The 115,343-nt window shown below is 54.8% G+C and carries 107 protein-coding genes (1 of these 107 running past the window's edge); 65 read left to right on the top strand and 42 right to left on the bottom strand.

The window, feature by feature from the left end:
- Positions 1 to 1,397 carry the 3' portion of an STY4199 family HEPN domain-containing protein gene (locus JGF26_RS18920; protein WP_128348373.1) on the top strand. 193 nt of this gene lie to the left of the window's left edge, so only the last 1,397 of its 1,590 coding nucleotides appear in the window; the start codon falls outside the window, past its left edge; its stop codon occupies positions 1,395 to 1,397.
- On the opposite strand, the gene JGF26_RS18915 is transcribed toward JGF26_RS18920, so the two are convergent.
- The 3 genes from JGF26_RS18915 to JGF26_RS18905 all read right to left on the bottom strand — a co-directional run bounded on the left by JGF26_RS18915 (position 1,398) and on the right by JGF26_RS18905 (position 5,495).
- Positions 1,398 to 3,047, bottom strand: a complete 1,650-nt coding sequence (locus tag JGF26_RS18915) for an alpha,alpha-trehalase (protein WP_028018341.1) — start codon at positions 3,045 to 3,047, stop codon at positions 1,398 to 1,400.
- A 181-nt stretch (positions 3,048 to 3,228) separates the two neighbouring features.
- Positions 3,229 to 4,581 (bottom strand): glutathione-disulfide reductase, encoded by a 1,353-nt coding sequence (gorA, locus tag JGF26_RS18910; protein WP_134708527.1) that lies wholly within the window; start codon positions 4,579 to 4,581, stop codon positions 3,229 to 3,231.
- Positions 4,582 to 4,652: 71 nt separating this feature from the next.
- On the bottom strand, positions 4,653 to 5,495 hold the full coding sequence (locus tag JGF26_RS18905) for a 23S rRNA (adenine(2030)-N(6))-methyltransferase RlmJ (RefSeq protein ID WP_028018339.1): 843 nt from the start codon (positions 5,493 to 5,495) through the stop codon (positions 4,653 to 4,655).
- A 177-nt stretch (positions 5,496 to 5,672) separates the two neighbouring features.
- Here JGF26_RS18905 and prlC point away from each other — a divergent pair, with 177 nt between their 5' ends.
- Positions 5,673 to 7,715 (top strand): oligopeptidase A, encoded by a 2,043-nt coding sequence (gene prlC, locus JGF26_RS18900; protein WP_134708528.1) that lies wholly within the window; start codon positions 5,673 to 5,675, stop codon positions 7,713 to 7,715.
- Between the two features lie 7 nt (positions 7,716 to 7,722).
- Positions 7,723 to 8,475, top strand: a complete 753-nt coding sequence (rsmJ, locus tag JGF26_RS18895; protein ID WP_049005596.1) for a 16S rRNA (guanine(1516)-N(2))-methyltransferase RsmJ — start codon at positions 7,723 to 7,725, stop codon at positions 8,473 to 8,475.
- A 39-nt stretch (positions 8,476 to 8,514) separates the two neighbouring features.
- On the opposite strand, the gene uspA is transcribed toward rsmJ, so the two are convergent.
- Positions 8,515 to 8,952, bottom strand: coding sequence for a universal stress protein UspA (gene uspA, locus JGF26_RS18890; RefSeq protein ID WP_003861223.1), 438 nt, complete (start codon positions 8,950 to 8,952; stop codon positions 8,515 to 8,517).
- A 282-nt stretch (positions 8,953 to 9,234) separates the two neighbouring features.
- On the opposite strand from uspA, the gene uspB reads away from it, so the two are divergent.
- Positions 9,235 to 9,570: a universal stress protein UspB gene (uspB, locus tag JGF26_RS18885; RefSeq protein WP_028018336.1), complete on the top strand. Its 336-nt coding sequence runs from the start codon at positions 9,235 to 9,237 to the stop codon at positions 9,568 to 9,570.
- Positions 9,571 to 9,613: 43 nt separating this feature from the next.
- On the opposite strand, the gene JGF26_RS18880 is transcribed toward uspB, so the two are convergent.
- Positions 9,614 to 10,021 carry a hypothetical protein gene (locus JGF26_RS18880; protein ID WP_134708529.1) on the bottom strand — a complete coding sequence of 136 codons (408 nt, stop codon included), beginning with the start codon at positions 10,019 to 10,021 and terminating at the stop codon, positions 9,614 to 9,616.
- Positions 10,022 to 10,105: 84 nt separating this feature from the next.
- Positions 10,106 to 11,605: an inorganic phosphate transporter PitA gene (pitA, locus tag JGF26_RS18875; RefSeq protein WP_028018333.1), complete on the bottom strand. Its 1,500-nt coding sequence runs from the start codon at positions 11,603 to 11,605 to the stop codon at positions 10,106 to 10,108.
- Positions 11,606 to 11,833: 228 nt separating this feature from the next.
- On the opposite strand from pitA, the gene JGF26_RS18870 reads away from it, so the two are divergent.
- The 3 genes from JGF26_RS18870 to JGF26_RS18860 all read left to right on the top strand — a co-directional run bounded on the left by JGF26_RS18870 (position 11,834) and on the right by JGF26_RS18860 (position 14,629).
- The gene (locus JGF26_RS18870) at positions 11,834 to 13,027 is read left to right on the top strand and encodes an NAD(P)/FAD-dependent oxidoreductase (protein ID WP_128348370.1); all 1,194 of its coding nucleotides are present in this window, start codon (positions 11,834 to 11,836) and stop codon (positions 13,025 to 13,027) included.
- Between the two features lie 109 nt (positions 13,028 to 13,136).
- Positions 13,137 to 13,535, top strand: a complete 399-nt coding sequence (locus JGF26_RS18865) for a potassium channel family protein (RefSeq protein ID WP_028018066.1) — start codon at positions 13,137 to 13,139, stop codon at positions 13,533 to 13,535.
- 68 nt (positions 13,536 to 13,603) lie between these two features.
- Entirely contained in the window at positions 13,604 to 14,629 is a 1,026-nt protein-coding gene (locus JGF26_RS18860) for a TerC/Alx family metal homeostasis membrane protein (protein WP_028018065.1), read from the top strand.
- Between the two features lie 44 nt (positions 14,630 to 14,673).
- Here the strand turns inward: JGF26_RS18860 and JGF26_RS18855 are convergent, their stop codons facing one another.
- The gene (locus JGF26_RS18855; protein ID WP_028018064.1) at positions 14,674 to 15,333 is read right to left on the bottom strand and encodes an HAD family hydrolase; all 660 of its coding nucleotides are present in this window, start codon (positions 15,331 to 15,333) and stop codon (positions 14,674 to 14,676) included.
- 320 nt (positions 15,334 to 15,653) lie between these two features.
- Between JGF26_RS18855 and JGF26_RS18850 the strand changes: the two genes are divergently transcribed.
- The gene (locus JGF26_RS18850) at positions 15,654 to 16,100 is read left to right on the top strand and encodes an NlpC/P60 family protein (RefSeq protein ID WP_238934308.1); all 447 of its coding nucleotides are present in this window, start codon (positions 15,654 to 15,656) and stop codon (positions 16,098 to 16,100) included.
- Between the two features lie 5 nt (positions 16,101 to 16,105).
- Here the strand turns inward: JGF26_RS18850 and JGF26_RS18845 are convergent, their stop codons facing one another.
- Together JGF26_RS18845 and JGF26_RS18840 are read right to left on the bottom strand one after the other, a co-directional pair.
- Entirely contained in the window at positions 16,106 to 16,900 is a 795-nt protein-coding gene (locus JGF26_RS18845) for an SDR family NAD(P)-dependent oxidoreductase (protein WP_134708550.1), read from the bottom strand.
- Between the two features lie 32 nt (positions 16,901 to 16,932).
- On the bottom strand, positions 16,933 to 17,814 hold the full coding sequence (locus JGF26_RS18840) for a LysR family transcriptional regulator (RefSeq protein WP_134708530.1): 882 nt from the start codon (positions 17,812 to 17,814) through the stop codon (positions 16,933 to 16,935).
- 99 nt (positions 17,815 to 17,913) lie between these two features.
- Between JGF26_RS18840 and JGF26_RS18835 the strand changes: the two genes are divergently transcribed.
- The 8 genes from JGF26_RS18835 (at position 17,914) to arnF (ending at position 26,261) form a co-directional block, all read left to right on the top strand.
- Complete coding sequence (locus JGF26_RS18835; protein WP_028018060.1) at positions 17,914 to 18,420, top strand: phenolic acid decarboxylase; 507 nt, start codon at positions 17,914 to 17,916, stop codon at positions 18,418 to 18,420.
- Between the two features lie 450 nt (positions 18,421 to 18,870).
- The gene (arnB, locus tag JGF26_RS18830) at positions 18,871 to 20,010 is read left to right on the top strand and encodes a UDP-4-amino-4-deoxy-L-arabinose aminotransferase (protein WP_028018059.1); all 1,140 of its coding nucleotides are present in this window, start codon (positions 18,871 to 18,873) and stop codon (positions 20,008 to 20,010) included.
- A gap of 1 nt (position 20,011) precedes the next feature.
- Entirely contained in the window at positions 20,012 to 20,995 is a 984-nt protein-coding gene (gene arnC, locus JGF26_RS18825) for an undecaprenyl-phosphate 4-deoxy-4-formamido-L-arabinose transferase (protein ID WP_028018058.1), read from the top strand.
- Positions 20,992 to 22,974, top strand: a complete 1,983-nt coding sequence (gene arnA / locus JGF26_RS18820) for a bifunctional UDP-4-amino-4-deoxy-L-arabinose formyltransferase/UDP-glucuronic acid oxidase ArnA (RefSeq protein ID WP_134708531.1) — start codon at positions 20,992 to 20,994, stop codon at positions 22,972 to 22,974. The genes arnC and arnA overlap by 4 nt, the downstream gene beginning before the upstream one ends.
- Positions 22,971 to 23,873, top strand: a complete 903-nt coding sequence (gene arnD, locus JGF26_RS18815; RefSeq protein ID WP_028018056.1) for a 4-deoxy-4-formamido-L-arabinose-phosphoundecaprenol deformylase — start codon at positions 22,971 to 22,973, stop codon at positions 23,871 to 23,873. The genes arnA and arnD overlap by 4 nt, the downstream gene beginning before the upstream one ends.
- The gene (gene arnT / locus JGF26_RS18810; protein ID WP_134708532.1) at positions 23,870 to 25,525 is read left to right on the top strand and encodes a lipid IV(A) 4-amino-4-deoxy-L-arabinosyltransferase; all 1,656 of its coding nucleotides are present in this window, start codon (positions 23,870 to 23,872) and stop codon (positions 25,523 to 25,525) included. The genes arnD and arnT overlap by 4 nt, the downstream gene beginning before the upstream one ends.
- A complete protein-coding gene (arnE, locus tag JGF26_RS18805) occupies positions 25,522 to 25,860 on the top strand; it encodes a 4-amino-4-deoxy-L-arabinose-phosphoundecaprenol flippase subunit ArnE (RefSeq protein WP_075204690.1) in 339 nt (112 codons plus the stop codon). Before arnT ends, arnE begins: the two co-directional genes overlap by 4 nt.
- Positions 25,857 to 26,261, top strand: coding sequence for a 4-amino-4-deoxy-L-arabinose-phosphoundecaprenol flippase subunit ArnF (gene arnF / locus JGF26_RS18800; RefSeq protein WP_129324582.1), 405 nt, complete (start codon positions 25,857 to 25,859; stop codon positions 26,259 to 26,261). The genes arnE and arnF overlap by 4 nt, the downstream gene beginning before the upstream one ends.
- Here the strand turns inward: arnF and acpT are convergent.
- The gene (gene acpT, locus JGF26_RS18795) at positions 26,212 to 26,814 is read right to left on the bottom strand and encodes a 4'-phosphopantetheinyl transferase AcpT (RefSeq protein ID WP_134708533.1); all 603 of its coding nucleotides are present in this window, start codon (positions 26,812 to 26,814) and stop codon (positions 26,212 to 26,214) included. The two genes, arnF and acpT, sit on opposite strands and share 50 nt — an antisense overlap.
- A gap of 104 nt (positions 26,815 to 26,918) precedes the next feature.
- Positions 26,919 to 27,968 carry an AI-2E family transporter gene (locus JGF26_RS18790; protein WP_108091139.1) on the bottom strand — a complete coding sequence of 350 codons (1,050 nt, stop codon included), beginning with the start codon at positions 27,966 to 27,968 and terminating at the stop codon, positions 26,919 to 26,921.
- 144 nt (positions 27,969 to 28,112) lie between these two features.
- Here JGF26_RS18790 and JGF26_RS18785 point away from each other — a divergent pair, with 144 nt between their 5' ends.
- The gene (locus JGF26_RS18785; protein ID WP_128348366.1) at positions 28,113 to 29,330 is read left to right on the top strand and encodes an MFS transporter; all 1,218 of its coding nucleotides are present in this window, start codon (positions 28,113 to 28,115) and stop codon (positions 29,328 to 29,330) included.
- Positions 29,331 to 29,334: 4 nt separating this feature from the next.
- Here JGF26_RS18785 and JGF26_RS18780 read toward each other — a convergent pair whose 3' ends face one another.
- Together JGF26_RS18780 and JGF26_RS18775 are read right to left on the bottom strand one after the other, a co-directional pair.
- Complete coding sequence (locus JGF26_RS18780; protein WP_028018049.1) at positions 29,335 to 29,892, bottom strand: DcrB family lipoprotein; 558 nt, start codon at positions 29,890 to 29,892, stop codon at positions 29,335 to 29,337.
- A 72-nt stretch (positions 29,893 to 29,964) separates the two neighbouring features.
- Complete coding sequence (locus JGF26_RS18775) at positions 29,965 to 30,630, bottom strand: 7-cyano-7-deazaguanine/7-aminomethyl-7-deazaguanine transporter (RefSeq protein WP_028018048.1); 666 nt, start codon at positions 30,628 to 30,630, stop codon at positions 29,965 to 29,967.
- Between the two features lie 167 nt (positions 30,631 to 30,797).
- Between JGF26_RS18775 and tusA the strand changes: the two genes are divergently transcribed.
- Positions 30,798 to 31,040: a sulfurtransferase TusA gene (tusA, locus tag JGF26_RS18770; RefSeq protein ID WP_028018047.1), complete on the top strand. Its 243-nt coding sequence runs from the start codon at positions 30,798 to 30,800 to the stop codon at positions 31,038 to 31,040.
- Positions 31,041 to 31,103: 63 nt separating this feature from the next.
- Here tusA and yhgN read toward each other — a convergent pair whose 3' ends face one another.
- Complete coding sequence (yhgN, locus tag JGF26_RS18765) at positions 31,104 to 31,697, bottom strand: NAAT family transporter YhgN (protein WP_025759646.1); 594 nt, start codon at positions 31,695 to 31,697, stop codon at positions 31,104 to 31,106.
- Between the two features lie 177 nt (positions 31,698 to 31,874).
- Between yhgN and asd the strand changes: the two genes are divergently transcribed.
- From asd to glgP, 6 genes are all read left to right on the top strand, one after another.
- Entirely contained in the window at positions 31,875 to 32,978 is a 1,104-nt protein-coding gene (gene asd, locus JGF26_RS18760) for an aspartate-semialdehyde dehydrogenase (protein WP_028018046.1), read from the top strand.
- Positions 32,979 to 33,208: 230 nt separating this feature from the next.
- Positions 33,209 to 35,395: a 1,4-alpha-glucan branching enzyme gene (gene glgB, locus JGF26_RS18755; RefSeq protein WP_134708534.1), complete on the top strand. Its 2,187-nt coding sequence runs from the start codon at positions 33,209 to 33,211 to the stop codon at positions 35,393 to 35,395.
- Positions 35,392 to 37,365, top strand: a complete 1,974-nt coding sequence (glgX, locus tag JGF26_RS18750; protein WP_134708535.1) for a glycogen debranching protein GlgX — start codon at positions 35,392 to 35,394, stop codon at positions 37,363 to 37,365. The genes glgB and glgX overlap by 4 nt, the downstream gene beginning before the upstream one ends.
- A gap of 17 nt (positions 37,366 to 37,382) precedes the next feature.
- On the top strand, positions 37,383 to 38,678 hold the full coding sequence (glgC, locus tag JGF26_RS18745) for a glucose-1-phosphate adenylyltransferase (RefSeq protein WP_049005379.1): 1,296 nt from the start codon (positions 37,383 to 37,385) through the stop codon (positions 38,676 to 38,678).
- The gene (gene glgA / locus JGF26_RS18740) at positions 38,678 to 40,111 is read left to right on the top strand and encodes a glycogen synthase GlgA (RefSeq protein ID WP_028018042.1); all 1,434 of its coding nucleotides are present in this window, start codon (positions 38,678 to 38,680) and stop codon (positions 40,109 to 40,111) included. Before glgC ends, glgA begins: the two co-directional genes overlap by 1 nt.
- 18 nt (positions 40,112 to 40,129) lie before the next feature.
- Positions 40,130 to 42,577, top strand: coding sequence for a glycogen phosphorylase (glgP, locus tag JGF26_RS18735; RefSeq protein ID WP_134708536.1), 2,448 nt, complete (start codon positions 40,130 to 40,132; stop codon positions 42,575 to 42,577).
- A gap of 88 nt (positions 42,578 to 42,665) precedes the next feature.
- Here the strand turns inward: glgP and glpD are convergent, their stop codons facing one another.
- Positions 42,666 to 44,174, bottom strand: coding sequence for a glycerol-3-phosphate dehydrogenase (glpD, locus tag JGF26_RS18730; RefSeq protein ID WP_028018040.1), 1,509 nt, complete (start codon positions 44,172 to 44,174; stop codon positions 42,666 to 42,668).
- A gap of 188 nt (positions 44,175 to 44,362) precedes the next feature.
- Here glpD and glpE point away from each other — a divergent pair, with 188 nt between their 5' ends.
- From glpE to JGF26_RS18715, 3 genes are read left to right on the top strand one after another with little or no spacing between them, the layout of a single operon-like run.
- Entirely contained in the window at positions 44,363 to 44,695 is a 333-nt protein-coding gene (glpE, locus tag JGF26_RS18725; protein WP_134708538.1) for a thiosulfate sulfurtransferase GlpE, read from the top strand.
- Positions 44,696 to 44,742: 47 nt separating this feature from the next.
- The gene (gene glpG, locus JGF26_RS18720; protein ID WP_028018039.1) at positions 44,743 to 45,573 is read left to right on the top strand and encodes a rhomboid family intramembrane serine protease GlpG; all 831 of its coding nucleotides are present in this window, start codon (positions 44,743 to 44,745) and stop codon (positions 45,571 to 45,573) included.
- Between the two features lie 16 nt (positions 45,574 to 45,589).
- On the top strand, positions 45,590 to 46,348 hold the full coding sequence (locus tag JGF26_RS18715) for a DeoR/GlpR family transcriptional regulator (protein WP_008503060.1): 759 nt from the start codon (positions 45,590 to 45,592) through the stop codon (positions 46,346 to 46,348).
- An 82-nt stretch (positions 46,349 to 46,430) separates the two neighbouring features.
- On the opposite strand, the gene malT is transcribed toward JGF26_RS18715, so the two are convergent.
- Positions 46,431 to 49,136 carry an HTH-type transcriptional regulator MalT gene (malT, locus tag JGF26_RS18710; RefSeq protein WP_028018038.1) on the bottom strand — a complete coding sequence of 902 codons (2,706 nt, stop codon included), beginning with the start codon at positions 49,134 to 49,136 and terminating at the stop codon, positions 46,431 to 46,433.
- A 587-nt stretch (positions 49,137 to 49,723) separates the two neighbouring features.
- On the opposite strand from malT, the gene malP reads away from it, so the two are divergent.
- Positions 49,724 to 52,117 carry a maltodextrin phosphorylase gene (gene malP / locus JGF26_RS18705; RefSeq protein WP_134708539.1) on the top strand — a complete coding sequence of 798 codons (2,394 nt, stop codon included), beginning with the start codon at positions 49,724 to 49,726 and terminating at the stop codon, positions 52,115 to 52,117.
- A gap of 9 nt (positions 52,118 to 52,126) precedes the next feature.
- Positions 52,127 to 54,208, top strand: a complete 2,082-nt coding sequence (gene malQ / locus JGF26_RS18700; RefSeq protein ID WP_134708540.1) for a 4-alpha-glucanotransferase — start codon at positions 52,127 to 52,129, stop codon at positions 54,206 to 54,208.
- Positions 54,209 to 54,244: 36 nt separating this feature from the next.
- On the opposite strand, the gene gntT is transcribed toward malQ, so the two are convergent.
- From gntT to gntX, 3 genes are all read right to left on the bottom strand, one after another.
- Entirely contained in the window at positions 54,245 to 55,561 is a 1,317-nt protein-coding gene (gene gntT / locus JGF26_RS18695; protein WP_014171973.1) for a gluconate transporter, read from the bottom strand.
- A gap of 307 nt (positions 55,562 to 55,868) precedes the next feature.
- Positions 55,869 to 56,444: a Fe-S biogenesis protein NfuA gene (gene nfuA / locus JGF26_RS18690; RefSeq protein ID WP_028018035.1), complete on the bottom strand. Its 576-nt coding sequence runs from the start codon at positions 56,442 to 56,444 to the stop codon at positions 55,869 to 55,871.
- Positions 56,445 to 56,505: 61 nt separating this feature from the next.
- Entirely contained in the window at positions 56,506 to 57,189 is a 684-nt protein-coding gene (gene gntX, locus JGF26_RS18685) for a DNA utilization protein GntX (protein WP_128348361.1), read from the bottom strand.
- Between the two features lie 37 nt (positions 57,190 to 57,226).
- Here gntX and bioH point away from each other — a divergent pair, with 37 nt between their 5' ends.
- A complete protein-coding gene (gene bioH, locus JGF26_RS18680; RefSeq protein WP_134708541.1) occupies positions 57,227 to 58,000 on the top strand; it encodes a pimeloyl-ACP methyl ester esterase BioH in 774 nt (257 codons plus the stop codon).
- A gap of 111 nt (positions 58,001 to 58,111) precedes the next feature.
- Positions 58,112 to 58,381, top strand: a complete 270-nt coding sequence (locus JGF26_RS18675; RefSeq protein WP_129324595.1) for a YdgH/BhsA/McbA-like domain containing protein — start codon at positions 58,112 to 58,114, stop codon at positions 58,379 to 58,381.
- A gap of 33 nt (positions 58,382 to 58,414) precedes the next feature.
- Here JGF26_RS18675 and feoC read toward each other — a convergent pair whose 3' ends face one another.
- The 5 genes from feoC to greB all read right to left on the bottom strand — a co-directional run bounded on the left by feoC (position 58,415) and on the right by greB (position 64,394).
- Positions 58,415 to 58,651: a [Fe-S]-dependent transcriptional repressor FeoC gene (gene feoC / locus JGF26_RS18670; RefSeq protein ID WP_134708542.1), complete on the bottom strand. Its 237-nt coding sequence runs from the start codon at positions 58,649 to 58,651 to the stop codon at positions 58,415 to 58,417.
- Between the two features lie 10 nt (positions 58,652 to 58,661).
- Positions 58,662 to 60,980 carry a Fe(2+) transporter permease subunit FeoB gene (gene feoB / locus JGF26_RS18665; RefSeq protein WP_134708543.1) on the bottom strand — a complete coding sequence of 773 codons (2,319 nt, stop codon included), beginning with the start codon at positions 60,978 to 60,980 and terminating at the stop codon, positions 58,662 to 58,664.
- 30 nt (positions 60,981 to 61,010) lie between these two features.
- Positions 61,011 to 61,238, bottom strand: coding sequence for a ferrous iron transporter A (gene feoA / locus JGF26_RS18660; RefSeq protein WP_010436417.1), 228 nt, complete (start codon positions 61,236 to 61,238; stop codon positions 61,011 to 61,013).
- 265 nt (positions 61,239 to 61,503) lie between these two features.
- The gene (locus JGF26_RS18655; protein WP_134708544.1) at positions 61,504 to 63,834 is read right to left on the bottom strand and encodes a Tex family protein; all 2,331 of its coding nucleotides are present in this window, start codon (positions 63,832 to 63,834) and stop codon (positions 61,504 to 61,506) included.
- 86 nt (positions 63,835 to 63,920) lie between these two features.
- Positions 63,921 to 64,394, bottom strand: a complete 474-nt coding sequence (gene greB, locus JGF26_RS18650) for a transcription elongation factor GreB (protein WP_028018028.1) — start codon at positions 64,392 to 64,394, stop codon at positions 63,921 to 63,923.
- Between the two features lie 228 nt (positions 64,395 to 64,622).
- On the opposite strand from greB, the gene ompR reads away from it, so the two are divergent.
- Together ompR and envZ are read left to right on the top strand one after the other, a co-directional pair.
- On the top strand, positions 64,623 to 65,342 hold the full coding sequence (gene ompR, locus JGF26_RS18645; RefSeq protein ID WP_001157751.1) for a two-component system response regulator OmpR: 720 nt from the start codon (positions 64,623 to 64,625) through the stop codon (positions 65,340 to 65,342).
- Positions 65,339 to 66,685, top strand: a complete 1,347-nt coding sequence (gene envZ, locus JGF26_RS18640; protein ID WP_023309494.1) for a two-component system sensor histidine kinase EnvZ — start codon at positions 65,339 to 65,341, stop codon at positions 66,683 to 66,685. Before ompR ends, envZ begins: the two co-directional genes overlap by 4 nt.
- Before the next feature lie 98 nt (positions 66,686 to 66,783).
- Here the strand turns inward: envZ and pckA are convergent, their stop codons facing one another.
- The 5 genes from pckA to JGF26_RS18615 form a co-directional block, all read right to left on the bottom strand.
- A complete protein-coding gene (gene pckA / locus JGF26_RS18635; RefSeq protein WP_028018027.1) occupies positions 66,784 to 68,403 on the bottom strand; it encodes a phosphoenolpyruvate carboxykinase (ATP) in 1,620 nt (539 codons plus the stop codon).
- Positions 68,404 to 68,735: 332 nt separating this feature from the next.
- Positions 68,736 to 69,614 carry an Hsp33 family molecular chaperone HslO gene (gene hslO / locus JGF26_RS18630; RefSeq protein ID WP_023309492.1) on the bottom strand — a complete coding sequence of 293 codons (879 nt, stop codon included), beginning with the start codon at positions 69,612 to 69,614 and terminating at the stop codon, positions 68,736 to 68,738.
- A gap of 23 nt (positions 69,615 to 69,637) precedes the next feature.
- Positions 69,638 to 70,039 carry a ribosome-associated heat shock protein Hsp15 gene (gene hslR, locus JGF26_RS18625; protein WP_108091127.1) on the bottom strand — a complete coding sequence of 134 codons (402 nt, stop codon included), beginning with the start codon at positions 70,037 to 70,039 and terminating at the stop codon, positions 69,638 to 69,640.
- On the bottom strand, positions 70,036 to 70,719 hold the full coding sequence (gene yrfG, locus JGF26_RS18620; RefSeq protein WP_028018025.1) for a GMP/IMP nucleotidase: 684 nt from the start codon (positions 70,717 to 70,719) through the stop codon (positions 70,036 to 70,038). Before yrfG ends, hslR begins: the two co-directional genes overlap by 4 nt.
- A 66-nt stretch (positions 70,720 to 70,785) precedes the next feature.
- Positions 70,786 to 72,921, bottom strand: a complete 2,136-nt coding sequence (locus tag JGF26_RS18615) for an intracellular growth attenuator family protein (protein WP_108091126.1) — start codon at positions 72,919 to 72,921, stop codon at positions 70,786 to 70,788.
- Between the two features lie 325 nt (positions 72,922 to 73,246).
- On the opposite strand from JGF26_RS18615, the gene nudE reads away from it, so the two are divergent.
- Entirely contained in the window at positions 73,247 to 73,807 is a 561-nt protein-coding gene (gene nudE / locus JGF26_RS18610) for an ADP compounds hydrolase NudE (protein ID WP_108091125.1), read from the top strand.
- A gap of 77 nt (positions 73,808 to 73,884) precedes the next feature.
- Here nudE and mrcA read toward each other — a convergent pair whose 3' ends face one another.
- Complete coding sequence (mrcA, locus tag JGF26_RS18605) at positions 73,885 to 76,437, bottom strand: peptidoglycan glycosyltransferase/peptidoglycan DD-transpeptidase MrcA (protein WP_164881346.1); 2,553 nt, start codon at positions 76,435 to 76,437, stop codon at positions 73,885 to 73,887.
- Between the two features lie 120 nt (positions 76,438 to 76,557).
- Here mrcA and JGF26_RS18600 point away from each other — a divergent pair, with 120 nt between their 5' ends.
- The 12 genes from JGF26_RS18600 to trpS all read left to right on the top strand — a co-directional run bounded on the left by JGF26_RS18600 (position 76,558) and on the right by trpS (position 86,538).
- Positions 76,558 to 77,334, top strand: coding sequence for a DNA utilization protein HofM (locus JGF26_RS18600; protein WP_134708545.1), 777 nt, complete (start codon positions 76,558 to 76,560; stop codon positions 77,332 to 77,334).
- Positions 77,331 to 77,825: a PilN domain-containing protein gene (locus tag JGF26_RS18595; protein WP_128348355.1), complete on the top strand. Its 495-nt coding sequence runs from the start codon at positions 77,331 to 77,333 to the stop codon at positions 77,823 to 77,825. Before JGF26_RS18600 ends, JGF26_RS18595 begins: the two co-directional genes overlap by 4 nt.
- Positions 77,826 to 77,828: 3 nt before the next feature.
- Positions 77,829 to 78,290, top strand: coding sequence for a hypothetical protein (locus tag JGF26_RS18590; protein WP_028018019.1), 462 nt, complete (start codon positions 77,829 to 77,831; stop codon positions 78,288 to 78,290).
- The gene (locus JGF26_RS18585; RefSeq protein WP_049007364.1) at positions 78,280 to 78,684 is read left to right on the top strand and encodes a HofP DNA utilization family protein; all 405 of its coding nucleotides are present in this window, start codon (positions 78,280 to 78,282) and stop codon (positions 78,682 to 78,684) included. The genes JGF26_RS18590 and JGF26_RS18585 overlap by 11 nt, the downstream gene beginning before the upstream one ends.
- Positions 78,596 to 79,834: a DNA uptake porin HofQ gene (gene hofQ, locus JGF26_RS18580; RefSeq protein WP_049007363.1), complete on the top strand. Its 1,239-nt coding sequence runs from the start codon at positions 78,596 to 78,598 to the stop codon at positions 79,832 to 79,834. The genes JGF26_RS18585 and hofQ overlap by 89 nt, the downstream gene beginning before the upstream one ends.
- Before the next feature lie 286 nt (positions 79,835 to 80,120).
- On the top strand, positions 80,121 to 80,642 hold the full coding sequence (gene aroK / locus JGF26_RS18575; protein ID WP_003861630.1) for a shikimate kinase AroK: 522 nt from the start codon (positions 80,121 to 80,123) through the stop codon (positions 80,640 to 80,642).
- Between the two features lie 57 nt (positions 80,643 to 80,699).
- The gene (gene aroB, locus JGF26_RS18570) at positions 80,700 to 81,788 is read left to right on the top strand and encodes a 3-dehydroquinate synthase (RefSeq protein WP_028018016.1); all 1,089 of its coding nucleotides are present in this window, start codon (positions 80,700 to 80,702) and stop codon (positions 81,786 to 81,788) included.
- Between the two features lie 92 nt (positions 81,789 to 81,880).
- Positions 81,881 to 83,188: a cell division protein DamX gene (gene damX, locus JGF26_RS18565; protein WP_128348352.1), complete on the top strand. Its 1,308-nt coding sequence runs from the start codon at positions 81,881 to 81,883 to the stop codon at positions 83,186 to 83,188.
- A gap of 67 nt (positions 83,189 to 83,255) precedes the next feature.
- Positions 83,256 to 84,068 carry an adenine-specific DNA-methyltransferase gene (gene dam, locus JGF26_RS18560; RefSeq protein WP_028018014.1) on the top strand — a complete coding sequence of 271 codons (813 nt, stop codon included), beginning with the start codon at positions 83,256 to 83,258 and terminating at the stop codon, positions 84,066 to 84,068.
- Positions 84,069 to 84,109: 41 nt separating this feature from the next.
- Entirely contained in the window at positions 84,110 to 84,787 is a 678-nt protein-coding gene (gene rpe, locus JGF26_RS18555; protein WP_008503032.1) for a ribulose-phosphate 3-epimerase, read from the top strand.
- Entirely contained in the window at positions 84,780 to 85,541 is a 762-nt protein-coding gene (gene gph, locus JGF26_RS18550) for a phosphoglycolate phosphatase (RefSeq protein ID WP_028018013.1), read from the top strand. The genes rpe and gph overlap by 8 nt, the downstream gene beginning before the upstream one ends.
- Positions 85,534 to 86,538, top strand: coding sequence for a tryptophan--tRNA ligase (gene trpS / locus JGF26_RS18545; RefSeq protein ID WP_028018012.1), 1,005 nt, complete (start codon positions 85,534 to 85,536; stop codon positions 86,536 to 86,538). Before gph ends, trpS begins: the two co-directional genes overlap by 8 nt.
- 81 nt (positions 86,539 to 86,619) lie before the next feature.
- On the opposite strand, the gene JGF26_RS18540 is transcribed toward trpS, so the two are convergent.
- The 4 genes from JGF26_RS18540 to nirB all read right to left on the bottom strand — a co-directional run bounded on the left by JGF26_RS18540 (position 86,620) and on the right by nirB (position 91,282).
- Entirely contained in the window at positions 86,620 to 86,790 is a 171-nt protein-coding gene (locus JGF26_RS18540; protein WP_028018011.1) for a YhfL family protein, read from the bottom strand.
- A 142-nt stretch (positions 86,791 to 86,932) separates the two neighbouring features.
- Positions 86,933 to 88,306, bottom strand: coding sequence for a siroheme synthase CysG (gene cysG / locus JGF26_RS18535; protein WP_128348350.1), 1,374 nt, complete (start codon positions 88,304 to 88,306; stop codon positions 86,933 to 86,935).
- 109 nt (positions 88,307 to 88,415) lie between these two features.
- Complete coding sequence (gene nirD, locus JGF26_RS18530) at positions 88,416 to 88,742, bottom strand: nitrite reductase small subunit NirD (protein WP_028018009.1); 327 nt, start codon at positions 88,740 to 88,742, stop codon at positions 88,416 to 88,418.
- Positions 88,739 to 91,282, bottom strand: a complete 2,544-nt coding sequence (gene nirB / locus JGF26_RS18525; protein WP_134708546.1) for a nitrite reductase large subunit NirB — start codon at positions 91,280 to 91,282, stop codon at positions 88,739 to 88,741. The genes nirD and nirB overlap by 4 nt, the downstream gene beginning before the upstream one ends.
- 239 nt (positions 91,283 to 91,521) lie before the next feature.
- Between nirB and JGF26_RS18520 the strand changes: the two genes are divergently transcribed.
- Positions 91,522 to 92,823 carry a cytosine deaminase gene (locus JGF26_RS18520; protein WP_049007356.1) on the top strand — a complete coding sequence of 434 codons (1,302 nt, stop codon included), beginning with the start codon at positions 91,522 to 91,524 and terminating at the stop codon, positions 92,821 to 92,823.
- 17 nt (positions 92,824 to 92,840) lie between these two features.
- Here JGF26_RS18520 and tsgA read toward each other — a convergent pair whose 3' ends face one another.
- Positions 92,841 to 94,025, bottom strand: coding sequence for an MFS transporter TsgA (gene tsgA, locus JGF26_RS18515; protein WP_108091114.1), 1,185 nt, complete (start codon positions 94,023 to 94,025; stop codon positions 92,841 to 92,843).
- A 277-nt stretch (positions 94,026 to 94,302) separates the two neighbouring features.
- Here tsgA and ppiA point away from each other — a divergent pair, with 277 nt between their 5' ends.
- The 4 genes from ppiA to JGF26_RS18495 all read left to right on the top strand — a co-directional run bounded on the left by ppiA (position 94,303) and on the right by JGF26_RS18495 (position 97,464).
- Positions 94,303 to 94,875, top strand: coding sequence for a peptidylprolyl isomerase A (ppiA, locus tag JGF26_RS18510; protein WP_023309471.1), 573 nt, complete (start codon positions 94,303 to 94,305; stop codon positions 94,873 to 94,875).
- Between the two features lie 104 nt (positions 94,876 to 94,979).
- Complete coding sequence (locus tag JGF26_RS18505; RefSeq protein ID WP_108091113.1) at positions 94,980 to 95,564, top strand: putative adenosine monophosphate-protein transferase Fic; 585 nt, start codon at positions 94,980 to 94,982, stop codon at positions 95,562 to 95,564.
- 29 nt (positions 95,565 to 95,593) lie between these two features.
- Positions 95,594 to 96,157, top strand: a complete 564-nt coding sequence (gene pabA, locus JGF26_RS18500) for an aminodeoxychorismate synthase component 2 (protein WP_128348347.1) — start codon at positions 95,594 to 95,596, stop codon at positions 96,155 to 96,157.
- Between the two features lie 86 nt (positions 96,158 to 96,243).
- On the top strand, positions 96,244 to 97,464 hold the full coding sequence (locus JGF26_RS18495; RefSeq protein WP_028018003.1) for an aspartate aminotransferase family protein: 1,221 nt from the start codon (positions 96,244 to 96,246) through the stop codon (positions 97,462 to 97,464).
- Here JGF26_RS18495 and JGF26_RS18490 read toward each other — a convergent pair.
- Both JGF26_RS18490 and crp read right to left on the bottom strand, forming a co-directional pair.
- Positions 97,461 to 99,548 (bottom strand): YccS/YhfK family putative transporter, encoded by a 2,088-nt coding sequence (locus JGF26_RS18490; protein ID WP_049007352.1) that lies wholly within the window; start codon positions 99,546 to 99,548, stop codon positions 97,461 to 97,463. The genes JGF26_RS18495 and JGF26_RS18490 overlap by 4 nt on opposite strands.
- 57 nt (positions 99,549 to 99,605) lie before the next feature.
- Positions 99,606 to 100,238, bottom strand: coding sequence for a cAMP-activated global transcriptional regulator CRP (gene crp / locus JGF26_RS18485; RefSeq protein ID WP_000242758.1), 633 nt, complete (start codon positions 100,236 to 100,238; stop codon positions 99,606 to 99,608).
- Between the two features lie 311 nt (positions 100,239 to 100,549).
- Between crp and JGF26_RS18480 the strand changes: the two genes are divergently transcribed.
- Complete coding sequence (locus JGF26_RS18480) at positions 100,550 to 100,954, top strand: OsmC family protein (protein ID WP_028018001.1); 405 nt, start codon at positions 100,550 to 100,552, stop codon at positions 100,952 to 100,954.
- Between the two features lie 66 nt (positions 100,955 to 101,020).
- Here the strand turns inward: JGF26_RS18480 and JGF26_RS18475 are convergent, their stop codons facing one another.
- Genes JGF26_RS18475 through JGF26_RS18460 form a run of 4 tightly spaced genes read right to left on the bottom strand, consistent with a single transcriptional unit; the run spans position 101,021 to position 105,085 of the window.
- Complete coding sequence (locus JGF26_RS18475; protein WP_028018000.1) at positions 101,021 to 101,890, bottom strand: phosphoribulokinase; 870 nt, start codon at positions 101,888 to 101,890, stop codon at positions 101,021 to 101,023.
- Between the two features lie 30 nt (positions 101,891 to 101,920).
- Positions 101,921 to 102,139 (bottom strand): YheU family protein, encoded by a 219-nt coding sequence (locus tag JGF26_RS18470; RefSeq protein ID WP_008503016.1) that lies wholly within the window; start codon positions 102,137 to 102,139, stop codon positions 101,921 to 101,923.
- A complete protein-coding gene (locus JGF26_RS18465) occupies positions 102,136 to 103,158 on the bottom strand; it encodes a hydrolase (protein ID WP_028017999.1) in 1,023 nt (340 codons plus the stop codon). Before JGF26_RS18465 ends, JGF26_RS18470 begins: the two co-directional genes overlap by 4 nt.
- A 22-nt stretch (positions 103,159 to 103,180) precedes the next feature.
- The gene (locus JGF26_RS18460) at positions 103,181 to 105,085 is read right to left on the bottom strand and encodes an ABC transporter ATP-binding protein (protein ID WP_049007349.1); all 1,905 of its coding nucleotides are present in this window, start codon (positions 105,083 to 105,085) and stop codon (positions 103,181 to 103,183) included.
- A 135-nt stretch (positions 105,086 to 105,220) separates the two neighbouring features.
- Here JGF26_RS18460 and kefG point away from each other — a divergent pair, with 135 nt between their 5' ends.
- From kefG to slyD, 4 genes are all read left to right on the top strand, one after another.
- Complete coding sequence (kefG, locus tag JGF26_RS18455; protein WP_065422678.1) at positions 105,221 to 105,775, top strand: glutathione-regulated potassium-efflux system ancillary protein KefG; 555 nt, start codon at positions 105,221 to 105,223, stop codon at positions 105,773 to 105,775.
- A complete protein-coding gene (gene kefB, locus JGF26_RS18450; RefSeq protein WP_049007348.1) occupies positions 105,775 to 107,580 on the top strand; it encodes a glutathione-regulated potassium-efflux system protein KefB in 1,806 nt (601 codons plus the stop codon). The genes kefG and kefB overlap by 1 nt, the downstream gene beginning before the upstream one ends.
- A gap of 13 nt (positions 107,581 to 107,593) precedes the next feature.
- The gene (locus tag JGF26_RS18445; RefSeq protein ID WP_010436300.1) at positions 107,594 to 107,794 is read left to right on the top strand and encodes a YheV family putative zinc ribbon protein; all 201 of its coding nucleotides are present in this window, start codon (positions 107,594 to 107,596) and stop codon (positions 107,792 to 107,794) included.
- A gap of 94 nt (positions 107,795 to 107,888) precedes the next feature.
- On the top strand, positions 107,889 to 108,479 hold the full coding sequence (gene slyD, locus JGF26_RS18440; protein WP_049007347.1) for a peptidylprolyl isomerase: 591 nt from the start codon (positions 107,889 to 107,891) through the stop codon (positions 108,477 to 108,479).
- Between the two features lie 51 nt (positions 108,480 to 108,530).
- On the opposite strand, the gene JGF26_RS18435 is transcribed toward slyD, so the two are convergent.
- Positions 108,531 to 108,749: a protein SlyX gene (locus tag JGF26_RS18435; protein WP_008503009.1), complete on the bottom strand. Its 219-nt coding sequence runs from the start codon at positions 108,747 to 108,749 to the stop codon at positions 108,531 to 108,533.
- A gap of 238 nt (positions 108,750 to 108,987) precedes the next feature.
- Here JGF26_RS18435 and fkpA point away from each other — a divergent pair, with 238 nt between their 5' ends.
- From fkpA to JGF26_RS18390, 9 genes are all read left to right on the top strand, one after another.
- A complete protein-coding gene (gene fkpA / locus JGF26_RS18430; protein ID WP_134708547.1) occupies positions 108,988 to 109,806 on the top strand; it encodes an FKBP-type peptidyl-prolyl cis-trans isomerase in 819 nt (272 codons plus the stop codon).
- A 167-nt stretch (positions 109,807 to 109,973) separates the two neighbouring features.
- Positions 109,974 to 110,696 (top strand): transcriptional regulator, encoded by a 723-nt coding sequence (locus tag JGF26_RS18425; RefSeq protein ID WP_003861697.1) that lies wholly within the window; start codon positions 109,974 to 109,976, stop codon positions 110,694 to 110,696.
- Complete coding sequence (gene tusD / locus JGF26_RS18420) at positions 110,696 to 111,082, top strand: sulfurtransferase complex subunit TusD (RefSeq protein ID WP_028017995.1); 387 nt, start codon at positions 110,696 to 110,698, stop codon at positions 111,080 to 111,082. Before JGF26_RS18425 ends, tusD begins: the two co-directional genes overlap by 1 nt.
- Complete coding sequence (gene tusC, locus JGF26_RS18415) at positions 111,082 to 111,441, top strand: sulfurtransferase complex subunit TusC (RefSeq protein ID WP_134708548.1); 360 nt, start codon at positions 111,082 to 111,084, stop codon at positions 111,439 to 111,441. The genes tusD and tusC overlap by 1 nt, the downstream gene beginning before the upstream one ends.
- A 7-nt stretch (positions 111,442 to 111,448) precedes the next feature.
- On the top strand, positions 111,449 to 111,736 hold the full coding sequence (gene tusB, locus JGF26_RS18410; protein WP_028017993.1) for a sulfurtransferase complex subunit TusB: 288 nt from the start codon (positions 111,449 to 111,451) through the stop codon (positions 111,734 to 111,736).
- Positions 111,737 to 111,860: 124 nt separating this feature from the next.
- Positions 111,861 to 112,235, top strand: a complete 375-nt coding sequence (rpsL, locus tag JGF26_RS18405; protein ID WP_000246815.1) for a 30S ribosomal protein S12 — start codon at positions 111,861 to 111,863, stop codon at positions 112,233 to 112,235.
- A gap of 96 nt (positions 112,236 to 112,331) precedes the next feature.
- Entirely contained in the window at positions 112,332 to 112,802 is a 471-nt protein-coding gene (gene rpsG / locus JGF26_RS18400) for a 30S ribosomal protein S7 (RefSeq protein WP_004106370.1), read from the top strand.
- 95 nt (positions 112,803 to 112,897) lie between these two features.
- On the top strand, positions 112,898 to 115,012 hold the full coding sequence (gene fusA / locus JGF26_RS18395) for an elongation factor G (protein WP_028017992.1): 2,115 nt from the start codon (positions 112,898 to 112,900) through the stop codon (positions 115,010 to 115,012).
- 69 nt (positions 115,013 to 115,081) lie between these two features.
- The coding region (locus JGF26_RS18390) for a GTP-binding protein (RefSeq protein WP_227640557.1) at positions 115,082 to 115,343 on the top strand (262 nt) is incomplete at its 3' end.

The following is a 115,343-nucleotide window of genomic DNA, read 5'->3' as shown; positions in this document are numbered from 1 at the left end:
TCAATCTGAATGATGCCGAGATGTCGGAATTTACGCTGCAATTGCGCCTGCTGCAGCAGCGCGTGCCGCAGTATGAAAGCGGACAGGATGTGAGTGAAAACCAGCTGATTGCGGCAATGCGGTTTGTGACTGCGCTGGAACACCTTCGTCTGCAGCAGCCGCTTCTGACCTACAGCACAGAGCTGGCACCGGGCAGTGAACTCCAGCAGCAACAGGCGCACAAACAGGTGCGTGCGATTGAGCTGATGTTAAAAGGGCTCATCCAGCAGGCCTGGCCCGATCAGGTGCGGTTGAATAACCATCTTAAGACGCTTTTTAACGCCGACCGGGTAAGACGCTGGTTGAAGCTTGGCGAGATTAACGATGTCCTGAGCGGCATGATGTTCAGTGAACTGGCGCAGATGCTGGTGGATAAAAAAGAGTTCAGCCGCTATTACGCTTCGCTATTCAGTGACCCGTCCATGCTGACGCTGCTGGTGGAACCGCGTAAAACGCTGCAAACTTTCCTCGATGACATTCGGCAAATCCGCAACAACATCACGGTTCAGAAGACGTTAAGTTCGGCGCAAATTCAGCTGCTGGATAACTATTACACGCAGATCAGCCGACCGGTTCAGCGTGCGTTTGAAGAGGGGAGAACCCGCGTTAATCCGACGGGGTTAATGGCGGTAGATGCCAGCGAATTGCATACCTTCTGGGAAAAGGCGCAGAAAATGGATCGGGTCACTGGCGGTGATCTGTTTGAAGTTCGTGACACCATTGAAAAGCCGACCCAGCGCGCACCGCGCACCCCAGAACAACGCGAGCAGCTTATTTCTGGTGCGTTATGGGGGGCGGTTGGCGTCATGGTGATTGCCATCGTGGCAGGGGGCTTCTGGCTGGTGACCAGTGGTAAACCACAGCCTGCAACCGTCAGTGTCGCAGAAACAGCGCCACCACAGGAAATGCGTGAGACGCCTTCCTCGCGTGAAACGCTGACGCGCATGGGCGTAACCTGGGACGAAAATAACTTCCGTTCGGCCATTAACCGCAACGATACCCGCGTGGTTCAGCTCTTTTTACAGGGCGGCATGGACTGGAAGCTGTCATGGACCGAAGAGGCGATGTCGGCAGGTTATGACGACGTGCTGGAGCTGATGTTACGCTACCGGCAGAACATGGTCGAAGAGAAGCCGTGCCGTCGCTTTATCAATACGCTCAGCCACGCCATGTCGAATGGCGAGCCTCTGACGTCAAAACGTAAAGAGTATCTGAAAGCATTCTGTACTGTGCCGGCCGTGGTGAAACGCCAGCAGCACGATCTTGATATGGCGACCCGTCGTGCGCAGTCACAACCGGATGCCACCACGAAAAAATGGCAGTCCATCCAGACCGCCATTTATGAGGTGATTCGCTGATTAAGGTTCCCCATACAACCCAATCAGCCGTCGCACCACGCCGTTCGTCCAGCCAAAGCCATCCTGCAGGGGGTATTCACCACCGCCCCCTTCGCGTGGTGTACTGCTGGCGATGTGGTACTTCTCAATGAGCTTATGGTGGTGATTATAAAAATGGTTCACCGTCTGCAACCAGCTCCAGGCGATCTCATCCCCTAGCGAATCATTTCCGTACTGCTTGAACCCCTGAATTGCCATCCATTGCAGCGGGGCCCAGCCGTTGGGTTTATCCCACTGTTCGCCGGTTTCATACTCGGTGGCGAGAATACCGCCTGGGGTCAGGAGCCGCGCTTTGACCGCATCAGACAGGCGTTCGGCCTGCTCATGGGTTGCCATACCCACATACAGAGGCACAATGCTGGCTGCTGAGAACAGCGCCTTTTCCTCGCGTCTCCAGTCATAATCGCGGAAACAGCCGCTCTCCTCATCCCATAGATAGCGGTTCACTGCCTCGCGGCGATCGCTGGCTTTCTGGCGGAACAGGTCGGCGGTTTCTTTATCTCCTTTCGATGCTGAGATATTGGCAATTGCACTTTCCAGCTTGAACAGGAAGGCGTTCAGATCGATGGGGATAAACTGCGTCGTGCGGATGCTGGCGAGCCGTGACGGATCGCGCAGCCAGCGGGACGAATAATCCCAACCTGACGCCGCTCCCGCACGCAGATCGCGATACACCTCATTGGGCGGACGACCCGAGTGGCGGGCCGTTTCCACATCCTCAATCCACGATTCGTCGCGCGGTGTGTCACGGTCGTCCCAGTAGCGGTTGAGCAGCGAACCGTCCGGCATACGTACCGCACTCCGATAGGCCTGATTAAGCAGCAATGACTCAGCGCCGTCCATCCAGAAGGCGTGCTCCATTTTGAGGTGTTCAAGGTAACGTTTTGCCCCGCGTACGCCGTCCTCTTCAAACAACTCCACCATCAGGGCAAAAACGGGGGGCTGGGAGCGGCTGAGATAATAGGTGCGGTTGCCGTTCGGAATATGACCGTAGCGTTCGATTAGCCAGGCGAAGTTATCCGCCATACATTTCAGCAGATCGTTCCGGCCACTCTCGGCCAACCCCAGCATGGAGAAATAAGAGTCCCAGTAATAGGTCTCGCTGAATCGGCCGCCAGGTACGATATACGCTTGCGGCAGTGCCAGCAGGGATGACCAGGGAATATGATCCTGTGGCTCACGCGTTAGCACTGGCCACAGACTGTCGATGTGCTCTTTTAACGAAAGGCCGGGGTCGGAGACATATTCTGTGCTGTAAGTCTCAGGCAACCAGAAGTGGTTCTCCACAAACTGGCGCAGGTCGAAATCCCGGTGGCGTTTGACCTTGCGGTAGCGGATCAGAATATCCAGTGGGTCCATCTTCGGCGCGCAGTCGGGGAAGGTTTTGCTGTCTGCAAACAGCCGTGAAGACTGCACGTGTTCGAACAGTTCAAGATAGCGATCGGCGGGCGTCAGGGCATCAGAGGCGGGTAGCCCTTCGATCATCTCGGGTTCCGGCTCCGCTTCAATCATTTCATCCAGTTTCAACTCACAGGGATCGGTCTCGTAGCGCAGCTCTTCTTCAATCCCGAATTCGATGTTCTCGGTAGCCTGTGTCTTCTGGTTGAACATGGTGATAAGGACCTCCGGTTGTGTGTTCAAAGAGATTGTTCTTCCGGGTGTCTTTAAAGCGTAGACATTCGCTTCGGTAGATGGGGAGGAATATGTGCGCTAGAGCACTATTTTCGGAGCATTCGTTTTGCAACGGTGTATGAATGTTAAAAAAAAGCCCCTCCGGAGAGGGGCTTCAGGATTATCGCATGGTCACGAACTCTTCCGCAGCCGTCGGGTGGATCGCCACGGTGTTGTCGAAGTCTTTCTTCGTTGCGCCCATCTTCAGCGCCACCGCGAAGCCCTGCAGGATCTCATCCATGCCAAAGCCAATGCCGTGAATACCGACAATCTTCTCTTCTGGCCCAACGCACACCAGCTTCATACGACACGGCTGACGGTGAGAGGTAACAGCGGTATACATCGCGGTAAACGCGGATTTATACACTTTCACCTGATCGTCGCCATATTGCTCGCGCGCCTGCGGCTCGGTTAAGCCGACGGTGCCGATTGGCGGGTGGCTGAAGACCACGGTCGGGATATTACTGTAGTCCAGATGCTCTTCCGGCTTGTTGTTAAACAGACGCTCGGAGAGACGGCGACCCGCTGCAACGGCAACCGGGGTCAGTTCAACCGCACCGGTGTTATCACCGACAGCATAAATGCCCGGTACGCTGGTGTTCTGGAACTTATCAACGACGATATAGCCTTTATCATTGGTTTTCACGCCCGTGACGGCCAGGTTGAAGTTATCGTTCGCTGGTTCACGGCCAATCGCCCAGATCAGGCAATCGACGGTCTGGCTGCGGCCATCTTCCAGCTCCAGGGTCAGGCTGCCGTCTGCATTTTTCACTACCGCTTTTGGTACGGCGTTGGTGTGCAGGGTTGGGCCTTCGGCGTTCATCACTTCTACCAGCGTGTCGACGATCAGCGGGTCAAAGCTACGCAGCGGTGCGTGTTTACGCACGAACAGATGCGCTTCGGCACCCAGACCATTAATCACGCCGGCAAGCTCAACCGCAATGTAACCTGCGCCCACCACGGCAACGCGTTTTGGCAGGGCTGGCAGTTCGAAGAAACCGTCGGAGTCGATACCGTATTCCACACCCGGGATATTCGGGTGGCTCGGACGGCCGCCGGTGGCGATCAGGATGTGATCGGCAGTGATCGTCTCGCCGTTCACTTCGATCGTTTTCGCGTCCACAAAGCGGGCAAAACCACGGATCACGTCGACGTTATTTTTACCCAGTACGTTGTCGTACGAGGTGTGAATACGGTCGATGTAGGCGGTACGGCTGGCGATCAGTTTGTCCCAGTCGAAGTGGTTGATGGTGGTGTCAAAGCCGTAGTCCGGGCCATACATATGGATAGCTTCACGGATCTGCGCCGCATGCCACATCACTTTCTTCGGTACACAACCTACGTTCACGCAGGTGCCGCCAAGTTCTTTGGCTTCAATCAGCGCACATTTCTGGCCATACATGGCCGCACGGTTGATGGAGGCGATGCCGCCGCTGCCGCCGCCGATTGCGATGTAGTCATAATGCTTAGTCATAGCTTTTATCCTTAATCGTGAATTGCCGCGATTGTATACCTGAAATCAATAGGTTCCACCGATGGCTGTAATTACTCAGGCACGATCCAACTGACGGTGGCGTGGCCTGTACCCGCTGGCACCAGCGTTTTGTGCAGCCACGGCAGCACGTTATTCATCTGCGCTTCGAGCTTCCACGGCGGGTTGATGACAATCATACCGGAGGCGGTCATGCCGCGCTGGTCGCTATCCGGGCGTACCGCCAGTTCAATTTGCAGGATTTTGCGGATGCCAGTCGCTTCCAGGTCTTTGATCATGCGTTTGATTTGCGCGCGCAGCACTACCGGATACCACAGGGCATAGGTACCGGTCGCAAAGCGCTTGTAACCTTCGTGGATGCCGGTCACCACCGCCTGATAGTCGGTTTTGATTTCGTACGGCGGGTCGATCAGCACCAGGCCGCGACGGGAAACCGGCGGCAATTTGGCTTTCAGCTGCTGATAGCCATCGGCTTTATCCACGCGAGCGCGGTTATCTTTCTGGAATTCAGCGCGCAACAGTGGGAAATCACTTGGGTGCAGCTCGGTCAACTGGATGCTGTCCTGTTCGCGCAACAGCTGACGGGCAATCAGCGGAGAACCTGGGTAGTAACGCAGCTGGCCGTTGCGGTTGAAATGGTTCACTACACCGATGTAGGGTTCCAGTTCTGCTGGCAGGTCATCCTGCTGCCAGATGCGGGCGATCCCTTCCAGATATTCACCGGTACGCTCGGCGTGTTCGCCGCTCAGCTGATAGCGCCCCGCGCCCGCGTGGGTGTCCAGATAGAGAAACGGCTTCTCTTTCTCTTTGAGTGATTCGATGATCAGACTCTGAACGGTGTGTTTGAGGACATCGGCGTGGTTGCCTGCGTGAAAGCTGTGGCGATAACTGAGCATGAGTAATGAAATTCCGCTGAAATGACGATTTGCCACAGTTTACAGCAGAACGGCACAGATTACCCGTCAGCCCGGTAAGCGCAGGCATTGAAATCCTCTACACTTAACCCCATTACTGGACCATATGCACAGCGCCGGATGCGCGCTTCATTCATCTTATTCAACAGGACAGCGTTTATGACCAATCCATTACTGACGCCTTTTTCGTTGCCACCATTTTCTAAAATCCTCCCTGAGCATGTGGTTCCAGCCGTTACGCAATCGCTGGACAACTGCCGCGCGGCGGTAGAAAGCGTGGTAGCGCAGGGCGCGCCGTACAGCTGGGAAAATCTGTGTCAGCCGCTGGCCGAAGTGGACGACGTGCTGGGGCGTATCTTCTCCCCGGTGAGCCACCTGAACTCGGTAAAAAACAGCCCGGAACTGCGCGAAGCCTACGAGCAGACCCTGCCGCTGCTCTCTGAGTACAGCACCTGGGTCGGCCAGCACGAAGGGCTTTACAAAGCCTACCGCGACCTGCGCGACGGCGACCACTATGCCGAACTGAACACGGCGCAGAAAAAATCGGTCGATAACGCCCTGCGTGATTTTGAGCTGTCCGGGATTGGCCTGCCAAAAGAGAAGCAGACCCGCTACGGTGAAATTGCCGCGCGCCTGTCCGAGCTGGGCAACCAGTACAGCAACAACGTGCTCGACGCCACCATGGGTTGGACGAAGCTGATTACCGACGAAGCGCAGTTGGCCGGGATGCCGGAAAGCGCGCTGGCGGCGGCAAAAGCGCAGGCCGAAGCGAAAGAGCAGGAAGGTTTCCTGTTAACCCTGGATATCCCGAGCTACCTGCCGGTAATGACCTACTGCGACAACCAGGCGTTGCGTGAAGAGATGTACCGCGCTTACAGCACCCGCGCCTCCGACCAGGGGCCGAATGCCGGTAAATGGGACAACAGTCCGGTGATGGCTGAAATTCTGGCTCTGCGTCACGAGCTGGCACTGCTGCTGGGCTTCGAAAACTACGCCGATAAATCCCTCGCCACCAAAATGGCGGAGAACCCGCAGCAGGTACTCGACTTCCTGACCGATCTGGCGAAACGCGCCCGTCCTCAGGGTGAGAAAGAGCTGGCCCAGCTGCGCGCCTTCGCGAAAGCGGAGTTCGGCGTGGACGAGCTGCAGCCGTGGGACATCGCCTACTACAGCGAAAAACAGAAGCAGCACCTCTACAGCATCAGCGACGAGCAGTTGCGCCCGTACTTCCCGGAAAACAAAGCCGTTAACGGTCTGTTCGAAGTGGTTAAACGCATCTATGGCATCACCGCAAAAGAACGTACCGACATTGACGTCTGGCATCCGGACGTACGTTTCTTCGAGCTGTATGACGAGAAGAACGAGCTGCGTGGCAGTTTCTACCTCGATCTCTACGCGCGTGAGAACAAACGCGGCGGGGCGTGGATGGACGACTGCGTGGGCCAGATGCGTAAAGCCGACGGTTCTCTGCAGAAGCCGGTCGCTTATCTGACCTGTAACTTCAACCGTCCGGTGAATGGCAAACCTGCGCTGTTTACCCACGACGAAGTGATCACCCTGTTCCACGAGTTCGGCCACGGTCTGCACCATATGCTGACCCGCATCGAAACCGCTGGCGTGGCCGGGATCAGCGGTGTGCCGTGGGATGCGGTCGAACTGCCAAGCCAGTTTATGGAAAACTGGTGCTGGGAGCCGGACGCACTGGCGTTTATCTCTGGTCACTATGAAACCGGCGAACCGCTGCCGAAAGAACTGCTGGATAAAATGCTGGCAGCGAAAAATTACCAGGCGGCGATGTTTATCCTGCGTCAGCTGGAGTTCGGCCTGTTTGATTTCCGCCTGCACGCCGAGTTCAGCCCGGAGCAAGGGGCTAAAATCCTCGAGACCCTGGCTGAGATTAAAAAGCAGGTTGCCGTCATTCCTGGGCCAACCTGGGGCCGCTTCCCGCACGCGTTCAGCCACATCTTCGCGGGCGGCTACGCGGCAGGTTACTATAGCTACCTGTGGGCCGACGTGCTGGCGGCAGATGCCTTCTCTCGCTTCGAAGAGGAAGGGATTTTTAACCGCGAAACGGGCCAGTCGTTCCTCGATAACATCCTGACCCGTGGCGGTTCTGAAGAGCCTATGGTGCTGTTCAAACGCTTCCGTGGCCGCGAGCCGCAGCTGGATGCGATGCTGGAGCATTACGGGATCAAAGGCTGATTGCTACGTGAAGATCTGCTTAGTCGATGAAACAGGCGCCGGAGACGGCGCCTTATCTGTTCTGGCCGCCCGCTGGGGGCTGGAGCACGATGATGAAAACCTGATGGCGCTGGTGATGACGCCAGAGCATCTCGAATTACGTAAGCGCGACGAACCAAAACTCGGCGGTATTTTTGTCGACTTTGTTGGCGGTGCGATGGCACACCGACGTAAGTTTGGTGGCGGTCGTGGTGAAGCGGTTGCCAAAGCGGTCGGCATCAAGGGAAGCTATCTGCCGGATGTGGTGGATGCCACGGCGGGGTTAGGGCGTGATGCGTTTGTGCTGGCATCCGTGGGTTGTCATGTGCGGATGCTGGAACGGAATCCTGTGGTGGCCGCACTACTCGACGACGGTCTGGTGCGTGGCTATGCAGACCCGGAAATCGGCCCGTGGTTGCAGGAGCGTTTGCAGCTGATCCACGCCTCCAGCCTGACGGCGCTGACCGATATTACCCCGCGCCCGCAGGTGGTCTATCTTGATCCGATGTTCCCGCATAAGCAGAAAAGCGCGCTGGTGAAAAAAGAGATGCGTGTGTTTCAGTCGCTCGTGGGTCCGGACCTGGATGCAGATGGTTTGCTGGGGCCTGCTCGCCAGTTAGCGACGAAGCGTGTGGTAGTGAAACGCCCGGACTATGCGCCGCCGCTGGCGGACGTTGCGACGACCAATGCGGTGACTACCAAAGGGCACCGGTTTGATATTTATGCCGGTACGCCGGAATAACAAAGCCCGGTGGCGCTAGCGCTACCGGGCATTTTGCACTTATTCGTCTTCTTCGTCACGCAGTGGAACAATCAGCATATCCACGTGAACGGTGTTAATCAGCTGGCGCGCTGAAGACATCAGCTTGCTCCAGAAGTCCTGATGGTGACCGCATACCACCAGATCCATATCGTATTTCTTAATTGCATCGACCAGCACCTGGCCCAGGTCGCCGCTACCGCTTAAGGTTTCGGTGATCGGATAACCTGCGTTAGTCGACAGTTCGCTCAGAGCATGGTGAGTCTCTTCGGAGATGCGTTTCTGCATATCGCCGAGATTGACGTCGATCAGACCGGTATAGAGGTCGGAGTAATTCACATCAACGTGAATCAGAGAAACTTTCGCGTTGTAGGGACGTGCCATGGATACTGCTTTATCAACCAGTACTTTGCTCTCCGGGGAGAGGTCTACCGCGATGAGAATGTGTTTGTAAGCCATAGTGTTACTCCTTCCTTAAGTTATCGATGACTATTACGAGAATGCCGCCGTCTGATACTTTATTACGGCCCAGTTAAACATATTTTTCAAGCTTTGGTGTTGATAACGATTAACCTTGTGGCAAAAAAATTAACGGATCTCCTACACTATTTAATGAGCCGTTCGGATTTTAAAATGCGAACCGGATCGATTTTGGTCATTCTTTCACTGAACTGTCTGTCAGGGCATTGGGGTGCGGTAGCTCAGAAGCCTTGCTTCGTGGGCGGACGCCGGGGAGGATGTATGATTAGCACCGTCGCATTGTTTTGGGCGCTATGTGTGGTTTGCATAGTGAATATGGCGCGCTACTTCTCATCGTTACGTGCGCTGTTGGTGGTACTTCGTGGTTGCGATCCGTTGCTTTATCAGTATGTGGACGGTGGAGGTTTCTTCACCTCGCATGGACAGCCCAGCAAACAGATGCGTCTGGTGGGATACATCTACTACCAGCGCTACCGCGATCATCACGATGAAGAGTTTATCCGTCGTTGCGAGCGCCTGCGTCGTCAGTTCATTTTGACCAGCGCCTTATGTGGTCTGGTCGTGGTCAGTATGGTTGCATTGATGATTTGGCATTGAGCTTCACAGCAGGCGGGGTAAGCCCCGCCTGATTTCATCTGGTTCAGGGCGTAACTGAGAACCGGAGATTTGAGATATTGCCCTGAATTGAGATAACTTTCCCGCTATAGGTAATTTTCACTTCCCCGTTTGTATCCATACTGGCAGTGGTAATCGTGCCTGTACCTTCAATAACAGGATGCTTCATAGCAAGCTGATGGATAACGTCGGCATCATTCCCTGATATTTCCCCCGAGAGGTAGTAACGGTAGATTGTTGGCACGGTTGCGCCACCCTGATTGTTCACGGTCATATAGAGCCAGACGCTATCAGATAATTTATAAACGCGCTGAAGTTCATCGTTGTTTCGCTGATTAGGTTGGTGGTTTAGCCAGAGAAAACCAATGACCAGAGCCAGAAGCGAAACGGTAACAAGGCGATGAATCCATTTAATAGCCGTTTTGAATGGCATAGTCTATTCCTTCCAGGGTATTGCGTTGGTTCCAAAAAAAAGCGGGTCAGTTTCCTGACCCGCTTTTTTGTCGCCTTCAACTGATTAGATCAGCTTCAGCGAAATCCAGTACAAACCGCCAGACAACAGGATAGAGGCCGGGAGAGTGAATACCCAGGCCATCAGAATGTTGGTCACGGTTTTGCGCTGCAGACCGCCACCGTCAACAATCATGGTACCTGCCACGGACGAGGAGAGTACGTGGGTGGTAGACACTGGCATACCGGTATAGCTCGCCAGACCGATAGACACGGCTGCCGTCATCTGCGCGGACATACCCTGCGCATAGGTCATGCCTTTCTTACCGATCTTCTCGCCGATGGTGGTCGCCACGCGACGCCAGCCAATCATCGTACCGATACCGAGCGCCAGCGCGACCGCCATGATGATCCAGATTGGCGCGTACTCGATGGTGTTGAGCATATCGCCTTTCAGTTTCTTCAGAAGACGCTGGTCATCAGCATTCACGTCAGGCAGCTTCGCCACTTTATCCGTCACATCAGAGATGCACAGCATAATGCGACGCAGCTGACCACGCTGTTCAACGGTCAGTTTGTCATAACTCTCGATAGTGCCCAGCATGCCTTTCGCACGTTCCAGCGCGTTAATCGCGTTTGCCGGATGGCAGTGGAACTCGCCTGGTACGGTGGTAGCGCCCGCTTCCGGAGAAGGAATCAACTGGTCAACGCCGGTCGCTTTCTTGAGAAGATCAGGATGCTGCTGGAAATAGATCTCGACGTTATTCACCGCATCACGGGTACGGGTGATTTCGTATCCGGAGGCATTCATGTTAACCACGAAACCTGCTGGCGCAACGCCAATCAGAACCAACATCACCAGACCAATGCCTTTCTGACCATCGTTCGCACCGTGTGAGAAAGCCACGCCGATTGCAGAAATGATCAGAGCGATACGTGTCCAGAATGGCGGTTTTTTCTTACCGTCTTTCTTCTCACGCTCTGCCGGAGTCAGGTGAATACGGGAGCGCTTTTTCGTGTTGCTCCAGTAACGACGCAAGATGAAAATTAATCCACCTGCAACCACCAGACCCACAATTGGGGAGACGATAAGCGAGGCAAAAATCCCCAGCACTTTCGGGATGTTTAACGCATCAACAACCGATGTACCGGTCATCAGGGCATTGGTTAACCCGATACCGATAATCGCGCCGATGAGAGTGTGAGAACTGGATGCAGGCAGGCCGAAATACCAGGTACCGAGGTTCCAGATAATTGCAGCAAGCAGCATTGAGAACACCATAGCGAGGCCATGGCCAGAACTTACGTTAAGCAGCAGATCCGTTGGCAACATATGCACAATGGCATACGCAACGCTCAGTCCGCCCAGGAGGACACCAAAAAAGTTAAATACCGCCGCCATAACAACCGCCAGTTGCGATCGCATTGCGCGAGTGTAAATAACCGTTGCTACTGCGTTTGCAGTGTCGTGGAAGCCGTTGATCGCTTCGTAAAACAGTACAAAAACCAGAGCAAGCAATAATAAAAGCCCGGTATGTAAATCCAGGCCGGCAAACAAATGTAGCATAGGACGTTACGCCATTTTGAGGACATGAACGCGGCGCATTATCCAGGACAAATGCACGGCGGGCAAAGTGAAATATAGACTTTTTTTGACATACCACCTGATTTGGGAAAAGTGCCTGAAAGGATATTCTTTAAATTTCAATGAAATGGCTTTGTAATATCTTTTTACGCTGGTGTGACCACAGAGGAAACTTTACAATCCGCGGCAGTGAACAAAGAGGGTTTTGACGTGGAAAGGTTTGATGCCGTGGTCATTGGCGCCGGTGCGGCGGGTATGTTTTGTGCGGCGATGGCCGGACAAGCGGGTCGTCGCGTGCTGTTACTGGATAACGGTAAAAAACCAGGCCGTAAGATCCTGATGTCTGGCGGTGGGCGCTGCAACTTTACTAATCTGTATGTTGAACCCGCGGCCTATTTGAGCCAAAACCGTCATTTTTGCAAATCTGCGCTGGCGCGTTACACCCAGTGGGACTTTATCGACCTCGTGGGTAAACACGGTATTGCGTGGCATGAGAAGACGTTGGGTCAGCTGTTCTGCGACGATTCCGCGCAGCAGATTGTCGATATGCTGGTGGCCGAGTGCGAGAAGGGCGGTGTAACGATGCGCCTGCGCACGGAAGTGCTGGACGTTGCGCGTGATGAGCAAGGTTACACGCTGCAACTCAACGGTGAAACCGTCAGCACCGACAGCCTGGTGATCGCCAGCGGTGGTCTTTCTATGCCGGGTCTGGGTGCCTCGCCATTTGGCTACAAGATTGCCGAGCAGTTCGGCCTGAAGGTGCTGCCAACGCGTGCGGGGCTGGTGCCGTTTACGCTGCATAAACCGCTGCTGGAACAACTCCAGACACTTTCTGGCGTCTCGGTTCCGTCGGTCATCACCGCCGAAGACGGTACGGTATTCCGCGAAAACCTGCTCTTCACTCACCGCGGCCTCTCTGGCCCGGCGGTACTGCAGATCTCCAGCTACTGGCAGCCGGGGGAGTTTGTCACGGTTAACCTGCTTCCCGATTGCGATCTGGATGCCTTCCTCAACGAGCAGCGTGTGGCGCACCCGAATCAGAGCCTGAAAAACACCCTGGCAATGCAGCTGCCGAAGCGTCTGGTGGAATGTTTGCAGGTGCTGGGGCAGATCCCGGATGTTTCGCTCAAGCAGCTTAACAGCCGCGAGCAGGAGACGCTGGTGGAGACGCTGACAAACTGGCGCGTGCAGCCAAACGGCACGGAAGGCTACCGCACCGCAGAAGTCACGCTGGGCGGGGTCGACACGAATGAACTCTCTTCCCGCTCCATGGAAGCGCGCAACGTGCCGGGGCTCTATTTTATTGGCGAAGTGATGGACGTCACCGGCTGGCTTGGCGGGTACAACTTCCAGTGGGCATGGGCAAGTGCCTGGGCATGTGCTCAGGCTCTGGCAGAGAAATAATCACGCCCCGCAATTATTGCACCAACTTTTTCCATCCATTCAACTAAGCTTCGACCTGATGCCCCGCTGCGTTCGCGGGGCCGTATTCCTTTTGGTCAGAGCACACGTCATGCAGATACTCAGCATTATTATTTTGCTTACCCTAACCGTGGTGATCCATTCACTGTGGATGTTTATCGTTCTCAAATTCATTAAGTTAGAAGTCGATTCTGCGGTACGTATTGTTTTACGTAATGTTGGCATCGTTATCTCCATGATTTTCGCCCATCTTCTTGAAGCCGGGCTATTTGCGGCGTTTTATTTCGTCATTGATGCATTTAATGACTGGAACACCAGTTTCTACTTTTCACTGGTCAGTTATGCCACTGTCGGGTACGGCGACGTCACGTTACCCGAGAATTGGCGGCTCATCGGCGGTGTGGAAGGGCTCGTGGGCGCGCTAATGGTGGGCTGGTCTGTGGCGGTTCTGGTGGCGGTACTGCAGCGTTTGCGTGGCATGAGCGCCTGAACGACGGGTGTGCTAAAGTAACGATCTTTTTCTGTTACTGGCTTATGTCAGTTTGTATGGTGTTGTGTATGTCTGCTGCTCATCTCGGTTTCCCGACGGAAACCGTTGTTGTCTTTGTTGTGATGGCCGTAGGGGCGATGTTTATCGACCTCTTTATGCACCGTCACGATAAACCGATCTCGCTCAAAAGTGCCGCCATGTGGTCCCTGTTCTGGGTCATGATGGCAATGGCGTTCGCCGGATTCCTGTATGTTCACCACGGCGCCGAGATGGCAAGTCTGTTCCTCACGGGTTACGCGCTTGAAGAGGTGCTTTCTGTCGATAACCTGTTTGTAATGATGGCCATTTTTGCCTGGTTTGGTGTGCCGGATAAGTATCGTCACCGCGTACTTTACTGGGGCGTGCTGGGCGCGATTGTTTTCCGTGGCATCTTTGTGGCCATTGGGACAAGCCTGCTGAGTCTGGGGCCTTACGTCGAAGTGATTTTCGCGCTGGTCGTTGGCTGGACAGCGGTGATGATGCTCAAACGCAATGAAGAGAGTGACGAAGTGGAAGATTACTCTGGTCATCTCGCTTATCGCCTGGTGAAACGTTTCTATCCTGTCTGGCCGAAAATCAGCAGCAATGCCTTTATTCTGACCCAGAAAGAGGTCGATGCTGAACTTGAAAAACCGGAAAACCAGGACGTGATGGTTGGACGCGTGAAGAAGGCGAAGCGCTACGCAACACCACTGCTGCTCTGCGTGGCGGTTGTGGAGCTTTCTGACGTGATGTTCGCGTTTGACTCGGTCCCGGCGATTATTGCCGTGAGTCGCGAACCGCTGATTATCTATAGCGCCATGATGTTCGCCATTCTCGGCCTGCGTACGCTCTATTTCGTACTGGAAGCGCTGAAACAGTATCTGGTGCACCTTGAGAAAGCCGTGGTGTTGTTACTGTTCTTCGTGGCCTTCAAGCTGGGTCTGAATGCAACCGACCACTTCTGGCATCATGGTTACAGCATTGGCGCGACGGCCAGCCTGTTTGTGGTATTAGGCGTGCTGGCGCTGGGCATTATTGCGAGTGTGATGTTCCCTGGGAAACGTGAGGCCTGATGCACCGCTTTTCACCCTCGCCCCGTGGGGAGAGGGTGAAAAGGCTATTTAATCGGTGAATTCCGACGCTTACGCGGGTGATGGAAATGCCGCCAGTGTGGATCCTGCGCGGCTGCCAGCAGTTCGTGATCGCCGCGAGTGTCTCCCCAGGCGCGCAGGTGATACGCGTTGAGATCGCCATACACCTTTTCCAGCCTTGCCACTTTCTGAGCACAGCGGCAGTTATTGCCCGTGATACGTCCTGTCAGCTTACCGTTTTTCACTTCCAGCTGTGTGCCAATCAGCTTAATGCCGAGTTTGTCAGCCCACGGCTGTAGCACCAGGGCAGGAGAAGCGGAACAGATTGTCACTTCCGCGCCGGAGTTCACCTCTGCAGCAACGGCCAGCACGCCAGCCGGACGCATCAGTTTATCCCAGTACTTTTCGCAAAAGGCTTCCGCCTGCTGGCGTAACCAGTGTTCATCCACGCCTGTCAGGAACGTTTTAATCAGCACTTCTTTCAGCTCATCGCGCGTCAGCTTGCGGCGCACGCAGTGGAGCGTTGGCAGCGCCATACGCACCAGGCGGCCCGCGAAGTAACGTTTACCAAAGGCAAAACGCAGGAAAGGGATAAAGCTGTCGTGGTGCGTTAATGTTCCATCAAAGTCAAAGACAGAGAGCACGTTGGATTTTGCCACCGTCTCGTCGGCAATCATATTGGTCATAAATACGTCTTAGCTGAAATACACATTCTGTTGATTAGTTTACCTGCTTTACCTGGACAGTCCTTACATCACAACCATTTTTTTATCGATCTTGCGATCTGAAAGTGAGTCCATTTTTGGCCTCGATAAAGATTGGTTAAAAAATGCCCTGTCTATATTATCGCCGCATTGAAAGACTTTTCGGGGGAACATTGGCCCCCACAGGTAAGGAATAATTCACTCTCAGATCCTTTTTTGATATGACGTTCAGATCGCTTATTTCAATCCTCACGTTAAGTTTTGCTTCATTTTCCGCATTCAGTTTTGAGCTGCCTGCATCCATGATCTCGATGAACAGCGCATTTGCAGTATCGCCAGCGAAATCGGCTCTGTTTCACCACGAAACAGGCCCGCTACGCTCGCGCATCCTCGATCAATACCAGAAGTGGAAGGGGACCCAGTATCAGTGGGGCGGAACCACGCATCGCGGGGTGGATTGCTCGGCACTGATGCAACATCTGTTCAGCGATGCGGTACACCTTAATTTACCGCGCACGACGAGCGAACAGATCCACCGCGGCGTGCAGGTGGCGCAATATCGCCTGAAGGCAGGAGACCTGGTGTTCTTCCAGACGGGACCGAACCGCAAGCACGTAGGCGTTTATATTGGCAATAGCCAGTTTATTCATGCTTCAAGTAGCCAGGGGGTAACGGTCTCAACCCTGACGGACGACTACTGGCAAGAGCACTACATTACTGCCCGTCGGGTCGCGGGCAGTGCAGCCTGACGATATCAAATGATGTCATCCACGACGCCGCCATCGACGCGCAATGCCGCGCCCGAGGTGGCGGAGGCCTGGGTCGAACAGACATAAATCACCATACTGGCCACCTCTTCAACCGTGGCCGCGCGCTGGATAACCGAGCTGGGGCGGTTGGCCATCACAAACTCTTTCGCCAGCTGTTCCAGCGATTTACCGGTTTTTTCGATTTCATCCTTCATCATTTCGGCGAAACCATCAGACATCGTCGGTCCTGGCAATACGCTGTTGACCGTCACACCACTTCCCGCCACGAACTTCGCGAGGCCGCGTGCGAGCGAAAGCTGCGCCGTTTTGGTCACGCCGTAGTGGATCATATCCGCCGGGATATTGCAGGCCGACTCGGAGGAAATAAACACCACGCGTCCCCAGCCTTTCTGCACCATGCCCGGCAGCAAGGCGCGGGAGAGGCGTACGCCGGACATCACGTTGGTCTGCCAGTAACGCTCCCAGGTGTCATCGTCGGTGGCATAGAAATCCTGCGGTCCGTAAATTCCAGCGTTGTTAACCAGGATATCAACGTGGCCCGCGACCTTCACAAGCGACTCGACCCCTTCTGCCGTACTGAGATCGGCGATCGCGGCACGCACCTGCACGCCTGGCACTACCTGCTGAAGCTGTTGAATACCTTTATTCACCGATTCCGTGCTGCGGCCATTGACGATTACTTCCGCACCACTTTCCGCCAGACCTCTGGCAATAGCGAACCCGATCCCGCCGGTTGAGGCGGTCACCAGCGCCACTTTCCCCGCAAAGTCGATTTTCATCATCCACTCCTTATCGTTTTAACGTTCGGACCTTAAAGCGTAGCAGGTGGTGATGATGGCTCATGGCTAAAAAGGCGCACCAGCGTCTCAACCTGCTCATCAAGCGGGGTGAGGGAGCGTTTAACAATCAGGTGAAGCGGCGTTGCTCTGCGCGCGCCGTGGCTCAGCGGCAGATGTTTCAGTACACCTTGATCCAACTGGGGCTGGATGCGTTCTTCTGGCAGCCAGCCGTAGCCAACCTGAGAGACAACGGCCTCAATGGCGGCATCAATGGTGGAAAACGTCCACGACTCGCCGGCAGCGCGCGCGGTAGTCTGGTTGTCCGCAATCTGGATGAGCGGCCACGGGCGCAGCATGTCATCGTTAAGCGGTACGTCGAGGGTGAAAAGGGGATGCTGATGATGCGCCACGGCGACAAAGTCGATATTCATCAGCCATTCGCCGAGCCCTGTCATGTCCTGGCGGCGCGTCAGAACCATGATATCGGCTTCGTCATTTATGGCATCGGCACGGGACGTTTCAAGCACTTCGGTGAGGCGTACGTGGGTTTGTGGATACTGCTGCTGGAACTGACGCAGAATGGCGAACAGGCGGCGACGCGGGAAAACCGTGTCTACGACCAGATCCAACCGTGTGCGCGTGCCGTTGCGAAGGGTACCTGCGCGCGTCTCAACATACGAAAACGCTTTCAGCAACGGTTTCACCTGGTTGAGAAGAAGTTCTCCGGCTGGGGTTAGCACCGCTCGTCGTCCTTCCGGCGCCAGCAGCGCCACGCCCAGCCTCTCCTGCAACAACGCCAGGTTATAGCTGACGGAGGACTGGCTGCGATGGGTTTCTTCCGCTGCTTTGGCAAAGCTACCGGCCTCAACCACTTTCACCAGTAAAGACCATTGTTCCAGCGTCGTCTTGTGCATGATATATCTAAATTTTGGATGAGTTTGATTAAAACATAGCGTTATTCATCCATTTTTTGAAGGGGTACGATCGTCTCATCAAAACAAAGGAGACATCTTATGAACACCTTCGACAAACACGACTTAAGCGGCTTCGTTGGCAAACACCTTGTTTATACCTATGACAATGGCTGGAACTACGAGATTTACGTAAAAAATGAGACCACCCTTGATTACCGTATTCATAGCGGTCTTGTGGCAAACCGTTGGGTAAAAGATCAGCAGGCCTATATCGTACGGGTAGGGGAGAGTATCTATAAAATTTCCTGGACAGAGCCAACCGGGACGGATGTGAGCCTGATTGTAAACCTGGGCGATAAACTGTTTCACGGCACCATCTTCTTCCCGCGCTGGGTCATGAACAATCCGGAAAAAACCGTCTGCTTCCAGAACGATCATATTCCTCTTATGAATAGCTATCGCGATGCAGGTCCGGCCTATCCAACTGAAGTGATTGATGAGTTTGCTACGATCACCTTTGTACGCGATTGCGGTGCGGATAATGAAAGCGTTATTGCCTGCGCAGCCAGTGAATTACCAAATGATTTCCCTGCTAATCTTAACTAAGCGCGACAGTTGATTCCGCGACAATTCATATTAATAAAAAGTTCCCGGAGGACGGTCTATTTCCGCCGAAACCGCCGGGATTTTAATTTTGGTTGAGTATTCATTTACTTTTCTTATAATCTCAATGTAAAAGAAATGAAATATTGTCGTAAGTGTTGTGAGGCTTCCCACAAAAACGTGAAAAATTTAACATGACAGCTATCTTGCTGTTGTAAAAAGACTTCTTGTCATTCTTAATGTGCTGTCCCCCTTCTGCTTCTCACCTGTCTTAATTTTTTCCTAAGAAAACACCGCTACTTTGTTTCAGTTGATGGTTTGTTGACATAACTGTTATAGCGACTTAATTTTATTTGGTCTTTATTTAATAACCATCTTGCATGATCCCATTGAGCTGCCCATTACGACAGCGCAGTAAAAGATGACGCCTTTAATACAGCAAGGAAATTAATAATGAGTGATTTTCTGCCTTTTTCGCGACCGTCGATGGGCGCTGAGGAAATTGCGGCGCTTCAGGACGTTTTGATGTCGGGCTGGATCACCACGGGGCCTAAGAATCAGGAACTTGAAGAGGCATTCTGTCAACTTACCGGGAACCAGCATGCAATTGCCGTTTGTTCTGCAACAGCAGGAATGCATGTCACGCTGATGGCGCTGGATATTGGCCCGGGCGATGAAGTCATTACCCCCTCCCAGACCTGGGTCTCCACTCTGAATATGATTGTTTTACTGGGCGCAACGCCGGTAATGATTGATGTGGACAAAGATACCTTGATGGTGACACCCGAAGCGGTTGAAGCTGCCATCACCCCGCGTACCAAAGCGATTATCCCCGTTCATTATGCCGGCGCACCATGTGAAATCGACGCCATCCACGCCATTGGTGAACGCCACGGTATTCCGGTGATTGAAGATGCGGCTCATGCAGCCGGTACTTACTATAAAGACCGTCATGTCGGCTGGAAGGGAACGGCGATTTTCTCTTTCCACGCCATTAAAAATATGACCTGTGCAGAAGGCGGTCTCGTGGTGACGGATAACGCGCAACTTGCTGCGCGGATCCGCAGCCTGAAATTCCACGGTCTGGGTGTTGACGCGTATGACCGCCAGACGCATGGTCGTGCGCCGCAGGCAGAAGTGATTTCCCCGGGCTATAAATACAACCTGGCGGATATCAACGCCGCGCTGGCGCTGGTGCAGTTGGGCAAACTGAAAGAAGCCAACAAACGACGCCAGGAAATTGCTGAACGCTACCTGCGGGAGCTTGCCGATACGCCGTTCCAGCCGCTCACCATTCCGTCATGGCCGCATGTGCACGCCTGGCACCTGTTTATCATTCGCGTTGATGAAGCGCGCTGCGGGATTTCACGCGACAACCTGATGGCAGCGCTGAAAGAGAAAGGCATCGGTACTGGCCTGCACTTCCGCGCGGCGCATACGCAAAAATACTACCGCGAGCGTTTTCCTGATGTATCGCTCCCGAATTCAGAATGGAATAGCGCGCGTATTTGTTCTCTCCCTCTTTTCCCGGACATGACTCATGACGACACAACCCGCGTCATTACCGCGCTCCATCAGCTTGCAGGAAATTGATATGTTCAGTGCACCGCCTGTACAAAAAGTTTCTGTGGTGATCCCTGTTTATAACGAGCAGGAGAGCCTGCCTGAACTGATCCGCCGCACAACCGCCGCCTGCGACACCATGGGCAAAGCGTATGAAATTCTGCTGGTGGATGATGGCAGCAGTGATAATTCCGCTCTGATGCTGACCGAAGCCGCACAGGTAGAAGGCAGCCATGTTGTGGCCGTGTTGCTCAACCGTAATTACGGCCAGCACTCCGCCATTATGGCCGGGTTCAGCCACGTCACGGGCGATCTGATCATCACCCTGGACGCTGACCTGCAAAACCCGCCGGAAGAGATCCCGCGCCTGGTGGCGAAAGCCGATGAAGGCTATGACGTCGTCGGCACGGTGCGTCAAAACCGTCAGGACAGTATGTTCCGTAAGCTGGCCTCACGCACCATCAACCGCCTTATCCAGCGCACCACCGGTAAAGCGATGGGCGATTATGGCTGCATGCTGCGCGCCTACCGCCGCCATATTGTCGACGCCATGCTTCATTGCCATGAACGCAGCACCTTTATTCCGATTCTCGCTAACACCTTTGCCCGCAAGGCCACGGAAATCCCGGTTATGCATGCCGAGCGCGAGCATGGGGAGTCGAAGTACAGCTTTATGCGCCTCATCAACCTGATGTACGACCTCATCACCTGCCTGACCACCACACCGCTGCGCCTGCTGAGCGTTTTCGGCAGCATCATCGCCGTGGCCGGGTTTGCGCTGTCCGTACTGTTGGTCGTGCTGCGCCTGGTCTTTGGCCCGCAGTGGGCGGCGGAAGGGGTCTTCATGCTCTTTGCCGTACTGTTTATGTTCATCGGCGCCCAGTTTGTCGGAATGGGCCTGCTGGGTGAATACATTGGCCGTATCTATAACGATGTTCGCGCACGCCCGCGCTACTTTATTCAACGTGTTGTCCGTCAGGAACACAAAGCATCTCAAGAGGAAATCCACCCATGAAAGCTGTTGTATTTGCCTATCACGATATGGGGTGCACGGGCACGCTGGCCCTGCTGGAAGCGGGCTACGACATTGCTGCAATCTTTACTCATCCGGACACGGCGGGAGAGAACAACTTTTTCGGCTCTGTAGCGCGTATCGCCGCTGAGCGTGGTATTCCGGTTTATGCACCGGACGATGTAAACCACCCGCTGTGGGTGGATCGCATCCGCGCGCTCGCGCCTGATGTTATCTTCTCGTTCTACTACCGTAACCTGATTTCCGACGAGATCTTAGGTCTGGCCGCCAAAGGGGCATTCAACCTTCACGGCTCCCTGCTGCCGGCCTATCGTGGCCGCGCGCCGCTGAACTGGGTACTGGTCAATGGTGAAACCGAAACCGGCGTGACCCTGCACCGTATGGTGCATCGTGCGGATGCGGGCGCTATCGTGGCACAGCAGAAAGTGGCTATTGATGCCGACGAGACGGCGCTGCAGCTGCATCAAAAGCTGAATGCAACCGCGCAGACGCTGCTGCGTGATGCACTGCCAGCGATCCTTGGCGGTACGTTCAGCGAGACTGCGCAGGATGAGAGCAAAGCGAGCACCTTTGGCCGCCGCGCACCGGAAGATGGTCGTCTGGACTGGAACAAACCCGCTCGCCAGCTGCACAACCTGGTGCGTGCGGTGACCGATCCATGGCCGGGCGCTTACAGTTTTGCGGGTGTCAGCAAATTTATCGTCTGGAAATCCCGCGTGCGCGACGACATTCCAGCGGCAAAACCGGGTACCGTTATCTCTGTCTCCCCGCTGATCGTGAGCTGTGGTGAGCAAGCTCTGGAGATCGTCACCGGACAAACCGATAACGGTCTGTATGTTCAGGGTACTCAACTGGCACAGTCTTTAGGTCTGGTGACCGGGGCGCTGATCACCAGTGCGCCAGTTGTTGCCATCAAACGCCGCACTCGCGTGTTGATCCTCGGCGTGAACGGCTTTATCGGGAACCACCTGACCGAACGTCTGCTCAAAGACGATAACTACGAAATCTATGGTCTGGATATCGGCTCTGATGCGATCAGCCGTTTCCTTGATAACCCGCGTTTCCACTTCGTGGAAGGGGATATCAGCATCCATTCCGAATGGATCGAATATCACATTAAAAAATGCGACGTGGTGCTGCCGCTGGTTGCCATTGCTACGCCGATTGAGTACACCCGTAACCCGCTGCGCGTGTTCGAGCTGGACTTCGAAGAGAACCTGAAGATCATCCGCGATTGCGTAAAATACGACAAACGCATCATCTTCCCGTCCACCTCTGAAGTGTACGGCATGTGTACCGACAAAAACTTCGATGAAGACACCTCCAATCTGGTGGTCGGGCCGATCAACAAACAGCGCTGGATCTACTCTGTCTCCAAACAGCTGCTGGACCGCGTGATTTGGGCCTACGGTGAGAAAGAAGGCCTGCGCTTTACCCTGTTCCGTCCGTTTAACTGGATGGGTCCACGTCTGGATAACCTGAACGCGGCGCGTATCGGTAGCTCACGTGCGATCACGCAGCTGATCCTCAACCTGGTTGAGGGCTCCCCAATCAAGCTTATCGAAGGCGGCAAACAGAAACGCTGCTTTACTGATATCAGCGATGGTATCGAAGCGCTGTTCCGCATCATCGAAAACAAAGATAACCGCTGCAACGGTGAGATCATCAACATCGGTAACCCGGACAACGAAGCGAGCATTCGTGAACTGGCAGAGATGCTGCTGGCAAGCTTTGAGCGCCATCCACTGCGCGATAAATTCCCGCCGTTTGCCGGTTTCCGTGAAGTGGAAAGCAGCAGCTACTACGGTAAAGGGTATCAGGACGTTGAGCACCGTAAGCCAAGCATTCGCAATGCGAAACGCTGCCTGAACTGGACGCCGACGGTGAAAATGGAGCTGACTATTGATGAGACGCTCGATTTCTTCCTGCGCACTGTGGAGCTGTCGGAACAGGACTCATGAAAAAAGTCGGTTTACGCATTGATGTCGACACCTTCAGGGGGACGCGTGACGGCGTACCCAAACTGCTGGAACTGCTGAGCAAGCACGATGTGCGTTCAAGCATTTTCTTCAGCGTGGGGCCTGACAACATGGGACGCCATTTATGGCGTCTGATTAAACCGGCGTTTCTGTTCAAAATGCTGCGCTCACGCGCAGCATCCCTCTATGGCTGGGATATTTTGCTGGCCGGGACCGCATGGCCCGGCAGACGTATCGGCGCGGGTAATGAAGCGATTATCCGTGAAGCGACACGGCAACACGAGGTCGGCCTGCATGCCTGGGATCACCATGCCTGGCAAGCGTGGGCTGGCGTCTGGGACATATCGCGCCTGACCCGTGAAGTCGAGCGCGGTATGTTGGAGCTGGAGGCGATTACCTGCCAGCCTGTGCGCTGCTCCGCCGTGGCGGGATGGCGTGCGGACCAACGTGTTGTGAAAGCTAAAGAATCCTTCGCATTCCGCTACAACAGCGACTGTCGCGGGACCGGGCCATTTTTACCGCTGTTAGGGGAAAATCGCTACGGGACGGTGCAGATCCCGGTCACGCTTCCCACCTGGGATGAAGTGGTTGGCCGCGAGGTGAAGGCAGAGGATTTCAATCGCTACATTCTGGACCGCATGCATCGCGATACCGGTACGCCGGTGTATACCATCCACGCAGAAGTGGAAGGGATTGCGTATCAGCATGATTTCGATGAGCTGCTGACGATGGCTGCTCAGGAGGGGATTCAGTTCTGTCCGTTGAGTGAACTGCTGCCAGACGATCTCAGCGTCCTGCCGGTGGGCAAAATAGTACGTAATGAACTGGCTGGCCGGGAAGGCTGGCTTGGCTATCAACAAACCGTGAGTCCGGCCCCATGAAAACAGCCCGTTATGGCTTAGCGCTTCTCGCACTGTTTATCGTTTACTACCTCATCCCTGTCGATATCCGCCTGCTGTGGCAGCCTGATGAAACGCGCTATGCGGAAATTAGCCGCGAAATGCTGGCATCAGGAGACTGGGTTGTCCCGCATTTCCTGGGGCTGCGTTACTTTGAAAAACCGATTGCGGGCTACTGGATCAACAGTATCGGGCAATTGTTGTTTGGGGATACGAACCTTGCCGTGCGTGCCGGGGCCATATTCTCCACCGGGTTTGCGGCGCTGCTGGTCATCTGGATGGCCTGGCGTCTCTGGCGGGATAAACGCGTTGCCATATTCTCCGGCCTTATCTTCCTGACGCTGTTCCTGGTGTATGGCATCGGTACGTATGCCGTGCTGGATCCCATCATCACCCTGTGGCTGGTGGCGGCGATGTGCAGCTTCTGGCTGGCATCCCAGGCTGAGACGGTTGCCGGAAAAGCAGGGGGGTACGTGCTGCTTGGGCTGGCCTGCGGTATGGGGGTGATGACCAAAGGCTTCCTGGCGCTGGCAGTACCGGTGATTGGCGTACTGCCGTGGGTCATTGCCCAAAAGCGCTGGAAAGAGGTGCTGATTTTTGGCTGGCTGGCAATCCTGAGCTGTGTGCTGATTGTCCTGCCCTGGGCACTGGCGATTGCCCATCGTGAGCCTGATTTCTGGCGTTACTTCTTCTGGGTTGAGCATATTCAGCGTTTTGCCCAGAGCGATGCCCAGCACAAAGCGCCATTCTGGTATTACCTGCCGTTCCTGGTCGCGGGTAGTCTGCCGTGGTTAGCGTTGTTGCCAGGCGCGTTCCGTCTTGGCTGGAATGACAGACAAAACGCGGCTGGCGGGTTCTATCTGCTGGGCTGGGTGGTTATGCCGCTGCTGTTCTTCAGCATTGCCAAAGGCAAGCTGCCGACCTATATCCTGCCGTGCTTCGCCCCGCTGGCGATTCTGATGGCGCGCTATGCCTGCCTCGCGGCGGAAAAAGGTGCTCGCGTGCTGCGCATTAACGGGGGGATCAACCTGGCATTTGGCGCCATTGGCGTGGTGGCCGCTCTGGTCGTCTCGCCGTGGGGACTGTCTAAACATCCGGTCTGGACGTCGGTTGAGCTGTATAAAGTCTTCTGCGCGGTGGTCGCGTTCCTGATTTGGGCCGTGGTGGGCTGGTTTACGCTCAGGCAGAGTCAGCAGCGCTGGTGGTTAGCGGCGTTGTGTCCTGCCGGGCTGGCGTTGTTGATTGGTTTTGCCATTCCTAACCTGGTGGTGGATTCCAAACAGCCGCAGTCGCTGGTCGACACCGTGCGCGATCCGCTGCAGGACAGTCGGTTTGTGCTGGCCAATAACGTAGGTGTGGCCTCTGGCCTGGCGTGGGAGCTTAAGCGTAATGACATCATTCTGTTTGGTCAGAGTGGAGAACTGCGCTATGGCCTGGATTACCCTGATGTGAAAGACCGTTTTGTGGGTAAAGCTGATTTCGCAGAGTGGCTGGCGGAACATCGACAGCAGGGGCGCATATCGCTGGTGATTCTGCTGTCAAAAAGCGACGATCTTAAGCGGGCTAATTTGCCAGAACCGGACAGCCTGTATATCCAGGGTCGTCTGGCCTACCTTCAGTATCTACCGAAGTGATGACCTGGCTCTGGCTGATACTGGCAAGCTTGCTCAGCTGTGCGGGACAACTTTGCCAGAAACAAGCCACCCGTCCGGCGAAAGCCGGGCGGCGTGGTGTACATATCGCGCTGTGGCTTGGCCTGGCCCTGTTGGCATTGGGCTGCGGGATGCTGGTCTGGCTGGTGGTCTTACAACGCATGCCTGTGGGCATTGCTTACCCTATGTTAAGCCTCAATTTTGTCTGGGTGACGCTGGCGGCGAAGACCGTCTGGCGTGAGAACGTTGCTTCGCATCACTGGCTGGGTGTTGGGTTTATCATCATTGGCATTATTGTGCTGGGAGGAAGCCTGTGAAAGGAACGTTCTGGGCCCTATGCAGCGTACTGTTAGTCAGCGCCGCGCAGCTCCTGCTGCGAAGCGCCATGCAGGCGCTTCCCCCCGTCAGTGATGTCCTGGCGTTAATTTCTGCCCTCTGGCATTTCTCATCCGGTACCGGTGCGCTGCTGTTGGGGTTAACGGGGTATGTAGCCTCTATGGGCTGCTGGTATCTGGCCTTGCATCGTATGGCGCTCAGCAAAGCGTATGCCTTGCTGAGCCTCAGTTATATCCTGGTGTGGGGCGCCGCAATCCTGTTGCCAGGCTGGGAGGAACGTTTCTCCTGGCACGGGCTGGTGGGGGTTGGGTTTATTATTCTGGGCGTGTTGACTATTTTCCGACCAGTGCGTCGTCAATCGAATGAATCCGCGCGGCAGTGAGTTCGTAGGGTGTTGCGGTGCAAACGGCAAGGCTGAGTAAACCGACCTGGCACTGGCTTGATGAATGGAGCGCGCGGGCTGAACTGTCAATGCTGACCATCTGCCAGGCATGACCGTCACGTTGTTTAAGAATCGCCTTTTTTCGCGTCCAGATGCGCCAGAATGCCGTAAGCTGGCCTTCTGGCGTTTCCTTTTCCAGCTCATCATGCTCGGCATTGCTGAACACGGCATTGGCAAGCGTACGCCAGTTATCCTGCTGGCGAATGTGTTCCAGTGAACAGCCAACATCGCCTTCATCACTGATAATTAACGCAATATCGTCGCCCGAGTGGCTACTGCTGAACCACAGTGGATAGTCGCCAGCAAAAATGGCTTTCCCTTGTTCGCTGTAGATAATCTCCGGGAGTTGTTCTGGAGCCAACAGCCGAGAAAGCAACCCGTGATCGGCCAGCCAGCGAGCACGCTGAGCGCCTTCCGGTGCGTGTCGGGAGAGTGCTTCAGCCCAGCAGTTTGTGCTCAGCGAGGAAATTTTTCCCAGAAAAACCTGGTACATATAGCGTCTGGCCTTCAGTTAAAACGATGATAGCCGTAAAGTTGAGCGGCGAAACTATTACTATAATCCATTGCCCCCTTGAATTGCTAACCAGACAGGGATGCTCACCCTGGTAATCGGCTTTTCGGTCGCCCTGGCCCGAGCAGGATCGCCAGCTTGCTTCCGCCTTTGGTGGTTTCCATCCAGATCTTACACACACTGGTTAGCGGGACCGACAGTAGCATCCCGACCGGGCCCAGCAGCCATCCCCAGATCAGTAACGATAAGAATACCACCAGCGTCGACATGCCCAGCCGGTGCCCCATCATGCGCGGTTCGAGAATATTCCCCAGCACCATATGCACGACGAGGAAAAGTGCCCCGACCAACATGCATTCATAGAAACCATTAAACAGGAATGCCTGAATCATCGGTGGTACGGCGGAGAGTACCGCGCCAATATTGGGCACATAGTTGAGCAAAAACGCCAGTACGCCCCACATCAACGCAAACTGCACGCCCATCAACATCAACCCCAGCCAGACAATCACGCCGGTCCAGACGCTCAACAGCGTTTTCAGCGCCAGATATTTGGAGACGCCCTTTAACGCGCGGTGTAATCCGGCGATGTGAATTTGTGGATTATTCAGCGCAAAGCGCAGCTTATAGGGGACGTGGCGCACTTCGAACAGCATAAACACCACCGTCATGACCAGCAGAAGAATACTGGCCATCGCGCCGGAAAGTCCCGTCATCAGGGTGGTGGCGTAGGTCATGACTTTCTCTGAATCCATCCGACGCAGCATCCGCTCTGGCGAGATATGCAGGTTAAGGAAAGGCACCATCTCCTGCAGCGCCACGATCTTCCGCGTCAGCGCTTTGTTGTACTGTGGCAACATCGTGGAGAATTCGCTCAGCGAAGCCGCCAGCACGCCGAAAAGCGCCGTCAGGGCAATTAGCATCACGATGACGACGATGGTGATGGCCACCGGGCGACTGACGCCCCGACGTAAAAACCAGCTCACCAGCGGATTAAGCACAATGGCAAAAAAGAGCGCCAGCAGGAGCTGCACAATAATGTCAGCCGCGGCATGGATACCCGCAAGGATAACCACCAGGCAGGCGAGTTTTAATAAGATGTGGAGCCCAGCTTTGTCGGACGGGTTAGCGATCATACGCGTTCCTTAAAATGATGACCCGGTAAGTGTAGTGTCCGCGGTTCGCTTCGTCTGGGGCTGTTAATCTGAAAGTCGGTGCTGATTTTCTTATTGTGTCGTGGTAATAGTGAAACACTGTTGTAAAAATCCAGGTAGAACCTCATGCCCGAACCTGCCGCTGAACCGGCGCTGAGCGGACTGCGCCTCAATCTGCGCATCGTCTCCGTTGTTATTTTCAATTTCGCCAGTTATCTGACCATTGGCCTGCCGCTGGCGGTTTTGCCTGGCTATGTCCATGACGTGATGGGCTTTAGCGCCTTCTGGGCGGGGCTGGTGATTAGCCTGCAGTATTTCGCCACGCTTCTGAGCCGTCCGCATGCCGGGCGTTACGCGGACCTTTTCGGCCCAAAAAGCATCGTGGTTGTAGGGTTGTGCGGTTGCTTTCTGAGTGGCCTGAGCTATTTTCTGGCCGCCACCACCAGCCACTGGCCCCTGGTTAGCCTGGTACTGCTCTGCCTGGGTCGCGTGATCCTGGGTATCGGTCAAAGTCTGGCGGGAACCGGTTCGACACTGTGGGGCGTGGGGGTGGTAGGCGCGCCGCACATTGGTCGGGTGATTTCGTGGAATGGCATTGTCACCTACGGCGCAATGGCGCTGGGTGCGCCGCTTGGTGTGGCCTGTTATGCGTTTGGTGGTCTGTATGGGCTGGCGACTACCATTATGGCGGTTGCGGCTCTGGCGATCCTCTTTGCGCTGCCGCGCCCGAAAGTGAAGGCCAGCAAGGGCAAGCCACTGCCGTTTCGGGCGGTGCTCGGGCGCGTCTGGCCGTATGGTATGGCCCTGGCGCTGGCGACAACGGGGTTCGGTGTGATTGCGACCTTCATTACCCTTTTCTATGACGCCAAAGGATGGGACGGCGCAGCTTTCGCGTTAACCCTGTTTAGCTGCGCGTTTGTTGGCGCGCGTTTGCTTTTCCCGAACGGTATCAACCGTCTGGGTGGGCTGAACGTGGCAATGATCTGCTTTGCGGTAGAGATAGTCGGGCTGCTGTTGACCGGCATAGCGATGGTGCCATGGGTCGCAAAAGTGGGCGTCTTCCTTGCGGGAGCAGGTTTTTCACTGGTCTTCCCGGCGCTGGGGGTGGTGGCGGTAAAAGCCGTGCCGCAGCAGAATCAGGGGGCGGCGCTGGCAACCTACACGGTATTTATGGATATGTCTTTGGGCATTACCGGCCCGCTGGCAGGGCTGGTGATGACCTGGGCAGGAGTCCCGGTTATTTATCTTGCTGCGGCGGGTCTGGTGGTTATCGCCTTGATGCTGACATGGCGGCTAAAAAAATGGCCCCCGGTGCAGGCACCGGAGGCCACGTCATCCTCGTGAAGGATTACTGGATCACGAGGGTGTTAATGATGTTTTCAGCCGCAGTCTGCGCTTTCTGCTGATCGTCCGCTGGCAGGGTGATCTGCATAGTCAGCAGTTTGTTATCGACCTTACCCAGCACCACAGACGAGTACGCGGTCTGGCCTTTTGCGGAGATGATGCTATCCAGCTGTTGCAGCGTGTGGCCTTTCAGTTCGATGGACTTATTGGTCACCACCTGCAGCTGCGGGTCGCGGCTGCGCTGCTGATCTTCCAGACGTTTTGACAGTACGCTCAGATCTTCGCTGGTGTCGTCACCCACAATCACAATGACGGCTTTCTGCCCGGTTGCGTCGGAATAAACGTGCATATTGTTCGCCTGAGTGCCCAGCTTACCGCTCTGGTCAGTCATATCGGCTGGCAGAGAGAAACTGAGTTTGCCATCCAGCAGATTCACCGGCTGACCGGTCGCATTGCTCTCTGCAGATGCACCCTGAGCAGGCGTTTTCGTGTCGCTGTTATCACAGGCTGCAAGACCCACAACCAGCAGGCCAATCCCGACATATTTAACCAGATTGCGCATTGACTTCTTCCTTTCGATAAACGGCCATAACGGCTCATTCGCTCATCTTATCACAACTGATAAAGCGAACCCTTAACCAGCCTGCAATGCCGTGATTTCAGATTTATCTGCCAGCCTTTTCAGCAGCATATTCAGCAGCACACCGTACATTGGCAGGAAGAAGACAATACTGATGAGCACCTTGAAGCAGTAGTCCACCAGGGCGATCTCCATCCAGTGCTCGGCCATGAACGCATCCGGGCTGTGCCAGAAGGCGATGAAGAAGAAGGCCAGCGTATCGCTCACGTTACCGAACAGCGTCGAGGCGGTCGGGGCCATCCACCAGCGGTGATTCTGACGCAGGCGGTTAAACACATGCACGTCGAGGATCTGCCCCAGCGCATAAGCCATAAAGCTTGCGGTGGCGATTCGGGCGACAAACAGGTTGAAGTGGGTTAGCGCCTCAAAACCCTGCCAACTGCCCATATAGAACAGGGACGAAATCACGTAAGACACGAACAGCGCCGGGAGCATGACCGCAAAAATAATGCGGCGAGCCAGCGGTGCGCCAAAAATTCGCACGGTCAAATCGGTGGCGAGGAAAATAAACGGAAAACTGAACGCCCCCCAGGTGGTATGAAAACCAAAAATGGAGATGGGAAGCTGTACCAGATAGTTGCTGGAGGTGATCACCAGCAGATGAAAAAGCGAAAGCCAGAACAACGCTTTTACGCGCTGAGATTCAGAAAACTGCGTCATATTGTGACCTTTTTATACGTTGGGGTGAGGGAACCCAATAAAAACCGCAGCATGATACTGCTTTGGGCAGACATTGCAATGGTTAGTTTTTACGCAATCGTTAACCTGGTTTGCATTGATCGCTACGGGGCGTAAACTACAGCCGTTTTTACCTGACCGAGAAAATCATGACCGACCTGTTTTCCAGCCCGGACCACACTCTTGATGCCCAGGGCCTTCGCTGCCCGGAGCCGGTAATGATGGTGCGCAAAACCGTGCGTAACATGCAATCCGGCGAAACGCTGCTGATAATCGCCGACGACCCGGCGACCACCCGCGATATCCCCGGATTTTGTACCTTTATGGAGCATGAGCTGGTGGCTCAGCAGACTGAAGCGCTGCCGTACCGGTATTTGATTCGTAAAGGATAGATGGGCAGCCCCTGCGGCCTGATGCCCTCACTCCGACCCTCTCCTTTCGGGAGAGGGAGAACGTCACCCCTTCATCCACGTCCGTATCCCGTCCAGGAACATCTGCGTCGCCATCATCACCAGAATCAGCCCCATCAGGCGTTCCAGCGCGTTCACCCCTTTCTCACCCAGCAGGCGCAGGAACAGGGACGACTGCAGCAGGATGATAAATGTCCCACCCCAGGCGATCAGCAGGGCAATCACCAGATGGCTCATCTGGTTCGGATACTGATGTGACAGCAGCATCAGCGTCGCCAGAATGGTCGGCCCGGCGACGAGAGGAATCGCCAGCGGTACAATAAATGGCTCTTCACCCGCAGGCAGGCCGCTGCTGCTGCCTTCCGCGCTCGGGAAAATCATCTTTATGGCAATCAGGAACAGGATAATCCCGCCGGAAATCGACACGGTTTCGGCACGCAGGTTCAGGAAGGCGAGGATTTTTTCGCCCGCAAACAGGAAGATAAACATCACCAGCAGCGCGATAAGCAGCTCGCGGATCATGATCGCCCGACGGCGCTTTGGTTCGGTGTGCTTCAGCACCGACATGAAGATCGGCAGGTTTCCGAGTGGATCCATTATCAGGATCAATAAAACCGCCGCGGAAATGATTTCACTCATGTAAATTATCCCTGAAACTCTCTATGGTTATTATGATGATTAGCTCTTTTTCTGATTGCCGGGCAATCATCGATTAATTTCGCTTGCGACTTTGGCAGCATTTTGTAATGTGAAGCATATCCCAGTTCAATACTGGCTTGCACAAACAGCACACACCCTCTGCAGGAAAAAAATGCTATGAAAAACGTTGGTTTTATCGGCTGGCGCGGTATGGTCGGCTCTGTACTCATGCAACGCATGGTTGAAGAGCGCGATTTCGACGCTATCCGCCCGGTCTTCTTCTCCACTTCCCAGCTCGGCCAGGCTGCTCCGTCCTTTGGTGGTACCACAGGCACTTTGCAGGATGCTTACGATCTGGAAGCGCTGAAGGCACTCGACATTATTGTCACGTGCCAGGGCGGCGATTATACCAACGAAATCTATCCAAAGCTGCGTGAAAGCGGCTGGCAGGGCTACTGGATTGACGCGGCCTCTTCGCTGCGCATGAAAGACGATGCCATCATCATTCTTGACCCGGTTAACCAGGGCGTGATCACCGACGGCCTGAACAACGGCGTGAAAACCTTTGTTGGCGGTAACTGCACCGTCAGCCTGATGCTGATGTCTCTGGGCGGCTTGTTCGCGCAAGATCTGGTGGAGTGGGTCTCCGTGGCGACGTACCAGGCAGCTTCCGGCGGCGGTGCGCGTCATATGCGCGAGCTGCTGACCCAGATGGGCCAACTGCACCAGAGCGTCGCGACCGAGCTGGCAGACCCGGCGTCCGCGATTCTGGATATCGAGCGTAAAGTCACCCAGCTGACCCGCAGCGGCGAGCTGCCGGTGGATAACTTCGGCGTACCGCTGGCCGGTGGCCTGATCCCGTGGATCGACAAACAGCTGGATAACGGCCAGACCCGCGAAGAGTGGAAGGGCCAGGCCGAGACCAACAAAATCCTCAATACCGCGAATACCATTCCGGTAGACGGACTGTGCGTGCGCATTGGCGCGCTGCGCTGCCACAGCCAGGCCTTCACCATTAAACTAAAAAAAGATGTGTCTATTCCAACCGTGGAAGAACTGCTGGCTGCACACAACCCGTGGGCGAAAGTGGTACCAAACGATCGCGATATCACCATGCGTGAACTGACCCCTGCAGCCGTGACCGGCACGCTGACCACGCCTGTTGGCCGTCTGCGTAAGCTGAACATGGGGCCGGAGTACCTCTCCGCGTTCACCGTTGGCGACCAGCTCTTATGGGGTGCCGCCGAGCCGCTGCGCCGCATGCTGCGCCAGCTGGCGTAATAATTTGTTAACGACCGGGGGTGATTTTCACCCCCTTTTTTTGCGTACTACATGGAGTAAAACGCGTATGTCTTATTTTTTATCAGGAGTCATTTAGAGCGTTGGCTATGCTTTAAGGAAGAGTCATTTCTTACCTGAGGTTAGGACGGGCTGTGAGGATGCTCGTTCAGGTCACATTAAAGTCGTCCCAGGCGCTAAAAAAGGACGACATAAAAAACAGGATGAATACCATGTCCGATCGTGTGGATAGAGACGTGATTAATGCGCTTATTGCGGGTCATTTTGCCGACCCCTTTTCCGTGCTGGGGATGCACCGTACAGAGGCCGGGCTGGAAGTCCGGGCGTTGTTACCGGATGCGACAGAAGTGTGGGTTATCGAACCCAAAACCGGCCGCAAAGTGGGCAATCTGGAATGCCTCGACTCGCGCGGTTTCTTCTCTGGCGTGATGCCCCGTCGTAAAAACCCTTTCCGTTATCAGCTCGCCGTCATCTGGCACGGCCAGCAAAATCTCATTGATGATCCCTACAGCTTTGGCCCTCTTTTGCAGGAGATGGATGCATGGCTGCTGTCTGAAGGAACCCATTTGCGGCCTTATGAAACGCTGGGTGCCCATGCAGACACGATGGATGGTATCACCGGCACGCGGTTTGCAGTGTGGGCACCCAACGCCCAACGCGTCTCCGTTGTCGGACAATTCAACTACTGGGACGGTCGTCGCCACCCGATGCGCCTGCGCCGGGAAACGGGGATCTGGGAACTGTTTATCCCCGGAGCGCACAACGGACAGCTCTACAAATTCGAGATGATCGATGCCCACGGCAAGCTGCGCATTAAAGCCGACCCGTACGCCTTTGAAGCGCAGATGCGCCCGGATACGGCATCGCTGATTTGTGGCCTGCCAGAGAAGATCACTCAGACGGAAGAGCGCAAACAGGCCAACCGCTTCGATGCACCTATCTCCGTCTATGAAGTGCATCTTGGCTCCTGGCGCCGCCACACCGATAACAACTTCTGGCTCAGCTACCGGGAGCTTGCCGACCAGCTGGTGCCGTATGCCAAATGGATGGGCTTTACTCACCTTGAGCTGCTGCCGGTTAACGAACACCCGTTCGACGGTAGCTGGGGTTATCAGCCAACCGGGCTGTATGCGCCTACGCGCCGCTTCGGCACGCGCGATGACTTCCGCTATTTCATCCATGCCGCGCATGCCGCCGGGCTGAATGTGATCCTCGACTGGGTACCAGGCCATTTCCCGTCGGATGACTTTGGCTTGTCAGAGTTTGATGGTACGAATCTGTACGAGCACAGCGACCCGCGAGAAGGTTATCACCAGGACTGGAATACGCTGATCTACAACTACGGTCGCCGTGAAGTCGCGAACTACCTGGTTGGAAATGCCCTGTACTGGATTGAGCGCTTTGGCATTGATGCTCTGCGTGTTGATGCCGTGGCATCCATGATCTATCGCGATTACAGCCGCAAAGAGGGAGAGTGGATCCCGAACGAGTTTGGCGGCCGTGAAAACCTGGAAGCGATTGAGTTCCTGCGCAGCACCAACCGCATTATCGGTGAGCAGGTGGACGGTGCCGTGACCATGGCGGAAGAGTCGACCGACTTTGCGGGCGTCTCCCGTCCGCCGTCATTAGGTGGACTGGGGTTCTGGTACAAGTGGAACCTGGGCTGGATGCATGACACGCTCGACTACATGAAGCTGGATCCGGTTCACCGCAAGTACCATCACGATAAGCTGACGTTCGGGATGCTCTACAATTACACCGAAAACTTCATGCTGCCGCTGTCGCACGATGAAGTGGTGCACGGCAAGAAATCCATTCTCGACCGCATGCCGGGCGATGCGTGGCAGAAATTTGCCAACCTGCGCGCCTACTACGGCTGGATGTTTGCGTTCCCGGGCAAAAAACTGCTGTTTATGGGCAATGAGTTCGCTCAGGGACGCGAATGGAACCACGACGCCAGCCTCGACTGGCATCTGCTGGAAGGCGGTGACAACTGGCACCACGGCGTGCAGCGTCTGGTGCGTGACCTGAACCTGACCTATCGTCATCACAAAGCGCTGCATGAGCTCGACTTTGACCCGTACGGCTTTGAGTGGCTGGTGGTGGATGACCATGAGCGCTCGGTGTTTGTCTTTGTGCGGCGAGATAAAGCGGGTAACGAGATCATCGTCGCCAGCAACTTCACGCCTGTGCCGCGTCAACACTATCGCTTTGGCATTAATCAGCCGGGTAAATGGCGCGAAATCCTGAATACCGATTCCATGCACTACCACGGCAGCAACACCGGCAATGGTGGTCTGGTGCAAAGCGATGCCATCGAAAGTCACGGGCGGCCAAACTCCCTGAGTCTCACGCTACCGCCGCTTGGCACTATCTGGCTGATGAGGGAGGGTGAATGACGCAGCTTACGGCAGGTCAACCCGAACCGCTCGGGGCGAGTTTTGACGGAAAGGGTGTGAATTTCACCCTCTTTTCTGCTCACGCTGAGCGGGTAGAACTGTGTGTTTTTGACGGTGAGGGTAACGAGCACCGTTACGATTTACCGTCGCGCACGGGGGATACCTGGCACGGTTACCTGGCCGGAGGACGGCCAGGTATGCACTATGGTTTTCGCGTTCATGGTCCGTGGGAACCTGCGCAAGGGCACTGGTTTAACCCTGCAAAGCTGTTGATTGATCCGTGTGCGCACCGCGTGGACGGTGAGTTTAAAGACGACCCGATTTTCCATGTTGGTTATGGTGAGCCTGACCATCGCGACAGTGCCCATGTGGTGCCAAAAAGCGTGGTAGTGCACGATCTCTATGACTGGGAGGACGATGCGCCACCGGCCACGCCGTGGGGCAACACCGTCATTTACGAGGCCCATGTCAAAGGGCTGACGTATTTGCATCCGTCCATCCCCAAAGAGATGCGCGGCACCTACAAGGCGCTCGGGCATCCGACCATGATCGCCTACCTGAAACACCTCGGCATCACCGCTCTTGAACTGTTACCCGTTGCCCATTTTGCCAGCGAGCCGCGTCTGCAGCGGCTGGGGTTGAGCAACTACTGGGGTTACAACCCGCTGGCGATGTTCGCGCTCGAACCCCGCTATGCCGTCCATCCGGAAAAGGCGCGGGACGAGTTTCGCGATGCGGTTAAGGCGCTCCATGCGGCGGGAATTGAAGTCATTCTGGATGTGGTGCTGAACCACAGCGCAGAAAGCGATCTCGATGGTCCGACGCTCTCCATGCGCGGAATTGATAACCGTAGCTATTATTGGATCAGGCAGGATGGCGATTACGAGAACTGGACCGGCTGCGGTAACACGCTCAATCTCAGCCATCCGGCGGTCACGCATTTTGCTTATGAATGCCTGAAATACTGGGTTGAAACGTTCCACGTGGACGGTTTTCGTTTCGACCTGGCGCCCGTGATGGGGCGCACACCGGCGTTCAGCCAGCAGGCGCCGCTGTTTGAGGCGATAAAAAATTGTCCGGTGCTCTCGCAGGTCAAGCTCATCGCCGAGCCGTGGGACATCGGTGAAGGAGGCTATCAGGTCGGGAATTTCCCGCCGCTGTTTGCCGAGTGGAACGATCACTATCGCGATGCCGCGCGCCGCTTCTGGCTGGAGCGAAATCTCTCGCTGGGGGAATTTGCCGGGCGCTTTGCCGCGTCAAGCGATCTCTTTAAGCGCGACGGTAAGCGACCGTCGGCCACCGTCAACCTGTTGACGGCGCACGACGGTTTTACGCTCAGGGACTGCGTTTGTTTCAATCAGAAACACAATGAGGCGAACGGCGAAGAGAATCGCGATGGCACTAACAATAACCATAGCTTCAATCATGGTATAGAAGGGTTAGGCGGAAGCCTTGACGTTATCGAGCGGCGGCGCGCCAGCGTTCATGCGCTGCTGACAACGCTTCTGTTGTCGCAGGGGACACCGATGCTGCTGGCGGGCGATGAGCACGGCCACAGCCAGCACGGTAACAACAATGCGTATTGCCAGGACAACACCTTAACCTGGCTTGACTGGGGGGAGGCGAACAGCGGGCTGCTCCATTTTACCGCTGCGCTGATCCACCTTCGCCAGCAAATCCCCGCGCTGACCACCGACCGCTGGTGGGAAGAGGGGGACGGAAACGTTCGCTGGTTGAATAAAGACGCGCAACCACTAAGCGCGCAAGAGTGGCAACACGGTGTACCACGGCTGCAAATCCTGCTTTCGGATAAATGGCTGGTTACGCTGAACGCGACGGATGATGTCGCAGAGATTGTTTTACCTGAAGGGGAATGGCGCGCCGTTCCCCCCTTTGCCGGAGCGGATAATCCGGTAGTAATGGCTGTCTGGCACGGGCCTGCGCACGGAGTGTGTGTATTCCAAAGATGATAAAAAAGGAGTTAGTCATGGTTAGATTAGAGAAGAACGATCCCTTAATGTTGGCACGCCAGCTACCATTAAAAACGGTTGCCCTGATACTCGCTGGTGGGCGTGGTACCCGTCTGAAAGATTTGACCATCAAACGCGCCAAGCCGGCTGTTCACTTTGGTGGTAAGTTCCGTATCATTGATTTCGCACTCTCCAATTGCCTCAACTCTGGCATCCGCCGCATTGGCGTCATTACGCAGTATCAATCACACACGCTGGTGCAGCATATCCAGCGCGGCTGGTCCTTCTTCAGCGAAGAGATGAATGAGTTTGTCGATCTTCTTCCGGCCCAGCAGCGCGTGCACGGCGAAAACTGGTACCGGGGCACGGCGGATGCGGTGACGCAAAACCTCGATATCATTCGTCGCTATAACGCGGAATACATCGTGATCCTCGCCGGGGATCATATTTACAAGCAAGACTACTCCCACATGCTCATCGACCATGTCGAAAAAGGGGCGCGTTGCACCGTGGCGTGTCTGCCGGTGCCCGTTGCTGAAGCGACGGCGTTTGGCGTAATGCACGTGGATGCGGACGACAAAATTATCGACTTCGTCGAAAAACCTGCAAACCCACCGACCATGCCGGGAGATGATACGAAGTCACTCGCCAGTATGGGGATCTATGTCTTTGATGCAGATTACCTTTATGAACTGCTCGAAGAAGACGACAAAGACGAAAACTCCAGCCATGACTTTGGCAAAGATATCATCCCGAAAATTACGCAAGCTGGCATGGCGTATGCACATCCCTTCCCGTTGTCCTGCGTGCAATCCGACCCAAATGCGGAACCTTACTGGCGCGATGTGGGAACGCTGGAGGCGTACTGGAAGGCGAACCTCGACCTGGCTTCGGTGACCCCTGAGCTGGATATGTACGATCAGAACTGGCCGATTCGTACTCATATGGAATCGCTGCCGCCAGCCAAATTCGTTCAGGACCGTTCGGGTAGCCACGGTATGACACTGAACTCGCTGGTTTCTGGCGGATGCATTATTTCAGGGTCGGTGGTGGTGCAGTCAGTGCTGTTCCCCCGCGTGCGGATAAATTCATTCTGTAATATTGATTCGGCAGTCTTATTGCCGGATGTCTGGGTAGGACGTTCGTGTCGCCTGCGTCGTTGCGTTATCGACCGCGCCTGTGTCATTCCTGAGGGGATGGTCATTGGTGAAAATGCGGAAGAAGACGCGCGTCGCTTCTACCGTTCGGAAGAGGGAATCGTGTTAGTAACACGGGAAATGTTGCGGAAGCTGCAGATCAAACAGGAGCGATGATGCAGGTTTTACACGTATGTTCTGAGATGTTTCCATTGTTAAAAACGGGCGGCCTGGCGGATGTTCTTGGTGCATTACCGGCGGCGCAAATCGCCGGAGGGGTGGATACCCGAGTCCTGCTGCCCGCATTTCCGGATATCCGGCGTGGTATTCCTGATGCAAAAGTGGTGACGCGTCGTGAGACTTTTGCCGGGCGCATCACCCTGCTGTTTGGACATTACAACGGCGTTGGGATCTACCTGATTGACGCGCCGCACTTATACGACAGGCCCGGGAGTCCGTATCACGACACCAACCTGTTTGCTTACCCGGACAACGTGCTGCGCTTTGCGTTGCTCGGCTGGGTCGGTGCAGAAATGGCGACGGGGCTGGATCCGTTCTGGCGTCCGGATGTGGTGCACGCGCACGACTGGCACGCCGGGCTTGCCCCGGCGTATCTGGCCGCGCGCGGCCACCCGGCAAGGTCAGTCTTTACCGTGCATAACCTGGCATATCAGGGGATGTACTATGCCCATCACATGCATGAAATCGATCTGCCACTGTCGTTCTATAACATGCACGGGCTGGAGTTTAACGGGCAGATCTCGTTCCTGAAAGCCGGGCTTTACTATGCCGATCATATTACCGCCGTGAGCCCGACTTACGCCCGGGAAATTACCCAGCCGGAGTTTGGTTATGGTCTGGAAGGGCTACTGCGACAGCGGCATCGTGAAGGGCGCCTGTCGGGTATTCTGAACGGTGTGGATGAAAAGATCTGGAGCCCGGAAACCGATCTCCTGCTGGCGTCGCGCTATGGCCGTGATTCGGTCGAGGACAAAGCCGAAAACAAGCGCCAGCTGCAAATTGCCATGGGTCTGAAGGTGAACGACAAAGTACCGTTGTTCGCCGTGGTCAGCCGTCTGACCAGCCAGAAAGGGCTGGATCTGGTGCTGGAAGCGCTGCCTGGTTTACTGGAGCAGGGAGGGCAACTGGCGCTGCTCGGCGCGGGCGACCCGGTATTGCAGGAAGGTTTTCTGGCTGCTGCGGCGGAACATCCCGGTCAGGTTGGGGTGCAGATTGGCTATCACGAGGCGTTTTCGCACCGCATTATGGGCGGCGCGGACGTCATCCTGGTGCCAAGCCGTTTCGAACCCTGCGGCCTGACGCAACTCTACGGCCTGAAATACGGCACGTTACCGCTGGTGCGTCGCACGGGCGGGCTGGCTGACACGGTTTCCGACAGCTCTCTGGAAAACCTGGCGGACGGTATCGCCAGCGGGTTTGTGTTTGAAGACAGTAATGCCTGGTCGTTGTTACGGGCGATTCGGCGTGCTTTCGTTTTATGGTCCCGGCCTTCCTTGTGGCGTTATGTTCAGCGCCAGGCGATGAGCATGGACTTTAGCTGGCACGTTGCGGCGCAGTCATACCGCGATCTTTATCAACGCTTGATGTAACAAGGCGGAGTCACTGATATGAATGCACCTTTTAGCTACTCTTCACCCACACTCAGCGTTGAGGCGTTAAAGCACTCTATCGCCTACAAGCTGATGTTTACCATCGGGAAAGATCCGGTCATCGCGAACAAACACGAGTGGCTGAACGCCACCCTGTTTGCCGTGCGTGACCGCTTAGTTGAACGCTGGCTGCGCTCCAACCGTGCCCAGCTCTCACAGGAAACGCGTCAGGTTTATTACCTGTCGATGGAATTTTTGATTGGCCGCACACTTTCCAATGCGCTGTTGTCGCTCGGTATTTATGACGACGTCAAAAACGCCCTGGAAGAGATGGGGTTAGATTTAGAAGAACTGATTGACGAAGAGAATGACCCGGGTCTCGGTAACGGCGGTCTGGGACGCCTTGCAGCCTGCTTCCTGGATTCGCTGGCGACGCTGGCGCTGCCGGGTCGTGGTTACGGTATTCGCTATGACTACGGCATGTTCAAACAGAACATCGTCGACGGACGTCAGAAAGAGTCGCCGGACTACTGGCTGGAGTATGGCAACCCGTGGGAGTTCAAGCGTCACAATACGCGCTACAAAGTGCGCTTCGGTGGACGTATCCAACAGGAAGGGAAAAAATCCCGCTGGGTGGAAACCGAAGAGATCCTGGCCGTGGCGTATGACCAGATCATCCCGGGCTACGACACTGACGCCACCAACACGCTGCGCCTGTGGAGCGCCCAGGCCAGTAGTGAAATTAACCTCGGTAAATTCAACCAGGGTGACTACTTCGCGGCGGTGGAAGATAAAAACCACTCCGAGAACGTGTCCCGTGTCCTTTACCCGGATGACTCAACCTACTCCGGGCGTGAGCTGCGTCTGCGCCAGGAGTATTTCCTGGTGTCCTCGACGATTCAGGATATCCTGAGCCGTCACTACCAGCTGCACAAAACCTACGCCAACCTGGCGGAGAAAACCGCGATTCACCTCAACGACACCCACCCGGTGCTCTCCATTCCAGAACTGATGCGCCTGCTGATCGACGAACATAAGTTCAGCTGGGATGATGCGTTTGAAGTGACCTGTCAGGTGTTCTCATACACCAACCACACGCTGATGAGCGAAGCGCTGGAAACCTGGCCGGTGGATATGCTCGGCAAAATCCTGCCGCGCCATCTGCAGATCATCTTTGAGATTAACGATTACTTCCTCAAGACGTTGCAGGAGCAGTACCCGAACGATACCGGCCTGCTGAGTCGTACGTCGATCATTGATGAGTCGAACGGCCGCCGTGTGCGCATGGCCTGGCTGGCGGTGGTGATCAGCCACAAGGTTAACGGAGTGTCCGAGTTGCACTCAAACCTGATGGTACAGTCGCTGTTTGCTGACTTCGCGAAGATCTTCCCGACACGTTTTTGCAACGTGACCAACGGCGTGACGCCACGACGCTGGCTGGCGCTGGCCAATCAGCCGCTCTCTGAGGTGCTGGATGAGAATATCGGTCGCACCTGGCGTACCGATTTGAGCCAACTGAGCGAACTTGAACAGCACATTGATTTCCCGACGGTCAACAAAGCCGTGCGTGAAGCCAAGCTGCTGAACAAAAAGCGTTTATCAGTATATCTTGCACTACACCTGAACGTAGTCGCCAACCCGAAAGCGCTGTTCGATGTGCAGATCAAGCGCATCCACGAGTACAAACGTCAGCTCATGAACGTGCTGCATGTGATCACCCATTACAACCGCATCAAGGCCGACCCTACGGCTGAGTGGGTGCCACGGGTGAAGATCTTTGCCGGTAAGGCGGCTTCCGCCTACTACATGGCCAAGCATATCATTCACCTAATCAATGATGTGGCGAAGGTGGTCAACCTGGATCCGGAAATTGGTGACAAGCTGAAGGTAGTGTTCATCCCGAACTACAGCGTCAGTCTGGCGCAGCTGATCATCCCGGCGGCGGATCTCTCTGAGCAGATTTCCACGGCAGGTACGGAAGCGTCCGGCACCAGTAACATGAAGTTTGCCCTTAACGGCGCGCTGACCATTGGTACGCTGGACGGGGCGAATGTCGAGATGCTGGAGCATGTCGGTGCAGATAACATCTTTATCTTCGGTAACACAACGGAAGAGGTCGAAGCGCTGCGTAAGCAGGGTTACTCACCGCGTAAATATTACGAAGAGGATGAAGAGCTACGCCAGGTATTGACGCAAATCGCCACCGGCGTGTTTAGCCCTGACGAGCCTGGCCGCTATCGTGACCTGGTGGATTCGCTGATTAACTTTGGCGATCACTATCAGGTGCTGGCGGATTATCGCAGCTACGTGGATTGTCAGGATAAAGTGGACGAACTGTACCGGCAGCAGGAGAAATGGACCATTGTCGCGATGCACAACATCGCCAATATGGGGTATTTCTCGTCAGACAGGACCATCAAAGAGTATGCCGAGACGATCTGGCATATTGATCCGGTGAGGTTGTAAAAACAAAGCCGGGTGGCGGCTTCGCCTTACCCGGCCTACTTGATCCCGTAGGCCCGGTAAGCGTAGCGCCACCGGGCATTTTTTCACATCAAGACGCTAGCGACAGCTCACGCTTCCCCGCATTTTGCAGTAACCACTGCGCCACGCGAGACTGCTGCTCGGCATCCAGCCACATCCCTTCTTTAGTACGACGCCAGATGGCGTCATCCAGGCGGCGCACCCACTCGTGTTCAACCAGATAACGCAACTCGGCTTCGTACAGTTCATGGCCGAAATGTTCGCCCAGATCGGCAATCTCTTTGGCTTCACCCAGGATCCACTCCGTGTTGCTACCGTAAGTACGGGCATAATGGCGTGCCATCCCTTCGGTGATGAACGGATAGCGGCGACGCAGCTTCGCGGCATAATCATCGCGGTTATCCCCGATATCTCCGCCAGGGAGCACGGCACCTTTGGTCCATGCCGGACCAATGCCTTTATAGTACGGCACCAGTTTTTCCAGCGCGTGCTCGGCCAGCTTACGATAAGTGGTGAGTTTGCCGCCAAACACCGACAGCAGCGGTGCCTGCCCATCTACGTCGTGAATATCAAGCGTATAGTCGCGGGTGATGGCCTGCGGTGAATCCGATTCGTCATCGCACAGCGGACGCACGCCGGAGTAAGTCCAGACCACATCATTACGAGACAGCTGTTTCTTAAAGTGCGCGTTATACACTTTCAGCAGGTAGTTGACCTCGCTCTCGTCGATCTCAACGTTTTTCGGATCGCCTTTGTACTCCACGTCGGTGGTGCCGATAATCGAAAACTCGTCCATCCACGGGATCACAAACACGATGCGTTTATCTTCGTTCTGCAGAATATAAGCCTGCTTCTGAGTATGTACGCGCGGCACCACAATATGGCTGCCTTTGATCAGGCGAATACCGTACGGTGAAGGTAGGTGCATGCCTTCGTCAAAGAACTGTTTCACCCACGGACCGGTGGCGTTGACCAGGCCGCGTGCTTTCCAGCTGAATTTCTCGCCGGTATCGATGTCTTCCGCGTCGACAATCCACAGACCGTTTTCACGACGAGCAGAGGTCGCGCGGGTGCGGGTTTTCACCTCGCCGCCTTTCTTCACCACCATCTGTGCGTTCGCCAGAACCAGACGAGCATCGTCTACCCAGCAATCGGAATATTCGAATCCGCGCACGATTTCAGGTTTAAGGACCGATTCTGAACCAAAACGCAAACCGTTCGAACCCGGCAGACTGGTGCGTTTACCCAGGTGATCGTACATAAACAGACCGATTCGGATCATCCAGGCCGGACGCAGATGCGGGCGATGGGGCAGGCGGAAACGCATCGGAATCGCCAGATGCGGTGCCATTTTCAACAGCACTTCACGTTCAGCCAGCGCTTCGCTGACCAGGCGGAATTCGTAGTGTTCCAGGTAGCGCAGGCCACCGTGAATCAGTTTGGAGCTGGCGGACGACGTCGCGCAGGCGAGATCGTTAGCTTCCAGCATCAGTACGGATAATCCGCGTCCTGCGGCATCGACCGCAATACCGGCACCGTTGATGCCACCGCCTATCACAATCAGATCTTTGGTTTCCATAACACCCTCATGCACTTTCGTTAAAGCTCAGAAATGTTCGATATCGCTCATAATAGCAAAGAGACGCGCTTTTGGTAACATCAAAAAAACAATTTAGAGTGATATGGATAACATAATGGCGTTTACCCGCCGCCAGGACGTACACTACGGGGTAAAATAGTGCCGTTGACCAATGTAAAGAGAACACCATGGATCAGTTTGAATGTATTAACGTAGAAGAAGCCCACCAGAAGATTCACCAGGGAAAAGCGGTGCTGGTGGACATTCGCGACCCGCAGAGTTTTGCGATGGGCCACACGCCGGGCGCGTTCCACCTTACCAACGACACGCTGGGCGCGTTTATGCGCGATAACGACTTCGAGACGCCGGTGATGGTCATGTGCTACCACGGCAACAGCAGTAAAGGTGCGGCGCAGTACCTGCTTCAGCAGGGTTATGACGCGGTATACAGCGTCGACGGCGGTTTCGATGCATGGCATCGCCATTTCCCGGCAGAAGTTGAGTACGCGTTTGAGCGCTGATCCCGCTATACTGTCCCCTTTTGTGTGGAAATAAGCGACCGCTACCCATGTTGATGATCACCTCTTTTACCAACCCGCGTGTCGCCCAGGCGTTTGTCGACTACATGGCGACGCAGGGTGTTATTCTGACCATCCAGCAACATACTCAGACCGATGTCTGGCTGGCCGACGAGAGCCAGGCAGGGCGGGTAAACGAGGAGCTGGCGCGTTTTCTTGAGAACCCCGGCGACCCGCGCTATCTGGCTGCCAGCTGGCAATCTGGCCAGACGGGCAGTGGATTGCATTATCGTCGTTTTCCTTTCTTTGCCACCGTGCGTGAACGTGCAGGGCCGTTTACGCTACTGCTGATGGCGGCCTGTATTGTCGTCTTTATCATTATGAACGTGGTGGGTGACCAGAGCGTGATGATCGCTCTGGCGTGGCCGTACGACCCCTCTCTGGAGTTTGATGTCTGGCGCTACTTTACCCACGCGCTGATGCACTTCTCGGTGATGCACATCCTCTTTAACCTGCTGTGGTGGTGGTATCTCGGCGGTATCGTTGAGAAGCGGCTCGGCAGCGGCAAGCTGATCGTTATCACCATTATTAGCGCCCTGCTGAGCGGCTATGTGCAGCATAAATTCAGCGGTCCGTGGTTCGGTGGGCTGTCTGGCGTGGTATACGCCCTGATGGGCTACGTCTGGCTTCGCGGGGAGCGCGACCCGGAAAGCGGCATCTATTTGCAACGCGGACTCATAACCTTTGCGTTAATATGGCTAATTGCCGGATGGTTTGATCTGTTTGGTATGTCTATCGCCAATGGTGCACACGTCACTGGCCTGGTTGTCGGGTTGGCAATGGCCTTTGCCGATACGCTCCATGCGCGAAAACGAACATAATTCTCAGGGATAATTGATGAAACAAACACAACGTCATGACGCCATTATCGAACTGGTAAAAAAACAGGGATACGTCAGTACTGAAGAGTTGGTTGAGCAGTTTGCCGTCAGCCCGCAAACCATCCGTCGTGACCTGAACGATCTGGCCGATCAGAACCGTATTCTGCGCCACCACGGCGGGGCGGCGCTGCCGTCCAGCTCGGTCAACACCTCCTGGCACGATCGTAAAGCCACGCAGACGGCAGAGAAAGAACGCATTGCCCGTAAGGTCGCCAGCCAGATCCCGAACGGGGCGACGCTGTTTATTGATATCGGCACCACGCCGGAAGCGGTCGCCCATGCGCTGCTGGATCATGAGAACCTGCGCGTGGTCACCAACAACCTGAACGTCGCCAACACCCTGATGCAGAAAGACGATTTCCGCATTATTCTCGCGGGCGGCGAACTGCGAAGCCGCGACGGCGGGATTATCGGCGAAGCGACCCTCGACTTTATCTCTCAGTTCCGCCTCGATTTTGGCATTCTCGGGATCAGCGGCATCGACAGCGACGGCTCGCTGCTGGAGTTTGATTATCACGAGGTGCGTACCAAGCGCGCGATTATTGAAAACTCACGTCATGTGATGCTGGTGGTAGACCATTCGAAGTTTGGCCGTAATGCGATGGTAAACATGGGCAGCATCAGCATGGTGGATGCGGTGTATACAGACGTGATGCCGCCGGCGGGCGTCATGCAGGTGATTAAAGATAATAATTTGCAGCTGGAATTGTGCTAGGAATTGTGTCGGGTGGCGCTGCGCTTACCCGACCTACAAAACTCCGTATGCCCGTGCAAGCGTAGCGCCGCCGGGCAATGAATTACACTCCGTACCCCATCATCTTCAACAATCGCTGCGCATGCTGCACCGCATCCTGACGATGCGCCACGCCCAGCTTTTGATACAGATTTCGGATATGCGTTTTAATGGTGGTCGCAGCAACCGCCAGTTCACCCGCAATTTGTTCATTGCTGTAGCCGGAGTAGATCAGCCCCAGTACCTGCCATTCACGCTGGGTGAGCGGGCTGGTGCGGATAAGCTCCGGTACTTCCGGGTGGTTCAACAGACGTTCGACAAAGTTCTCATCGAAATGCGCAAACTTATGGCGATGGTGCTGGTTGATTTCGCGCAGAATACGTTGAGCGCGATGCTGATCGAGTTCCGGCAGCGTATTAAGCTGAATCAACTGACGCAGTTGCTGCGCCATCACTTCACCTTCAATCACAAAGTGGCTGATAAACCCGGTGCGGTTCGCGAGTTGCAGCGCTTCCAGCAGTACACGCTGAGCATCATTTTTACGACCCGCCTGCCAGTAGAGCTGGTTCAGCAGCAGCAGGTTGCGGTTCAGATCGCTCATCAGACGCAGGCCGCGCGCGTTCTCGTTCAGCTCTTCCAGCACAATCTCCGCGGGCTCTAATTCACCGAGCAGGATCTGCGCGCGGGCAATGTTGCGCCACTGGCTCTGCAGGAAGTGGTTGTTAGCAAATTCCGGTTTTGGCGTCTGACGCAGCCAGTTGGCGGCGGATTTTTTATCGCCTGTCATTTGCCAGTAAATCACCCGAACCTTATCGGCGTTCGATACCCAGTCGCTATGATACTGACCGTTGCCCAGCAGGTTTTCGAGACGGTTAAGATGATTACGGGCGTTATCGAGATCGCCACGCGCCAGCGAGCACTGCACCAGCAGCGCCAGACACTGCAACTGTTGCTGCGGCTGGAAGCCAGAAAGCACGTCCACACCCTGGCGGGCGCAACTTTCAGCTTCATCCAGCCGTGACCATGCCCACAGGAGCTGAGCGCGAATACGCAACAGGAACTCGTGCATCGGCAACTGTTCCAGATGCTGTTCCCGAATCAGCTGGAAGGCTTTTTCCTGATTTTCCCAGGCAGCCTGCAGGAACCCCTGAGCGAACAGAATTTCGCTTTGCTGGATCAGGCTCCACAACGCGTAGTGCCAGACATCATGGCGCCGTGCCATTTGTTCCGTTTGCTGCATCAGCGAAAGGGAGCGCGTCAGCTCGCCTTTGCAGTGCAGCACTTCACCGTGTACCGACGTGGCAACGATCCGGCTGTAGAAGTTGGCCAGCGGCAGTTCATCCAGTGCGACCATCGCCAGGCGTTCGGCTTCATCCGGGTCGCCGTCGTTAATCGCGACCTGGGCCCGCAGGGCGTTAAATTCACCGTGCAGGGGCGTGTCCATGTTGCTTTCCATCTCCTGCTCCGCACGTGCCAGCAGGGTATTCACTTCGCTATAGCGATGTTGGCTCTGCATCAGCCAGGCCTGCAGCAACACCAGACGCGGGTTCTCCAGCAGACTTTCCCACGGCAGCGCTTTGAGGGACTCTTCAAGCAACGTCAGCTCGCTGTGGTTGAACAAGCCCCACGCATGGTTGAGGAGAATATCACGCAGCATGTTGGCATCACCTGCGGCCAGCGCATGGTGGATCGCCTCGCTCGGGAAGCCTTGTGCCATCCAGCTTTCGGCGGCAGCGCGATGAATTTCCGGCAGTTCAACCGCAAGCTCCCACTGGCAACGCTGGCGCAGGAAACTGCCAAACAGCGGATGGTAGCTGAACCATTCGCCGGGATCGTCCATACGCGTCAGGAACAGGCCCTGACGTTCAATTTCTTCAAGCTGTAGCTGGCCGTTTTCGCAGCCCGTCACGCGCACAATCAGCGCGTCGTTCATGGAACGCAGCAGGGAGCTTTTCAGCAGGAAGTTACGGGTAGACGGATCGACGCTGTCCAGCACCTCATCCACAAGATAATCAGAAAGATGGCTGGCATTGATCCCTGCCAGTCGACGCGCTGACTGATGCGCCGGGCTGTTGTTTTGCCGGGCAGAGAGGGCAATTAACTGCAGTGCAGTGGCCCAGCCTGCGACATCGTCACACATCCGGCTGCTTTCTGATGCCTCAATGGGGGAGGTCAGACGGCAGTCAAAGAACTGTTTCGCTTCCTGATGAGTAAAAGCCAGCTGCTGGCTGCCCACTTCCAGAAGTTGATCGCGCACGCGCAGGTTGGCAATACCCAACTGCGGCAGGTTGCGTGACAGTACCACCAGGGTCAGGTTTTCCGGTTGATGGCGCAGGAAGAAACGCATCGACTCATGAATTACCGGGTTAGTGATGAGATGGTAATCATCAATCACCACATACAGCGGGCGATGCCATTCGGCCAGTTCAATAAATAGCTGAGAGAAAAGGGAGGACAGGCTGGCGTACTGGCGCTTTTGCACCATCACTTCACTGGCGACGCAGTGTCCATTGGTGGCCTGTTGAATAGCGGCAATCAAATAGCTGGCAAAACGCTCTTGCTGGTTATCGCCCTCATCAAGGGAGTACCAGCCAAGATCGCTCTTACCTGCGGCCCATTGCGAAATGAGCGTTGTTTTTCCATAGCCTGCAGGGCTCGTAACCAGCGCCAGTCGGAAATTATGCGCGCCGGAAAGTTTAGCCAACAGGCGCTCGCGGACCACTGTATGGTCAAGGCGAACCGGGCGACTTAATTTAGACGGAATCAACATAGGTTTCACTTCACTGTGGGGAACGAGAGATTTTATTTTTTTTGCGCTTCGTAATTAATACGATATAAGGTCGGCCAGAAAGAGAACTATTGCAAGTTATGTCTGGATTTGGTGGCTCTGAATTTGCACTCTGTCACAAAACATTCAGACAGATGACGGAACTTTCTGGAATGGGCTTTAACACCGCGTCAATGCTGGCTTGTATGGTTCTGGTACGGCTGCGCTGAAACTGGTTTCAGAAAGGGATAGTGACGTCAAATGTAATAAAGTTCGGGTAAAATTATAAGTGATTAACAATCTCCTTAGTTATTACCCGATTGCAGAAATATTATTCTACGTAAGTAATCATTTTAGAGGGGTTTAATTAACCCCCGAAACTGCATTTCATTTCTTTGACATTCTCCCCGGTTACTTTTTTATCTTCAGGGCACACTCGAACTATGCTCTGAGAGTGGCCTCGATCACATTTTTATGCTCATCCCCGCTACTCCTCCCTGTCTAATCCCCCACAGGAGGAGGAAGAGGTGAAATGAGCCAGGCACACTAGCGCCAACTTGTGTTTTCTTTCTAAAGGATGCCGATCCCCTATGTCACAGCCTACCTTCAACAAAGCTCAATTCCAGGCTGCCCTGACGCGTCAGTGGCAGCGTTTTGGCCTTCATGCGGCAAACGAAATGACGCCTCACCAGTGGTGGCAGGCGGTGAGTGGTGCGCTCGCGGAACAGCTGGATGCTCAACCTTTGGCAAAGCCGGTGAAAAACCAGCGACACGTGAACTACATCTCGATGGAATTCCTGATTGGCCGTCTGACGGGCAACAACCTGCTGAACCTTGGCTGGTATCAGGACGTTTGTGATGTGCTCAAAGAGCATGACATTAATCTGACCGACCTGCTTGAAGAAGAGATTGACCCCGCGCTGGGTAACGGTGGACTGGGACGTCTGGCTGCCTGCTTCCTTGACTCCATGGCAACCGTTGGCCAGTCAGCAATTGGCTATGGTCTCAACTACCAGTACGGCCTGTTCCGTCAGTCATTTGCCGATGGTCATCAGATGGAAGCGCCGGACGACTGGCACCGCAATACTTACCCGTGGTTCCGCCATAACGCGCAGCTGGATGTGCAGGTCGGGATTGGCGGGAAAGTGACGAAGCAAGGTCTCTGGGAACCGGCATTCACCATTACTGGCGAGGCCTGGGATCTGCCAGTACTGGGTTACCGTAACGGCGTGGCGCAGCCTCTGCGTCTGTGGCAGGCGAAGCACGCGCATCCGTTCAACCTGACCAAATTCAACGACGGCGATTTCCTGCGCGCTGAACAGCAGGGTATCGACGCCGAGAAGCTGACAAAAGTCCTCTACCCGAACGACAACCATCTGGCGGGTAAAAAACTGCGTCTGATGCAGCAGTACTTCCAGTGTGCCTGTTCCGTGGCGGATATCCTGCGTCGTCATCATCTGGCGGGCCGCAAGCTGGCGCAGCTGCCTGATTTCGAAGTGATTCAGCTCAACGACACACACCCGACGATCGCAATCCCTGAACTGCTGCGCGTGCTGATCGACGAGCATCAGCTGAGCTGGGATGACGCATGGGCCATCACCAGCCGCACATTCGCTTACACCAACCACACCCTGATGCCAGAAGCGCTGGAGTGCTGGGACGAGAAGCTGGTGAAAACACTGCTGCCGCGTCATATGCAGATCATCAACAAGATTAACGACAACTTTAAAGTGCTGGTGAAAAAGACCTGGCCTGGCGACAAAGAAGTCTGGGCGAAGCTGGCAGTGGTTCATGACAAACAGGTGCGCATGGCGAACATGTGCGTGGTGAGCGGCTTTGCCGTAAACGGTGTGGCAGCGCTGCACTCGGATCTGGTGGTAAAAGATCTGTTCCCGGAATATCACCAGCTGTGGCCGACTAAATTCCACAACGTGACCAACGGCATCACGCCGCGTCGCTGGATCAAGCAGTGCAACCCACTGCTGGCAGGGCTGCTGGACAAAACCCTGAAAAAAGAGTGGGCCAACGATCTGGACCAGCTCATCAACCTGGAAAAATACGCCGACGACGCGAAATTCCGCGAGCAGTACCGTGCGATCAAGCGGGAAAACAAAGTTCGCCTGGCAGCGTTTGTCAAAGCGCGTACCGGAATTGAGATCAACCCGAATGCCATTTTCGATATTCAGATCAAACGCCTGCACGAGTACAAACGTCAGCACCTGAACCTGCTGCACATTCTGGCGCTGTACAAAGAGATCCGCGAGAATCCGAAAGCCGATCGCGTTCCACGCGTGTTCCTGTTCGGTGCGAAAGCGGCGCCGGGCTACTACCTGGCGAAAAACATCATTCTGGCAATCAACAAAGTTGCTGAAGCCATAAACAACGATCCGAAAGTCGGCGACAAGCTGAAAGTGGTGTTCCTGCCGGATTACTGTGTCTCGGCGGCTGAAATGCTGATCCCGGCGGCAGATATCTCCGAGCAGATTTCTACGGCGGGTAAAGAAGCATCCGGTACCGGCAACATGAAGCTGGCGCTTAACGGCGCGCTGACGGTTGGCACACTGGACGGTGCAAACGTCGAAATCGCCGAGAAAGTGGGTGAAGAGAATATCTTTATTTTCGGTCATACCGTGGAAGAGGTGAAAGCCATCAAGGCCAAAGGCTATGACCCGGTGAAATGGCGTAAGAAAGACAAAGTGCTCGATGCGGTGCTGAAGGAACTGGAAAGCGGTAAATACAGCGACGGCGACAAGCACGCGTTTGACCAGATGCTGCACAGCATGGACAAGCATGGCGGTGACCCGTATCTGGTGATGGCGGACTTCACAGCCTATGTCGACGCACAAAAACAGGTTGATGTTCTGTATCGCGACCAGGAAGCCTGGACCCGGGCGTGCATTCTGAATACCGCCCGCTGCGGTATGTTCAGCTCTGACCGCTCAATTCGTGATTATCAGGCCCGTATCTGGCAGGCAAAACGCTAAGGAAGCGCGATGGAGAGTAAACGTCTGGACAGCGCCGCGCAGGCGGCGGGAATTAGCCTCAGTTACATCAATGCGCACGGCAAACCGCAGTCTATTGGCGCCGACACCAAAAGACGTTTGCTGGATGCCATGCAAAAAACCGACGCGAAAGCGTCGGTTGCGCCAGTGCCGAATGTGAAGGTATTCACCGCAGGCAAAAAGATGTCGCTGGCGGTGGAGGGGCGGGGCGAGTTTAGCTGGTTGCTTACCACCGAAGAAGGGCATCAGCACAAAGGCCACGCCACCGGCGGCAAAATGCTAAACCTTCCGGCAAAACTGCCGGAGGGCTATCACACCTTAACGCTCACTCAGGACGACCAGCGGTACCCTTGTCGGGTGATTGTGGCACCAAAACGTTGCTATGAACCGCAGGCGTTGCTTGAAGGTAAAAAGCTGTGGGGTGCCTGCGTGCAGCTCTACACGTTGCGTTCCGACAGCAACTGGGGGATCGGCGATTTTGGCGACCTGAAAAAAATGCTGGCATCGGTAGGGGAGCGCGGCGGCGCATTTATTGGTCTTAACCCTATTCACGCGCTCTATCCGGCCAACCCGGAGAGCGCCAGCCCGTATAGCCCGTCGTCCCGTCGCTGGCTGAACGTCATCTATATCGACGTTAACGCGTTAGATGACTTCAAAAACAACAAAGAAGCCCAGGCATGGTGGAAACTTCCGACCACCCAGCAGATGCTGAAGCAGGCTCGTGACGCAGAATGGGTTGATTACTCAACGGTTACCTCGCTGAAGATGGCGGCTTTACGCCTGGCGTGGAAAGGTTTTGCCCGGCGCGATGATGAGCAGATGGCGGCTTTTCGTCAGTTTGTTACCCAGGAGGGCGAAAGCCTTTACTGGCAGGCGGCATTTGACGCATTGCACGCATACCAGGTGAAAGAGGATGAAATGCGCTGGGGCTGGCCGGTATGGCCGCAAGCGTATCAATCTGTTGATACCCCGGAAGTGAAAGCGTTTTGTAAGAAGCATGCTGACGAGGTGGATTTCTACCTGTGGCTGCAGTGGCTGGCGTACAGCCAGTTTGCTGCCTGCTGGCAGGTAAGCCAGGGCTACAAGATGCCGATCGGCCTGTATCGTGACCTGGCCGTGGGTGTGGCTGAAGGCGGGGCGGAAACCTGGTGTGACCGTGAACTTTACTGCCTGAAAGCCTCTGTGGGGGCGCCACCGGATATCCTTGGCCCGCTCGGTCAGAACTGGGGCTTACCGCCGATGGATCCGCACGTGATGGCGGCGCGTGCTTACGAGCCGTTTATCGACCTGCTGCGCGCTAACATGCAGAACTGCGGGGCGCTGCGTATCGACCATGTGATGTCCGTGCTGCGTCTGTGGTGGATCCCATATGGTGAAACGGCGGACCACGGGGCGTATGTACAGTATCCGGTTGACGATCTGCTGTCGATCCTGGCGCTGGAAAGTAAGCGCCATCAGTGCATGGTGATCGGTGAAGATCTGGGTACTGTGCCAGTGGAGATTGTCAGTAAACTGCGTGATAGCGGTGTGTATTCCTATAAAGTGCTCTATTTTGAAAACGACCATGAGAAAACCTTCCGCGCGCCGAAAGCGTATCCTGAACAGTCAATGGCAGTCGCGACGACGCATGATCTTCCTACGCTGCGTGGCTATTGGGAAAGCGGTGATCTGACGCTCGGTAAAACGCTGGGGCTGTATCCTGATGAAGAGGTGTTACGCGGTCTGTATCAGGATCGCGAGCTGGCGAAACAGGGCTTGCTGGATGCCTTGCATAAGCATGGCTGTCTGCCGAAACGTGCCGGGCATAAGGCGTCGCTGATGGCGATGACCCCGACGCTCAACCGTGGCTTGCAGCGCTATATTGCTGACAGCAACAGTGCCCTGCTGGGTCTGCAACCGGAAGACTGGATTGATATGGCCGGGCCGGTGAACATTCCGGGAACCAGCTATCAGTACAAGAACTGGCGTCGCAAGTTGTCCGTGAGTCTTGAGAAGATGTTTGCCGATGATGGGGTGAACAAGCTGATTAAGGATTTGGATAAGCGCAGAAGAGCAGTAGTGAAGAAGAAATAAAAAAGAACCCGCCAGTTGGCGGGTTCTTTTTTTACATCAGATAACCATATTCAACAGCAGAACCCCGACCAGACCGCACACTGAAATAATGGTTTCCAGCGCAGACCAGGACTTGATGGTTTCACCGATAGTCAGGTTGAAGTACTCCTTGAACAGCCAGAAGCCCGGATCGTTTACGTGAGAGAAAATCACGCTACCGGAACCGACTGCGATAACCATCAGCTCAGGGCTAACACCTGTCGTGGCAATCAGCGGCGCAACGATACCACCGGCGGTGATGGCGGCCACGGTCGCAGAACCGAGTGCAATACGCAGAACCGCGGCGATAGACCAGGCCATCAGGAGCGGTGACACGTTAGTTTCATGCATCATGGCCGCGATGTATTTATCCACGCCGCTGTCGACCAGTACCTGCTTGAACGCACCGCCACCACCGATGATCAGGAGCATCATGGCAATGATTTTGATGGAGGAGGTCAGCGTGTCGTTGATCTGATCCATTGAACGACCACGGTTCAGACCAAAGGTGAACATCGCGATCAATACCGCAATCAGGGTTGCCATCACCGGGTCACCCAGGAACTCCGCAACGGACAGGAACGGGTGACCTTTCGGCAGGATCATCTCTGCCACGGCACGCATCGCCATCAGGATAACCGGCACCAGAGAGGTCCAGACGCTGACGCCAAAGCCAGGCATCTCTTCTTCGGTGAAGGTTTTTGCGCTGTATAGACCTTCCGGGATTGGCTTATCAATGCCTTTCAGGAAACGGGCATACACCGGGCCTGCCAGGATCACTGTTGGGATAGCGAGAATGGTGCCGAACAGCAGCGTTTTACCCATATCGGCGTGGAAGATGGTCGCGATAGCGGTTGGACCCGGGTGCGGTGGCAGGAAGCCATGCGTCACGGACAGCGCTGCGGCCATTGGTACACCGACATACAGCAGAGGGATGTTTGCCGCCGCCGCAATGGTGAACACCAGTGGCAGCATCAGCACAAAGCCCACTTCATAGAACAGCGCGAAACCGACGGTAAAACCGGTTAATACCACCGCCCACTGGATGTTCTTCTTACCAAATTTGGCAATGAGCGTGGTGGCAATACGTTGAGCACCACCGCAGTCCGCCAGCATTTTGCCGAGCATGGCACCGAAGCCCATGATCAACGCCAGGCTGCCGAGCGTCCCGCCGACACCGGCTTTAATGGAGCTGATGACTTTCACCAGCGGCATCCCTTGCATCAGACCGACTGCAAGTGCCACCAGAACCAGAGCGATAAATCCGTTCATTTTGAAACGGATCATCAAGAGCAGTAATAACACAACACCGATAGCAACGATGACTAATGGCATGATTTACCTGGCCTTTGAATTGTTATGGGTAACGTCATTGTTTCAACGACAAATTCCGATTGTCCCAACTGGGAACAGAGTGATTACGGCACTAGTACTGATACCTTGGAAACCAATAAGTTTAGTCGGCTGTTATGAGAGTGCTTAGTGCCCATGAGAATGATACGGGTAACATGATGTGATTGAGAATCACCCTGGGAGGCTAAATTTGAATTATGAGACGCAGGTCAACATATGGAGGGAATGAAGGGGGAGAAGCGAGGCCCGGTAAGCGCAGCGCCACCGGGCGATACAGACGGGCACTGAATCAGTAGTAAGAGTGCTCGCCGCGCTGGTGCTCGGTCAGATCACGCACGCCTTTCAGTTCCGGGAATTCGTTCAGCAGCTGCTTTTCAATCCCTTCTTTCAGGGTCACATCGACCATGGAACACCCGTTACAGCCGCCGCCAAACTGCAGAATGGCGAAGCCTTCGTCGGTGATTTCCATCAGGGAAACACGACCACCGTGGCCCGCCAGCTGTGGGTTGATTTGGGACTGCAGAAGATACTCTACGCGCTCCATCAGCGGCGCATCGTCTGCCACTTTACGCATTTTCGCGTTCGGCGCTTTCAGAGTCAGCTGAGAACCCAGCTGGTCGGTGACGAAGTCGATCTCCGCATCTTCAAGATACGGTGCGCTCAGCTCATCAACGTAGGCGGTGAGTTGTTCAAATTTAAGGGCTGTGTCAGTTGCTTCTACCGCATCCGGCGGACAATAAGAGACACCACATTCTGCATTCGGAGTGCCTGGATTGATCACAAACACGCGGATCTGCGTCCCTTCTTCCTGATTTGCCAGCAGTTTGGCAAAGTGCGCTTGTGCAGAATCGGAAATACGGATCATAGCTTTGGCCTAATAGTTGACTAAATTACCTGGGTATAATCATACGCCCATTGAAGAAGGGCTACAAGGTACGGCACAGACACCATACCTGAACCGACGCAGCGCCGCTTCGCAAAAGCAGTCGGGAAAGTTCAGCAACGGTACTGCCTGTGGTGACGACATCATCCACAATCGCGATATGGAGGCCTTTGACCGCTAATTCAAGGCGAAAGGCATTTTTGAGGTTTCTTTTGCGAAGCCGGGCGTTGAGCTGATGCTGGATGGCGGTGGCATGGACACGCGTGAGCGCAGAGGCATCATACTCACAGCCGAGCCAGCGGGCGAGTGGGCGACAGAGCAGGTCACTCTGGTTGTAGCCGCGCCGCCAGTGTCGGCGTCGGTATAAGGGGACATTCACCACCCTGTCGATTTTCGGCAGGGTGCGGCTACGACGAGCCTGTAACACCGCCAGCAATAACAGGCGGGCGAGAGGTTGCGCCAGCGAACTCTGACCGGAAAACTTCAGGGCGTGAATGAGCCTGTTCAACGGTGGAACATAATCATCCACCGCCACCAGCGCGCTCCAGGGCGGGGATTTTTTCAGGCAGCGTCCGCAGGGTATATGTCGGCTCGTGGCCGGTAAACCACATTGTGGGCAGACCGTGAGACGTCCTTCCAGCGACCGCGTGCAGACGGAACAGATCCCCCACCCACTGAGTGTAAGTGGCATTTGGCATAGCCAGCACAAGCCAGGCACTGTTAGCATGTGCAACCTCCATGTGAAATAAAGAGAACAGTAACTGATGAAGACGCTGTGGTGGCAGACTGTAGGGACAGGAAATTGCCATCTTGTGCTGCTGCACGGATGGGGCCTGAATGCGGAAGTATGGAATTGCATAAACGAGGAATTGGCCTCGCATTTCACGCTGCATCTGGTGGATTTACCGGGTTTTGGTCGCAGCCGTGGTTTTGGCCCTATGTCGCTTGATGAGATGGCGCAGCAGGTTCTGGCCGCCGCGCCACAAAACGCTATCTGGCTGGGCTGGAGCCTGGGCGGGCTGGTGGCAAGCCAGATTGCGCTCTCCCGACCAGAACGCGTGAGTGCGCTGGTGACCGTGGCCTCGTCGCCATGCTTTAGTGCGCAAGCGTCGTGGCCGGGTATAAAACCGGATGTGCTGGCGGGCTTCCAGCAACAGCTGAGTGAAGATTTTCAGCGGACCGTTGAACGTTTCCTCGCATTGCAAACGATGGGGACCGAAACCGCACGTCAGGATGCGAGAGCATTGAAGCAGACCGTGCTTTCCCTGCCGATGCCGGATGTTGAGGTGCTTAACGGTGGTCTTGAGATCCTGAAAACGGTTGATCTGCGTGAACCGCTGTCTGCGCTGATGATGCCGCATCTGCGTATCTATGGCTACCTCGACGGACTGGTTCCACGGAAAGTAGTTCCATTGCTGGATTCGCTCTGGCCGGAAAGTGAATCGCAGATCATTGCCAAAGCGGCGCATGCCCCGTTTATCTCTCATCCGGCGGAGTTTTGCTCAGCGCTCATTGCGTTAAGTCAACGTTTAGACTGATTAATTTCTATCCAGCCTGGAAAAAGTCTTACACCGCAACCATACTCCAGATGTCGTTGCGGTGGTTCTGCCTACGACAATCAAAACAACAATCCTAAGGAGAGTCAGGCTATGAAACTTGTTACAGGTATTGTCACTTCTCTGGTTATTGGGTCACTTTCATTTGGCGTCTTTGCGGCAAAAGAGCTGGAAAAAGATAAAGTTGCCGGGATGAATCTGACCAAAATTGGTGAGATTTCTACGTCTGACACCACCGCGCCGATGGACGCTCGCAGAGAGTTGTCGAAAAAGGCGGATGAACTGGGCGGGACGTACTACGTGGTGACCAGTGCGAATAAAGATACAAAAAACGTGCGCGCAACGGCGGAAGTCTATAAGTAATACGATAAAGCCGGGCATCTCTGTCCGGCTTTATTAACGCAAAGCCCACCACTCCTTGAGGCAGGCTTTACCTTCCGGGCAGCTTTTACAACTGCCGGAGAGACAACCTTCCACTTCTTCCTGAATCCGCACGGCTTTCCCCATGGCTTCCAGTCTTTCCAGCATGGCATCGATCATCGGCTGCGGCGTATGCAGGCTGAGGCTCAGCTGTTTCGCCTCCATCCGCCCTTGTAATGCCAGCAGATCACGAACCTGAATCAACGATGCCATGGCTTACTCCTTAGTGACAGTCACCCGCCGGGCTGCTGCAACAAGTGGCGGCGGTTTTACGGTTTGCCAGCAGGTCGATATCGACGCGGCTGCGTGCCCGGCGTAGCAGACTGATAACTAACACGTTAAAGAGGACAACTGCCAGAATACAGACCAGGCTATAACGCGGGTGCTGGCTAAAGTTAACGGCCTGGTAAAAGAGCGTCGCCAGCGAGTAAGCAATGTTTAACCCCCACAGAATGGAGAATCCCATCCAGCCACGGCTGGACTCACGGGAAATCGCCCCCATCACGGAGATGCACGGAATATAGAGCAGGACAAAGATGAGGTAGCTGTAAGCTGCAGACTCGCTGCCAAACTTCTCACTCATCACGCCCATAGCCCCCGTCGCCATTTCACCGTCGCCTTTGCTGGCTTCAATAGGGTTTGCCAGCACGCTCAGGCTGAAGGTGTCTTTCAGGCTCTGCCAGGTTTCCTCTACTGCACCCAACAGTTCGTTACCGAGATGAAACTCTGCCGGATTAAATTCCTGCTCCTGAATGTTCTCAGCGGTGTAAAGCGTGTTCAGGGTGCCGACAACCACCTCTTTTGCCATCGCACCGGTGAACAGCCCGACGGTTGCCTGCCAGTTATCCTCATGCACGCCAATCGGTTTGAAGACTGGCGTGATGACGCGGCTGACGGAGGCAAGAGCAGAATCGTTGATGTTATCTGCTGCTTGTCCACTCAGGGTGAAGCTGTTCAGCGCGCTCAGGAAAATGCTGACGATGACGATCACTTTACCCGCGCGCAGCACAAAGCCTTTCAGGCGCTGCCAGGTCTGGATCGCCAGGCTTTTTAGATGCGGCACGTGATACACCGGCAGCTCCATCACAAACGGCGACGCTTCGCCACGCATAATGGTGTGTTTCAGCATTAAACCGGTCAGGATCGCCATCACAATACCCAGCACGTACAGCGAGAAGACTGCCAGCGCCCCTTGCTGACCAAAGAAGGCTGCGGCAAAGACCGCAAAGATGGCCAGGCGCGCGCCGCAGGACATAAACGGCGCCATCATGATGGTCATCAGACGTTCACGCGGTGCATCCAGGGTACGTGCGCCCATCACCGAAGGTACATTACAGCCGAAGCCAACAATTAGCGGGACGAAGGATTTGCCCGGCAGACCAAGAGCCTGCATCAGACGGTCCATGACAAACGCCGCGCGCGCCATGTAACCGGAATCCTCCAGGAAAGAGAGGAACAGATACATCATGCCAATTTGCGGCACCAGTGGCAGAACGGTGTTGATACCGCCACCGATCCCCTGGGCCAGGAAAATGGTTAGCCATTCCGGGAAGTGCAGGGTGTAACCCACCCACTGAATACCGTGTACGAAGACCGCGACGGAACCTGCATCGAAAATAGGCTGCAGCGCGCCACCAATGTTAATGGCGAGCAGGAACATTACGTACATCACCAGCAGGAAGATCGGCAAACCCAGGAAACGGTTAAGCACAATCTTGTCTACCGCAGCGGTAAAACGGCTCGGTTCCGCCGTGAGGGCGTTACTGACAACGTCGCAAATCGAGGCAATTGTCTGGTAACGTGCATCGGCGATGTGCAGGGCCGGGTCATCCAGCTCGTCGCTAAGACGGGCGATTGTGACATCCAGTTTATCTGCCGCATGCCCGGCGTATGCACGGCTGTAGATATCCCCTTCCAGCATTTGCAGGCCGAGCCACAAACGCTGTTTTTCGGGCATGCTTTTGTCCATTTCCTCTGCCAGAAGACCGGCCTCGCGCAGAAGTGGTTGCGCGTAATGCACCAGCTCAACGTCGCTATTTCCCGCATGACGGTCAATCGCCAGCTTCAGGGCATCAATGCCGCGAGCACGCGTTGACACCAGCGGAACGACCGGGCAACCCAGGCGCGCTGAGAGAGCATCGACGTCGATGCGCAGCTTCTGTTTCTCGGCAATGTCGAGCATGTTAAGCGCCACGATGCAGGGAATACCCAGTTCCAGCAGCTGCAGCGTCAGATAGAGGTTACGCTCAAGATTGGAAGCGTCGACCACGTTGATCAGGAGATCCGCGTCGCCGCCAAGAATATAGTGACAGGCAATCTGCTCATCGAGCGAAGTTTGCGACGAAATGGTGGTTAAGGAATAGGTGCCGGGAAGGTCAACCAGCGTCACCTGGTTGTCTGTCGTCGTGAACTGGCCTTCTTTACGCTCAACCGTCACACCTGCCCAGTTACCCACGCGCTGACGCGCTCCGGTTAACTGGTTAAATAACGTGGTCTTGCCGGAATTTGGATTACCAATTAAGCCAATAGTTAATTTTTTCATTTTAGTAGACTCACTGAAACCGCTGGCTTGTTATTGAGATAAGGCTTCGACTTCTATTAATGCGAGGTCTTTCTTACGCAGCACCAAATTCACGCGGCGGGTTTCGATATGAACGGGATCACCTAACGGGGCAACTCGCACGACCTGGAAAGACGAGCCGGGTAGCATGCCCAGTGACAGCAGCTTTTGCCGATAGGCCGGGCTAATTTCACGGGTAAAACCGGTAATTTTCCATGCACTGTCTGGAGTGAATTGCATAATGCCTGATCCCACGAAGGTTAAATAATCTACTATGCGATGATAATGAGAATAGTTTGTATCAGCAATAATAAAACTGTGACGGAATGTTGTTTGCGGGATTAATTTACGGCCTGTTTGACCTTGCTCAATATTTGCTGAATATGCGGCGACGAGAGAAGCGGCCTATTTGTTAATGGCGTGCTAATTATTGGTTTAAATAAAGGAGTGAGAGAATACACCGTACTGCGCGATCCCCTCTCCCCTGTGGGGAGAGGGTGAGAGGTTAGCGTTTTTTACCCATCGCGGCCGCCAGCGCATCCATCATCGCGCTGTTGCCTGCAGGCTGAGCATCACGCCCACGCGGTTTCGCGGCTTTAGCGGCCGGGCGCTGCTGTTCGCGGCCACCACCATTGCCGCCACGGCGCGCGTTGGTTTCGCCCGGCTGCTCGTCCAGACGCATGGTCAGGGCAATTCGTTTGCGCTGTAAATCCACTTCCAGCACTTTGACCTTCACGATATCGCCCGCTTTGACCACGGTGTGCGGGTCTTCAACGAACTTGTCGGCAAGGGATGAGATATGGACCAGGCCATCCTGATGCACGCCGATATCAACAAATGCGCCAAAGTTGGTGACGTTGGTCACCGCGCCTTCCAGCACCATGCCTGGCAGCAGGTCGTTCATGGTCTCGATGCCGTCGGCAAAGGTCGCGGTTTTGAACTCAGGACGTGGATCGCGGCCCGGTTTTTCCAGCTCTTTGATGATGTCAGTGACGGTTGGCACACCAAATTTATCGTCGGTGAAATCCGCGGCTTTCAGGTTGCGCAGCGCACTGTTATCACCCATCAGGTCTTTCAGTGCCTGTTGAGTGGCAGCCAGAATGCGTTCTACCACCGGGTACGCTTCCGGGTGAACGGTTGAGGCATCCAGCGGGTTATCACCGTGGTTGATGCGCAGGAAGCCCGCACACTGCTCAAAGGCTTTCGGTCCCAGACGGCTCACCTTCAGCAGTTGCTGACGGTTCTGGAACTGACCGTTCTCATCACGCCATGCGACGATGTTCTGCGCCATCATGCGGGTTAAGCCTGCAACACGGGTCAACAGGGGAACTGAGGCGGTATTCAGGTCTACACCGACGGCGTTTACGCAGTCTTCCACCACCGCATCCAGCTTACGGGCGAGCTGAGTCTGGCTCACGTCGTGCTGATACTGGCCCACACCGATGGATTTCGGGTCAATCTTCACCAGTTCTGCCAGCGGATCCTGCAGACGACGAGCGATAGAGACCGCACCGCGCAGAGAAACGTCCAGGTCCGGGAACTCCTGCGCCGCCAGTTCAGATGCGGAATAGACGGATGCCCCCGCTTCACTGACGATCACTTTCTGCGCCGTTACTTTCGGGAATTGTTTCTGCACGTCGAGGTAGAAACGTTCGGTTTCGCGGGACGCCGTACCGTTGCCGATAGCAACCAGCTCCACGTTGTATTTCTCGCACAGTGCCGCCACTGCGACAGCCGCTTTCGCTGCCTGGCCAGTGTGTGGATAGATGGTGTCGGTTGCCACCAGCTTACCGGTGCCGTCAACTACCGCCACTTTTACGCCCGTACGCAGACCCGGATCGAGACCCATGGTGGCGCGAAGGCCCGCCGGGGCGGCCATCAGCAGGTCGTGCAGGTTGCGGGCAAACACATTGATCGCTTCATCTTCGGCGCGCTCGCGCACGGTGCCCATCAGCTCGGTTTCGAGGTGCATCAGCACTTTGATACGCCACGTCCAGCTCACCACGCCTTTACGCCAGCTGTCCGCCGGGGCGTTGTTCAGACGCAGGCCGAGGTGATCGATGATGATCTGCTCGCAGTGGCTCTCTTTCGGCGGCTCGTCAAACTGGGGGTCGGCATTCAGGGAAAGCTGCAGCACGCCTTCGTTGCGGCCGCGGAACATTGCCAGCGCACGGTGAGACGGGGTCGTTGAAATCGGTTCGTGGTGATCGAAGTAGTCGCGGAATTTCGCGCCTTCGTCCTCTTTACCCGCGACGACGGTCGAGACGATGTGGGCATTCTTCCACAGGTAATCACGTACTTTGGCGAGCAGGGCGGCGTCTTCGGCAAAGCGTTCCATCAGAATATAACGCGCGCCGTCGAGGGCGGCCTTGGTGTCCGCTACGCCTTTGTCAGCGTCGATGAATTTCGCCGCTTCGGTATCTGGATCGTGGGAAGGTTCGTTCCACAGCCGGTCGGCCAGCGGCTCAAGACCCGCTTCAATCGCAATCTGCCCGCGCGTGCGGCGCTTTGGTTTGTACGGCAGATAGAGATCTTCGAGTTCGGTTTTGCTCAGGGTACCGTTAATAGCGCTTTCCAGCTCGCTGGTCAGTTTACCCTGTTCGCCGATGGATTTGAGGATCGCCTGACGACGTTCTTCCAGTTCGCGCAGATAACCCAGACGGGTCTCCAGGTTACGCAGCTGTGTGTCATCCAGACCGCCGGTGACTTCCTTACGATAACGTGCAATAAACGGCACGGTGTTCCCTTCATCAAGCAGGCGAACGGCAGCTTCTACCTGTTCGGCTCTGGCCTGAAGTTCACCCGCAATAATGCGGCAGAGCGAATCTTTCATCATGGCTTTATCATCTTGTGGGTCAAAAATCAGGGGATAGTTATACGGGCTGACACGGCAAAATGCCAGCCGGGGAGGGCGCTCTCGGACTATTTTACGTACTCGATCTCATTGACGTACCAGCTGGCTTCACCACCGGGTGTCTGAACGACGGCTAAATCGCCCACTTCCTTTTTCAACAGCGCACGGGCCATAGGGGAGTCGATGGAGATGTAATCCTTTCGACCAAAAATTTCATCGTAGCCGACGATGCGAAAACGCAGGGTATCGCCGTTATCGTTTTCAATCTCCACCCATGCGCCGAAGAACACTTTGCCTTCCTGCTGCGGGGAGTAATCGACAATTTTAAGGTTCTCAAGGCATTTCGTCAGATAGCGTACCCGACGGTCGATCTCACGCAGCCGCTTCTTGTTGTACTGATAATCAGCATTTTCGCTGCGATCGCCGAGGCTCGCGGCCCAGGTGACTTTTTTCGTCACTTCAGGACGCTCTTCGCGCCACAGGTAATCCATCTCTTTTTTGAGTTTTTCGTACCCTTCGCGGGTGATCAGGGGCGTTTTCATGGTAAAGCCTTTGCTGCCGGTTTTCTGTCTTGCGCACAATACGTACCACACAGTGTAACAGACAGGATTAATAATGATTTATGTGATGAAATGAGCAGATAAGCTGCTGTTAAATATGCTTTGTAACAATTTCGACTAGAATTTATACCAGAATTAGCTGGTCGAACACGTGCACTTTTTTAGAATACGCTGTTACAAAGACTATCCGAACCTTTGGGAGTAAATACAATGCAAGAGAACTACAAAATTCTGGTCGTGGATGACGACATGCGCCTGCGTGCGCTGCTGGAACGTTATCTGACCGAGCAGGGCTTCCAGGTTCGTAGCGTCGCGAACGCTGAGCAGATGGATCGTCTGCTGACCCGTGAATCTTTCCACCTGATGGTGCTCGACCTGATGCTGCCAGGCGAAGACGGGCTCTCTATCTGCCGTCGTCTGCGTAGCCAGAGCAACCCGATGCCGATCATTATGGTGACGGCGAAGGGCGAGGAAGTTGACCGTATCGTGGGCCTCGAAATAGGTGCTGACGACTACATTCCAAAACCGTTTAACCCGCGTGAACTGCTGGCACGTATTCGCGCCGTACTGCGTCGTCAGGCAAATGAACTGCCTGGCGCACCGTCGCAGGAAGAGGCCGTCATTGCCTTCGGCAAGTTCAAGCTGAACCTCGGCACGCGCGAGATGTTCCGTGAAGACGAACCTATGCCACTCACCAGCGGCGAGTTCGCAGTTCTCAAAGCACTGGTTAGCCACCCACGTGAGCCGCTGTCCCGTGACAAGCTGATGAACCTGGCGCGTGGCCGCGAATACTCCGCAATGGAACGCTCCATCGATGTGCAGATCTCTCGTCTGCGCCGCATGGTGGAAGAAGATCCGGCGCATCCTCGTTATATTCAGACCGTTTGGGGTCTGGGCTACGTGTTCGTTCCGGACGGCTCTAAAGCATGAGGCGAATGCGCTTCTCGCCGCGAAGCTCGTTTGCCCGCACCCTGTTACTGATCGTCACCCTGCTGTTCGTCAGCCTGGTGACGACCTATCTGGTGGTGCTGAACTTTGCGATCCTGCCGAGCCTCCAGCAGTTTAATAAGGTCCTGGCCTACGAAGTCCGTATGCTGATGACCGATAAACTGCAGCTGGAGGATGGCACGCAGCTGGTTGTTCCCCCTGCCTTCCGTCGTGAAATTTACCGTGAGCTGGGTATTTCGCTCTACTCAAACGAAGCGGCGGAAGACGCGGGACTGCGCTGGGCGCAGCATTATGAATTCCTTAGCCAGCAGATGGCGCAGCAGCTCGGTGGCCCGACGGAAGTGCGCGTCGAGGTCAACAAAAGCTCGCCTGTTGTCTGGCTGAAAACCTGGCTGTCACCCAATATCTGGGTTCGCGTTCCGCTGACCGAAATCCATCAGGGCGACTTCTCACCGCTATTCCGCTACACCCTGGCGATTATGCTGCTGGCGATAGGCGGAGCCTGGCTGTTTATTCGTATACAGAACCGACCGCTGGTCGACCTGGAGCACGCTGCGCTGCAGGTCGGTAAAGGGATTATTCCTCCTCCATTGCGTGAGTATGGTGCCTCTGAGGTCCGTTCGGTGACGCGTGCGTTTAACCATATGGCGGCCGGTGTGAAGCAACTGGCAGATGACCGTACGCTGCTGATGGCCGGTGTGAGCCATGACCTGCGCACACCGCTAACGCGTATCCGTCTGGCGACGGAGATGATGGGGGAAGAGGACGGCTATCTTGCCGAGTCCATCAACAAGGACATCGAAGAGTGTAATGCCATCATTGAGCAGTTCATCGACTACCTGCGCACCGGCCAGGAGATGCCAATGGAGATGGCGGATCTGAACGCGGTGCTGGGCGAAGTGGTGGCGGCGGAAAGCGGCTACGAGCGCGAGATTGATACCGACCTTCAGGCGGGGGAGATCCAGGTTCGCATGCATCCGCTTTCTATCAAACGTGCGGTTGCCAACATGGTGGTCAATGCGGCGCGTTACGGTAATGGCTGGATTAAAGTCAGCAGCGGGTCTGAACTTAACCGCGCCTGGTTCCAGGTGGAAGACGATGGTCCGGGCATCAAGCCTGAGCAGCGTAAGCATCTGTTCCAGCCGTTTGTGCGTGGCGACAGCGCGCGCAGCACCAGCGGTACAGGTTTAGGTCTGGCGATTGTACAGCGTATCATCGATAACCATAACGGGTTGCTGGAGATTGGCACCAGCGAGCGGGGCGGGTTGAGCATTCGCGCCTGGTTGCCGGTACCGGTGACGCGCGGGCAGGTGAAAGAGAGTTGACAAAAGGGTGCGGCCTGATGCCCTCACCCCGGCCCTCTCCCACGGGGAGAGGGAGAAAACATTAAAAAAGGCAACTTTCGTTGCCTTTTTGCTTTTACCTACAGCTTCGGTCCCGCGCTCACCAGCGCTTCACCTGCCGGGGTATCGGTGTACTTCTCGAAGTTCTCAATAAACAGCTTCGCCAGCGATTCCGCTTTCTCGCGCCACTGTTCCGGCGAACCGTAAGTGTTGCGTGGGTCGAGGATATGCGTATCCACACCCGGCAACTCTGTTGGGATCGCCAGATCAAACATTGGCAGCGTGAAGGTTTCAGCGTTATCCAGAGAACCATCCAGAATGGCGTCGATAATGGCGCGCGTATCTTTGATGGAGATACGCTTGCCGGTCCCGTTCCAGCCCGTGTTCACCAGGTATGCCTGCGCGCCGGAAGCCTGCATGCGTTTTACCAGCACTTCAGCGTACTGCGTCGGGTGCAGCGACAGGAATGCCGCGCCGAAGCAGGCTGAGAAGGTTGGGGTGGGTTCTGTCACGCCGCGCTCGGTACCCGCCAGCTTAGCGGTGAAACCAGAGAGGAAGTGGTACTGTGTCTGGCTGGCGGTCAGGCGAGACACCGGAGGCAGCACGCCGAACGCATCTGCCGTCAGGAAAATGACCTTCGTGGCATGACCCGCTTTTGAAACCGGCTTCACGATATTGTCGATGTGGTAGATCGGGTAAGAGACGCGGGTGTTTTCCGTTTTCGACGCATCGTCGAAATCGATGGAGCCATCGGCACGCACGGTGACGTTTTCCAGCAGCGCATCGCGACGAATAGCGTGGAAGATATCCGGCTCGGCCTCTTCAGACAGGCGAATGGTCTTCGCGTAGCAGCCGCCTTCAAAGTTGAATACACCGTCGTCATCCCAGCCGTGTTCGTCATCGCCAATCAGACGACGTTTCGGATCGGTGGACAGGGTGGTTTTCCCGGTACCGGAAAGACCAAAGAACACTGCCACGTCGCCTTTTTCACCGACGTTAGCCGAGCAGTGCATGGAGGCGATGCCCCGCAGCGGCAGCAGGTAGTTCATGACGGAGAACATCCCTTTCTTCATTTCGCCGCCGTACCAGGTACCGCCGATCAGTTGGATACGCTCGGTCAGGTTGAAGGCAACAAAGTTTTCGGAGTTCAGACCCTGCTCTTTCCACTGTGGGTTAGTGCATTTCGCACCGTTCATCACGATGAAATCCGGGGTGAAATTCTTCAGCTCTTCGTCGGTTGGACGAATAAACATGTTTTTCACGAAATGCGCCTGCCAGGCCACTTCGGTGATAAAACGTACGGAGAGACGGGTGTCGGCGTTAGCGCCACAGAAAGCATCGACAATGAACAGACGCTTGCCGGAAAGTTGATGGGTTACGAGCCCTTTCAGATGCTGCCAGGTTTCCGGGGAGAGCGGTTTGTTATCGTTCTTCCCTTTGCCCTTGTCAGCCCACCACAGCGTATCGCGGGTGGTTTCGTCGCGGACGATATACTTATCTTTCGGCGAACGACCGGTAAAGATACCGGTATCGACGGCGATAGCACCAAGATTCGTCAACACACCGCGCTCGTATCCTTCCAGGGCTGGATTGAGCTCTTCCTGATACAGCGTATCGTAGTCGGGGTTGTAGACGATTTCCTGGACGTCGTGAATACCATAAGCCTTGAGATCTTGCGGGGTTAAACCAGTAACACGCATATCACTGCTCCTTAGCCAATATGTACTGCCTGAAATTGTAGGGTTTTTCTGAGGTTGTTAACCGCGACGGGGCTCATAGATTTACGCATCTGGACAAAACCCTTACTAACGGAAAACGCTGCGACTCCAGTCACAGGGCAGGCGGATTATCGCAGGAATCGCTTTTTGGTTGGGGAAAATGTTCCGAAAAGGTTAAAGGCTGGTGATATTATCGGAAGGAATGTGAATGTAATCGCATACACGTAAGAAAATTACGTAAGAGTTACATAATGAAAACGATTCAGCATGGGCGGGGATTTTACCCCTCCCCCAAAGGGGAGAGGGGAAAAGTATTAGTGAACCTGTGGGTCTGCCGGGGAGGCGTTATTGCGGATCTCAGCAATATCCATCGAATTGAACACATAGTGCGTACCGCAGTAGTCACAGTGCATATCAATTTCGCCATCTTCCGCCATGATACTGTCGATCTCTTCATCCGGCAGCGTCTTCAGTGCGCCGGCACAACGTTCACGTGAACAGGTGCACTTAAACTCCACTGACTGCGGGTCGTAAACGGTCACTTCTTCTTCGTGATACAGACGCCACAGCACGTCGGTCGCCGACAGGTTGAACAGCTCTTCCGCTTTGATGGTTTCAGTCAGCGTCGCCAGGTGCTCAAAGTCATTGGTCTGTGCGTCCTGAGCCGGCAGAACCTGCAGCAACATACCGCCCGCAGCAGGCTGGCCGTCCACTTCACCGGTGCGAATGAACAGGCGGGTTGGCAGCTGTTCAGAACGCATGAAGTAATCTTCCAGGCAGGCCGCCAGCGTATCGCCTTCCAGACCGACCACGCCCTGATAGCGTTCACCTTCCTCAGGGGAGATGGTGATCACCAGGTAGCCATTACCCACCAGCGTTTTCAGATCTGCATTTTCAGGTACATCGCCCTGAACGCGTGCCACGCCGCGCATCTGCTGCTGGTTATTGCCGTTGATCACCGCCAGCGTCATCGGGCCATCACCCTGTAATTGTACGGTAATATCACCCGCGAATTTCAGCGTTGCCGTCAGCAAGCTGGTGGCAACCAGCAGTTCGCCCAACAGGGTCTTCACCGGCAGCGGGTAGTTGTGGTTTTCCAGAATCTGTTTCCAGGTTTCGGATACGGTGACCAGCTCGCCGCGCACGGCGAATTGTTCAAACAGATAGCGGTGTAATTGGTCGTGTTGGGCCATTTTAGTCTCTCGTGCGGGTGAGGTTACTCAGTCTCACCGTGTTTAAATTTCATCAGATCGCGGCGCTCTTTTTTATCCGGCCGCCGGTCCGGGTGTGGCATAGTCAGCGCGTTCATTTTGCGCGCCAGTGCGGTTTTCTCACGCTTTTCAATGCTTTCAGCCGTCTCTTCATAAAGCAGTGCGGCTTCGGTTGCGGGCCGTCGTTGTTCGGTAATGGCTTTAATCACCACCGTTCGTTCATCGTTGCCCTGACGCAGCGTCAGGGTGGCATTCAACTCAACCAGCTTGCTCGGTTTGCTGCGCTGGCCGTTGTAATGCACTTTTCCGCCGTCAACCATCTCGCGGGCAAGGGCGCGTGTTTTATAAAAACGCGCTGCCCACAGCCATTTATCCAGTCTTACCCCTTCAGAGGGTTTTTCTTTCATGGCGTCTCCTTCACGGTGAGTGAGGGGATCATCTGGCGGTAGTCGTTCAGCCCCGGATGGCGCAAATAGCTTTTTTCAGCCAGGCCAGAGTCAGGATTCGTAACCCCCAGACAATAGCGAATGCCAAAGGTGGCTGCGGAATCCAGAATGGGCTCGCTGTCGTCAATAAACAGCGTACGTTCAGGCTGCAAACCCGTCTCTTCCTTCACCGCGTGCCACAACCGCTGATCCTCTTTCGGATAACCAAATGTGTGGGTAGAAAGTAATAAATCAAGGTGTGAAGCCAGACCCGTATGTTCCAGCTTTACCGCCAGATTATGAGGATGCGCATTGGTCAGCAAAATACGGCGCTTGCCGCTGGTTTTCAGCGCATCCAGAAAAGGTACAGTATCTTCACGCAGCACGGCGCGTGGACCCTGAGCGGTAGTCATGGCACAAATATCCAGACCGAGGCGTTCGCTCCAGTAGTCAAGACAGTACCAGTTTAGCGTATGCTGCACCGCGCTATATTGCGAACGAATGAATGCCTGCGCTTCTGCCGGGGAGATCCCCTGCTGTTCGCCATAGGTTTCCGGAACCAGCTTTTGCCAGAAATAGTTATCAAAGGCGAGATCGAGCAGTGTGCCATCCATATCCAGCAGAACGGTATCAACCTCCTGCCAGGCGATATCAAGATGCATAAGGGGTACTCCAGCCAGAAGAAACGTGCGCGACAGGGTAGCACATCTTGTCGCGCAAGGACGTTATCAGATCAGGCTCTCAGAGGAGGGGAGCAGCTTAGGATTGAGGCAATTTTCGTAATATTGCTGGATGTCAGCCAGCCGGGTGCGTGAGCGCTGGTAGCGACGCAGGGCCATAAAACCGTTCCAGAAGATGGAGAACAGCATGGCTAACATTAACAGCGAGGTACCAATGTAGCGCCACAAACCTGCGCTATCCGGCATCCGGTGCAGAACGATATGACGGGTACCGTTGGCATCAGTATAAATACTCGTGACGATCCCTTCGGCACTGAACGGCGTTTGCATCAGCATCTGCGCCAGGCGCTGAAATTGGCTCCACTGCTCTTGTGCCGGGTAATCATAAAGCGCAACCTGCGGATAAGGTTGATCGACCAGGTCGCTGCCTTCATCACTGACAATGACAAAGCCACCCGGTGCCGGGCTGTTCAGCGCCTGAGCCGCACGGGTGGTTTCGCGCATCATGAACGGTGCCGTCGAAGTGGCCACCAGGTTGTCCAGCGATTCCGCGCTAACCGGACGCAGCAGCACGTTGACGCCATCCAGCCGACCCGCTTCGGCACGTTTCACCAGCGCGTCCCAGTCTTTGCTGTTCCCCAGATTTACCAGAGCGTTTTTGAGACGCACACACTCGTCCTGCGAGGAGCATAAATCCTTCGTTTTTAGAACGATGTCGCCAAAATCATCCAGCAGAACCATGCCTGATTTCTGAATGGCTGAGCGCAGCGCAGGGCTGACGCGCGAATCATCATCCGGCTTCGGATGTAACTGGCGGTTGACCGTCTGAGTGAGGGCGGTAGCTTTATTCACCACTTCGGATTCCGGCAACGGCAGCGGCGGCGCGTCGTTCCAGATGATTTGCGAGCAATCGAACGGCATGAACGGCGAGTTCTGGCGCGTATTCCACGCCCCAGGGGTGTGAATATTACACATCCCGGTTCCCTTCAGGCGCAGCGTGTCTCCTACGCGCACACCGGCTTCATCCAGTTTGTTGACGCTGGTCGCTTCGATGGTTTGCGCCCCTTTGATCCACGAAAGGGTGAATTTGATGGGCATATCCAGCGGCACGAAAAGCAGCAGCATGACAAAGACCAGCGCGGCGCCTCCGGCAATAACCGTGCTACGTAACCAGTGCTGGAGCGGGAAATTTTTCACTTCATCATGCAGAGATAAAAATCGGCCCTGACGCACAACGTGGCGGTCAAGGTAGATATCAATATCGGTTTTCTGTCCTAAATCCTGCGCAATCCATGGTTGCCAGTGGCGCGGGTAGATAAGGTCGATAATGCCGAGTGAGATATTGTTGAGATGCTCCTGATCGTTTTCACCAAACAGACCCCAGCGCTTCGGCGTACCGCGCAGGCAGTGGATCTCACGCAACGAGGTTTTTGCTGGTGGGGCAAAAAGCCCCCAAAGCCCGGCAGCCAACAGTAACACCGCTCCGCCAGCCAGCCAGGGCACAAACACATCCGGCGTCAGCAGACAGCAGAAAAAGAGCAGGAAAGCGGCAACGATCAGGATGGCTTCACGAATGCCATCCGGGCGGCTCAGGGCATATTCTTCATGCGTCTCCTGGCGGATATTCAGCAGTTCGATCTGCTCTGACTCTTCGCCACGGATGGAAGCCTGGGTTGAACTTGCACGCTCCAGCGCAAAGCGCGGTGCTTCCTGAAGGTATTCACTTAGCGTGTGACCGTTAAGCGAGATGACCAGAGGTAATGAATCGGTGTGGATCAGTTCAACGCTGTTTTCGTCAGTAATGTATTGCTCCCAGGATGGGGGCAGATGCACTTCGACAGAATCAAGGTAATAGCGCCATTTGTTGGGATCATCGGTGGTGATGCCATAGCGCGTGATGGAGCGTGTCAGGCACAGCACGGTATCACTTTGCGCATTAAGCTTAAGTGAGACTGGCGCAGCAGTAGCTCCCGTCGGCCCAGGGGTTAACTGAGAACGGTTCAGCGTTTCGAGATAGTTTTCAACTGCATCGCGTTCGTCCTGCGTGAGTTTACGCGTCGTTGCGCCAGCGAACGCATTTAAAAAAGGCAACCGGTAACGGCGTTGTATGCGACGCCTGTATACCCATCCTGCAAACAATGCGCCGGCCAGCATAGCAGCGAGAACAATCAAAATGGTGCTCATGCTTTCCCCATCTTACTTATCTTCTTACAGGTGTAGTCTGTAGCACCTTTAATATTGAATGAGAGTCTGTGGTTGGCTATCGGCAAGTATGGAGTCGAACTTGAGCATTCTGAAGCGCATCCCAGTGACCGATGATGATAGCAAAGCCTGTTATGGCGCGATATCAGCAAATTCCTGGAAACATTTCAACCTCTTGACATTTGTTTTGAATTGAGGATTGATCTTTATTACGTTGCATAAATGTAAATAAAGAACGATTGACATTGCCGAAACCGTGCGGCATATCGCACAATAAAGCCCGTTCTCACTGCTAAGACCCATCAAGATGAGCAAACCACTACAAAAACCCACCATTCTGAATGTTGAAACTGTCGCAAAATCGCGCCTGTTTAATGTCGAAAGCGTGGACCTGGAGTTCAGCAACGGTGTGCGTCGCGTTTATGAGCGTATGCGCCCCTCTGCGCGCGAAGCGGTGATGATTGTTCCTATTGTCGACGATCATCTGATTTTGATCCGCGAATACGCTGTGGGAACGGAGTCTTACGAGCTTGGGTTCTCGAAAGGGCTTATCGACCCGGGTGAAACTGTCTTTGAAGCGGCAAACCGCGAGCTAAAAGAAGAGGTGGGGTTTGGCGCGAATGAGCTGTCGTTCCTGAAAAAACTGAGCATGGCACCCTCTTATTTTTCCAGCAAAATGAATATCGTGGTAGCCGAAGATCTCTATCCAGAATCGCTGGAAGGAGACGAGCCGGAGCCGTTGCCGCAGGTTCGCTGGCCGCTAGCACACCTGATGGATTTGCTGGAAGACCCGGACTTTAACGAAGCGCGTAATGTGAGTGCACTGTTCCTGGTACGGGAGTGGTTGAAGGGGCAGGGGCGACTGTAGGCCACAAAAAAGCCGGGTGGCGGCTTCGCCTTACCCGGCCTGCGATGCTTTGCCCGATTTTTATCGGGCATTTTTATTTAGAACAGCTCGTGCGTTTCGCCGTTATCAATAATCTCAGTACCCACCTCATGCACCGCCTGTGTGGTTGGCTGCGTGCCCTCGATGAAATACTCTTCGCGACTATTCCCGCCGTTGGCGAGCTGGCCCGTACTGCGGTCGATATTGACTGTCACCACGCCTGGTGGTGGCGTCAGCGGCTGCTCTGGAACACCTTCAAGAACAGATTTCATATAGGCATCCCAGGCAGGTTGCGCACTTTTCGCACCGCCTTCATAGCCGGAAATCTGATCTTTAATCGCACCAGATGCCGTTGTACGGCCTAAGTCGCGACGATGATCGTCGAAACCGATCCAGACTGAGGTCACCACACCCGGCCCGTAGCCGGAGAACCACGCATCTTTCGAGCTGTTGGTTGTCCCTGTCTTACCGCCGATGTCATGACGCTGCAAATCACGTCCTGCACGCCAGCCGGTACCTTGCCAGCCTGGTTCACCGAAGATGTTAGTATTCAGCGCGCTTTTGATCAGGAACGACAGCGGCGTGTTGATCACATGCGGGGCATACTCCTGTGCACCTGTCTGCGCCACCAGCGCCTGGTTCGCCTGTTCCAGTTGTGGCTGCGGTACTACGCCGTTCTGCTGCTCCTGAGACACAGCAACGTCTTCCATGTCCTTGTTCTCAAGCACGTCAGATTTCGGCGTATTGCCGTAAATGACCGGAATATCGCAGTCAGGACAGGCAATTTTCGGCTTCGCTTCAAACAGTACGCCGCCCTGATCGTTCTCGATTTTACTGATGAAATACGGATCAATCAGGAAGCCACCGTTGGCCATTACCGAGTATCCGCGTGCAACCTGAAGCGGCGTAAAGGAGGCTGAGCCTAACGCCAGCGATTCGGTGCGAACGATGTTCTGCGCCGGGAAACCGAAGCGTTGCAGATACTCGGCAGCATAGTCGACGCCCATCGCGCGCATGGCACGCACCATTACCACGTTTTTCGATTGTCCCAGACCCTGACGAAGACGAATAGGGCCGGCATATTCCGCCGGGGAGTTCTTCGGCTGCCAGTCGGAACCGGCACCGGCATCCCAGCGAGAGATGGGAACGTCGTTAAGGATGCTGGCAAGGGTCAGGCCCTTATCCATCGCGGCAGTGTAGAGGAACGGCTTGATATTGGAACCGACCTGACGCAGTGCCTGGGTAGCACGGTTAAATTTGCTCTGGTTAAAATCGAACCCACCGACCAGGGCCATTACAGCTCCGTTCTGAGGATTAATGGAGACCAGAGCCGAGTTAACGTCCGGAACCTGCGCCAGCCACCAGGCCTCACCTACCTTGCGCACCCAGATTTGCTGTCCGGTTTGTACCGCATCGGTCACTTTACGCGGCGTTGCGCCTTGCAGGGTATCTGAACGGTACGGACGCGCCCAACGGATGCCATCCATACGCAGGGAGACTGAGGTGCCGTCCGCGAGCGTCGCAACGGCTTCCTGAGGATCGGCTTGAGTGACCACGGCAGGAAGGAGCGGACCATAGGTTGGCAGCGCTTTCAGCGTACCGGTGATTTTTTTGCTGTCCCACGCGCTTTCGCCCACTTTCCAGAGCACGTTTGACGGGCCGCGATAGCCGTGACGCATATCGTAATCCATCACGTTATTACGCACCGCTTCCTGTGCTGCCTGCTGAACCTTGCGGGTAACAGTAGTGTAAACGCGATAACCATCTTCGTAGGCCTTATCACCATAACGATTCACCATTTCCTGGCGAACCATTTCGGTCAGATAAGGGGCAGAGAAGGCGATCTCAGGGGCGTGATAGTTGGCATCAATAACATCATTACGTGCCTGGTCGTACTCGCTCTGGCTGATATAGCCTTCACTCAACATACGGGACAGAACGACGTTACGACGCGCGGTGGCGCGATCGAGCGAGTAGAGCGGGTTAAACGTAGAAGGCGCTTTCGGCAGACCCGCGATGGTTGCCATTTCGCTTAAGGTGAGTTGCTCAACTGGTTTACCGAAGTACACCTGTGCGGCAGCCCCCACACCATAGGCGCGGTAGCCCAAATAGATTTTATTGAGGTACAGCTCAAGGATCTCGTCTTTGCTCAACAGCTGCTCGATACGGATCGCAAGGAAGACCTCTTTGATCTTACGGATCAGCGTCTTTTCCGGACTGAGGAAGAAGTTACGTGCCAGCTGTTGCGTAATGGTACTCGCCCCCTGAGAGGCATGACCGGAGAACAACGCAATGCTTGCGGCACGGAAAATCCCCACCGGATCGACACCATGGTGCTCGTAAAAACGGCTGTCCTCAGTGGCGATAAAGGCTTTCACCATAACAGGTGGAATTTGGTTTAAGGTCAGCGGAATACGGCGCTTCTCGCCATACTGCGCCATCAACTCGCCATCGGCGCTATAGACTTGCATCGGGATCTGGAGTCGCACATCGCGAAGCGTAGCGACATCAGGTAGCTGTGGCTCAATATATTTGTACAAACCGTAAATCGAGCCTGCTCCCAGCAGAATGCAACAGACTGCAAGGATGAATAAATACTTTACGAACTTCACCGGAGATTTCCCATTTGGTTTCACTTGGGCAGTTTCTAAACAATCGCGCGGTAGTATAAAGGCAAGCCTGATTCATTGATATAGCCGTCACGGTGACGGGCGATAAGGAGATCGTGAAGCATGGCTTTCAAAACATGGCAAACGGGCGTTCATATTCAACAGGATAGGGTGCTTATCGTCGCATTGGCCCGGGAAAGAACTGACTGGTGCTTGCGTCGCTGGTGGGCAATCCCTCTGACCGAAGGCGTCATTCGGGAAGGTAAAATATGCCAGCCAGAACAGCTGGTTGACGCGTTGCGCGACTGGCGGAAGACGTTGCCGCACCACCACCGTGTGTTCCTCTCTTTCCCGGCAGCACGCACCCTGCAACGCTCACTTCCCCGCCCGGGCATTGCGCTGCGCGACAGCGAGCAACTTTCATGGCTGGGCGCGGCACTCTCGCGCGAACTGGAGATACCAGCAGAAACGCTCTGTTTCGATTACGTGCAGGACACGTTCAGCAACACATTTCATGTTACCGCCGCACAAAACAAAGAGGTTGAAACTCTCCTGGCGCTGGCGAAAACGCTACGTTTGCGGCTGGTTACGATTACCCCGGATGCCAGCGCACTGGCGAACCTTCTTCCCGCAGTTGCCCCGGCGTATTGCGTCGCCTGGCGAGATGAACATCAGTGGCTTTGGGCTATGCGTCATCAGTGGGGACGCCGCTTTACCACAGAAGCTGCAAACGTGACGGAACTGGCGGCGCTGCTGGCTCTGAGTCCGGGCGATATCGCGCTGTTTGATAGCCGACGTGACCCATGGGAAACCCTGGAGCGCTGCCATGCCCCGCTACCGGAATGCGGTGCTGATTACACCGTCGCGCTGGCGTTGGCCATGAGCGAGGTCCCTGAGTGAACATGACGAACTTTATACCGTGGCGACAGCAACGGCGGGCGCGTTGTCTGCGTTTCTGGGGCGCGATGTTCGTCGGCGCATGGCTGGTGATGCTGATGGTCATTTTCTGCCTGAGGATAAACCACCTGGTGAGGCTGCACGCTCTGCGAGCTGAACTGGCGGGAATGCAGTCCGTGCGTCACACGCTTATGTCTCGCCAGACGCTGACCACAGAGGTGCCGATGCCTGCACTGAAACGTCAACGACACGCATGGCAACCGGTGCTGGAATCACTTGCCAGCGTCATGCCGCCGCAGGTCTGGCTGACTGAACTGCGTTACCAGCCTCCTGCTCTGATGCTTATCGGGTATGCCACTACCCTGCCAGCTCTTTCTGCGCTGCGTGATGTACCTGGACAACTCGACGGGTTCACGACAGGACCCGCAGGGGAGATCCGCCAGGATAGCCAGGGACACTGGATGTTCACATTTAATCTGAAAAGTGAGAGGTAACGTGTGGACACCCTGTTGGAACGCTGGTGCGAAAACCGTCCATGGCATCGGGTGCTTTGCTGGTGTCTGAGTATTCTCTTTGCCGGGCTGGCCGCATGGAGCATGTTGCTCCGCCCAGTAGACAGGCTGTGTGCTGAGCTCCAGCGGCAATTGATGCAGGATGCCCGGGCTAATGCATCGCTATGGCCCGCAGCCAGTAAGATACCTTTTAGCCCTGCCTCTCCGAAAGTGCAGGAGATGCAGCCCTTTTCACCGCTCGATTTTCAGGGGGACGGTATGAAATTGGTTCACTGGAAGCCGTCGCAAAGGGGAGGAGAACTGACGCTGGATGCTGAATGGCCGGCGATCCCGACCATTTTTTCCCTGCTGGCACAGCGGGATGTGCAGGTCGCGGCTTTCGCTATTGCGCCACAGGATGCGTTGTTACGCCTGCGGCTGGAGCTGGAGTCAGATCATGCGAAATAGTGTGCGTTGCTTGCTGGTTTGTTCGGTGCTGACATTGACCGGTATGCGCGATCCGTTTCGCCCGCCGGACGATCCTTGCAGTCGTGGTCAACTGTTGCAGTGGCACTACCGCGGTATGGTGGCGGGTCATGAAACGGTTGGCATCTTACAGGATGGGCAAAAGCGCTGGTATCGCCTGAAAACGCATCAGCGCTTCCCGGTGGGCTGGCAGGTAAAAGCCATCAATGAGTCAGCACTGGTTGTTGATGTGGGTGACACATGTGAACCTGGACAATGGACGTGGCAACGAGAAGGAACGATTAAAAATGAACTTAAGGATAATGCTGTTGCTGCTGGCGTTCTGCCAACCGCTGTGGGCCACCGTACCAAAACCCGTCACGCTGGTGGTGGATGATGTTCCTGTGGTTCAGGTGCTACAGGCACTGGTCGCGCAGGAGAACCGTAATCTGGTGGTATCACCGGATGTTAGCGGCTCGCTTTCACTTAACCTGACGCGCGTCCCCTGGCGACAAGCGCTACAGACGGTGGTCACCAGCGCCGGACTTGTTATACGGGAGGAGGGTGGCATTTTTTATGTCCATACTACGGCCTGGCAGCGCGAACAGCGGGAGCGTTCAGAGCAGGAGCGGACGCGTCGGCAGCTGGATGCCCCGCTGGTCTCACAAAGTCTCTCATTTTCTTACGCCGATGCCGGGGAGCTACAAAAAGCAGCCGAAAAACTCCTGAGCCCAAAAGGGAGTTTATCACTCGACAAGCGCACTAACCGCCTGTTGGTTCGGGATAATAAGACGGTGGTGGATACGCTGCAGCGCTGGGCCGCTCAGATGGATATTCCCGTCGAGCAGGTAGAGCTTGCGGCGCATATTGTGACCATCAATGAAAAAAGCCTGCGTGAGCTAGGGGTGAAGTGGAATCTTGCCGACGCCACCGACGCGGGCAAAGTTGGTCAGCTCACCACTCTTGGCAGCGATCTTTCCGTAGCCAGCGCCACCAGCCACGTGGGTTTTAATATCGGGCGAATTAATGGTCGGCTGCTGGATCTGGAGTTGTCAGCACTGGAGCAAAAACAGCAGGTTGATATCATCGCCAGCCCGCGACTGCTGGCCTCGCACATGCAACCGGCCAGCATCAAACAGGGGAGTGAGATCCCGTATCAGGTTTCAAGCGGTGAAAGCGGGGCGACCTCCGTTGAGTTTAAAGAGGCGGTATTAGGGATGGAGGTGACGCCCGTGGTATTGCCGGGGGGACGCGTGCGTCTGAAATTACACATCAGTGAAAATATGCCGGGGCAGGTGCTTCAGCAGGCTGACGGTGAAACGCTGGCAATCGACAAACAGGAGATCGAAACGCAGGTGGAGGTAAAAAGCGGAGAAACACTGGCGCTGGGTGGAATTTTTTCGCAGAAGAACAAAACCGGCAGCGACAGCGTGCCGGGGCTGGGGAAAATCCCATGGCTTGGACAGCTTTTTCGTCATGATGGAAAAGACAACGAACGACGTGAGTTAGTGGTGTTTATTACACCACGTCTGGTCGGTATTCACTGACGGGTAACGATCCCCGCAATGATTTTGCATTCAGTTTGTTGCAGATGTTTGACGTGGGGCATGAATTAGCATACAAGGAGTACCGATTTGAGTTGGACTTACGTCTTATTACCTTATGCGCCCGGCGCGGTGATTTAATCAGTTGCCAAACAAGCCGGAGTATTGAGATAATTTTTAGTCTGACTCTCGCTCTATTGCATATGAGGTTTCAGTTCATGTCCTGCTACGCTGGGTGTCTGCGAAGCGGGGATTACCATTAACGAATAGTCTTAGTAGTACCGATAAAATGGCAGAGAAACGCAATATCTTTCTGGTTGGGCCTATGGGTGCCGGCAAAAGCACTATTGGGCGTCAGTTAGCTCAACAACTCAATATGGAATTTTACGATTCTGATCAAGAGATTGAGAAACGAACCGGAGCTGATGTGGGCTGGGTTTTCGACGTAGAAGGCGAAGAAGGTTTCCGTGACCGAGAAGAAAAAGTGATCAACGAACTCACGGAAAAACAGGGCATTGTGCTGGCAACAGGCGGCGGCTCTGTAAAATCTCGCGAAACCCGCAACCGTCTCTCCGCCCGTGGCGTAGTGGTCTATCTTGAAACGACCATCGAGAAACAGCTGGCACGTACGCAGCGTGATAAAAAGCGCCCGCTGCTGCAGGTTGAAACGCCACCACGCGAAGTTCTGGAAGCGTTGGCCGATGAACGCAATCCGCTGTACGAAGAGATTGCTGATGTGACCATTCGTACTGACGATCAGAGCGCTAAAGTGGTTGCAAACCAGATTATTCATATGCTGGAAAGCAACTGATTCTGGCTTTATATACACTCGCCTGCGGGTAAAAGCATTAAAGGTGGATGTCGCGTCATGGAGAGGATTACAGTTACTCTCGGGGAACGTAGTTACCCTATCACCATCGCGGCTGGTTTGTTTAACGACCCAGCTTCCTTTTTACCACTGAAAGCGGGTGATCAGGCGATGCTGGTCACCAACGAGACGCTGGCTCCGCTTTATCTTGACCGTGTACGCCACCTGCTAGAGCAGGCGGGCGTAAAAGTCGACAGTGTCATTCTGCCCGATGGCGAGCAGTATAAAAGTCTGACGGTACTGGATACCGTCTTTACCGCATTGCTGCAAAAACCGCATGGTCGCGATACAACATTGCTTGCCCTGGGCGGCGGTGTTGTGGGCGATCTCACCGGCTTTGCGGCTGCAAGCTATCAACGTGGTGTCCGTTTTATTCAGATTCCGACTACGTTGCTGTCTCAGGTCGACTCTTCTGTTGGCGGCAAAACTGCGGTCAACCATCCGCTTGGCAAAAACATGATTGGCGCATTCTACCAGCCCGCATCGGTGGTGGTGGATCTCGACTGTCTGAAAACGCTGCCGAAGCGAGAGCTGGCTTCGGGTCTTGCTGAAGTGATCAAATACGGCATTATTCTGGATGGCGAGTTCTTTGACTGGCTTGAAGAGAATATGGATGCGTTGCTGCGCCTGGATGAGGCTAAACTGGCATATTGCATCCGTCGTTGTTGTGAGCTGAAAGCGGAAGTTGTCGCAGCAGACGAGCGTGAAACGGGCTTACGTGCTTTACTGAATCTTGGGCATACGTTTGGTCACGCGATTGAAGCCGAAATGGGTTACGGTAACTGGCTTCACGGTGAAGCGGTTGCTGCCGGAATGGTGATGGCTGCTCGCACCTCTGAACGTCTGGGGCAGTTTAAACCGGATGAAACGGCGCGCATCATCGCGCTGCTTGAGCGTGCAGGCTTGCCGGTGACCGGGCCGCAAGAGATGTCGGCACAAGCGTATTTACCCCACATGATGCGCGATAAAAAAGTATTGGCAGGTGAGATGCGTCTTGTACTCCCGCTTGCAATAGGGAAGAGTGAAGTGCGCGGCGGAGTGCCGCACGATGTCGTTCTTGGCGCTATCGCTGATTGTCAGCAGGCGTAACAACTAGAAAGGTCAGGCCACTGTTGCAGGTGGTCGTTTAGCTTCAGGTGAAATGCAAAGTCGTTGGCATAAGCCTTTGAGTGGGGTGTTAAATGGATGAATTCAAACCAGAAGACGAGCTGAAACCCGATCCCAGCGATCGTCGTACTGGTCGTTCTCGTCAATCTTCAGAACGTGATAACGAGCCGCAGATCAACTTTGACGATGTTGATCTGGATGCAGACGATCGTCGCCCCTCGCGCAGCCGCAACGCGCACGATGAGCGAGCAGAAGAGGATTATGAGTCCGAAGAAGATTCAATGGACGAAGAGCCTGTAGAGCGTCGCCCGCGTAAACGTAAGAAAGCCGCTGCACCAAAACCGGCTTCCCGCCAGTATCTTATGATGGGGCTTGGCGTGTTGGTACTTGTGCTGCTGATTGTCGGCATTGGTTCTGCACTTAAAGCACCATCAACGAACTCAACCGAGCAAACCGCTTCCGCTGAGAAGAGCATCAACCTCTCCGGTAACGATGCGGCTAATCAGGCAAATGGCGCGCAGCCTGCACCGGGTACTACCCCTGCAGAGCAGACCGCAGGAAACACCACAGCACCAGCACCACAGGATGTTTCTCTGCCGCCCGTTTCCTCAAACCCAGCTCAGAGCCAGGCACCTGTTACGCCTGAAGGTCAGCAGCGTGTAGAAGTTCAGGGAGACCTGAATAATGCACTGACGCAGCCGCAAAACCAGCAGCAGATGGATAACGCCGTGGTTAACTCTACGCTGCCAACTGAACCTGCAACCGTTGCCCCGGTTCGCGGTGGTAACGCTCAGCCGCAAACTGCTGCGACCGAAACCAAGCCGCGCCAGACGCAGACTGCAACACGTCCTGAACGTAAGCAGGCGGTGATTGAACCTAAACGCGAAACTAAACCTCAGGCAGTGGTGAAAGCGCCTGAAGTGAAAGCTGTTCCGGCGCAGCCGAAACATACTGAAACGGCTGCGGTGAGCGAGCCAGCAAAAGCGCCAGTTACACAGACTGCACCGAAAGCCACGGCGAGCACGACAGCACCGACGACGACTGCTGCACCTGCGGCATCTGCAACAGCCTCCAGCGCTGCAGCAGGCAAAACAGCAGGTAACGTAGGTTCGCTTAAAGCTGCACCTTCCAGCAACTACACGCTGCAGCTGAGCAGTTCGTCTAACTATGACAACCTCAACAGTTGGGCGAAGAAATCCAATCTGAAAAACTACGTGGTTTATCAGACGACCCGTAACGGTCAGCCGTGGTATGTGTTGGTCAGCGGCGTTTATACGTCTAAAGATGAAGCGAAGCGTGCCGTAGCGACGTTGCCTGCTGATGTTCAGGCAAAAAACCCGTGGGCGAAGCCGATTCATCAGGTTCAGGCCGATCTGAAGTAATGTTTAAAGCGCAGGATGCTGTCGGAGCTTTCTCCACAGCCGGAGAAGGTGTAATCAGTTAGTCAGCATGAAAAAAAATCGCGCTTTTCTGAAATGGGCAGGGGGGAAATACCCCCTGCTCGATGATATTAAAAAGCACCTGCCGAAAGGTGAGTGTCTTATCGAGCCCTTCGTGGGCGCGGGATCGGTGTTCCTGAACACCGATTTTTCTCGTTATATCCTGGCGGATATCAACAGCGACCTTATCAGCCTCTATAACATCGTCAAACTGCGTACCGATGAGTATGTCGCAGAGGCGCGTAAACTGTTTACGCCTGAGAACAATAACCCGGACATTTACTACCAGTTCCGCGCGGAGTTCAATCAGAGTGAGGATTCGTTCCGCCGGGCGTTGTTGTTCCTCTATCTTAACCGACATGGCTACAACGGCCTGTGTCGGTATAATCTTCGTGGTGAATTTAACGTGCCTTTTGGACGCTATAAGCGGCCGTATTTCCCACAGGACGAGCTGTATCACTTTGCTGAAAAAGCACAGAATGCTGAGTTTCACTGCCTCTCCTATGAAGAGTGTATGGAACTGGCAGGCGTAAATTCGGTGGTTTACTGTGACCCCCCTTACGCGCCGCTGTCTGCGACGGCGAATTTCACTGCCTATCACACCAACAGCTTCAGCCCTGCCGAGCAGGCGCGCCTGGCTGAGATGGCGGAAAAGCTGGTCAGCAAAAGAATTCCGGTGTTAATTTCGAATCACGACACGCCTGATACGCGCGAATGGTACAAAGCCGCGAAGCATTTTCAGGTTAAGGTGCGGCGTAGCATCAGCAGCAACGGCGGCACACGTAAAAAGGTGGACGAACTCCTGGCTCTTTATCGCCCCTGAGCCGTTTTGCCCGCCGGTAAACACATTTCAAGGAGAAGCGGATGAAACAGTTTTTGATTGCTCCCTCAATTCTGTCGGCCGATTTTGCCCGCCTGGGTGAAGACACTGCCAACGCACTGGCGGCAGGCGCGGATGTCGTCCATTTCGACGTGATGGATAACCACTACGTTCCTAACCTGACCATCGGTCCGATGGTGCTTAAGGCGCTGCGTAACTATGGCATTACCGCCCCGATCGACGTACACCTGATGGTGAAACCGGTTGACCGCATCGTGCCGGATTTTGCCGCAGCGGGAGCCAGCATCATCACCTTCCACCCGGAAGCCTCTGAACATGTGGATCGCACGCTGCAGCTGATCAAAGAGAACGGCTGTAAGGCGGGTCTGGTGTTTAACCCGGCAACGCCGCTGAGCTATCTTGATTATGTGATGGATAAGCTGGACGTAATTTTGCTGATGTCCGTTAACCCAGGCTTTGGCGGCCAGTCGTTCATTCCTCACACGCTGGATAAGCTGCGTGAAGTGCGTCGTCGTATTGATGAATCAGGCTACGACATTCGTCTGGAAGTGGATGGCGGTGTGAAAGTGAATAATATTGGTGAAATTGCGGCAGCGGGCGCGGATATGTTCGTTGCAGGTTCGGCAATTTTCGACCAACCGGATTACAAAAAAGTCATTGATGAAATGCGCCGTGAACTGGCGAAGGTAAGTCATGGATAAATTGCAGACAATTCGGGGTGTGGCATTCGACCTCGACGGCACGCTGGTCGACAGCGCGCCGGGCTTAACAAGCGCCGTTGACCAGGCGCTGTATGCGCTTGAACTCCCCGTTGCGGGTGAAGAGCGCGTGGTAACGTGGATCGGCAACGGCGCTGACGTGCTGATGGAGCGTGCGTTGACGTGGGCTCGCCAGGAGCGTGCGTCGCAGCGTTCGGCGCAGGGTAAACCGAGCGTCGATCACGCCGACATCCCGAAGGACGAGCAACTGCGTATTCTGCGCAAACTGTTCGATCGTTTCTATGAAGAGACCGTCGAGGAAGGGAGTTTCCTGTTCCCGGACGTCCAGGAAACCCTGAGCACACTGCATGCGAAAGGCATCCCGCTGGGGCTGGTAACCAACAAGCCAACGCCGTTTGTTGCACCTCTGCTTGAAGCGCTGGATATCGCGAAGTATTTCACCGTCATTGTGGGTGGTGATGACGTGCAAAACAAAAAGCCGCATCCGGAACCGCTTCTGCTGGTGGCAGGTAAATTATCCTTAACGCCTGCGGAGCTGCTCTTTGTTGGTGATTCACGCAATGATATTCTGGCTGCCCGGGCGGCTGGGTGTCCTTCCGTCGGGTTAACCTACGGCTACAACTACGGTGAGGCCATCACCCTAAGTGAGCCGGACGTCGTGTTTGACCACTTCAAAGATTTGTTGCCCGTACTCGGGCTTTCACACAGTGAACATCAGGAATTGAATAATGACTAAGCCCATCGTTTTTAGTGGCGCACAGCCTTCAGGTGAATTGACCATTGGTAACTACATGGGTGCGTTACGTCAGTGGGTCAGCATGCAGGATGACTACCATTGCATTTATTGCATCGTCGATCTCCATGCGATTACCGCGCGTCAGGATCCTGAGAAACTGCGTAAAGCCACGCTGGATACCCTGGCGCTGTATCTGGCCTGCGGCATCGATCCTGAGAAGAGCACCATTTTCGTTCAGTCTCACGTGCCAGAGCACGCACAGCTGGGCTGGGCGCTGAACTGCTACACCTACTTCGGTGAGCTGAGCCGCATGACTCAGTTCAAGGATAAATCTGCACGCTATTCTGAAAACATCAACGCCGGTCTGTTTGACTATCCGGTACTGATGGCTGCAGACATTCTGCTGTATCAGACTAACCAGGTTCCTGTTGGTGAAGACCAGAAGCAGCACCTTGAGCTGAGCCGTGATATTGCCCAGCGCTTTAATGCGATTTATGGCGATGTGTTCAAGGTACCAGAGCCATTCATTCCGAAATCTGGCGCACGCGTGATGTCACTGCTGGAACCGACCAAAAAGATGTCCAAGTCTGACGATAACCGCAACAACGTTATCGGCCTGCTGGAAGATCCGAAATCGGTCGTGAAAAAGCTTAAGCGTGCGGTAACTGATTCCGACGAGCCACCTGTCGTGCGCTACGACGTGCAGAACAAAGCGGGCGTGTCCAACCTGCTGGATATTCTCTCCGGGGTTACTGGTCAGAGCATTCCTGAGCTGGAACAGCATTTTGAAGGCAAGATGTACGGCCACCTGAAAGGTGAAGTGGCGGATGCCGTTTCTGGCATGCTGACTGAGCTGCAGGAGCGCTATAACCGCTATCGTAACGACGAAGCTTTCCTGCAGAAGGTGATGAAAGACGGCGCGGAAAAAGCCAGTGCGCGCGCATCTGAAACCCTGAAAGCGGTGTATGAAGCGATTGGGTTTGTGGGTAAGCCTTAAGCTTGCTTTACCGCCACCTGACAAAAAATCGACTAAATAAAAAACCGGGAAATTCCCGGTTTTTTTACGCCTGAAAAACGCTTACTGCTGTGCCGCCGGGCCGCAACCACCGATGATCTTCGAAATGGAGATCGCCGGGTGCAGCAGATAATCGTAGCTGCAGTTATTTTTCGTGTTTTCTACACGACCGGTGCAAGCCGTCAGAGTCGATAACAGGCCGACCAGAACGGCGGCTTTTGCCAGTTTAAACATACGCATTCCTTGTCTGAAAACGAAAATGAGATGTAACTCAAGGGAATAAAGGGGAAAGTTCCACTTCGGGGCGGTATGTTATCGACAGCAGTAAGAGGGGAGTAGTCCGCTTAAAGACTACTCAGGGAAGGAATAATATGCGTTAGTGGTTGGAGAACCAGTTGAGTTTACCGCGCAGTTCCACCACGCGACCCACTACAATCAGCGCCGGGCTTTCAACCTGTTGCGCCAGTTCACCAAGCTGCGTCAGCACGCCATTTACCACGCGCTGCGTAATGGCGGTACCGTTTTCCACCAGTGCGACAGGCATATCTGCATCCATGCCGTGCTCAAGCAGTTTCGCCTGAATTGTGGCGGCCTGGTTCAGCCCCATATAGAACACCAGCGTCTGTTTTTCTGCGGCCAGGTTATGCCAGTCCAGCTCGCTGCCGGTTTTCAGGTGGCCCGTCACCAGACGCACGCTCTGAGCGTAGTCCCGGTGTGTCAGCGGAATGCCTGAGTAGGCTGAGCAACCGGATGCCGCCGTAATGCCGGGCACGACAGAGAACGGAATACCCGCGTCACACAGGGTTTCCAGCTCTTCACCGCCACGGCCAAAGATAAACGGATCACCACCTTTCAGACGCACCACGCGTTTTCCCTTTTGCGCCTCGCGCAGCAGGATCTGGTTAATCTCTTCCTGCGGCACGCAATGGTAGCCCGCGCGTTTGCCCACGAAAACACGGTCGGCGTCGCGGCGAACCAGGTTCATGATGTCATCGGAGACCAGGCGATCGTAAACCACAGTATCGGCCTGCTGGAGCTGCTGGAGACCTTTCAGCGTCAGCAAGCCAGCATCTCCCGGCCCTGCCCCCACCAGCACCACTTCGCCGCGGTGATCCAGCGGTTCGCTCAGCAACTGTTCGGTCGTCTCTTCAACGGCTTTCGTGTCCTGATTCGCCAGCGACTGCGCCAGCCTGTCGTTGACAAAGAATTTTTCCCAGAACCGACGTCGCTCAGCTACGGTTGCGAAGGTTTGCTTCACGCGTGAACGCAGCTGCCCGGCATAATGCGCAATCTGACCAAGATGCTGTGGCAGCACAGCCTCCAGTTTTTCCCGCAGCAGGCGAGCAAGTACCGGCGAGCGGCCACCGGACGACACCGCAATCATCAGCGGGGAACGGTCGATAATCGACGGCATGATGAAGCTGGCTTCTTTCGGCGCATCCACCACGTTGCAGAAGATACGGCGTACCTCACAGGCATCGCTCACGCGTTGGTTAACGGCATCATCGTCCGTCGCGGCAATCGTCAGCCAGCAGGTATCCAGCAGGGATTCATTAAACTCACCCTGCTCCAGCGTGAGCATTCCTGCCTGGGCCCAGACCTCAAACTGTGGGGCAAAGTCGAGGGCGTTGACGGTCAAACGGGCACCCGCTTCTAACAGCAGGCGCGCTTTGCGTTCGGCCACATCGCCGCCGCCCACGAGCAGGCAGTCGCGGTTGCGTAATTGACAAAAAATCGGCAAGTGATCCACGACGTTACCTCGTAGCATTTATGGAAGGGGTAAGAATTGACGTCAGGATAACAGCAGGGATCGTAAGGAACATACGAATTTCCTGCCGTTATCCCTAAAAGGGCGGAGGTTAGCCTTTCAGCTGCACCATGCCGTCCTTCACGCGGGCGTCGTAGTGCTTCACAGAGCGGCTCTCATCTTCCATGCAATAGCCATCGCTTAAGCGGAAACGCTGCTTTTTCAACGGGCTTGCGACCCACAGCTCGCCCTGATGCTCGGCAATCAACCCGCGGGACAGCACGCTGGCCTCGAAGAACGGATCGATATTGCTGATGGCAAAAACCTGTTCATCATGGCGAGGACGGAAAATCGCGACCTGCTCTTTACCCAGCAGCGCGCAGACGCCGGTGGCAGGCAGGATGTCGTTAATATTGCAGATGTTTACCCACTGGCTCATGCGTTTTCCTCCACCAGAGTCACCGGAATACGTTCATAAGGCGTCGCCGGACGATGTTGTTCGCGCTCTGCCACAACCTGCACGTTCGGGTCGCGCTGGGTGCTGTTGATAAAGTGTTTGAAGCGCGTCTGTGCAGCCGGGGTGTTCACGGTTTCAGTCCATTCGCAAATCACCGCGTCGCGCAGGCGAGCCATCTCGGCTTCAAGCTGTTCGTTTAGACCCAGTTTGTCGTCGATGATGACTGACTTCAGGTAGTCGATGCCGCCTTCCAGGTTGTCCAGCCAGGAAGCGGTACGGGTCAGCTTGTCGGCGGTACGGATGTAGAACATCATGAAGCGGTCGAGATACTGAATCAGCGTATCGTGGTCGAGATCCGCTGCCAGCAGGTCTGCGTGACGGGGTTTCATCCCGCCGTTACCGCACACGTACAGGTTCCAGCCTTTCTCGGTGGCGATAATGCCAACGTCTTTACCCTGCGCTTCCGCACATTCGCGGGTACAGCCAGAGACGCCAAACTTCATTTTGTGTGGGGTACGGATGCCTTTGAAGCGGTTTTCCAGCTCCACGCCGAAGCCCACGCTGTCGCCGACGCCGTAACGGCACCAGGTGCTGCCCACGCAGGTTTTGGCCATACGCAGCGCTTTGGCATACGCGTGGCCGGTTTCGAAGCCCGCTTCAATCAGCTGACGCCAGATTTCTGGTAGATCGTCCTTCTGCGCACCAAACAGGCCGATACGCTGGGAACCGGTAATTTTGGTGTACAGGTTAAATTCACGTGCGATGCGACCTACGGCGACCAGCCCTTCCGGGGTGATTTCGCCACCGGCAGAGCGTGGGATAACGGAATATGTCCCGTCTTTCTGGATGTTTGCCAGGAAGTTGTCGTTGGTGTCCTGAAGCGGCGTATGTTCTGGTTTGAGAACGTACTCATTCCAGCAGGAGGCCAGCAGAGAACCGACGGTCGGTTTACACACTTCGCAGCCATAACCCTGGCCGTGTTTTGCCAGCAGTTCGTCGAAGGATTTGATGCCCTCCACGCGGATCAGATGGTAAAGCTCCTGGCGAGAGTAAGAGAAGTGTTCGCACAGATTGTTGTTCACTTCGATGCCCTGTTTCGCCAGTTCGGCGTTCAGCACCTGGGTGACCAGTGGAATACAACCGCCGCAGCCGGTACCGGCTTTGGTTTCTGCTTTCAGCACCGCCACGGTGTGGCAACCTTTGTTGATAGCGGAAATCAACATGCCTTTGGTGACGTCGAAGCAGGAGCAAATCTGCGCGCTGTCCGGCAGTTTATCGACACCGATAGACGGCTTGCCGCTGGAGGCATGAGCAGGCAGGATCAGGGCGTCCGGGTTTTCCGGCAGCTCGATGGCGTTCAGCACCAGTTGCAGCAGGTTGCCGTAATCGCTGGTGTCACCCACCAGCACCGCGCCGAGAAGAGTTTTATTATCCTGGCTGACGATGAGTCGTTTGTAGACCTCTTTGCTTTCGTCGAGGTAGACGTAGCTGCGCGAGTTCGGGGTACGACCGTGCGCATCGCCAATACCGCCAACGTCTACGCCCAGCAGCTTCAGCTTGGCGCTCATGTCTGCGCCTTCGAAGGCGTTCTCCGTTCCAAGGATATGGTCAACGGCAACCTGCGCCATTTTGTAGCCGGGGGCGACCAGCCCGTACACGCGGTTGTTCCAGCTGGCGCACTCGCCAATTGCGTAGATGTCCGGGTCAGAGGTCTGGCAGGTATCGTTAATCATGATACCACCGCGCTGAGCAACGGCCAGTCCACACTGGTTAGCCAGCTTGTCGCGCGGACGAATACCGGTGGAGAAGACGATAAAGTCCACTTCAAGCTCGCTGCCGTCGGCAAAACGCATGGTTTTGCGCGCTTCAGTGCCTTCCTGGACGATCTCTTTGGTGTTTTTGCTGGTGTGAACCTTCACGCCCATGCTTTCGATTTTACGACGTAACTGGTCACCACCCATGTGGTCCAGCTGCTCGGCCATCAGCATCGGGGCAAATTCGATGACGTGAGTTTCAACGCCGAGGTTTTTCAGTGCGCCTGCGGCTTCCAGACCCAGCAGGCCGCCACCAACTACTGCACCGCGTTTGCTGCGACGTGCACAGTTTTCAATGGCTTTGAGGTCTTCAATGGTACGGTAGACGAAGCAATCCTGGGTTTCCGAGCCTTTGATTGGCGGGATCCACGGATAGGAGCCCGTCGCCATGATCAGCTTGTCGTAAAAAACCGTGCGTCCGGCGCTGGAGTGGATCACTTTTTCCTGGCGGTTGATGGTGATAGCGCGTTCTCCCACCAGTACTTTTACGCCATGCTTCTCGTAGAAACCCTCACGCACCAGAGAGAGCTCTTCAGCGGTATGATGTGAGAAGTAGGAAGACAGGTGCACACGGTCGTACGCCTTGCGGGGTTCTTCACAGAACACGGTAATGTCGAACTGGGCAGCGTCAGCTTTATCGAGAAGATCCTCAATAAAGCGGTGGCCGACCATGCCGTTACCGATGATAGCGAGTCTGACTTTGCTCATTATTGCCTCGATTTCTTTTCTATTACTGCCTACCTTAACGATTCAGCTATGGCGATTATTGATGCAAATCAAATACGTCTTCGCCTACTCCTTAGGTGGTATGCGACTGATTTGTCAGGGTTTTTATAAGTGGCGGAAATCGAAGGCTTTTCGTTGTCGTTGAATTTGTGTACAACTCAGGGACGATCGTTGAAAAATCGGTACGCCTGAATATCAGCTGCGTTTTTTAGGGGAAAGGTATGTCTACAACACCGTTATGGCTTGTTCAGAATGTTCGTTTACCGGGTCGGGAAGGGCTGTGGCAACTCGCCATTGAGAACGGGCGATTTGGTGACATTACCCCAATGGACGATACCCACGCCGAAAGTTATGAAGTCTTAAATGCCCGTGGAGGGCTGGCGATCCCGCCGTTTATTGAGCCGCATATTCATCTTGATACAACCCAGACGGCAGGCGAGCCGAACTGGAACCAGTCCGGCACGCTGTTTGAAGGGATTGAGCGCTGGGCGGAGCGTAAGGCGTTGCTCAGCCATGACGATGTCAAAGCGCGTGCCTGGAAAACGCTGAAGTGGCAAATTGCCAACGGAATTCAGTTTGTCCGCACCCATGTAGATGTCTCCGACCCGACGCTTACCGCTCTTAAGGCGATGCTGGAGGTGAAACAGGAGGTTGCCCCGTGGGTGACGCTGCAAATTGTCGCGTTCCCGCAGGAAGGTATTCTTTCGTACCCGAACGGCGCGGCGCTGCTGGAAGAGGCGTTAAAACTGGGGGCTGACGTGGTGGGGGCGATCCCGCACTTCGAATTCACCCGGGAATATGGCGTGCAGTCTCTGCATATCGCCTTCGAGCTGGCGAAGAAATATGACCGCCCGCTGGATATCCACTGTGATGAAATCGACGACGAGCAGTCCCGCTTTGTGGAGACGGTCGCCACGCTGGCGTATGAGGCCGGTATTGGTGCGCAGGTAACGGCCAGCCATACCACCGCTATGCACTCTTACAACGGTGCATACACCTCGCGGCTGTTCCGACTGCTGAAGATGTCGGGCATTAACTTTGTGGCGAATCCGCTGGTGAACATTCATCTGCAGGGACGCTTTGACGACTATCCGAAGCGTCGCGGCATCACCAGGGTGAAGGAGCTGCAGGAAGCGGGCATCAACGTCTGCTTCGGCCATGATGATGTGTTTGACCCGTGGTACCCGCTCGGCACCGGCAACATGCTGCAGGTGCTGCATATGGGACTGCATGTTTGCCAGATGATGGGCTATCCGCAAATCGACAGCGGGCTGAACTTGATTACACACAACAGTGCCAGAACCTTTGGTCTGAGTGATTACGGTATCGCAACGGGGAACCCGGCAAACCTGATAATCCTGCCGGCAGAGAGCGGATTTGAAGCGGTGCGCTGCCAGGTGCCGGTGCGCTGGTCGATTCGTCAGGGGCGGATTATTGCCACCACGCAGCTGGCGCAGACGTGGATCCAGATGGACAGCGGTGGGGAAGAGGTGAGCTTTGCCAGAAACAGCCCCTCTGATTAAGCAAAGGGGCAAGGCGATTAGTGAGAAGCTGCTGCCACGTTATGCTGGCGGTGGCGGGTCACGAAGCCCAGGACGAGGCACATGATAAACACCACGGCATACAGACCGTTCGCGGTGTGCAGCGCTGCCAGAGGACCGCTGTGCGCTACAATCGGGCCCGTGACGACGAAGGTCAGCATGGTGCCGATGGTGCCGCAGGTCAGCACGAAGTTTACCAGTTTTGGCGAGGCCACTTTCGTCTGCAGCGAGCCCAGGGTAATGATGGACGTGTAAATCGCGCTGGAGAAGAAGCCCAGGGTCAGAATGAACCACGGCATATGTTCCGGCGACCCGTTAATGAACAGGTACATCAGCACGGTTGCCATGCCTGCCAGCACGGTCAGAATGCGCTGCAGGTCGAAGAAGCGCAGGATGAAGCTAAACGCCCACATGCCGAACATGTAAGACATCCAGAAATCGCTCACCAGTTTGCCCGCATCGTTCAGGCTCATGCCCAGACCTTTAGCGTATTCCGGTACCCAGGAGATAAAGCCCAACTGACCCAGGATGTAGCACAGGGCGGCAATAGAGAGGAACAGCACGCCGATACCCCATTTCTCTTTCGCGACAGGTTCTGCCGTGGTCTGCGCTTTTTTACCCAGCACCGGGAATTCACAGCCGAAGGTCAGAATAAAGATCGCCACGTAGACCAGCCCGATGCAGGCATAGACCCAGTACCACTCAATGCTGCGTGCTAGCAGAACGGCGGCAACCATCGGGAAAATCATCCCGGCCATGCTGAAGAAGGAGTCAGTAAACAGCAGACGTGCGCCGCGCTGACGGCCTTCATACATGTGGGTAATGAGGAACGTACCGATCGACATGGTGATCCCGCTGACCAGACCGAGCACAAACATGGCGGCGGAGAACAGGGCGATGCTGTGGCTCAACATCAGACCCGCCACGGCGGCGACCATCAGCACAAAGCCAAAACGCAGCTGCGTTTTCAGCGGAACAATTTCCATCAGCCAGGCATTCAGGAAGATAGAAATCAGGATCCCCGCGTTGAGGAAGGTGAAAGTGTTACTCATGCTGGATACGGGCAGCTGGAAGTAGTCTGCGATATTCCCCATCACCATCCCGGTGACGATCACCAACGCGCCGGTCAGGGCGTAGGAGAAGAAGCTGATCCATGTGAGCTTGATGCGATTGCTGTTAGTCATGTCTGGCCTGTTCAAAAAAGAAAAGCGCCCAGAGGGCGCTGAGAGCGGGCAGATTTTAGACATTAAAGTGATCCATTCATATCTTTTAAGAGAAATTAGAACTTCATTGCATTATTTTGTGTGATAGCGATCACAAAATATGGCGCTAAAGCCAACCGTTTGCGTGGTTACAACTGTTTCAAATTCGTAAAATTAGGTAAAAGGCTGGTCTCCGTTCATACTGCTCTTTAGAATCATGCCATTCGCTTTTTATACTGCGCTTTGTTAAGGAATTCTCATGCTCAAATCAACACTGGCGGCTGTCGCAGCTGTGTTTGCTCTTTCTGCCGTTTCCCCTGCTGCGCTGGCAGCAAAAGGAGATCCTCACGTCCTGCTGACCACCTCCGCCGGGAACATTGAGCTGGAGCTGAATAGCCAGAAAGCCCCTGTTTCCGTGAAAAACTTCCTCGACTACGTGAACAGTGGTTTCTATAACAACACCACTTTCCACCGCGTGATCCCGGGCTTTATGGTTCAGGGTGGCGGCTTCAATGAGCAAATGCAGCAGAAGCAGCCGAACCCGCCTATTAAAAACGAAGCGGACAACGGCCTGCTGAACAAGCGCGGCACTATCTCAATGGCGCGTACCGCAGACAAAGATAGCGCGACCAGCCAGTTCTTCCTCAACGTGGCGGATAACGCCTTCCTCGACCACGGCCAGCGTGACTTCGGTTATGCCGTCTTCGGTAAAATTGTGAAAGGGATGGATGTGGCGGACAAGATCTCTCAGGTGCCTACCCATGATGTCGGCCCATACCAGAATGTGCCGTCAAAGCCTGTCGTTATCCTCTCCGCAAAAGTTCTGCCATAACGTTTTTTGACACGGGCGTCCCCCGCCCGTGTTTTGCCCCTCCCTGCGAAAGCGCGTTTTGCTGCTTATACTTGTGGCAAACGGACTATTCAGGGAGGCGTTAAGTGAAAAAACTCACCGATAAGCGAAAATCCCGTCTCTGGGAACAGCAGCGTAACGTCAATTTTCAGGCCAGTTGCCTCCTTGAAAAAGGTAATGGTCCTTCAGAGCCCCACATTGAGACGCTGGAACTGGGGCCTTCTGCCCCCGGTTTGCCCCATCTGTGCCATATTCACCGCCATTTGTACCGCAGAGAGATGAAGCGGGCAGGCGAGTTACGTACCGACGATATTTTTAAGGGTGACATTCCTTTCTGCCATTTCGAATACATCGAGAAGATGGGTAACGAGCTGATGGCGGCGCTGGAAAGCGAAAAGTATCTCGTGGGTCTTGAGAAAGCGGCGTTTGTTGACAGAGTTAGCCACTATTACTGCGAAATCAACATGCTGCATCCGTTTATGCGCGGCAACGGTATTGCCCAACGCGTTTTCTTCGAGCAGCTGGCGATCCACGCCGGTTACACGCTGGACTGGCGTGATATCGATCCGGAGCAATGGGTGGTGGCCAACCAGAATGGCGCAATGGGGGATTTGACGGCTCTGAATACTATCTTTGCCAAAGTAGTGAGCGAAGCACGGGAAACTGAGTAGAATAGGGCGGCATTTTTTCGGGAGCCGCCATGATTCTGCTGATTGATAACTACGATTCCTTCACCTGGAACCTTTACCAGTATTTTTGTGAGCTGGGTGCAGAGGTGGTTGTCCGCCGCAACGACGACATTAGCCTGGCGGATATTGAAACACTGGCTCCGCATAAAATCGTGATTTCACCCGGCCCCTGCACCCCGTCGGAGTCGGGTATTTCGCTGGAGGTTATCCAGCACTATGCTGGCAAGCTGCCGATCCTCGGCGTCTGTCTTGGCCATCAGGCCATTGCGCAGGTGTTTGGTGCCACTATCGTGCGCGCCGCGAAAGTGATGCACGGTAAAACTTCTCCGGTCACCCACACTGGCGTTGGGGTATTCACCGGGCTCAATAATCCGTTAACCGTGACGCGCTACCATTCACTGGTGATTGACCCGTCGACGCTGCCTGACTGCTTTGAGGTGACCGCCTGGAGCGATACGCAGGAGATCATGGGGATTCGTCACCGCGAATGGGATCTCGAAGGCGTACAGTTCCACCCGGAAAGCATCCTCAGCGAGCAGGGCCACGCGCTGCTGGCAAATTTCCTTAAACGCTGAATATTGATTGCCTTGTCGTGATTTTTTATGCATATTTTGTGATTATATTTTCACAATCAATGTGACATAAAATGGATGGGCATGACATGGCAACTGAACAACCTGCAATTACCCGCGCAACATTTGATGAAGTGATTCTGCCGATTTATGCACCGGCTGAGTTTATCCCGGTAAAAGGAAAAGGCAGCCGCGTCTGGGATCAGCAGGGCAAAGAGTATGTTGATTTCGCGGGCGGTATTGCAGTGACGGCGCTGGGCCATTGCCATCCTGCCCTGGTTGAGGCGCTGAAAACCCAGGGCGAAACGCTCTGGCACACCAGCAACGTTTTTACCAACGAGCCGGCGTTACGCCTCGGCCGCAAGATTATTGATGCGACGTTTGCCGAGCGCGTGCTGTTCATGAACTCGGGCACCGAAGCAAACGAAACCGCCTTCAAGCTGGCGCGCTACTACGCAACCACGCGGCACAGCCCGTACAAAACCAAAATCATTGCCTTCCACAATGCCTTCCACGGACGCTCCTTCTTTACCGTCTCCGTCGGCGGCCAGCCGAAGTATTCCGACGGATTTGGCCCGAAACCGGCCGACATCGTCCATGTGCCGTTTAACGATCTGCATGCGGTGAAAGCGGTGATGGACGACCACACCTGCGCGGTTGTTGTCGAGCCGATCCAGGGTGAAGGCGGCGTGACGGCGGCGACGCCGGAATTCCTGAAAGGCCTGCGTGCGCTGTGCGATGAGCATCAGGCGCTGCTGGTGTTTGATGAAGTGCAATGCGGGATGGGACGTACCGGCGATTTGTTTGCCTATATGCACTACGGCGTGACGCCGGATATTCTCACCAGCGCCAAAGCGCTCGGCGGTGGTTTCCCGGTGAGTGCGGTACTGACGACTCAGGAGATTGCCTCCGCGTTCCACGTTGGTTCTCACGGTTCCACCTATGGCGGGAACCCGCTGGCGAGTGCCGTGGCGGGCGCGGCATTTGATATTATCAATACACCTGAGGTTCTGAACGGCGTCAGCGCCAAGCGCGAGCTGTTTGTGAAACACCTGCAGCAGATTGACGATCGGTTTGACGTGTTCAGCGAGATCCGCGGGATGGGGCTGCTGATCGGTGCCGAGCTGAAACCGCAGTACAAAGGTCGCGCGCGCGATTTCCTGCATGCCGCCGCCCGCGAAGGGGTGATGGTGCTGAACGCGGGACCGGATGTGATGCGTTTTGCACCGTCGCTGGTGGTAGAAGACAAAGACATTGAAGATGGATTAACCCGTTTTGCCGCGGCAGTCGAGAAAATCGTAAAAGGTTAATACTCCGTCCGCTTTAATATCCGCGTTAACCAAATCCCGTGATGCGGACGCTGACGCCATGCCACCGACGAAATGGTGTGCATGGTGTTCAGATGCCCCAGAATGCGCTGTAAATGCTGCTCCAGCGTGCTCATTGGCCCGTGGGTTAACGTCTCCGGCGCTTCCAGAATATTCGAGTCGCCCGACTCGCCCGGCGCGTCATACTCTAGGCGCTGCTGACACCGCTGTAAGGCAATTTCACACGACTGCAAATAGCGCTGCGCCAGATCCGGCGTCAGCATCGTGTGCTCGCGCGCCAGCGTGGTCATGGCGTTAATGTGCTCGACGATAAACTGGCTGTGCGTCACCCAGAGCTTCATATCCGCCAGATAGTGCGAGTTAAAGCCCGGCTCCTGCATCGCCTGGTTGAGCGAGTTAAACAGGGCATTGTGCGCCTGGTTAACCTTCATCCGCTGATACGCCAGCGGGGAGGGTTGCGGATCGTCGCTCAGGATCAGACGAATGGCCTGCTGGTCGGCCTCCAGCGCGTCGTGGGCGTTCTGGCGCAACAGTCCGCTTTGCCATTGCGGCCACAGCCAGACCATGCCGCCAAAGGCAATCAGACAGCCAATCAGGGTATCGATCAGTCTGGCGACAATAAATTGTTCGCCATTGAGCGTGAGCAGTTGCAGGGTGTATACCGCCGTTACCGTAAAGCCCACCATCGCCCAGCCATAGTTTTTGCGGATAATCAGGTAGCTCACCAGCGTAATTATCAGCATTCCCGCCAGGGTATAACCTTCCGGCACGTGAAAGTGCAGCGTGACGCCCGCAATAATCAGCCCGGCCATCGTTCCCCCCGCCCGGTGCAGAATACGCACGCGCGTGGCGCCATAGCCGTTCTGGGTGACAAACAGCACGGTCATTAAGATCCAGTAGGGTTTAGGTAGATGCAGCGCCATGCCCATCAGGCTGGCGGTACTGAGCATGACGCTAATCCGTGCGGCGTTGCGCAGAGCGGACGATTTAAGAGACAGATAGCTTCTGAGCGCCGGCAATAACGGCAGACGTTTTTGTTTATCCGCCATGAGATCGCGGGGATAAAGCGGGCGTTGGGTGCGCAACACGCGGGCGATACGGCTGAAATGCCAGGCGGCAAACTGGCCCACCGGGTTGTCCTCATGCTGGCGGGCGATTTTCTCCAGCGCGCCGAGTTGTTTGTCCATGTTAAAACGCGTGGGATAGCGGTGATATAAAATGTCATCAGCCAGCACCCGCAGACGCGCAGAGACGGTTTGCGCATTCCAGCGGATCACCGCTTCGGCATGGCTGCGCTCGACCAGCTTTTGCACCTCCTGAGGATGATGCAGGCTCACGGAGATATGTTCTTGCAGATCCAGCCCCACCTGGAAGATACGCAGCAGCCGTTTGTATTCGTGATTCTTGTTGGCGGCGAGCATGTGTAGTTGCTGATAACACTGGCTTATCAGATCCACCACCTTTTGCTGGCGCGTCAGCAGCGGCGGTAACGATTTTTCCGGATCGGTATGCTGGGTGAGCAGGGTGTATTTGGCCTCGCAGTAATCCGCAAGTTGCACATAGAGCAGGCTCAATGATTCACGCAGGGGCTGTTCCCGCCACAGCCAGAACCAGAACCAGTTAAACAGCCCATACCACAGCGTACCCAGGGCGTAGATCAGTAGCGGCTCCCACACCGGCATGTTACCCGCGAGGCTCAGCGTGAAGATGGCCGCTATCAGTGAGGCGGGAAGCAGGCGCGCATGAAGGGAACTGATTTCGGCGGTGACGCCGAGCGTCATCGCCAGCACGGTCAGGATTAACGGCAGCGGAATATCGCGGGCGAGTAAGAGCTGCACGGCGAGGCTACAGCCAGCAAACAGCGAGCCGCCAATAATCAGACGTTTAAAAAAGCGCTTATGCGGTGTGTCCAGGCCAGCAATGTTGCAGCAGGCGGGCACGAGAGAAAACAGCAGACCTTGCTGAAGATGTCCGAGGATCAGGCCGATGGCTACAGGAAGACACAACACCAGCGTTTGTCGCAGTGCATAGTTAACTTCCGGGTGATAAATCAGCCTGCGCCACATGGGGAAGAGAGACAAAAACGGCGTGACACCTTGCGATGGCACGCCGTTTGAGTGGAATTAACGCGTTCCGTAGACCACGATGGTTTTACCGTGGGCGGAGATCAGGTTCTGATCTTCCAGCATTTTCAGAATACGGCCCACTGTTTCACGGGAGCAGCCGACGATCTGGCCGATCTCCTGACGGGTAATTTTAATCTGCATGCCGTCAGGGTGGGTCATCGCATCGGGTTGTTTTGCCAGGTTAAGCAGAGTCTGCGCGATACGACCGGTAACGTCCAGGAAGGCGAGGTTACCCACTTTCTCAGATGTAACCTGCAGACGGCGAGCCATCTGGGAAGAAAGACGCATCAGGATATCAGGGTTAACCTGAATCAACTGACGGAATTTCTTGTAAGAAATTTCAGCCACTTCACATGCTGTCTTTGCACGAACCCAGGCACTACGTTCCTGGCCTTCTTCAAACAGGCCCAGTTCACCGATGAAATCGCCCTGGTTCAGATAAGAAAGGATCATCTCTTTCCCTTCTTCATCTTTGATCAGCACTGCCACCGAGCCTTTTACGATGTAATACAACGTTTCCGCTTTTTCACCCTGGTGAATCAGCGTGCTCTTCGATGGGTACTTATGAATGTGGCAATGAGACAAGAACCATTCGAGAGTCGGGTCTGTTTGCGGTTTGCCAAGCACCATGCGCTGTTATCCTCTGTTATAAGCTGTCACCAGAGTCATCAGATGCATCCGGACTCTGGGGTTGCAATCGAATTCTTACCCATACCCTGGGAAGTCGGCTATCGTAACGTTTCGCAGCCAGTAAAGTTTGATGTCCTCTGCATACATGTGTAACGTCAATGTATTACTGTAGCATCCTGAGTGTTTTAGCATAGCTTTCGCCGCGTGTCTCCTGGTGTCTCGCTTCAGCATGATGCAGGTCGCCTTCCATTGCGAGAAATGTAACGCACGCGTAATCTGTCACCAAAAATGCAACGTTGGAGTTAATGAATATGCAAGCGCGCGTGAAATGGGTTGAAGGTTTAACGTTCCTGGGCGAGTCCGCTTCAGGGCACCAGGTTTTGATGGATGGTAACTCCGGCGATAAAGCACCAAGCCCGATGGAGATGGTATTGATGGCTGCCGGTGGATGCAGCGCGATTGATGTGGTGTCGATTCTGCAAAAAGGCCGTCATGATGTAACGGATTGCGAAGTTAAACTCACGTCGGAACGCCGTGAAGAGGCACCACGCCTGTTCACCCATATTAACCTGCACTTTGTAGTCACCGGTAAAGACCTGAAAGACGCGGCCGTTTCACGCGCGGTGGACCTGTCTGCGGAGAAATACTGCTCTGTGGCGTTAATGCTGGAGAAAGCGGTAAAAATCACGCATTCGTATGAAGTGATCGAGGCGTGATTGATGGGGCATCGTGCGTGTTGATGCCCTCACCCTAACCCTCTCCCACCGGGAGAGGGAATATGATCACGCAATCTGCTTCCCTTCCATCAACCGCTGTACCAGCGGCGTCATGATGAGCTCCATCGCCAGCCCCATTTTTCCGCCCGGCACCACTAATGTATTCATGTGCGAAATAAACGAGCCCTGCAGCATGGCCAGCAGCCAGGGGTAATCAATGCCTTCGAGGTTGCGGAAATGGATCACCACAAAGCTCTCATCCAGCGACGGGATGCTTTTGGCCGCGAATGGGTTGGAGGTGTCGACTGTCGGTACTCGCTGGAAGTTAATATGGGTACGGGAGAATTGCGGCGTCAGGAAGTTGATGTAATCCTCCATGGAGCGCACCACGGAGTCCATGACCGCTTCTCGTGAATGGCCGCGCTCGCTCATGTCACGCGTCAGCTTCTGGATCCACTCCAGGTTCACGATCGGTACCACGCCAACCAGCAAATCCACATGGCGCGCCACGTCGTGATGGGGAGTTACCACGCCGCCATGCAGCCCTTCATAAAACAGCACGTCAGTGGGTTCCGGCAGGGGTTGCCAGGGAGTAAAGGTGCCCGGTACCTGGTTCCATGGCACGGCTTCATCGTAAGTATGCAGATACTTGCGGGATTGCCCTGTGCCGCTCTTGCCATACTCGACGAAGGTTTGCTCCAGCAGGCCGAAGTCATTGGCTTCCGGGCCAAAGTAGCTGATGTGTTTACCCAGATCGCGCGCTTTACGGATGGCCATGTCCATCTCCGGGCGCGTATAGCGGTGAAAGCTGTCGCCTTCGACCTCCGCCGCACGGAGATTCAGCTGGGCGAAAATCTTGCGAAATGCGAGGCTGGTGGTGGTGGTTCCCGCACCACTCGACCCCGTAACGGCAATAACCGGATGTCTGGCAGACATAGCAACTCCCTGACTGGAAAGGTTGAAAGATCAGCCGTGAAACGCGTTGCGGGGCATGATATTGACCGTCTCATGCAGTTCTGACCATACCAGCACCACGTCGCCGCTTTTGAGCTGGCGCTTTACATCGTTGACCTTTTGCTCGAGCGAGCGTTCTTGTTCACCATAATCTGTGCCTTCGCGTAATACAAAGCTTTCAATCAGATTATCGAGCGTTTCGGGAGCCAGATCCTGCCAGGGAATGATCATTTTGCACCGTCCAGATACGGGGTTAACCAGTCAGGAATACGCGTCTCAAGCCACATTTTCGGGCGACGCAGTGTGCCACCGATAAACCCGACGTGGCCGCCATGCTCCGTCAACTGATAGTGAACGTTGTCGGGCAGGAATTCCTGAGCGGGAATCGAATGATGATCCATAAACGGGTCATCTTTGGCATGAATGATCAGCGTCGGCTGCGTAATCTTGCTGAGCAGCGGCATGGCGCTGCACTGACGATAGTAGTCAATCGCGTCGGCAAAGCCGTGGATTTTTGCGGTGATCAGATCGTCGAACTCGCGAATGCGACGCACTTTTTTTAACTGACGCAGACTTATCGGAAGCGTCTCCGGGTAGGCTTTCAGTTTGCGCGCCGCGTTTGCTTTCAGCAGGTTAAGCAGGTAGCGCTGATAGACGCGGGAAAAACCTTTATCCATATGGTAGCTACACTGCTCCAGCATAAATGGTGCAGAGACAATGACGGCGGCATCCAGCGGGACGCTTTCGCCCTCTTTGGCCAGCAAACAAGCCAGCATATTCCCGCCCAGCGAGTAGCCCACGGCTGCCGTTGGCACGGTGCCATAGTTTTCCCGCAGCCAGTGTAAAAACCACGTACCGTCCTCGGTTTCACCCGAGTGATAAATGCGTTTCTGGCGATTTGGCTCGCCGCTACAGCCGCGAAAATGCATCACCACACCGAGCCAGCCACGCGCTTTTGCCGCCTCAATTAACCCGTGCGCATACGGACTGTGCAGGCTACCTTCCAGACCGTGAAAGACCACCAGACGCGGCTTATGGCGAGCCTGTTCCGGTTCCTCGCTCCAGGCGAGATCCAGAAAGTCTCCGTCCGGTAAATCCAGCCGTTGCCAGTGCGGGGTGAACTGAACCTTGCGACGGATAAGCCGTGGCAGCATGGTTTGCAGGTGGCGATTGGACACGCCGCGCATGGGCACGAACTCAGCGCTCTCTTCAGTAGCTATGTCGAAGTCTGATGGAATGATTTGGGTCATAACGATGCGATGCTAATTCTTGTCAGTTATTTACTATAATCGCTTCCAGCTGTTCCTGAGCGTCCAGCCACGCCATCTCGCACTCTTCGAGGCTGGATTTCGTTTTGGCCTGAGTTTGCAGACAGTCAGTCAGCTCAGCTTTGCGGCTCTGGTCATACAGACCGCTATCGCCCAGCTTCTCTTCAACGGTAGCGAGTGTCGCATTAAGTTTTTCCATCTCTTTTTCGAGACGGGCGATCTCTTTGCGTAGCGGCTGTGTCTGGGTGCGAAGTTCCGCGTCGCGGCGCTTTTGGTCTTTACGCGCCTGCGCGCTGTTGGCGTTCTCTTTCGCGGACTCCTCCGGCTGGTTTTCCTGCTTCTGCACGTCGGTCAGCCACTGCTGGTAGTCTTCCAGGTCACCGTCGAATGGTTCAACTTTGCCGTCATGCACTAAGTAGAGATCGTCGGTGGTGGAGCGGATCAGGTGGCGATCGTGCGAGACGACAACCAGCGCGCCTTCAAACTCAATCAGCGCTTCAGTTAGCGCCTGACGCATATCGAGATCCAGGTGGTTAGTCGGTTCATCAAGAAGCAGCAGGTTCGGACGTTGCCAGACGATCAGTGCCAGCACCAGACGGGCCTTTTCGCCACCGGAGAAGCGCTCGGTGTTTTCGGTGACCTTATCACCCTGGAAGCCAAAACCGCCGAGGTAGTCACGTAGCTTCTGCTCCATCTCCTGCGGCGCCAGACGCGCGAGGTGCTGAATCGGGGACTCATCCGCGCGTAAAAATTCCAGCTGATGTTGGGCGAAGTAACCCAGCTTGATGCCCTTCGCGAGACCGATTTCACCGCTGACCGGGTTAAGCTCGCCCGCCAGCAGTTTGATCAACGTTGATTTACCTGCACCGTTGCGTCCCAGCAGGCCAATGCGCGAACCCGGCACCAGGTTGAGCTTGATGGAGTCGAGAATAGTGCGTTCGCCGTAGCCCGCGCTGACTTTTTCCATCTTCAGCAGTGGGTTTGGCAGGCTTTCCGGCGCGCGGAAGCTGAAGTGGAACGGGTTATCCACGTGCGCCGGGGCAATCATCTCCATGCGTTCCAGCATTTTGATGCGGCTCTGGGCCTGTTTCGCTTTTGACGCTTTGGCCTTGAAGCGATCCACGAAACTCTGCAGGTGCGCTACGCGCTGCTGCTGGCTTTCGTACATGGACTGCTGCTGGGCAAGACGCGTCGCGCGCTGGCGCTCGAAGGAGCTGTAGTTGCCGGTGTACTCGAACATCGTTTGCTGTTCGATATGAATGATTTTATCCACCACCGGGTCGAGGAAGTCGCGGTCGTGGGAGATCAGAATCAGAGTGCCCTGATAGCTCTTGAGCCACTTCTCCAGCCAAATAACCGCATCGAGATCCAGGTGGTTCGTCGGTTCATCGAGCAACAACAGATCAGAGCGGCAGATCAGTGCCTGCGCCAGGTTGAGGCGCATACGCCAGCCGCCCGAGAAGTCGCTGACCGGGCGTTCCAGCTGTTCATTGCTGAAGCCCAGGCCGTGCAGCAGGCTGGAGGCGCGGGAGCGAATGGTCCATGCGTCGATGGCGTCCAGCTTGCCGTGAACGGTGGCGATGGCGTGACCGTCGTTGCGCTCGTTGGCGGCGTTAAGTTCCGCTTCCAGCTTACGGTATTCACGGTCACCGTCGATAACATAGTCGAGAGCCGGTTCGCTCAGGGCGGGCGTCTCCTGGTTCACCCAGGCGAGCTGCCAGTTCCCCGGGAAGGTAAAGTTACCGCCATCCGCGCTAATCTCGTTTTTCAGCAGCGCCAGCAGAGTGGATTTACCACAGCCGTTTTTGCCGACCAGACCCACTTTTTGGCCAGGGTTGATGGTTGCAGTGGCGTTATCCAGCAGGACGCGCACGCCGCGACGAATTTGTAACGAGGAGAAAACAATCATAGAAGCGCCGTATGTTCCGACTATGTTAATTTGTCATTATGATAATGTAAGGTGTGGGCTATTTTCCGCACCGGGCCGCCATGGTAGCCCAAAACAACGACGATACACAAAAACAGAAACAAGACCGGGAGGGGAATGATGTCTCAGACAGCAAAAGTGCTGCTGCTGTATGCCCATCCGGAATCTCAGGACTCGGTGGCAAACCGGGTGCTGCTTAAGCCGGCCACACAGCTCAGTAACGTGACGGTGCACGATCTTTACGCGCACTATCCTGATTTCTTTATTGATATCCCTTACGAGCAGGAACTGCTGCGTCAGCACGACGTCATTGTGTTCCAGCATCCGCTTTATACCTACAGCTGCCCGGCGCTGCTCAAAGAGTGGCTGGACCGCGTGCTGAGCAGGGGATTCTCCAGTGGGGTAGGGGGCAACCAACTGGCGGGAAAGTACTGGCGTAGCGTTATTACTACCGGTGAACCGGAAAGCGCATACCGTTATGACGGGCTGAACCGCTATCCGATGAGTGACATCCTGCGTCCATTCGAACTGACGGCAGCGATGTGCCGTATGCACTGGATGAGCCCGATTATTATCTACTGGGCACGTCGTCAGGATCCGAAAGAACTGGCAAGCCACGCCAGAGCTTATGGTGAATGGCTGGCGTCACCGATTCCGGCAGGAGGACGTTAATGGAAGGATCGAATCTACTCCTTGCCGGAGTGCTGTTTTTATTTGCGGCCGTCGTCGCGGTTCCGCTTGCTGCACGTATTGGAATAGGAGCAGTGCTGGGCTATCTGCTGGCAGGGATCGCGATTGGCCCCTGGGGACTTGGATTCATCAGCGATGTGGATGAAATTCTCCATTTTTCCGAGCTGGGCGTGGTGTTCCTGATGTTCATCATCGGCCTTGAGCTGAACCCCTCTAAATTGTGGCAACTCAGACGCTCTATCTTCGGTGTGGGTGCTGCGCAGGTGCTGTTCAGCGCCGCGATTCTGGGTGGCCTGTTAATGCTGACCAACTTCTCCTGGCAGGCGGCGGTGATCGGTGGGATAGGTCTTGCGATGTCGTCGACGGCAATGGCGCTCCAGTTAATGCGCGACAAAGGGATGAACCGCAACGAAGCAGGGCAGCTGGGTTTTTCGGTGCTGCTGTTTCAGGATCTGGCAGTGATCCCCGCGCTGGCTCTGGTGCCGCTATTGGCAGGCTCCGGCGACGATCACTTTGACTGGGCAAAAATCGCCATGAAGGTGCTGGCCTTCGCCGGTATGCTGATTGGCGGACGTTTCCTGTTACGCCCTGTGTTCCGCTTTATTGCGGCGTCGGGCGTACGGGAGGTGTTCACCGCTGCGACGCTGCTGCTGGTGCTGGGGTCAGCGTTGTTTATGGATGCGCTGGGGCTGTCGATGGCGCTCGGGACCTTTATCGCCGGGGTGCTCCTGGCGGAAAGTGAATACCGTCACGAGCTGGAAATTGCCATCGATCCCTTCAAAGGGCTGCTGTTAGGGTTGTTCTTTATTTCGGTGGGCATGGCGCTGAATCTGGGCGTTCTTTATACCCATCTGCTGTGGGTGGTGGTGAGCGTTGCCATCCTGGTGGCAGTGAAAACACTGGTGCTCTACGTCATGGCGCGCATTTATGGCTTGCGCAGTTCGGAACGCATGCAGTTTGCCAGCGTATTAAGCCAGGGGGGCGAGTTTGCGTTTGTACTGTTTTCTACCGCCTCCTCCCAGAAGCTGTTTAAAGACGATCAGATGGCACTGCTGCTGGTGACGGTCACGCTGTCCATGATGACCACGCCGCTGTTGATGAAGCTGGTGGATAAACTTTTGTCACGCCGCCTGAATCCAGCTGATGATGAAGACGAAGCGCCGTGGGTGGAAGACGATAAGCCGCAGGTGATTGTGGTGGGCTTTGGCCGTTTCGGACAGGTTATCGGGCGTTTGCTGATGGCGAACAAAATGCGCATTACGGTGCTGGAGCGTGATATCAGCGCGGTTAATCTGATGCGCAAATATGGCTACAAGGTGTATTACGGCGATGCGACCCAGCTCGAGCTACTGCGCTCAGCGGGAGCGGAGGCAGCAGAGTCTATCGTGATTACCTGTAACGATCCGGAAGACACGATGAAGCTGGTGGAGCTGTGTCAGCAGCATTTCCCGCATCTGCATATTCTGGCGCGTGCGCGGGGACGTGTTGAAGCTCACGAATTGTTGCAGGCGGGTGTGAAACACTTCTCCCGTGAGACGTTCTCCAGTGCGCTGGAGCTGGGACGCAAGGCGTTGATCTCGCTCGGTATGCATCCGCATCAGGCGCAGCGTGCGCAAATGCACTTCCGCCGGCTGGATATGCGAATGCTGCGTGAGCTGATGCCGGTACATACGGATACCGCGCAGATCTCACGCGTGCGGGAAGCGCGTCGCGAGCTGGAGGAGATTTTCCAGCGAGAGATGCAACTGGAACGACGCCAGCTTGATGGCTGGGATGAATTTGAATAAAGGGTAACGAAAGATGGCTGTACGTAAACGCTTTATTGCGGGTGCAAAATGCCCGACCTGCCAGGCGCAAGATACTCTGGCGATGTGGCGGGAAAATAATATTGATGTTGTTGAGTGTGTTAAGTGCGGTCACCAGATGCGTGAGGCTGATAAAGAGGCCCGCGATCACGTTCGCAAAGAAGAGCAAGTGATCGGGATTTTTCATCCGGACTAGCGATATGTCCTGAGTTTTTTTAAGCTAAAGGGTACACGGGTGCAGATTTCCGCTACAATCTGCGCCAGCAATTTTCCCACGCTCAGGAGATATCATGAAAGTAGCAAAAGACCTGGTGGTCAGCCTGGCCTATCAGGTACGTACAGAAGACGGTGTGTTGGTTGATGAGTCTCCGGTGAGTGCGCCGCTTGACTACCTGCATGGTCACGGTTCCCTGATTTCCGGCCTGGAAAACGCGCTGGAAGGTCATGAAGTTGGCGACAAATTTGATGTTGCTGTAGGCGCGAACGACGCTTACGGTCAGTATGATGACAACCTGGTTCAGCGCGTTCCTAAAGACGTGTTCATGGGCGTTGACGAACTGCAGGTTGGCATGCGCTTCCTGGCGGAAACCGACCAGGGTCCGGTTCCTGTCGAAATCACTGAAGTGGAAGACGACCACGTTGTGGTTGACGGTAACCACATGCTGGCTGGTCAGAACCTGAAGTTCAACGTAGAAGTTGTTGCGATCCGTGAAGCAACCGAAGAAGAGCTGGCTCATGGCCACGTTCACGGTGCGCACGGTCACGACCATGACCACGATCACGGCCACGACGGCTGCTGTGGTGGTCACGGCCACGATCACGACCATGGTCACGGCCACGGTAAAGGTGGTTGCGGTAACGGCGGCTGCGGTTGCCACTAATTCCGCCACGCGGAAAATAAAAAAGCGGGATAATCCCGCTTTTTTTACGCCTCAATAATGAGGTGGTGGCGTCTCTTCTGACTGAGAGGCAATGTTCGACGGCTGCGTGGCTTTCAGCTTTTCTGTTAGCAGGCGCATATGATCCCGCAGTTTTGCCATTTCGAGTTCATGTGCAGTCACGGTCTGGTTTAGCTCTTCGATGGTGATGTCCTGAAAAGCCAGGCGGCTTTCCAGCTCAGCCATTCTCGCTTCTATTGTTGTATCCTTCATCATTCACCTCGTTTATTTCAGATTCACCATAATGGCCCAGCGGCGGCGCAGTTTAACTGAGTTTATCCTGAAGTACAGTCTGCATCCCTTTGGCAGGAAACTTATTTAAACAAAAATAGTCTGAAAAGTGGCGAGAATTGGAAGTGTCTGTCTGTAGATTTCTTCCGCAACGTTTTATAGTACGTAACTCATTTACGTTTAACGCTGGGGTGAGAGTCCCCAGGCCCTGGAGATATGGATGAAATCACTGTTTAAAGTAACGCTGCTGGCGACGACGATGGCTGTTGCGCTGAACGCGCCGCTGTCATTCGCTGCTGATACTGCTGCGAAGCCTGCTGCCACTGCAGACAGCAAAGCGGCGTTCAAAAATGACGACCAGAAATCCGCCTACGCACTCGGCGCATCTCTGGGTCGTTACATGGAAAACTCTCTGAAAGAACAAGAGAAACTGGGCATCAAACTGGATAAAGCTCAGCTGATCGCGGGTGTTCAGGACGCATTTGCTGATAAGAGCAAGCTGTCTGACCAGGAGATCGAACAGACTCTGCAGGCGTTCGAAGCGCGTGTGAAAGGTGCCGCTCAGACTAAGATGGACGCGGACGCTAAAGAAAACGAAGCCAAAGGCAAAGCCTATCGCGATACCTTTGCTAAAGAGAAAGGTGTGAAAACCTCCTCTACTGGCCTGGTGTACAAAGTTGAGAAAGAAGGCACCGGCGATGCACCTAAAGACAGCGACACTGTAGTCGTGAACTACAAAGGTACGCTGATCGACGGTAAAGAGTTCGATAACTCTTACGCCCGCGGTGAGCCGCTCTCCTTCCGTCTGGATGGTGTGATCCCTGGCTGGACTGAAGGCCTGAAAAACATCAAGAAAGGCGGCAAGATCAAGATGGTTATCCCACCAGATCTGGCGTACGGCAAAACTGGCGTCCCGGGTATCCCTGCAAACTCTACACTGGTCTTTGACGTAGAGCTGCTGGATATCAAACCGGCACCGAAAGCGGACGCTAAAGCAGACGCACCGGCTGACGATAAAGCCGCTGCTGCTAAGAAGTAATCCTGAAAATAAACCGCCGCCTTTAAGGCGGCGGTTTTTTTATTATGGGGCAGATATAATTAACACTGGAAAGCGTTATACCCGCTGTATTAATTTAGTTGTCCGTGTAGATAATGAGCCTGCCCTGAAAACCTAACGACAGGCTCCTGAAAAGGAGTGTTTTTTTCATGTCCAGGTCGCTTTTAACCAACGAAACCAGTGAACTTGATTTGCTGGATCAACGTCCTTTTGACCAGACCGACTTCGATATTCTGAAATCGTATGAAGCGGTGGTGGACGGGTTAGCGATGCTCATTGGCTCCCACTGCGAAATCGTATTGCACTCCCTGCAAGATCTGAAGTGTTCCGCCATCCGCATTGCTAATGGTGAGCATACTGGCCGTAAAATTGGTTCGCCAATCACCGACCTTGCATTGCGTATGTTGCATGACATGACCGGCGCGGACAGCAGCGTCTCCAAATGCTATTTCACCCGCGCCAAAAGTGGCGTGCTGATGAAATCAGAAACCATCGCGATTCGAAACCGCGAGCATCGTGTGATTGGATTGCTGTGCATCAACATGAACCTTGATGTGCCATTCTCGCAAATCATGAGCACCTTTATTCCACCAGAAACGCCAGATGTTGGCTCTTCCGTTAACTTTGCCTCTTCTGTTGAAGATCTTGTGACTCAGACGCTTGAGTTCACCATTGAAGAGGTGAACGCCGACCGCAACGTATCGAACAACGCCAAGAATCGCCAGATAGTGCTGAATCTCTATGAGAAAGGGATTTTTGATATTAAAGACGCCATCAACCAGGTTGCCGATCGTCTGAATATCTCCAAGCACACGGTTTACCTCTATATTCGCCAGTTCAAGAGCGGTGATTTCCTGGGGCAAGACAAGTAATGCGTTTTGCGTTAATGGTGACAGGCCCGGCGTACGGTACTCAGCAGGCCAGCAGTGCGTTGCAGTTTGCGCATGCGCTACTGGCAGCCGGACATGAACTGGCGAGCGTCTTCTTTTATCGGGAAGGGGTATATAACGCGAACCAGTTTACGTCACCAGCGAGTGATGAGTTTGATCTGGTGCGCGCATGGCAGGCATTAAACGAAAAGCAGGGCGTAGAACTGCATATCTGCGTGGCGGCGGCCCTGCGCCGCGGCGTGACTGATGCGACCGAAGCTGAGCGCCTGGGTTTATCGGGTTCTAACTTGCAGCCCGGTTTTTCGTTGAGTGGTCTGGGTGCACTGGCACAGGCAGCATTAACCTGCGACAGAGTGGTGCAATTCTGATGAAGCGTATCGCGTTTGTTTTTTCTTCAGCGCCGCACGGTAGTGCGTCTGGCAGAGAAGGGCTGGATGCGTTGCTCGCGACATCAGCATTGAGCGAAGATATTGGCGTCTTCTTTTTGGGAGACGGGGTGTTCCAGCTTCTGGCGGGGCAACAGCCGCAAACCATTCTGGCGCGCGATTACATCGCGACGTTCAAAGTGTTACCGCTGTACGATATAGAAACGTTCTATGTCTGTGCTGACTCTCTGGCCGCGCGTGGTTTAAACGAGGCAACGTCTTTCGTGCTGGATGTGACGTGCCTGTCTTCCACCGCACTGCGCGAGCACCTTTCCCACTACGACACCGTTCTGACTTTCTGAGGCTGCCATGCTCCATACTCTGAGCCATTCACCGTGGCAATGTGATATCGACGCGTTACTGAGTATGCTGCGCGAAGGTGATGACCTGCTGCTGATTCAGGATGGCGTACTTGCCGCACTGGAAGGCAGTCGTTTCGTTGAAATTCTCACGAATGCCCCCATAACAGTCTCTGCGCTGAAAGACGATCTGGATGCGCGGGGTCTTTCTGGTCAAATTTCAGCCAAAATTGACGTGGTTGGCTATACTGATTTCGTCAATCTTACTGTGAAGCATGCCAGTCAAATGAACTGGTGATTTGAGATCGCTGTATATTTCTTGACACCTTTTCGACGTAGCCCTAAAATTTCGCGTCCTCATATTGTATGAGGTCGATTTATTACGTGTTTACGAAGCAAAAGCTAAAACCAGGAGCTATTTAATGGCAACAGTTAACCAGCTGGTACGCAAACCACGTGCACGCAAAGTTGCGAAAAGCAACGTGCCTGCGCTGGAAGCCTGCCCGCAGAAACGTGGCGTATGTACTCGTGTATATACCACCACTCCTAAAAAACCAAACTCCGCACTGCGTAAAGTATGCCGTGTGCGTTTGACTAACGGTTTCGAAGTGACTTCCTACATCGGTGGTGAAGGTCACAACCTGCAGGAACACTCCGTGATCCTGATCCGTGGCGGTCGTGTTAAAGACCTTCCGGGTGTTCGTTACCACACCGTTCGTGGTGCGCTGGACTGCTCAGGTGTTAAAGACCGTAAGCAGGCTCGCTCCAAGTACGGCGTGAAGCGTCCTAAGGCTTAATGGTTCTCCGTTAAGTAAGGCCAAACTGATTTATCTTAATGTCACACTAAACTCTTTGAGTTTTGGACAATCCTGAATTAACAACGGAGTATTCCCATGCCACGTCGTCGCGTCATTGGTCAGCGTAAAATTCTTCCAGATCCGAAATTCGGATCAGAACTGCTGGCAAAATTTGTAAATATCCTGATGGTAGATGGTAAAAAATCTACTGCAGAAGCAATCGTATACAGCGCGCTTGAGACCCTGGCTCAGCGTTCTGGTAAAAATGAGCTGGAAGCTTTCGAAGTCGCTCTCGACAACGTTCGCCCAACTGTAGAAGTTAAGTCCCGCCGCGTTGGTGGTTCTACTTATCAGGTTCCAGTTGAAGTTCGTCCGGTTCGTCGTAATGCTCTGGCAATGCGTTGGATCGTTGAAGCTGCTCGTAAACGCGGTGATAAATCCATGGCTCTGCGTCTGGCGAACGAACTTTCTGATGCTGCAGACAACAAAGGTACTGCAGTTAAGAAACGTGAAGACGTTCACCGTATGGCAGAAGCCAACAAGGCGTTCGCACACTACCGTTGGTAATCCCTTCGGAGTATTAGTCACCAGGCGGGCGCTTCAGAGAAGCCGCCCGCTCTGGGTAACTTAACTGAACGCCTAAAGATATAACGAGGAATCAAATGGCTCGTACAACACCCATCGCACGCTACCGTAACATCGGTATCAGTGCGCACATCGACGCCGGTAAAACCACTACTACCGAACGTATTCTGTTCTACACCGGTGTAAACCATAAAATCGGTGAAGTTCATGACGGCGCTGCCACCATGGACTGGATGGAACAGGAGCAGGAGCGTGGTATTACTATCACCTCCGCAGCGACTACTGCATTCTGGTCAGGTATGGCTAAGCAGTACGAACCGCATCGCGTAAACATCATCGACACCCCAGGGCACGTTGACTTCACCATCGAAGTAGAACGTTCCATGCGTGTTCTTGACGGCGCGGTAATGGTTTATTGCGCAGTTGGTGGTGTTCAGCCACAGTCTGAAACCGTATGGCGTCAGGCGAACAAATATAAAGTTCCACGCATCGCGTTCGTTAACAAAATGGACCGTATGGGTGCTAACTTCCTGAAAGTTGTTGGTCAGATCAAAACCCGTCTGGGCGCGAACCCTGTTCCGCTGCAGCTGGCAATTGGTGCTGAAGAAGGCTTCACCGGCGTAATCGACCTGGTGAAAATGAAAGCCATCAACTGGAACGATGCAGACCAGGGCGTTACCTTCGAATACGAAGATATCCCAGCTGCAATGCAGGACCTGGCTGACGAATGGCACCAGAACCTGATCGAATCCGCTGCTGAAGCTTCTGAAGAGCTGATGGAGAAATACCTGGGTGGTGAAGAACTGACTGAAGAAGAGATCAAAAAAGCTCTGCGTCAGCGTGTTCTGAACAACGAAATCATCCTGGTAACCTGTGGTTCTGCGTTCAAGAACAAAGGTGTGCAGGCGATGCTGGATGCGGTAGTTGACTACCTGCCATCCCCGGTTGACGTTCCTGCGATCAACGGCATCCTGGACGACGGTAAAGACACTCCGGCTGAGCGTCACGCAAGCGACGAAGAGCCATTCTCTGCACTGGCGTTCAAAATTGCTACCGACCCATTCGTGGGTAACCTGACCTTCTTCCGCGTTTACTCTGGTGTGGTTAACTCCGGTGACACCATCCTGAACTCCGTGAAAGCGGCGCGTGAACGTTTTGGCCGTATCGTACAGATGCACGCTAACAAACGTGAAGAAATCAAAGAAGTTCGTGCGGGCGACATCGCTGCAGCTATCGGTCTGAAAGACGTGACCACTGGTGACACCCTGTGTGACCCAGATCACCCAATCATTCTGGAGCGTATGGAATTCCCTGAGCCGGTAATCTCCATCGCAGTTGAACCAAAAACCAAAGCTGACCAGGAAAAAATGGGTCTGGCTCTGGGCCGTCTGGCGAAAGAAGATCCATCATTCCGCGTATGGACTGATGAAGAATCTAACCAGACCATCATCGCTGGTATGGGTGAACTGCACCTGGACATCATCGTTGACCGTATGAAGCGTGAATTCAACGTTGAAGCGAACGTGGGTAAACCTCAGGTTGCTTACCGCGAAGCGATTCGCGCGAAAGTTACCGATGTTGAAGGTAAACACGCTAAGCAGTCTGGTGGTCGCGGTCAGTACGGTCATGTTGTGATCGACATGTACCCACTGGAGCCGGGCTCTAACCCTAAAGGTTACGAGTTCATCAACGACATCAAAGGTGGTGTAATTCCTGGTGAATACATCCCAGCCGTTGATAAAGGCATCCAGGAACAGCTGAAAGCGGGCCCTCTGGCTGGCTACCCGGTTGTTGACATGGGTATCCGTCTGCACTTCGGTTCTTACCACGACGTTGACTCCTCTGAACTGGCGTTTAAACTGGCTGCGTCTATTGCCTTTAAAGAAGGCTTTAAGAAAGCAAAACCAGTTCTGCTTGAGCCAATCATGAAGGTTGAAGTAGAAACTCCTGAAGAGAACACCGGTGACGTTATCGGTGACTTGAGCCGTCGTCGCGGTATGCTGCGTGGTCAGGAATCCGAAGTAACTGGCGTTAAGATCCACGCTGAAGTTCCACTGTCTGAAATGTTCGGATATGCAACTCAGCTGCGTTCTCTGACCAAAGGTCGTGCATCATACACCATGGAATTCCTGAAGTATGATGATGCGCCTAACAACGTTGCTCAGGCCGTTATTGAAGCCCGTGGTAAGTAATCCACAGGATTAAAACCTAAGTCCCGTGCTCTCTCCAAAGGGGAGAGCACTATAGTAAGGAATATAGCCGTGTCTAAAGAAAAATTTGAACGTACAAAACCGCACGTCAACGTTGGTACTATCGGCCACGTTGACCATGGTAAAACTACCCTGACCGCTGCAATCACTACCGTTCTGGCTAAAACCTACGGTGGTTCTGCTCGTGCATTCGACCAGATCGATAACGCACCAGAAGAAAAAGCTCGTGGTATCACCATCAACACCTCTCACGTTGAGTACGACACCCCGACTCGCCACTACGCACACGTAGACTGCCCAGGCCACGCCGACT

The organism is Enterobacter sp. E1 (assembly GCF_016809815.1).
Taxonomy (GTDB): domain Bacteria; phylum Pseudomonadota; class Gammaproteobacteria; order Enterobacterales; family Enterobacteriaceae; genus Enterobacter; species Enterobacter adelaidei.
This window is presented reverse-complemented; position numbering and strand designations above follow the sequence as displayed.

Coding starts and splice junctions, on each gene's coding strand:
- JGF26_RS18915 (WP_028018341.1), bottom strand. CDS start 3,047: ATGTTCAACCAGAAGACACAGGCTACCGAGAACATCGAATTCGGGATT.
- gorA (WP_134708527.1), bottom strand. CDS start 4,581: ATGACTAAGCATTATGACTACATCGCAATCGGCGGCGGCAGCGGCGGC.
- JGF26_RS18905 (WP_028018339.1), bottom strand. CDS start 5,495: ATGCTCAGTTATCGCCACAGCTTTCACGCAGGCAACCACGCCGATGTC.
- prlC (WP_134708528.1), top strand. CDS start 5,673: ATGACCAATCCATTACTGACGCCTTTTTCGTTGCCACCATTTTCTAAA.
- uspA (WP_003861223.1), bottom strand. CDS start 8,952: ATGGCTTACAAACACATTCTCATCGCGGTAGACCTCTCCCCGGAGAGC.
- uspB (WP_028018336.1), top strand. CDS start 9,235: ATGATTAGCACCGTCGCATTGTTTTGGGCGCTATGTGTGGTTTGCATA.
- JGF26_RS18880 (WP_134708529.1), bottom strand. CDS start 10,021: ATGCCATTCAAAACGGCTATTAAATGGATTCATCGCCTTGTTACCGTT.
- pitA (WP_028018333.1), bottom strand. CDS start 11,605: ATGCTACATTTGTTTGCCGGCCTGGATTTACATACCGGGCTTTTATTA.
- JGF26_RS18865 (WP_028018066.1), top strand. CDS start 13,137: ATGCAGATACTCAGCATTATTATTTTGCTTACCCTAACCGTGGTGATC.
- JGF26_RS18860 (WP_028018065.1), top strand. CDS start 13,604: ATGTCTGCTGCTCATCTCGGTTTCCCGACGGAAACCGTTGTTGTCTTT.
- JGF26_RS18855 (WP_028018064.1), bottom strand. CDS start 15,333: ATGACCAATATGATTGCCGACGAGACGGTGGCAAAATCCAACGTGCTC.
- JGF26_RS18850 (WP_238934308.1), top strand. CDS start 15,654: ATGATCTCGATGAACAGCGCATTTGCAGTATCGCCAGCGAAATCGGCT.
- JGF26_RS18845 (WP_134708550.1), bottom strand. CDS start 16,900: ATGAAAATCGACTTTGCGGGGAAAGTGGCGCTGGTGACCGCCTCAACC.
- JGF26_RS18840 (WP_134708530.1), bottom strand. CDS start 17,814: ATGCACAAGACGACGCTGGAACAATGGTCTTTACTGGTGAAAGTGGTT.
- JGF26_RS18835 (WP_028018060.1), top strand. CDS start 17,914: ATGAACACCTTCGACAAACACGACTTAAGCGGCTTCGTTGGCAAACAC.
- arnB (WP_028018059.1), top strand. CDS start 18,871: ATGAGTGATTTTCTGCCTTTTTCGCGACCGTCGATGGGCGCTGAGGAA.
- arnC (WP_028018058.1), top strand. CDS start 20,012: ATGTTCAGTGCACCGCCTGTACAAAAAGTTTCTGTGGTGATCCCTGTT.
- arnA (WP_134708531.1), top strand. CDS start 20,992: ATGAAAGCTGTTGTATTTGCCTATCACGATATGGGGTGCACGGGCACG.
- arnD (WP_028018056.1), top strand. CDS start 22,971: ATGAAAAAAGTCGGTTTACGCATTGATGTCGACACCTTCAGGGGGACG.
- arnT (WP_134708532.1), top strand. CDS start 23,870: ATGAAAACAGCCCGTTATGGCTTAGCGCTTCTCGCACTGTTTATCGTT.
- acpT (WP_134708533.1), bottom strand. CDS start 26,814: ATGTACCAGGTTTTTCTGGGAAAAATTTCCTCGCTGAGCACAAACTGC.
- JGF26_RS18790 (WP_108091139.1), bottom strand. CDS start 27,968: ATGATCGCTAACCCGTCCGACAAAGCTGGGCTCCACATCTTATTAAAA.
- JGF26_RS18785 (WP_128348366.1), top strand. CDS start 28,113: ATGCCCGAACCTGCCGCTGAACCGGCGCTGAGCGGACTGCGCCTCAAT.
- JGF26_RS18780 (WP_028018049.1), bottom strand. CDS start 29,892: ATGCGCAATCTGGTTAAATATGTCGGGATTGGCCTGCTGGTTGTGGGT.
- JGF26_RS18775 (WP_028018048.1), bottom strand. CDS start 30,630: ATGACGCAGTTTTCTGAATCTCAGCGCGTAAAAGCGTTGTTCTGGCTT.
- tusA (WP_028018047.1), top strand. CDS start 30,798: ATGACCGACCTGTTTTCCAGCCCGGACCACACTCTTGATGCCCAGGGC.
- yhgN (WP_025759646.1), bottom strand. CDS start 31,697: ATGAGTGAAATCATTTCCGCGGCGGTTTTATTGATCCTGATAATGGAT.
- asd (WP_028018046.1), top strand. CDS start 31,875: ATGAAAAACGTTGGTTTTATCGGCTGGCGCGGTATGGTCGGCTCTGTA.
- glgB (WP_134708534.1), top strand. CDS start 33,209: ATGTCCGATCGTGTGGATAGAGACGTGATTAATGCGCTTATTGCGGGT.
- glgX (WP_134708535.1), top strand. CDS start 35,392: ATGACGCAGCTTACGGCAGGTCAACCCGAACCGCTCGGGGCGAGTTTT.
- glgC (WP_049005379.1), top strand. CDS start 37,383: ATGGTTAGATTAGAGAAGAACGATCCCTTAATGTTGGCACGCCAGCTA.
- glgA (WP_028018042.1), top strand. CDS start 38,678: ATGCAGGTTTTACACGTATGTTCTGAGATGTTTCCATTGTTAAAAACG.
- glgP (WP_134708536.1), top strand. CDS start 40,130: ATGAATGCACCTTTTAGCTACTCTTCACCCACACTCAGCGTTGAGGCG.
- glpD (WP_028018040.1), bottom strand. CDS start 44,174: ATGGAAACCAAAGATCTGATTGTGATAGGCGGTGGCATCAACGGTGCC.
- glpE (WP_134708538.1), top strand. CDS start 44,363: ATGGATCAGTTTGAATGTATTAACGTAGAAGAAGCCCACCAGAAGATT.
- glpG (WP_028018039.1), top strand. CDS start 44,743: ATGTTGATGATCACCTCTTTTACCAACCCGCGTGTCGCCCAGGCGTTT.
- JGF26_RS18715 (WP_008503060.1), top strand. CDS start 45,590: ATGAAACAAACACAACGTCATGACGCCATTATCGAACTGGTAAAAAAA.
- malT (WP_028018038.1), bottom strand. CDS start 49,136: ATGTTGATTCCGTCTAAATTAAGTCGCCCGGTTCGCCTTGACCATACA.
- malP (WP_134708539.1), top strand. CDS start 49,724: ATGTCACAGCCTACCTTCAACAAAGCTCAATTCCAGGCTGCCCTGACG.
- malQ (WP_134708540.1), top strand. CDS start 52,127: ATGGAGAGTAAACGTCTGGACAGCGCCGCGCAGGCGGCGGGAATTAGC.
- gntT (WP_014171973.1), bottom strand. CDS start 55,561: ATGCCATTAGTCATCGTTGCTATCGGTGTTGTGTTATTACTGCTCTTG.
- nfuA (WP_028018035.1), bottom strand. CDS start 56,444: ATGATCCGTATTTCCGATTCTGCACAAGCGCACTTTGCCAAACTGCTG.
- gntX (WP_128348361.1), bottom strand. CDS start 57,189: ATGCTAACAGTGCCTGGCTTGTGCTGGCTATGCCAAATGCCACTTACA.
- bioH (WP_134708541.1), top strand. CDS start 57,227: ATGAAGACGCTGTGGTGGCAGACTGTAGGGACAGGAAATTGCCATCTT.
- JGF26_RS18675 (WP_129324595.1), top strand. CDS start 58,112: ATGAAACTTGTTACAGGTATTGTCACTTCTCTGGTTATTGGGTCACTT.
- feoC (WP_134708542.1), bottom strand. CDS start 58,651: ATGGCATCGTTGATTCAGGTTCGTGATCTGCTGGCATTACAAGGGCGG.
- feoB (WP_134708543.1), bottom strand. CDS start 60,980: ATGAAAAAATTAACTATTGGCTTAATTGGTAATCCAAATTCCGGCAAG.
- feoA (WP_010436417.1), bottom strand. CDS start 61,238: ATGCAATTCACTCCAGACAGTGCATGGAAAATTACCGGTTTTACCCGT.
- JGF26_RS18655 (WP_134708544.1), bottom strand. CDS start 63,834: ATGATGAAAGATTCGCTCTGCCGCATTATTGCGGGTGAACTTCAGGCC.
- greB (WP_028018028.1), bottom strand. CDS start 64,394: ATGAAAACGCCCCTGATCACCCGCGAAGGGTACGAAAAACTCAAAAAA.
- ompR (WP_001157751.1), top strand. CDS start 64,623: ATGCAAGAGAACTACAAAATTCTGGTCGTGGATGACGACATGCGCCTG.
- envZ (WP_023309494.1), top strand. CDS start 65,339: ATGAGGCGAATGCGCTTCTCGCCGCGAAGCTCGTTTGCCCGCACCCTG.
- pckA (WP_028018027.1), bottom strand. CDS start 68,403: ATGCGTGTTACTGGTTTAACCCCGCAAGATCTCAAGGCTTATGGTATT.
- hslO (WP_023309492.1), bottom strand. CDS start 69,614: ATGGCCCAACACGACCAATTACACCGCTATCTGTTTGAACAATTCGCC.
- hslR (WP_108091127.1), bottom strand. CDS start 70,039: ATGAAAGAAAAACCCTCTGAAGGGGTAAGACTGGATAAATGGCTGTGG.
- yrfG (WP_028018025.1), bottom strand. CDS start 70,719: ATGCATCTTGATATCGCCTGGCAGGAGGTTGATACCGTTCTGCTGGAT.
- JGF26_RS18615 (WP_108091126.1), bottom strand. CDS start 72,921: ATGAGCACCATTTTGATTGTTCTCGCTGCTATGCTGGCCGGCGCATTG.
- nudE (WP_108091125.1), top strand. CDS start 73,247: ATGAGCAAACCACTACAAAAACCCACCATTCTGAATGTTGAAACTGTC.
- JGF26_RS18600 (WP_134708545.1), top strand. CDS start 76,558: ATGGCTTTCAAAACATGGCAAACGGGCGTTCATATTCAACAGGATAGG.
- JGF26_RS18585 (WP_049007364.1), top strand. CDS start 78,280: ATGCGAAATAGTGTGCGTTGCTTGCTGGTTTGTTCGGTGCTGACATTG.
- hofQ (WP_049007363.1), top strand. CDS start 78,596: ATGAACTTAAGGATAATGCTGTTGCTGCTGGCGTTCTGCCAACCGCTG.
- aroK (WP_003861630.1), top strand. CDS start 80,121: ATGGCAGAGAAACGCAATATCTTTCTGGTTGGGCCTATGGGTGCCGGC.
- aroB (WP_028018016.1), top strand. CDS start 80,700: ATGGAGAGGATTACAGTTACTCTCGGGGAACGTAGTTACCCTATCACC.
- damX (WP_128348352.1), top strand. CDS start 81,881: ATGGATGAATTCAAACCAGAAGACGAGCTGAAACCCGATCCCAGCGAT.
- dam (WP_028018014.1), top strand. CDS start 83,256: ATGAAAAAAAATCGCGCTTTTCTGAAATGGGCAGGGGGGAAATACCCC.
- rpe (WP_008503032.1), top strand. CDS start 84,110: ATGAAACAGTTTTTGATTGCTCCCTCAATTCTGTCGGCCGATTTTGCC.
- gph (WP_028018013.1), top strand. CDS start 84,780: ATGGATAAATTGCAGACAATTCGGGGTGTGGCATTCGACCTCGACGGC.
- trpS (WP_028018012.1), top strand. CDS start 85,534: ATGACTAAGCCCATCGTTTTTAGTGGCGCACAGCCTTCAGGTGAATTG.
- JGF26_RS18540 (WP_028018011.1), bottom strand. CDS start 86,790: ATGTTTAAACTGGCAAAAGCCGCCGTTCTGGTCGGCCTGTTATCGACT.
- nirD (WP_028018009.1), bottom strand. CDS start 88,742: ATGAGCCAGTGGGTAAACATCTGCAATATTAACGACATCCTGCCTGCC.
- nirB (WP_134708546.1), bottom strand. CDS start 91,282: ATGAGCAAAGTCAGACTCGCTATCATCGGTAACGGCATGGTCGGCCAC.
- JGF26_RS18520 (WP_049007356.1), top strand. CDS start 91,522: ATGTCTACAACACCGTTATGGCTTGTTCAGAATGTTCGTTTACCGGGT.
- tsgA (WP_108091114.1), bottom strand. CDS start 94,025: ATGACTAACAGCAATCGCATCAAGCTCACATGGATCAGCTTCTTCTCC.
- ppiA (WP_023309471.1), top strand. CDS start 94,303: ATGCTCAAATCAACACTGGCGGCTGTCGCAGCTGTGTTTGCTCTTTCT.
- pabA (WP_128348347.1), top strand. CDS start 95,594: ATGATTCTGCTGATTGATAACTACGATTCCTTCACCTGGAACCTTTAC.
- JGF26_RS18495 (WP_028018003.1), top strand. CDS start 96,244: ATGGCAACTGAACAACCTGCAATTACCCGCGCAACATTTGATGAAGTG.
- JGF26_RS18490 (WP_049007352.1), bottom strand. CDS start 99,548: ATGTGGCGCAGGCTGATTTATCACCCGGAAGTTAACTATGCACTGCGA.
- crp (WP_000242758.1), bottom strand. CDS start 100,238: ATGGTGCTTGGCAAACCGCAAACAGACCCGACTCTCGAATGGTTCTTG.
- JGF26_RS18480 (WP_028018001.1), top strand. CDS start 100,550: ATGCAAGCGCGCGTGAAATGGGTTGAAGGTTTAACGTTCCTGGGCGAG.
- JGF26_RS18475 (WP_028018000.1), bottom strand. CDS start 101,890: ATGTCTGCCAGACATCCGGTTATTGCCGTTACGGGGTCGAGTGGTGCG.
- JGF26_RS18470 (WP_008503016.1), bottom strand. CDS start 102,139: ATGATCATTCCCTGGCAGGATCTGGCTCCCGAAACGCTCGATAATCTG.
- JGF26_RS18465 (WP_028017999.1), bottom strand. CDS start 103,158: ATGACCCAAATCATTCCATCAGACTTCGACATAGCTACTGAAGAGAGC.
- JGF26_RS18460 (WP_049007349.1), bottom strand. CDS start 105,085: ATGATTGTTTTCTCCTCGTTACAAATTCGTCGCGGCGTGCGCGTCCTG.
- kefG (WP_065422678.1), top strand. CDS start 105,221: ATGATGTCTCAGACAGCAAAAGTGCTGCTGCTGTATGCCCATCCGGAA.
- kefB (WP_049007348.1), top strand. CDS start 105,775: ATGGAAGGATCGAATCTACTCCTTGCCGGAGTGCTGTTTTTATTTGCG.
- JGF26_RS18445 (WP_010436300.1), top strand. CDS start 107,594: ATGGCTGTACGTAAACGCTTTATTGCGGGTGCAAAATGCCCGACCTGC.
- slyD (WP_049007347.1), top strand. CDS start 107,889: ATGAAAGTAGCAAAAGACCTGGTGGTCAGCCTGGCCTATCAGGTACGT.
- JGF26_RS18435 (WP_008503009.1), bottom strand. CDS start 108,749: ATGAAGGATACAACAATAGAAGCGAGAATGGCTGAGCTGGAAAGCCGC.
- fkpA (WP_134708547.1), top strand. CDS start 108,988: ATGAAATCACTGTTTAAAGTAACGCTGCTGGCGACGACGATGGCTGTT.
- JGF26_RS18425 (WP_003861697.1), top strand. CDS start 109,974: ATGTCCAGGTCGCTTTTAACCAACGAAACCAGTGAACTTGATTTGCTG.
- tusD (WP_028017995.1), top strand. CDS start 110,696: ATGCGTTTTGCGTTAATGGTGACAGGCCCGGCGTACGGTACTCAGCAG.
- tusC (WP_134708548.1), top strand. CDS start 111,082: ATGAAGCGTATCGCGTTTGTTTTTTCTTCAGCGCCGCACGGTAGTGCG.
- tusB (WP_028017993.1), top strand. CDS start 111,449: ATGCTCCATACTCTGAGCCATTCACCGTGGCAATGTGATATCGACGCG.
- rpsL (WP_000246815.1), top strand. CDS start 111,861: ATGGCAACAGTTAACCAGCTGGTACGCAAACCACGTGCACGCAAAGTT.
- rpsG (WP_004106370.1), top strand. CDS start 112,332: ATGCCACGTCGTCGCGTCATTGGTCAGCGTAAAATTCTTCCAGATCCG.
- fusA (WP_028017992.1), top strand. CDS start 112,898: ATGGCTCGTACAACACCCATCGCACGCTACCGTAACATCGGTATCAGT.